The organism is Streptomyces sp. HSS9-12 (genome assembly GCF_054963655.1).
Window position 1 is genome coordinate 1 of the sequence record NZ_JBUEGC010000022.1, and the last position, 103,791, is coordinate 103,791.

Here is a 103,791-nt window from a genome sequence, read left to right on the forward strand (position 1 = left end):
ACGCGATGCCAGCGGCGTTGTCGTGCACGGACGCGGCGAGCACCACCACCGCGATCACCAGGCCCAGGACATCAACAGCCAGGCCGCGCTTGCGGCCCGGTACTTTTTTTGCCGCATCACGCCCCGTCGACTGAGCGGGCACCCCGGCCGACGCGTGCACGCTCTGGGTGTCGAGCACCACCAGGCTCGGGTCCGCCTTGCGCCGCGCCTTCTCCCGCACCTGCCAGCGCAGCAGGTCGTGGATGGTCTGGTCGGTGCCGTCATCACGCCACTTGGTGAAGTAGTACATCACCGCGCCGCGCGGCGGCAGGTCGTGCGGAAGCAGATCCCACTGGCAGCCGGTGCGGCCCTGGTAGAGGAGCGCGTTGACGATCTCCCGCATCTCGTACCGGCCCTGGTGGCCGCTGACCGAGCGGTGTGCGGCCTTCCACGCGGCGATCACCGGCTCGATCAGCGCCCACTGCGCGTCGGACAGGTCGGTCTTGTAGGGCTTGCGCTCGCTCACGGTGTTCAGCCCAGCACGCCCCAGCCCGCCGACCGGCTGTGATGCCGCAGTCCCACACGTTCAGGTGACGGCAAATCGCCAATCAACTCGCATACCGCCCTCTCAGATGCGTCTGCGGCGAACCGTCACCGCAAGGCCGGGGTCGACACGGCCCGCTCGCGGCCCTTCCAATAGGGCTCCCGCAGCCGCCGCTTGCAGAGCTTGCCGTTCGGGTCGCGGGGCATCACGCCGATGAAGTCCACCGACTTGGGGCGTTTGTAGCCAGCGACCTGGCCAGCGCAGTGGGCGAGGATGGCATCGGCCAGCTCCTCCCCCGGCTCGTATCCGTCGGCGGGCTCGACGACGGCCTTGCTCGCTGATGGGTCAGGGCTTGCCGACCGTGCCCGGCTTCTTGAGCCAGTCCTCGGCGGTGGCGAAGGCACCGCCGCCCTCGCTGGCGGCGTAGTACTCCTCCACACAGTGGCCCCACCAGTCGATCATCGCGCGCTTGACGTGGTCGGGGCAGGGAGCCGCTCCGTGGATGGCGTGGCGCATCGAGGAGACGTCGTAGGCGTCGCCTATGTCGTCGGTGTGCTGCTGCATTCAGTCGAGATCGCGGGCAAGCTCGCGCGGCGCTCCGTAGCGGACCGCGCCAAGTACCCCGAACCCGCCCGCGCGGGTGATCGCGGCGGTGACGGACGGGAACGGCGTGAAGCCGAAGATGGGGTACTCGATGCCCAGACTCTTGCGCGGCTCCGTCTCCATGGGGCGGCAGGATGCCGCAGCGGGCCGTGCGAGGGAATGTGCGCCTGAGCAGCCTTGGTGAGCTTCGCATCAACGGTCAGCGGTGCGCATCCGGCCTTACGATGCTCGCCGTTGACCAGGGCCACGACACGTCACGATTCCATCGAGGAAGGCGCTCAGTGGCCCAGCGCCGCCATCGCCGCATTGTGGCCGGGGATGCCGCTCACCCCGCCGCCTCGGACCGCACCCGCCCCGCACAGCAGCACATTGGCGTAATCCGTCTCCACGCCCCAACGGCCGGTGGACTCGTCCGCGTACGGGAAGGCGAGATCCCGGTGGAAGATGTTCCCGCCCGGCAGGCCCAGGTCGCGCTCCAGATCCAGCGGGGTCTTCGCCTCGATGCACGGCCGGCCCTCGGCGTCGGTCGCCAGGCAGTCGGCGATCGGCTCGTCCAGGCACGCGTCCAGCTGCGCCAGGGTGGACCTCAGCAGCTCCTCCCGGACGGCGTCATTGTCCTGCTCGAACAGCCGCGCCGGGGCATGGAGTCCGAAGAGGGTCAGCGTCTGGAACCCCTGGGCGATCAGATCCGGGCCGAGGATCGACGGGTCGGTCAGCGAGTGGCAGTAGATCTCGGACGGCGGGGCGCTCGGCAGCTTGCCCGCCGCCGCCTGCTGGTAGGCCTCCGCCAGTTGCCCGTATCCCTCGGCGATGTGGAACGTCCCGGAGAACGCCTCACGCGGGTCGACGTCGCCGTCCCGCAGCCGGGGCAGCCGCCGCAGCAGCATGTTCACCTTCAGCTGGGCGCCCTCGGGCTTCGGCGGCGGCGCCTGGCCGAGCAGTCCGGCCAGTGTCTGCGGCGCGGCGCCCACCAGGACCTTCTCGGCGGCCACCGTCCCCTCCCGCTCGGCGCTGCGGTACGTCACCTCCGCGGTCTTGCCGTCCGCGGCGATGGCCGTCACCTCGTGGCCGGTAACGATCTCGGCGCCCGCGGCACGGGCAGCGTCGGCCAGGGCGTCCGTGAACGCGCCCATGCCGCCGACGGGTACGTTCCAGTCGCCGGTGCCCCCGCCGATCACGTGGTAGAGGAAGCACCGGTTCTGGCGCAGCGACGCGTCGTGGGCATCGGCGAAGGTGCCGATCAGGGCATCGGTGAGGACGACACCGCGCACCAGGTCGTCCTGGAACGCTTCCTCCACCGCGATGCCGAGCGGCTGCTCGAACAGAGCCTGCCACGCGGCCTCGTCGGCCACCTGCCGACGCAGCTCCTCGCGCGTCGGCAGCGGCTCGGTCAGCGTGGGGAAGACCCGCTCGGCGACGCGCTCGGTCATGCCGTAGAAGCCCTGCCAGGCTTCGAACTCCCGGTCCGATCCGGTCAGGCGGACGAACGACTCCCGCGTACGCGCCGTCCCCGCGGTGTCCACCAGCAGGCCGGTGGCGCGCCCGCCGCGTACGGCCGGGGTGTAGGAGGAGACGGTCCGCGGGCCCACGGCGAAGCGCAGCCCCAGATCCTGGACGATCTTCTGCGGCAGCAGGCTCACGAGATACGAGTAGCGCGAGAGGCGGGCGTCGACCCCGGCGAAGGGACGGGTGGAGATCGCCGCACCGCCCGTGTGGTCCAGCTTCTCCAGGACGAGCACGCTGCGGCCGGCGCGGGCCAGGTAGGCGGCTGCGACCAGGCCGTTGTGGCCGCCGCCGACGATCACTGCGTCGTACGAGTCATGAGCGGGCATGGGCTCTTGGTAACACGTGGTGATCGCTTCCGGCCAGAGTTCGCCAGGAAGTTTTATTGAATCGACGGTCAGTAGACCCAAAGTCTTCGGAGGGTGGGCCCGGTCCAGGCGCGGCTGAGTGTGCTGACGTGATCGTGCGGGGGTATGGGAACCGGCCGGTTGCCGATCGCCTTGCAGCCGGCGGTCATGCCCTCGGCCCAGGGCGGTGGGCCGGACCCCTGGGGCCCGGCGGACCAAGGCTCCGCCCGCGTCCAGGACGGCAGGGTCCCCGCCGCGCGCGGCCATGACAGGCGAGCGTCCGCCAGCCGCCCGCCCACCTCGGCGGCGTCGTCGGGCCGGTCGTCGGGGTCCTTGGCGAGCAGGTCGAGAATGATCCGCTCGAAGAACTCGGGGAGTTCGGGGCGCTGCCGGCGCGGCGGCTCCGGAGGGGTGTCGCGGTGGGCTATGAGGATGCCCCAGGTGTCCTCGATGGCGAAGGGCGGGGCGCCGGTGGCTATCTCGTACAGCACACAGCCGAGCGAGTACAGGTCGCTGCGGTGGTCGACCGAGCCGTCGCCGATCTGCTCGGGCGACATGTAGTGCGGGGTGCCCATGGCCACCCCGCCGCCGGTCAGGCGGGCGGTGAAGCCGATGTCGCGGATGAGCCGGGCGATACCGAAGTCGCAGAGCTTCACGCTGCCGTCGGTGAGCCGCACGATGTTGGCGGGCTTGAGGTCGCGGTGCACGATGCCCTGCCGGTGGGTGTAGGCCAGGGCCGCGGCGACCTGCTCGGCGATGTCCAGCAGCTCCGGTACGGCCAGGGGCCGCCGCCCGTTGTCCTCGAGCAGCCGGCTGAGATCGCGCCCGTCCAGCAGTTCCATGACCAGATAGAGCACCCCGTTGTCCTCGCCGAAGTCATGAACGACGGTGACCCCGCGGTGCTGCAGCGCGGCGGCCACCCGGGCCTCGCGGCGGAAGCGCTCCCGCAGCACATCGGCGAAGTTCGGGTCGCGGTGCCGGCCCATGGGGTTGAGGCACTTGACCGCGACACGCCGGTCCAGCGACTCGTCGAGGGCCTGCCACACCTCGCCCATTCCGCCGCGCCCGATCACATCGAGCAGTCGGTACCGGCCTGATATCAGCCTCGATTCCGCCATCGCGTACCGCCGCCCCCGTCGATTCCCTGCGCCCTCCCCGGCTCGTCCAGTATGGCGGCCGGTGCGCTGAGCTTGTAGGGCGACGGTCGGGTGTAGGGGCCGAGGCGCGCGACGGCCCTGCGGATGTGGCCGGGCGGCAGCTTCCAGCGCAGCTCTGGCGGTACGGCCCGCAGGATGCTTCCGGTGACCCGCAGCCGTGTGGTCACGGTCTGCGGGGAGGGCGCGGGGCGTCCGTACAGCTGGTGGGCGTACGGCGGCAGGGCGGCGTACGCGAGGTCCGCGATGCGCCGCCACAGCAGTTCTCGCGCCGGGATCAGCACGGCGTGAATCGGCGGGCGGCGCAGGAAGGCGTCGATGTCGTACGCCTCGCGGGTGGCGGACAGTTCGGGCCGGACCGTCTCGAAGTAGGCGGCGAGCTGTGCTGTGCTGGCGGGGACGGTGTCCGGGTCGAGCCCGACCAGGCGGGCCGAGGTGCGGTGCTCGTCGATGTAGGTGTCGGCCTGCCGGTCGCTGAGGGGGAAGCCGGAGCGGCGCAGCACATGGAGGTAGGAGTCGACTTCGGCGCAGTGCACCCACAGCAGCAGGCCGGGGTCGTCGATGCGGTAGACCTCCCCTGTGGCGGGATCGGTGGCCGTGAGTCTGCGGTGGATGTTCCGCACCCGGACGCCCGCCCGCTCGGCGGCCTCGGAGGTGCCGTAGGTGATGGTGCCGACGAAGTTCGCGGTGCGCAGCAGCCGCCCCCAGGCGTCCGTACGGAAGTCCGAGTTCTGCGCGACGGCGCGGACGGCGCGCGGGTGCAGTGCCTGGAGATACAGGGCGCGTACCCCCGCTATCCACATCATGGGGTCCGCGTGCATCTGCCAGGTGACCGAACGGGGCCCGAACAGGCCGGGGTCCCGCGGATCGGCGTCGCGCATGATCACACCTCCCGTGGTGGGATGGAGTCAGATTAGCCATGCGCCTTCCTGGACGCTGAACGCGCCTGCCAACGGCGCACCCGTGGCATTCCCAGCCCGATCCAGGAGATGATCTCCCGCTGGATCTCGTTGTCGCCACCGCCGAAGGTGAAGATCACGGCGCTGCGGTAGCCGCGCTCGAGTTCGCCGTGCAGGACGGCGCCGGCCGAGCCCTCCTTCAGGGGGCCCGCCGCACCGACGACCTCGGTCAGCCAGGCGTACGCGTCGCGCCGGGCCTCGCTGCCGTAGACCTTGACGGCCGAGGCGTCCTGCGGGGTGAGGGGTGCCGTGGGCGGCGAGGGTGAGGCGCTGCCGACGGGCCCTGTCGTACGGTCGCTCGCTCCTGACTCCCCTCTCCTCAGCCCTTTCGGCAGGGGCGCGTCCTTCGGCTCGCGCCCACCGACGACGACCGACACAGTAGAACGTGTTTCATTCTTTGGGGATGGCGACAACAGTCCCGGTATTCGCGCAACCTACTTGGGGCGCTTGCCCGGGGGCTGGCGGTTCAGCGCGTGGCGCGGAGGGCTGGTCAAGGTGATCTGGCGGACCAACTGGTGGAAGGAGACCAGACAGGTGATCGGCGGGATCCCCGCGACCGCCACCCCGGGCAAGGTCTTGGGGGCCTGAGCGACACACAGCACGACCGCGACGGCGGAGAAGAACACCACCACGACCCAGGAGTGCGTGGCATGCCGCCGGTGCAGCGCCGCTCGCAGGATGGACAGGGAGGCGACCAACCACGGCCCGTGGATCAGCAGCGGCCAGCATCCCGCGATATTCGGCGAGTGGCCCGGGGAGGCGAGGCTGCGCAGCGGGTCGTAGGCGATCAGCCCGCCGAGCACGCTCAGCATGGCGACGATGACGGCGGTCAGGGCCGCGATGACGAGGCTGAGCAGCCACACCCACGGTACGGATTCGGCCGGGTGAAGCCAGACGCGGCGGCGCCTGCGGCGTCTGCGGGGTTCGCCCGGCGGCCGGTGCGCGGCGGAGGCGTCCGCGACCGGAGCCGCCCAGGCCTGGTCGTCGGCCGAGGTCTCCAGCAGCCGGGCCAGGTCCTCGTCGTACTGCCAGCTCCCGTCCTGGTACGCCGCCAGATGAGCCGAGGAGGCCGAAGAGAACGCGTCAGGCTCCGGTACGACGGCTGCGTCGGGCACCATACCGGTCTCGGGCCAGTATCCAGTCGGCGTCGGGATACCGGATCCGTTCTGCGGCGGGAGGAAGCCGTGCGGGTCATACATGCGGAATTCGAACCGTCCTGCTCCAGCGTCGGATGTAATCGGCCTCGATCTCGTCCAGCTCGCGCAGGAAGTCATCCAGCACCCCGGTCCGGCTCTCGCGCCACATCCGGTCGCCATCGCCGACGCTGTCGCTACCGACGTGGCCGCCAGGGCGCTCGCCCCCAAGGAGCTCTTCCGCGGAACACTCTTGACCCGCGGACGAGTGCATGGGAGAGGCGTGTTGGGCGCCGGAACCAGACGGCCCGGACTCACAGAAGTACGGAACTCTTGCTGTCACACCGACACCAACGACACCCGATTGGCCGCGATGTGCGGCATCCGGGTGAAAAGACAGTCCGGCAGCCGCAGACGGTGAACTCCCCACGTTCGAGGGGCGTTTGACGCATTCGAACTATGGATGGACCGGCCCGATGATGATCGGTGCGCAGCGCGCGTGTCACCGAGCCGACGGTCCGCGTCACATACCGCGCGAGGCCGGTGGCAGCCGTGCAGCCGGACGCCGGCACCGACGGCTCGGCGACCCTGGGATGACCAGCGCCTGGCTCGACTGATGCGGCCTCCTCCGTTCGAGTGCTCGACAGATCTCGATCGGACTTGTGGGCTCAGGAGGCTGCCTGCCACGCAGGAGGGCCGTACGCTGGAACGCCCGAGCCGTCAGCAACGTCAGCGGACACCACGGTAACTGCCGACCTCGTACGGAGAGTCCCCATGAAGATGCTGATCAACGTGCCGGAGACCGTGGTCGCGGACGCGCTGCGCGGAATCGCCGCAGCCCACCCGGAGTTGGCGGTCGACGTCGAACACCGCGTGATCGTACGGCGGGACGCACCTGTGGCCGACAAGGTCGCGCTCATCTCGGGCGGCGGATCGGGACACGAGCCGCTGCACAGCGGGTTCGTCGGCCCGGGCATGCTGGACGCGGCCTGTCCCGGTGAGGTCTTCACCTCTCCCGTCCCGGACCAGATGGTGCGTGCCGCGGCCGCGGTGGACAGCGGCAAGGGCGTGCTGTTCATCGTGAAGAACTACACCGGCGACGTCCTCAACTTCACCATGGCCGCCGAGCTCGCCGAGGACGAGGGCGTCCAGGTCGCCAGCGTGCTCGTCAACGACGACGTGGCGGTGACCGACAGCCTCTACACCGCCGGGCGGCGCGGCACCGGAGCCACCCTGTTCGTGGAGAAGATCGCGGGCGCGGCGGCCGAGGAGGGCGCTCCGCTGGAGCGGGTCGAGGCCATCGCCCGGAAGGTCAACGCGTCCTCGCGAAGCTTCGGGGTCGCGCTGAGCGCCTGCACCACTCCGGCCAAGGGCGGCCCCACCTTCGATCTGCCGCCCGGCGAGCTGGAACTGGGCATCGGCATCCACGGCGAGCCGGGCCGGGAGCGGCGCGCGATGATGACCTCCGGCGAGATCGCGGACTTCGCGGTCGACGCCGTACTGGATGACATGCGGCCCGATGGAGCGGTCCTGGTGCTGGTCAACGGCATGGGCGGCACCCCGCTGCTGGAGCTGTACGGCTTCACCGCGGAAGTGCACCGGGTGCTGCGCGAGCGCGGGGTGAGCGTCGCCCGTACGCTCGTCGGCAACTACGTCACCTCGCTCGACATGGCCGGCTGCTCGGTGACGCTCTGCCAGGTCGACGAGGAACTGCTGCGCCTGTGGGACGCGCCGGTGCAGACGGCGGGCCTGCGCTGGGGGCGCTGACAGTCCCTCACCCGCGCCCGGCTTCATCGCCGTCATCCCCTTTGTCACCCTCAGTTTCTCCTGGGTCCCGGTGACAAGGGCGCTCGGTGGAGCCGACCTCGCGTTCATCGTGGGTCTCCTCGTCTCCGGCGGGCTCTGCTACCTCCTCGCCCGGGGCATCGAGGACAACGACCGTGCTTCCGTCGCCGCAGAGAAGGTACGCGTCCCCGCGCTGTAGCGCGTGCCGCGCCTGGCCCGCCCGGCACATGGGCCGGGCGCGGTGCCACCTCCCAGGACCCTCTTCCCGCGCCCGCGCGGGCTCGCGCACGCCACCCCGCAGGGCGGATCGTGCATGGTGGCCGCACGCACAGCCGTGGCCAGAACTATGGCGTCCCACCACATGTGCCGCTCACCTGGGGCTTCCTACGTTGTGCCGGACAAAAACGTACCTGCCAACCGCCTGGAAAGTGGTGCTCATGGCCGCCCCTGCAACCGCTCCCCCAACGCCCGGTAATCTCAGGCGCACCGTCGCCGCGAGCCTGATCGGCACGACCATCGAGTGGTACGACTTCTTCCTCTACGGGTCGGCCGCCGCGCTCGTCTTCAACGCGCTGTTCTTCCCCGAGTCCGACCCGCTCGTGGGGACCCTGCTGTCCTTCCTCACCTACGCCGTTGGCTTCGCCGCCCGCCCCGTCGGCGCCCTCGTCTTCGGCCACTTCGGCGACCGGCTCGGCCGCAAGAAGCTGCTGGTGCTGAGCCTGCTGCTGATGGGCGGCGCCACCTTCGCGATCGGCCTGCTGCCCACGTACGCCACGATCGGCTCGGCCGCGCCCGTGCTGCTCACCGTGCTGCGGCTGATCCAGGGCTTCGCGCTCGGTGGCGAGTGGGGCGGAGCGGTGCTGCTGGTCTCGGAGCACGGGGACGCGGGGCGGCGCGGCTTCTGGGCGTCGTGGCCGCAGACGGGGGCCCCGGCTGGGCAGTTGCTCGCCACCGGGGTGCTTGCGGCCATGACCGCCCTGCTGTCGGACGCGGCATTCCAGTCCTGGGGCTGGCGCGTGCCGTTCCTGCTCTCCGGGGTGCTGGTGCTGGTGGGGCTGTGGATCCGGCTGTCGGTCGATGAGTCGCCCGTCTTCAAGGCCGCGCTGGCCCAGGCGGAGGCCCGTAAGGCCACGGAGGGCGCGGTCGAGCGGATGCCGCTGATCGCCGTGCTGCGGCACCACTGGCGGGATGTACTGGTGGCCATCGGCGCCCGGATGGCGGAGAACATCAGCTACTACGTCATCACGGCGTTCATCCTCGTCTACGCCACCCTGCAGGCCGGCATGGACAAGCAGACGGCGCTCAACGCCGTACTGATCGCCTCCGCCGTGCACTTCGCCGTGATCCCGGCCTGGGGTGCGCTGTCGGACCGGCTCGGGCGGCGGCCGGTCTATCTGCTGGGCGCGGCCGGCGTGGGCCTGTGGGCCTTCCCGTTCTTCACGCTGATCGACACCGGGCGCTTTGTGAACCTGCTGCTCGCGGTGACGGTCGGCCTGGTCTTCCACGGCGCGATGTACGCGCCGCAAGCGGCCTTCTTCGCGGAGATGTTCGCGACGCGGATGCGCTACTCGGGGGCCTCGATCGGCGCGCAGTTCTCGTCGGTGGCGGCGGGCGCCCCGGCCCCGCTGATCGCTACGGCGCTGCTCGCCGACTACGACAGCTCCACGCCCATCGCGCTCTACGTCATCGCGGCGGCGCTGCTGACGCTGGTCGCTGTCGGGGTGGCACGCGAGACGCGGGACCGGGATCTGGCGCACATCGAACCCGAGTCCGCCCCGGACGCGGGCGCCCCGGTCTCCTCCGCCCACCCGGCCTGATCGTCCGCGAGGCGTCAACGACCGCGCGGTCCGGCTGGTGCCGGACCGCGCGGTGTTGAGGGGCACGGCCCGGGGCCGGCGGGCGTGCCGCACCGGTCGTCAACGTTCGCGTTTGGCCTTGCGTGACACGGCGTCCTTGGCGCCGGCGACGCGTTCCTTCGCCTCCTCCATCGCCTCCTTGGCCCGGCCCATGGCGTGCTCGGCCTTGCCCTCGCCCTGCATGCGCTCGTCGCCGGTGATCTTGCCGGCCATCTCCTTGGCCTTGCCCTTTACCTTGCCGGCGGTGCTGCTGCTCCGTGCTTCTTTGCCCCGCTTGCCCATGGGTGGTTTGCCTCCCTGTCGGTGTGATGACACGGGTGTGTGCCGTTGACAACGCTGCCGCAGGGGGCGTCGGCCCGCACCTCGAGCGCGGCTGTTGGCGACCAGGGCCGGGACCGGGCAGCCCGGCGGTGCGGTCAGCGTGCGACGGCGGAGGACAGCCGGTGCAGGCGCAGCGCCAGCTGGATCTCCAGGGCGCGGGACGGGGACTGCCAGTCGGGGCCGAGCAGGCTGCCGATGCGCTCCAGCCGCTGGGCGACCGTATTGACGTGGACGTGCAGCTCGTCCTTGGTACGGGCCGGGCTCATCCCGCAGGCGAAGTACGCGTCGAGGGTGCGGACCAGCTCGGTGCCGCGCCGCTTGTCGTAGTCGGCGACCGGGCCGATGGTGCGGTGCACGAACGGGGCGACGTCGCCGCTGTCGGCCAGCAGCAGACCGAGGAAGCCGAGGTCCTCGGCCGCCGCGCCCTGGCCGGTCCGTCCCAGCAGTCGCAGCGCCTCCAGGCAGCGGCGGGCCTCGGCGTATGCGGCGGCCACGGCGCCCGGCCGGGCAGCCGGTGCCGGAACCGGCGCGGACGCGCCGACTGTGACCGTACCCGGCACGGCGACGCCCAGTTGCTGGGCGGCGAGCCGGGCGACGGCGGCCGCGGTGTCACCGGAGGCGAGCGGCAGCAGCAGGACGGTTCCGCCGTCGCGGGCCGCGGCGAGCCCGTGGCGGGTGGCGGCCAGATGGGAGGCGGCCGACCACAGCCGCTGCCGGTCGGCGAGCTCTCCTCCGGCCGGTGACGGGGTCACCACGGCGGGGGGCCCCTGGTCCGCGCCGCGCGGGGCGGCCGCTTCGACACGGGCGGCGAGGACGACGTGCGGCGCGTCGAGGTCGGCCTGCAGCCGCGCGGCCCGCTCGCGCAGCAGCATGGGGTCCGCCCGCCGCCAGGCCGGGGAGAGCTCGCGGTCCGGGGCGTCCAGGAGGTCGTCGAGCAGCTCACCGCGTACGCGCCGCTCGGCTTCGCCGGCGGAGCGGCGGGCGAGCAGCAGAAGCGAGGTGACCATGGCGGCGCGTTCCAGGGTGCGCTGGTCGACGGGGTCGAGTCCGGGATGCCCGTGCAGTACGAGCGCGCCGAGAAGTTCCCCGCCCGCCGAGACCGCGGCGACCCAGTCGTCCCCGTGCCGCACGGCGTGGCCGTCGGCCCGCGAGCGGTCCACGGCCTGCGCGGGTGCGGCGTGGCCTTCCGCGAACTCGACATCCCCGGCCAGCACTTCGGCGACCGCGGCGGCGACGTCGTGCACCCCGCCGCCGCGCAGCACCAGTTCGGTGAGCCGGTCGTGCACATCCGAGGCGCGCTCGATGGCCGCGCTGCGGTCGCGGATGATCTCGTTGGCCGCCTCCAGCTCGGCGAGCGCGGAGCGGGTCTCGGCGAGCAGGTTGGCCGTATCGATGGCGACCGCGGCGTGGGCGGCCAAGGAGGCGAGCAGGGCTATCTGTTCGCGCTCGAAGATCCGGGCGCGGCGGTCGGCGGCGAAGAGCACGCCGATGACATTGCTGCCGAGCATCAGCGGCACGCCGAGGATGGCGACCAGGCCCTCGTCGTGCACGCCGGCATCGATGGTGCGGGTGTGCTGGAAGCGTGCGTCGTCGAGGTAGCTGTCGGTCACGTACGGGCGGGCGGTCTGGGCCACGAGTCCGCCCAGCCCCTCCCCCATGCCGAGCCGCAGTTGCTGGAACCGGGCGGAGACCGAGCCGTCGGTGACCCGCATGTAGGTGTCGCCGGCCGTGGGATCGTTGAGGGTCAGATATGCGACTTCGGTCCCCAGCAGCGAGCGAGCGCGCTGCACGATGGCGTGCAGTACGGCGTCCAGGTCGCGCAGCCCGGACAGGTCGTGGGCCGTCTCGAACAGGGCGGACAGCTCGGCCTCACGGCGCCGCCGCCCCTCCAGCTCCGTACGGACCCGCAGGGCGAGGAGCTTGCCCCGCTCCAGGGCGGCGAGCTCCTCCGGTGAGGCCCCGTCGGCGCGGGCGCGCAGAACCGGGCGCTCGTACTCCTCGGCGGGCGCGCCGCGGGAGAGAAGCTCCAGGTAGGGGGCTTCGGCAAGGTCACCGGGGCTGGGGCGGGCATGGGACATGGGGACAGGGATACCGGTCGGACGGGCCGCAGCGCCAGCGGTGTGTACGGGCGGAGACGGCACGCCTCTGGCGGGCGCCCCGGGCTCCGCGCCGGGATCTGTCCCGGGTGGCCGCCCCGCTGCGAAGCGCGGGTCGCGGGACGGGTGGCGCGTGCCCTCACCCCTCGCGCTCAGTGCGCGGTCCATCCGCCGTCGATGGGGAGCGAGGCACCGGTGATGAACGACGCCTGCGGGGAGCAGAGATAGACGACGGCCTCCGCCACCTCCTCCGGCTCCAGCAGCCGCTTCAGCGCCGAGTCGGCGAGCAAGACCTCTCCGAGGACGCGGTCGGCGGGAATGCCGTGAGCCGCCGCCTGGTCGGCGATCTGCTTCTCGACGAGCGGCGTGCGCACATAGCCGGGGCAGACGCAGTTGGATGTCACGCCGTGCGCGGCGCCCTCCAGCGCGGCGACCTTGGACAGCCCTTCGAGACCGTGCTTGGCGGCGACGTAGGCCGCCTTGTAGGCGGAGGCGCGCAGGCCGTGCACGGAGGAGATGTTGACGATCCGTCCCCAGCCCTGCCCGTACATGTGCGGCAGCGCACCGCGCACCAGCCGGAAGGGCGCCTCGAGCATCACGGTGAGGACGGTGGAGAAGACCTCGGGCGGGAAGTCCTCCAGCGGCCGTACGAGTTGCAGCCCGGCGTTGTTGACCAGGATGTCCGTGCCCGCAGCGGCCCGCTCGGCGGCGTCGAGGTCGGTCAGGTCCATGACGTAGGACTCCAGGGCGCCCGGCAGGACCCTGGCGCGCTTGACCAGACTGAGGAGCCCGTCCGCGTCCCGGTCGATGGCCCGGACCGTGGCCCCCGCGGCGGCGAGCCGTAGCGCGCAGGCGGCGCCGATGCCTCCGGCGGCCCCGGTGACGAGCGCGGTGCGGCCGCCGAGGTCGAGGTCGAGGGGAACGGTGTGCCGGGCGGGGCGCGGGGTTGTCGGCGCTGTCATGCCCCGAACCCTAGGCAGCAGCCGCGGCCCAACCGATGTAGCGCGGCCACATAGTTCACAGCTCGGCGGTGGGCTGGAACCATGTCGGGCCGTCACCCAGCGCCTGCTTGATCCGCATCAGGGCGAAGTCCTCCAGCTCGGGCAGCCCGTCGAGCGGGAACCATGCCACGTCCAGCGACTCCTCGTCGTTGACCCGCGCCTCGCCGTCCACAGCGCGGCAGCGGACGGTGATGTCCATGAACTGGCACCGGTCGCCGTTGGGGTACTGGATCGGCTCAAGTGCCTGGACAAGGACAATCCGCTCCGGTGTGCAGCGCACCGCGGTCTCCTCGTACACCTCGCGCACCGCCGTCTCGGCGGGCTGCTCGCCGGGTTCGCAGATGCCGCCGATGATCGACCATCTGCCGGTGTCGACGCGCTGTCCGAGCAGGACCCGCCCTTCCTCGTCGAACACGATGGCGCTCACCCCGGGGAGCCAGAGCAGCCGGTGGCCGGCTGTAGCTCGCAGTTCACGGATGAAGTCGGGTGTTGGCATGCGCCGAAGCCTAGCGGGCAGCGGATCTTGAACGTCCGGTCACATGCCGAGAGCCCGCGGCAGACCCGGTCAGTCCCCCAGCTACCGCTGGGAGGTATCCCCACGCCGGGCCGCCTGGGGCTCAGCCGGGCGTCAGCCGCAGGCAGGGCTTGCGGTGGCGAGTGCGCGCCCCTCGGCGTACGCCAGGGCGGCCGTGGGGAGCGCGGACTCCCGGCCGCTGAGGATCACCGTGAGGTCGTCACTCGGCCCGGCCGCCGGGTCGGGCTGGACGCCGATACGGCGCAGCGCCTGCGCGGCGACTGCCTCCGCGGAACCGTGCAGGGTGATCGGCATATCGGCGTCCGGCCGCTGTACGGCGGCGCGGATACGTCCGGCGACCAGCTCGTAATGGGTGCAGCCCAGGACCACGGCCCCCGCATCGCCGGGGGTGCGGGCGGCGGCTACGGCGATGGCCGCGTCGATGGCCTGCTCGTCGGCGCGCTGGACGGCGTCGGCGAGGCCGGGGCAGGGGACCTCGGTGGTCTCCACGCCATCGGCGAAGTCCCTGATCAGAGTGCGCTGATAGGGACTTCCGGTGGTGGCGGGGGTGGCCCAGACGGCGACGGGCCGCCCCGCCGCGGCGGCGGGCTTGACTGCCGGTACGGTCCCGATGACGGGCAGTGCGGGCTCCAGCTCGGCCCGCAGCGCGGGCAGCGCGTGCACGGAGGCGGTGTTGCAGGCGACGATCAGCGCATCCGGGCAATGCGCCGCGGCGGCCCGGGCGCACGCGAGCGCGCGAGCGGTGACGTCCTCGGGGGTCCGGGGGCCCCACGGCATGCCGTCGGGGTCGGAGGACAGGACGAGGGCGGCGTCCGGGCGCAGCCGGCGGACGGCGGCGGCCGCCGGCAGAAGTCCGATTCCGGAGTCCACAAGCGCGAATTTCACCCGGCAACCTTAGTCGATCCCTCCTGGCCGCCCCGCCCCGGGCAGGGTCCTCCCGGCCGAGCAGCGGGGACGCGGCGCCCCATTCGGTCACCCCGGCCGGAGCGGGTGGGCGGGACATGCCGGCGCGAGCGCCGGCGGCGCGGCGTACCGCGCCCGCTTGGAGGCGCTGCGGCAGACTGCCGGGGTGAGCGCGCTGACCTGGATCTCCGCCGCATCGCTGACCGTCTGGGCCTGGCTGCTGCTGGCCCAGGGACGGTTCTGGCGGACCGATGTACGGCTCCCCGCCCGGTCCTCCCCCACCGCATGGCCCGGTGTCGCCGTCGTCGTACCGGCGCGGGACGAGGCGGACATGCTGCCGGTGAGCCTGGCCTCCCTGCTGGCCCAGGAGTACCCGGGGCGCGCCGAGGTCTTCCTCGTCGACGACGGAAGTACGGACGGCACGGGCCGCCTCGCCCGGGCGCTCGCCGACGAGCGGGGCGGCCTGCCGCTGACCGTCTCCGCACCCGGTGAGCCGGAGCCCGGCTGGACCGGAAAGCTGTGGGCGCTGCGGCACGGCATCGCCCTGGCCCGCGCCCGTACACCACAGCCGGAGTACCTGCTGCTGACGGACGCGGACATCGCGCACACCCCGGACAGCCTGCGCGAGCTGGTGAGCTCGGCGTACGCGGCAGACCTGGACCTGGTGTCGCAGATGGCGCGGCTGAGGGTCGCAACCTTCTGGGAGCGGCTGATCGTCCCCGCCTTCGTCTACTTCTTCGCGCAGCTCTACCCGTTCCGTTGGGTGAACCGGCCGGGGGCACGGACGGCGGCATCCGCCGGCGGCTGCGTGCTGCTGCGTACCGCCGCGGCCGAACGGGCCCGCATCCCCGAGAGCATCCGGCACGCCGTGATCGACGATGTGGCACTGGCCCGCGCAGTCAAGCGCACGGGTGGCCGGATCTGGCTGGGGCTCGCCGACGGGGTGAGGAGCGTGCGTCCGTATCCCCGGCTGCGCGACCTGTGGCGGATGGTCTCCCGCAGCGCGTACGCCCAGCTCCGCCACAGCCCGCTGCTGCTCGTTGGGACCGTCGCGGGGCTGGCGATGGTGTATCTCGTGCCCCCCGTGGCACTGACCGCCGGTGCCCTGACCGGAAACGCCGTCGCGATGGCGGCCGGAGGTGCGGCATGGGCTGTCATGGCCGGCACCTGCCTGCCGATGCTGCGCTACTACGGGCAGCCGCTGTGGCCGGCGGCCCTGCTCCCCTGCACAGCCGCGCTCTATCTGCTGATGACGGTCGACTCGGCCGTGCAGCACTGCCGCGGGCGGGGAGCGGCCTGGAAGGGGCGGACGTATCCACGGCCCGTGCAGCCCGCGCGGCGCGGCGCCGCGAAAGAGAGTGCCGGGCGGTGAACAGCTTCCGCTACAGCCGCGGGAACGGCTTCGGCCGCCGGCTGCCCACTCTGCTCGCCAACTCCCGGTAACCCGCCCGGAGCTTGGGCTTTTACAGGATTTCGACGGGTCGCGTGCACCCTTTTGGTCAAATTCGCTCGCATTAGGGGTGCGCGTTCACTTAGAACACGTCAAAGAACCCTCTTGTCAGTCTCCCCAACCACCACATCATGGGCTTAACTTATGCACCATGACCTCCCCCCGCTCCACTTATGGCGGCGGTTACTACTCCGCGCCCTCCTTCCCGGACACCCCGATCTACGACAGCCTTGTCGCAGAGCGCGGGACTCCGCAGATCGCTCCCATCCGGGTGCCCTCCGCGTACGACACCGGCAGCCACCTGCCTGCCTTGCCGTCCGCGCTTCCCGCACTTCCCGCAGCTCCCTCGCACAACACCCCGTCGTACGGCTACCAGGCGCCCGCGCCGCAGCCGGCACCGCTGCAGCACGCTCCCGCGCTGCAGCACGCCCCGGCGCCGTACATCCCGCAGCAGACCAATGGCCCGCGCGGCTACCCGGGAGCGCAGCCGCACCAGGGTCCGGTCGCGGGCGGCACGGGCTATGAATCGATGCGGCCCGCGGCTCCGCGGCCCGCGCCTCCCCGGCCCGCCCCGGCGCCGTACGAGGATCCGTACGGCCGGCCCTACCCGGGACGCGGCTACTAGCCGATTGCCGGGCTGACCACTGACTCTTCCGTCCGACCCGACTGGCAGACTGGCCTCATGCCGAACCCAGCTCTTCGTGCGGTCCATGTCTACCCGGTCAAATCCCTGGCGGGGTGCGCCCCTGGCGAGGCGGCTGTGGAGCCGTGGGGGCTCGCCGGGGACCGCAGATGGATGCTCGTGGAGCCCGACGGCAAGCACGTCACCCAACGGCAGCATCCGCGGCTGGCCTTGGCGTCCGCCGCGCCGCTGCCAGAATGCGGCGTCCGGCTCACCGCGCCGGGTGCCGAGCCGCTGGACGTGGCCGTTCCCGCGCCTGTCAACGGCACAGTCCCGGTCGAGGTGTGGCGCGAAAAGGTGGAGGCGGTGCCGGCGGATGCGGCGGCCTCCGAGTGGTTCCGCGGCTGGCTGGGCGCCGAGCTGCGCCTGGTACACCTGGACGAACCGTCCCACCGCCGCCCGGTCGACCCCGCGTACGGCCGCCCCGGCGACACCGTCAGCTTCGCCGACGGGTACCCGCTGCTGCTCACCACCACGGCCTCCCTCGACGCGCTCAACTCCCTGATCGCCCAGGGTGATCACGCCGACGAGGGCCCGCTGCCGATGAACCGCTTCCGGCCCAATGTCGTGGTGGACGGGACCGCGCCCTGGGCGGAGGACGACTGGACGCGGATCCGGATCGGCGAAGTCACCTTCCGTGTGGTCAAGCCGTGCAGCCGCTGCGTGGTCACCACAACCGACCAGCGCACGGCGGAGCGCGGCAAGGAACCGCTGCGCACCCTCGCCCGCCACCGGCGGTTCGGCGACCAACTGGTCTTCGGACAGAACCTGATACCCGAGGGCACCGGCACCCTCCACATCGGCGACACGGTGGAGATCCTCGAATAAGCGGGCGCGATGCCTGTGTTGTCACTTACTCTTCGCCCGTGTGGTGCATGTGCCGCGCCGTATGAGGTACTTGCCGATGCGGAAGGGGGTACGTGACCATGCGTGTGATCAGAGGGCTGTGGACGTGGCGGCGGAACCCGCTGTGCCGCAGAACCGATCTCGCCGAGTCCTGGGTATCTCTCGCCGCGGCACTGCTGATCGTCGGTGGGGCGCCCGTCGCTGGGCTGGCGGTCGGTTCCCTCGCCCAGGACGCCCTGCGGCAATCGGGGTTGGAGCAGCAGCAGCATCGGCATCTGGTTTCGGCCACGGTCGTGCGGTCGCTGCCGCAGCCTCCTGTCGACCCGGACCCGGAGACCTCCTCGGCGCGTGACGCCCACTGCCGCGTCGTCGCCTCCTGGGCGGCCCCCGACGGCAGCACCCTCACCGGCCCCGTGACGGCCGCGCACGAGATGGTGCCCGGCGACCGCTTCCGGGTCTGGACCAACGACCACGGCCAACTCGTCCCCCGGCCCATGGACCGCACCACGGCCGATTCGCAGGCCGCGCTCGCGGGGCTCGGCACCAGCGCCGCGGCGGCGGGACTTGTGGAGGCCGCCCGCCGGCTGGTCGTATGGCGGCTGATGCACCGGCGCTACGAGCGGTGGGACCAGGAATGGGAGAGAGCCGGTCAGAGCTGGGGCAGGACCGGCGCCGACAGCTGAGACCGGTCAACTCCCTCGCGCAGCGCACGCTACGGTGGAGCGCCATCAGCACACACACGCACGCACGAGGTGGGGGCTCAGCAGCAGCATGGCACCACAGGCCACGGTCCAGGTGACGCACGCCGGTACATCGCGGTGGCGGCGCCGCACAGGCGAGTACGCCTCCCTCGCCGCGGCTCTGGAGGCCGCCGGGGAAGGGGACGTTGTGTCCATCGCCCCCGGCACCTACCGGGAAAACCTCGTGGTGCAGCGTGCTGTCACCCTGCGCGGCTCGGACGGTGCCCGCGGAACAGTGCGCATCGCGCCCGCCGACGGTGTCCCGCTGACCGTCCGCGCCCCCGCGACCGTGCAGGACCTGCATATCGAGGGCCAGGACTCGGCCGCCCCGGCGCTCCTCATCGAGGACTGCACTGCCGAGTTGAGCGGCCTGCGGGTGGCGACGCGCTCCGCCGTGGGCATCGAGGTCCGCGGCAGCGCCCGCCCGGTGGTCCGTCGCTGCACCGTCGACAACCCGGGCGGGATCGGCATCGGGGCGCTGGAGGGCTCCGGCGGGGTCTTCGAGGAGTGCGAGGTGGTCAGCGCGGGCCAGTCCGGCGTGGCCGTACGCGGCGGGGCGCACATCCGGCTGGAGCGCTGCCGGATCCACCACGCGTCCGGAGCGGGGCTGTCGCTCACCGGCGAGGGCAGCTCGCTGGAGGCCATCGGCTGCGCGGTGTACGAGATCAAGGGCGCGGGTGTGCAGATCGCTTCGCGCGCCACCGGTCACCTCACCGACTGCACGGTGCACCGGACTTCGGCGGACGGCGTCACTTTGGACACCGACGCGGTGCTCACCCTCGCCGACTGCGACATCCACGATATTCCGGAGAACGCCGTCGATCTGCGCTCCCGCTCGGTGCTCACCCTCACCCGCAGCACGGTGCGCCGCTTCGGCCGCAACGGCCTGTCCGTCTGGGACCCGGGGACCCGGGTCGACGCCAACCAGTGCGAAATACACGACAGCACAGGCGACTACCCGGCGGTGTGGGTGAGCGACGGCGCGGTCGCCGTCCTCGACTCCTGCCGGGTGCACGATGTCCCGGATGCCCTGTTCGTCCTGGACCGCGGTTCACGGGCCGACGTCGTTGACAGCGACATCTCCCAAGTCCGCAACACCGCGGTGTCGGTGAGCGATGGCGGCAGCGCCCAGCTCGACGACTGCCGCATCCGGGAGGCCGGGACCGGGGCGTGGTTCCGCGACCACGGCAGCGGCGGCACGCTCGCCGGCTGCACGATCGACGCGGTGTCGACGGGCTTCATCGTCACCAAGGGCGCCGACCCCACCGTCGAGCGGTGCACGGTCTCCTCCTCGGAGGAGGCCGGGTTCTACGTCTCCGCGGGCGGCCGTGGCACCTTCACGGGCTGCCGGGTCACGGGCAGCAACGGCTACGGCTTCCACATCATCGACGGCTGCCGGACGACACTGACCCGCTGCCGCACCGAGCGCTGTGCCCGCGGCGGTTACGAGTTCGCCGAGGAAGGGCCGGTCAGCGAGGACTGCACAAGCGATGAGAGCGCCGAGCGCCGCACCGCGCCGACCGCGGACGCGGCTGCCGGGATGCCCGCCGTGCAGACCGAGACCCGGACGGCCGGGCTGCTGGGAACCGTTCCCGCCCAGGCGTCCCCGGCGGCATCCGAAACCGTCCCGGCGGCCGCCGAGCCCGTACGCCCTTCGCAGGAGGTGCTGTCCGAGCTCGACGCCCTGGTCGGCCTGGAGAGCGTCAAGCGCGAGGTCCGCGCCCTCACCGACATGATCGAGGTCGGACGGCGGCGGCAGGAGGCAGGCCTCAAAGCGGCGTCCGTCCGGCGGCACCTGGTCTTCACCGGCTCACCCGGCACCGGCAAAACCACCGTCGCCCGGCTCTATGGCGAGATCCTCGCCTCCTTGGGGGTGCTGGAGCGCGGCCATCTGGTCGAGGTGTCCCGGGTCGACCTGGTGGGCGAGCACATCGGCTCGACGGCGATCCGTACCCAGGAGGCCTTCGACCGGGCGCGCGGCGGCGTGCTGTTCATCGACGAGGCGTACGCCCTCTCCCCCGAGGACTCCGGCCGGGACTTCGGCCGGGAGGCGATCGACACCCTGGTGAAGCTGATGGAGGACCACCGGGAGGCGGTCGTGGTGATCGTCGCCGGGTACACCGCCGAGATGGAGCGGTTCCTCTCCGTCAACCCCGGTGTGGCTTCCCGCTTCTCACGCACCATCACCTTCAGCGACTACTCGCCCGAGGAGCTGCTGCGCATTGTGGAGCAGCAGGCGGAGGAGCACGAGTACCGCATCGGGGAGGGCGCCGCGGAGGCGCTGTTGAAGCACTTCACCCTGCTGCCGAAGGGTCCCGCGTTCGGCAACGGCCGTACCGCCCGGCAGACCTTCGAGGCCATGGTCGAGCGGCACGCGGGCCGGGTCGCCCAACTGTCCTCGCCGACCACCGACGACCTGACCCTCCTCTACCCGGAAGACCTCCCCGAGCTGCCCTGACCCTCGGCCGTCTCTGCCTGGCTCGCCTCCGCGGGACGCTGGCGCGGAACGCCGTCCGGGAGGCGCGCGAGAAGGCCCGTGCGCTCCTCGGCGAACACGGGGTCGGCCTGGTAGTCGAAGTGGGTCAGGATCGGTGCGGGCAGCGGGTGTTCGGGCGTGCGGCCGTAGGCGAGAGGGTCCTTGAGCGGCCCGCGGTCGACCTCGGGCCCGTCTCCGTCGGGCAGCCGCATGGGGCCGCCGATCGGGTCCGTTCTGCGCCACAGGTTGCGCCAGCAGTGCACCTCGCGGTGCAGGGCGCGCAGCGGCGCGGGGCCGAAGTACGCGGGGAACCACCGGCCGTAGAGCCGCTCCAGCGGGGAGCCGTAGGTCAGCAGGGCGACCCGGCGCCGGGTGCTCGGGTCCAGCTGCCAGACCGCAGCCGCCGCCAGGACACTGCCCTGGGAGTGCCCGGAGATGACCAGACGGCCGCCGGTGCGCTCGGTCCAGGTGGCCATCCGCCAGATCAGATCGGGGACGGCGCGCTCGGCGTAGCAAGGGGGCGCGAACGGGTGCGCCGCGCGCGGCCAGAAGGTGCCGACGTCCCAGAGGATGCCGATGGTGCGGCGGGCCGAGGCGTCCTTGTACGCGCGGCGCCCCAGGGTGAGCAGCAGCACAAAGCCGAAGCTCATCATCCAGGAGCCGAGCGCCTGCGCGACCTGGGCGCAGGCCTCCACCACACCGGGGGCACCGTGCGCCGCCCGCCCCGGCACCACGCCGCTGGTCCACGCACCAGCGACCGCCGCGCCACCGAGCACCATGGTGACCAGCGCGATCGCCCCCACGAACCATGGGGCCGCGTCGGTGAGCCGGGCCCACGCCACGGCTCCGGCGATCTGGCGGGTCCGCGCGCGCTCCGGCCGCTCGTCGGGGTACTCGCCCGGGACCTCGCGGATCTTCTCGCGGCGGATTCGCCAGGACTGGCCGACGAAGTAGCCGGCCAGCACCAACAGGACCACCAGCAGCGGCGGTATCACGGCGGCCTGCCAGGACAGTACGACCGGTGGCCCCGCGATGAGCCCGTCGCGCATGCCCGGGGTGCCCGGGCCGTCCAGCCAATCAGCGACTCGCTGCGCGACGCCGCCCGACATCACCCCGCCGAGTCCGCAGGCCAGCATGGCGACCGCGGCGCCGCCAAGGCCGCGCAGCGCCGTCCGGTCATCCGGGGCCGTGCTGCGCAGCCGCCATGCGGTGGCGGCGATGGCGACGATGAGCGCGCCCTGTACGAGGGCGATCAGTCCGAAGGTCTCGTCACCTGCCAACAGCCCTCGGGAGGTCCAGCCGGGCCGCGACCAGGCGGCGTACAGCACGGTGATGCCCAGGAGGCCGAGGGACACGGAGGGCAGGGCCCGCACCACGGCCTGGTCCAGCCGGTCGTCGAGCTGCGTCTCGCTGCGCCCTCGCTCGGCCACCACCCACACCACAAGGGCGCCCGCGACCGTCAGAGCTGCCACGAGCACCCAGCCGACGGCGTCCAGCCAGGCACTGCCGCCGGGCCCGCGGTCGTAGCGCGTAGTGGCCGCGGTGAGCGCGGAGGCGACGGTCAGAACGCCCGCGGCGGTGTGGGCGGCCCGGAGGCGGGCCACCAGCCGGCGCCCGTACCAGAAGCCGGGCAGGCGCAGTGCGGGGTGGTCGCCGGCCTCGGGGCTGTCCTCGGCGACGGGCCGGCGCAGCGGCGGCTGCGACTCGTAAGCGCTCCAGGTGCGGTGCGACAGCCACCACAGCAGGCCGGTGACGGCTGTGGGTACGACGGCCGCGAGCGCCAGCCGCCGGCCGGGCTGGCTCCACCAGCCGTGGTGCTCCGGGGAGAGGAAGCCCAGCCAGGACCGGCTCCGGGCGCAGTCCGCGGCGCCCGCGCACTGCCAGGCCACCAGGTCGAGGGCGACCTCGCAGGCCGCGGCGACCAGCAGCACGGTCAGGCTGAGCGCGATGAGCCGCACCAGCACGCCGTAGAGACGCACGGCCGTGTGCCGTCCCACGGCGGGGGGCCGCATCCAGTGGGCGAGGTTGGCGACCATGAAGGGCAGCAGAAGCAGCCACAGCGCGCGGGCTCCGTTGCCGGAGGTCAGGTTGGACCAGGAGTACGCCTCGGCGACCGGACGGTCCCGGTAGTCGCCCGGCCGGGACTCGGCGCCGGCGTCCTCGCGGCGCCGGTAGATGCCCGCGGTGTCGTCGCCGGTGACCCGTACGGGGAAGGGGTCGTCGAGCATGTCCTGCGGTGTGGTGCCGCCGACGCCGTGCACCAGGAGTTCGAGCGCGAGTTCCGGCTGCTCCCCCGCCGGGCCCGTATCCGTCGTCCGGTCCGTGTCCGTCCTCGCTGCCGTGTGTGCCTTCGCCGCTGTGTCCGGCTGCATGGCCGACACCTCGCCCCCCGGTCTCGATGCGTGCTTCGGTCCAGGATGCCGCCCGGCCAGGTCGGCCTGCACCCGGTTCGGGCTGGCAGAAGCCGGATCGTGATCCGTGTCCGTCTGTCACAGGCCCGTGGGAGGATGAGCCCTGAAGACGATCGGGACCGCGGTGACTGGTGGAAGGGACGGGCCGGGGTGAGCGACAACCAGAACCTCCTCGCGGAGCAGCGGCGCGCCCTCATCCTCGACGAGGTCAGACGGCGCGGCGGGGTCCGGGTCAACGAGCTGACCCGGAAGCTCAACGTGTCGGACATGACGGTCCGTCGGGACCTGGACGCACTGGCACGGCAGGGCGTGGTGGAGAAGGTGCACGGCGGTGCGGTGCCGGTCGCCGAGGCCAGTACGCACGAGCCGGGGTTCGAGGCGAAGTCGAGTCTGGAGCTGAGCGCGAAGGAGGACATCGCGCGGGCCGCTGCGCCGCTGGTGGCACCGGGCAGCGCGATCGCCCTGTCCGGGGGGACGACCACCTACGCGTTGGCCCACCATCTGCTCGAAGTGCCGGATCTGACCGTCGTCACGAACTCGGTCCGGGTCGCCGATGTCTTCCACGCCGCGCAGCGGTCCGCGGGCAGCAGTGGCCAGGGCAGCAGTGGCCAGGGCGGCGCCGGGTCGGCCACGGTGGTGCTGACGGGAGGCGTGCGGACGCCGTCCGACTCACTGGTGGGGCCGGTCGCGGACCAGGCGATCCGCTCGCTGCACTTCGATGTGCTCTTCCTCGGGGTGCACGGCATATCGGTGAAGGCGGGGCTGTCGACGCCGAATCTGGCGGAGGCGGAGACCAATCGGCACCTTGTGCGCTCGGCGCGGCGGGTGGTGGTGGTCGCGGACCACACCAAGTGGGGGACGGTGGGGCTCAGCTCGTTCGCCTCGCTGGAGGAGGTGGACGCGCTGGTGACCGACGCGGGGCTGCCCGCGGCGGCCCGCGCGGAGATCGCCGAGCATCTGCCGCAGCTGATCGTCGCCGGTGAGACCGGACCGGCCGGTGAGACCGGCGATCCGGATCAGCTGAGTGAGCCCCTCAGCGCCGCAGGCAGGTGACGGTCCGCCAGATAGGTGTGGGCGTCTGCCAGAGCCGCCGACACCGATGGGTGCACCTCCCGTGCCACGCCGACTCCGCCCCGTAGAGCTCGGTTTCGTCAACTCCGCTCCGGTGCGGCTGGTCTTCGCCGCCGGGCTGGCGACAGGCCCGGATGCAGTTCACCGGGTGCTGGCCGAGGACGTGGAGGGCTGGGCGCGGTGGTTGGTCCCGATCGGCGAGTGATCGGCTACGACCACTTGATCTTCACGATCGGGTGACCTGCGAAGTCCGGGGCTAGTCGGGCCAGACGCCGGTGGCCAGCAGCGAGTCGATCGCCGCCCTGTACGGCGCGATGTCCAGGCCCTGCTCCGCCAGCCAGGCGTCGGAGTAGTACTTGTCGAGATAGCGGTCACCGGAGTCGCAGATCAGGGTGACCACACTGCCCGTACGACCCTCCGCGACCATCTCCGCGACGATCTTCAGGGCGCTCCACAGCCCGGTGCCGGTGGAGCCGCCCGCCCTGCGGCCGATGGCTTCCTCCAGGGCCCGTACGGCCGCGACGCTCGCGGCATCCGGCACCTTCATCATCCGGTCGATGGCACCGGGCACGAAGCTGGGCTCCATGCGCGGCCTGCCGATGCCCTCGATGCGCGAGCCGCAGTCGCTGGCGGCGTCCGCGTTGCCGGTCGTCCAGCCTTCGAAGAAGCAGGAGTTCTCCGGGTCCGCCACACAGACCCGGGTGTCGTACTGCATGTAGTGCACGTAGCGGCCGATGGTCGCGGAGGTGCCGCCGGTGCCGGCGGTGGCCACGATCCAGGCAGGTTCGGGGTAGCGCTCCATCCGCAGCTGCTCGTAGATCGACTCGGCGATGTTGTTGTTGCCGCGCCAGTCGGTGGCCCGCTCGGCGTAGGTGAACTGGTCCATGTAGTGGCCGCCGGACTCGGCCGCCAGTCGGGCCGAGACCTCGTACACCGTCCGCGGATCGTCCACCAGATGACATTGACCGCCGTGGAATTCGATCAGCCGCATCTTCTCCCGGCTCGTCGTCCGCGGCATCACCGCGATGAACGGCACGCCGATCAGACTCGCGAAGTACGCCTCGGAGACGGCCGTGGATCCGCTCGAGGCCTCGATCACGGGCTTGCCGGCACGGATCCAGCCATTGCACAGCCCGTAGAGGAACAGGGAGCGCGCCAGACGGTGCTTCAGACTCCCGGTCGGATGGGTCGATTCGTCCTTGAGGTAGAGGTCGATGCCCCAGTGCTCGGGCAGCGGGAGGCGCAGCAGATGGGTGTCCGCGGACCGGTTGGCGTCGGCCTGGACCCTGCGGACGGCTTCCTTCAGCCAGGCCCGGTACGCCGGATCGCTGCGGTCGACATCGATGGTCGCGGTCGCGCTGCCGACCTGCTGTTTCGTGCTGCTCACGACCCGATCATAGAGGGACTCTGGTGCACCGGATCCTTTGCGTGCAGACTGCCAGCAGTGGGACAACCATGGTGTTGTCGGGGCATTTTTCTGCAAGGGGGCGGGGCATCATGGCTGAGCCGGAATTCACGGCGACAGGGGTGCGGATCGGGCGGTGGCTCCGCTCGCTGACCAGCGCCGGGCAGGTCCGCATCCGGGACGGCAGGCTGACGCTGCTGACCAGCTACGGCCGCGAAATCGACAGCGCGCCGGTGGACTTGGTGCGGGCGGGCAAGCCGTGGTTCCCGACGGACGACAGCGCCATGGCCACGGTCAACGGCACGCGCTATCTGCTGAAGCTCCGCGAACCGTCCCGTTTTCTGGACGCGGTGCGCGCGGCGCGCGGTGGCGGCGGCAGCCGCACTACCCGGAGTTGACGTGTTGTGCGAGTTGCGCCTGCGCGGCCCTGGGGTCACTCTGGTGATACGTAACTGAGGGTTCACCGGCGGTGACGCTTCGAACCGGCGCCGCCGGTCACAGCAGCAGTCAGCACTGTTGGATGCGTCGTTCGTCGTCGAACCTCATCAGGGAGTGGCAGCCGTGATCGGAAAGGCCAGCAGGCACTGCACAGTGGAGCTCCAGGCCCTGCCGTCGCGGATCGGCCAGGTCCGCAGAATCGTATCGGCACATCTGCGCTACTGGCATCTTGATCCCTTGATCGATCCGGCCGCACTGGGAGTCACCGAGCTCCTCACCAACGTCCACCGGCATGCCCAGCCGGACAAACAGTGCCGAGTCGAGATCCATCTGTGCCTGGACCGGTTGACCGTCTCCGTCCGCGACAACGATCCCCGGGTGCCAAGCCTGCGCGGCGCGGACCCGACCGCGACCTGCGGCAGGGGCCTGGCGCTGGTCGCCTCCGTCAGCGAGAGCTGGGGCGTACGGCCGCATGCCGAGGGGGGCAAGGTCGTCTGGTTCACCCTCCCCGCCCCGGCGCCGGTCGTCCCGCCGGCCCCGGTGGAACCGCCGGTCCGCGTGGAGCCCGCCGCCGTGGCCCCGCTCCCGTCCCGTACGTCCCTGCGTCCGGCTCCGGCCGCGGCGCCGGCCCGTACGGCTGCGGAGCCCATCGCCGTGGCGGCGGCCGCACGCCTGGAGCCGGCCGAGGCCCGGTCGACCCTGGCAGGCTGACCGGGCCCCTCTCATCACTCGGCGGCGATGGCCCGCAGCACATCGAGCCTCCCCGCCCGCCGCGCCGGGCGCAGGCCCGCGACCGCCCCCGCCGCCAGGCCGACCAGTGCCACCACGGCGAGCTGGACCGGCGGCAGCGCGAAAGCGCTGGTGCCCGCACTGTCGGCGGCCTGTACGAGCGCCCAGCCGAGGAACCCGCCGAGCACCAGCCCGCCGACCGTGCCGAACGCCGCCACCAGCACCGACTCCCAGCGCACCAGGGCGCGCAGCTGTGCCCGGGTCTGGCCGACGGCGCGGAGCAGGCCGAGCTCGCGGGTGCGTTCGTGGACGGCGAGGCCGAGGGTGTTCGCGATTCCCAGCAGGGCGATGAGCACGGCCAGCCCCAGCAGGGCGTAGACGAGGGTGAGCATCATGTCGACGCCGCCGGCCGAGGACTCCGCGTACTCCTCGCGGGTCTGCGCCTCCGGGTTGCCGTAGGCGGCTGCCGCCGTCGCCACGGCCGCTTTGCCGTCGGCGAGCGGCACTCCGTCGGCGAAGGTGACGGCGACGAGAGAGTCGGAGTCCTGGCCGCGGTGCGGGGCCCAGGCGGCGCGGGTGATGACGTAGTCCCCGGCCAGCTCGCTGCGCTCGTACACCGCGCGCACGGTGAAGGACTGCCGCGCGCCGTCGGGGAACGTCAGGTGCACGGTGCTGCCGGCCGTGAACCCGCGCTTGTCCGCCTCGTCCTTGGAGACGGCCAGGCCCCTACGCCCGAGGCCGTCCAGCGAACCGTCCACCGCGCCGATGTCGAGCACCCGGGCGAGGGCGGCCGGGTCGGTGACGGTCAGCTGCCGGCCGCCGCCGTCGACCTCGGCCACGCCGCGCCCGAGGCCCAGGGCCGTACCGACCTCGGGCAGCTTCGCGAGGGCCGGGGCGAGCCGGGGGCTGAGCCCGCTGCCGCCCGCGCCGAAGGCCGGAGCGCTGACCACCACGTCCCCGGCGAAGGACCGGGAGACGGTGCGGTCCATGGTCGCCTTCAGGGAGGCCCCGAAGACGGTGAACAGGGACACCACGGCAACGCCGATCATCAGCGCGGAGGCGGTGGCGGCGGTGCGCTTGGGGCTGCGCAGCGCGTTGCGCTGGGCGAGGGTGCCGGCCACACCGCGCAGCCGGGCGAGCGGCCCGCCCAGCACCCGTACGGCGGATGAGGCGGCGACCGGCCCGAGGACGACGAACGCGGCCGACGATAGCACCGCACCGGCGCCGGTGACGGCCGGCGAGGGTCCTGCGGCCACCCCGGCCACCGTCATACCCACGCCGGCGACAGCCGCGACCGCCCCGAAGACCGCCCGGGACCGGGAGGCTCCGGATTGGTCCACGGCCGCCTCGCGGAGCGCGGCGAGCGGTGCCGTCCGCCCGGCCCGCACGGCGGGCAGCAGGGCGGAGCCGAGGCAGACGACCACCCCGACGGCAAGCGGCAGCAGCAGCGACAGCGACCTGACGACCAGATTCCCGTCGGGGAACGGGAAGCCCACCGCGGGGAAGAGCGCCTGCAGTCCCGCGGCGATGGCGACGCCGCCGAGCAGCCCGGCGAGCGAGGCCGCGACGGCGACAGCGGCGGCCTCGGCGAGGGTCGAGCCGACGACCTGACGCCGTACGGCGCCGAGCGCCCGGAGCAGAGCGTTCTCGCGGGTGCGCTGTGCGACGACGATCGCGAAGGTGTTGTGGGCGGGCACCCACCGCGCAGGGACCGCGCACCCCGAGCCGCGCAGGCACACCGCCCCAACCCCCGCCGGACGGCAGGACCACGCACCCCCGAGCGCGCAGCGACCGCGCCCCCCGGACGCCGACTACCCTCCGAGCACCGCCAACGGATCATCCAACACCGGCTGCCAAGCCAACTCAGCCGCCCCCACAAGACTGTTGTGCTCCAGCGTGCACGGCAGAATCGGCACACCCCCGCTCTGCCCCCACAAACTCCGGTCCGCCACCACCGCCCGCAACCGCTCCGGATCGGCGGCCAGCAGCTCCCGGTGCAGCCCGCCAAGGATGATCCGGTCTGGGTTGAGGATGTTCACCAGCCCGGCGAGCCCCAGCCCGAGCCTGTCGATGAGCTGTTCCGCCGCCCCTCGCACATCGGCGTCCTCGTACTCCTTACGGAGCAGGTGGCGGGCCTGCTGCAGCAGCGAGACCTCCGGCCCGGGCTCGCGGCCGGCCGCCGTGAGAAAGGCCAGCGGGTCGGCCTCGACGTCGAGGCAGCCACGGCTGCCGCAGTAGCAGGGCCGGCCGTCGGGGTTGACGGTCAGGTGTCCGACCTCGAGCGCCAGCCCCGAACTCCCGGTGTGCAGGCGCCCGTCGAGGACGAGGGCGCCGCCCACACCCCGGTGCCCGGTCGCCACGCACAGCAGATGCCGGGCGCCGCGCCCCGCACCGTGCCGGTGCTCGGCGAGTGCGGCGAGGTTGATGTCGTTGCCGGCGAAGGCGGGCACGTCCCGGTGGGCCGGGTCAAGGATGCCCGCCGCCCGTACCCGTTCGGTGAAGATCTCGCGTACCGGCGCACCGGCGGGCCAGGCGAGGTGCAGCGGGTTGAGGGCCGCGCCTTCCGGTTCGGCGACGGCCGAGGGAACGGCCAGCCCCGCGCCCAGGCACCGGCGTCCGGTGTGGTGCAGCAGCTGGGCGCCCGCGTCGACGACCGCCGACAACACGTGTACGGGGTCGGCGGGCACGGTCATACAGCCGGGCGCGGTGGCGACGATCCGTCCGCCGAGCCCGACGAGCGCGGCGCGGAAGCCGTCGGCGTGCACCTGGGCGGCGAAGACGACCGGCCCCTTGGGCGCGATCTCGAGCCGGTGCGAGGGCCGGCCCTGCGACCCGGCCGCGGCGGTCGGGTGGGAGTCGACCCGGATGAGCCCGAGCGCCTCCAGCTCGGCGGCGACGGCGCCGGCGGTGGCGCGGGTCACGCCCAGTTCGGCGGTGAGCACGGCACGGGTGGGCGCCCGTCCGGTGTGTACGAGCTCCAGGGCGGGGCCGAGGGCGCTGCGGCCTCTCTCCAGCCGTGTTGTCCGAGTGAGGGTCACTCTCCTATTCTGACTTTGTGCCGAGCCTAAACAAAACATGGACGGCCTCAGTGGGGGGACGGAGCGGCGACACCGCGTACCGGACCCTCACTCGCCTCCGTATCGCCCTGACCACGTTCTTCGCCCTCGACGGCTTCCTCTTTGCCGGCTGGGTCGTCCGCATCCCCGCGATCAAGCACCAGACCGGAGCCTCCACCGGCGATCTCGGCCTGGCACTGCTGGGCGTCTCCGCCGGCGCGGTGGCGACCATGACGGTAACCGGACGGCTGTGCGCCCGCTTCGGCAACCACCCGGTGACGGTCGCATCGGGACTGCTCCTCTCACTCAGCATGGCGCTGCCCGCATTCACCCACTCCGCGCTCACACTCGGGCTGGTGCTGCTGGTCTTCGGCGCGGCGTACGGCGGGATCAACGTCGCCATGAACAGCGCGGCCGTCGACCTGGTCGCCGCCCTGCAACGGCCGGTGATGCCCAGCTTCCACGCCGCCTTCAGCGTCGGCGGCATGCTGGGCGCGGGGCTGGGCGGCGTGGTCGCGGGCCTGCTCCCGCCCGCTCACCACCTGCTGCTGCTCCTGGCGATCGGGCTGGCCGTCACCGCCGCAGCGGGCCGTACGCTCCTCGCCCATCGCGTGCCCGCACCGCCGAAGAAGGAGCAACTCCCGCCGCAACTCCCGCCGTCCGACAGCGGACACCGGCCGACCGGCCGCACCGGGTGGCTGGTCGCCGTGTTCGGCCTGATCGCGCTGTGCACGGCGTACGGCGAGGGGGCGCTCGCCGACTGGGGCGCGCTCCACCTCCAGCAGGATCTGAACGCCCACCCCGGACTGGCCGCCGCGGGGTACTCCGTCTTCGCACTGACCATGACCGTCGGGCGGCTGTCCGGCACCGCCCTGCTGCTTCGCCTGGGCCAGACGCGTGCGCTGGTCGCCGGCGGCGCCACGGCCGCGGTCGGGATGCTGCTCGGGGCGCTCGCTCCGACGGTGTGGCTCGCACTGCTCGGATTCGCCGTCACCGGCCTGGGGTTGGCGAACATCTTCCCGATCGCCATCGGGCGGGCCGGAGCCCTGGCCGGGCCGCGCGGCGTCGCCGCCGCCTCCACACTCGGCTACGGCGGCATGCTGCTCGGCCCTCCCGCGATCGGCTTTCTGGCCGACTGGGCTTCGCTGCCGACCGCGCTCACCACGGTCGCGCTGCTGTCGGGCGTGGCGGCGGTGGTCGCGTACGGCACCCGGCACGCGGTTCGGCCGACGAGCGGCTGACCGGGTGCCACAGCACCCCATGGCGTACCCACGCATGGCACAACGGAGCATTACCGGGAGGTAACTCTCGTGCTAGCGTCACCCCATGTCACGCCGGTCCCTTGATGCGAGGTCGCTGCGCCGGGCCATGAACTGGTGGCCGCCCTATCTGTTCTCCGGGATCCGGGTGCTGGAGATCTCGGGGGACTGGCGCAGCGCACGCGTACGGCTGCGGCTCAGCCGGCTGAACCGCAACTACGTCGGCACGCACTTCGGCGGCTCGCTGTTCTCGATGGGCGACCCGTTCTGGATGCTGCTGACCATGAACAGCCTCGGGCGGGACTACGTCGTGTGGGACAAAGCCGGTGAGATCGAGTTCGTGGCACCGGGGCGCGGCGATGTGTTCACCGAATTCAAGCTGACCGAGGGCGAGTTGGAGCGGATCCGCGAGGCGACGGCCGACGGCGGCAAGGCACTGCCGTGGTTCGAGAACGACATCGTCGCCGAGGACGGCACGGTCGTGGCTCGCGTACGCAAGCAGCTGTACGTACGCCGCAAGCCCGCGAAGAGCCGGTAGCGCCTAGCGCTTCGACAGCATCTTGGCCAGGACGGCCCGCTGGAGCGGCAGCACTTCGGCGTGCCGGGCCCGCCCCGCCTCGGTGAGGGCGACCTGTACGCCCCGCCGGTCCTCGCTGCACATCCCCCGGCACACCAGCCCGTCCTTCTCCAGCCGGCCGATGAGCCGGGACAACGCGCTCTGACTGAGGTGCACGCGGTCGGCGAGCTCCTGGACACGAAAGGCGCCGTCGTCGGCCGCCGAGCCTTCGGCCAGGACGTCGAGCACCTCGAAGTCGCTCGCGCCGATGCCGTGCCGGTGCAGCTCACGGTCCAGTTCACACACGGTGTGCGCGTGGAGAGCGAGGATCTCCCGCCATTGCTCCACCAGCGCCCGATCGGCCTTTTCGGCTGCCATGACCTGCACCGTACCAGAGTGACCGGCTTCAATTGCACCGGAATTAAATGCGCTTGCATTGAATGCGCGTGCATGGAACTGTTGCTGCGCAGGACGACTTCGAGCGACGTCCCCGACCCCCCTCCGCAGCAGCGGAGTCCGCGCCTGCGGGGCACCTCGCTGGTGCCGCGCGCGGTGACGAAGGAGCCGGTCCCGGTCCGCGACTGAGCGGCGCAGGGGATCCGGGGTTCGTACGGGCCGCAGCCCGCCCACGGGGGTGGCGGACTGCGGCCCGTAGTGCTCGCGCCAGTCAGCCGAGCCAGCCCGGGCGCACCAGGCCGGATTCATAGGCGAGCACGACCAGTTGGGCCCGGTCCCGGGCGCCGAGCTTCATCATGGCTCGGCTGACGTGCGTCTTGGCGGTGAGGGGGCTGACCACCAGCCGACGGGCGATCTCCTCGTTGGACAGCCCGATGCCGACCAGCGCCATGACCTCCCGCTCCCGGTCCGTCAACTGCTCAAGCCCGGCGGCCGCGGCGGGCTCCTTGGAGCGGGCCGCGAACTCGGCGATGAGGCGGCGGGTCACGCCGGGAGACAGCAGCGCGTCGCCGGCGACCACCGCTCGTACGGCGCGCAGCAGTTCATCGGGCTCGGTGTCCTTGACCAGGAATCCGCAGGCGCCGGAGCGGATCGCCTCGAAGACGTACTCGTCCAGCTCGAAAGTGGTGAGCATGACCACCTTCACCTCGGCAAGGCCCGGGTCGTCGGTGATCGCGCGGGTGGCCGCGAGGCCGTCGAGCTCAGGCATCCGGATGTCCATGAGCACGACGTCCGGACGCAGCTCGCGCACCAGGGCGAGCGCCTGCTGCCCGTCCGCCGCCTCCCCGACCACCTTGATGTCGGGCTGGGCGTCCAGCAGTGCCCGGAAGCCGGCGCGAACCAGCAGCTGGTCGTCGGCGAGCAGGATGTGGATCACGGCTCCTCCCCCTCCGGTCGCTGGTCGCCGTCCGAGGCGGCCTCAGTCACCGTAGCGGCGGGGCGCAGCGGCAGGCGGGCCAGTACGCGGAAGCCGCCGTCCGGGCGCGCGCCCGCCTCCACCGTGCCGCCGAGCGCCGCCGCGCGCTCCCGCATGCCGACCAGGCCGTTGCCGCCGCCGCTGTCGCCACTGGTGGTGGCCGGGCCCTCGTCGTCGACGCGGATCTCGAGGTGCTGGGGCTCGTAGCGCAGGCGTACGCGGGCCGTGCGCGAGCCGGAGTGCCGGACGACATTGGTCAGGGCTTCCTGGACGATCCGGAAGGCTGCCAGGTCGGCCCCGGCCGGCAGGGCGGCCCGTACGCCCTCGACGGCGACGTCCACCGCCAGCCCGGCGCCGGCGGCCTGCTCGGTCAGCTCGGCCAGCCGCTCCAGGCCCGGGGCGGGCGTACGGGGCGCGTCGCCGGGGGTTCGCAGGGTGTCCAGGACCTGCCGGACCTCGCCCAACGCCTCCTTGCTGGCGGCCTTGATCGTGGTCAGTGCGGTACGGGCCTGCTCCGGGTGCTCGTCGAGGAGAGCCAGGCCGACGCCCGCCTGAACGTTGATCAGCGAGATGCTGTGGGCGAGGACGTCGTGCAGTTCGCGGGCGATCCGCAGCCGCTCCTCGTCGGCGCGGCGGCGCTCGGCCGCCTCCCGCTCGGCACGCTCGCGGGACAGCTGCTCGCGCCGTACCCGGGCGAACTCGGACGCGGCGACGACCGCCCCCACCCAGGCCGCGACCACCAACTCCTCTCCCCATGGGGCGGGGCCGTCGCCGGCCGGCGGCAGATAGCGGTAGAGCCAGTGGACGAGCAGCAGATGACCCGCCCAGAGCATGCCCACGGCCGACCAGGCCGCGTGCCGGTGCCCGGCCACGATGGCGGCGAAGCAGGCCACGGCCACGCTGACGAAGATCGGTCCGTACGGATATCCGGCGCCGAGGTAGAGCAGGGCCGCGGCGGCAGCGCCGAGGACGGTCAGCCTCGGATACCTGCCGCGTACGAGCAGCAGCGCGGGGCCGGTGAGCAGCAGAATGTAGGCGAAGGCGTCGAGGGGCACCCGGTCCGGCTGGTTGTGCGCGGAGAAGTGCGTACCGACCACCTGGAAGACGCCCACCGCGAGGGACGAGATCCACGGCAGTCGTAGGGCGGGCGAGGTCAGCCGGCGGTGCGGCGCCCGCCCGCGCCGTGCGTCGTCGTGAGCCTCCGTCATACGGGCAACGCTAGACCTGGCCGCGGGCGTGCGGCGTCAGCCGGACGAGGTGATCGGAGGTACTCCCGGCGAAGTAGCTCCCGGCCGGGTGCGGGCGCGGATCACGTGTCCACGCCCACGCCGCGCGCGAGGCGTGCGACGGCCCGGTCGAAGAAGGCTTCGCGGGCCTCGATCACGTGGTTGAACTGGCCGAAGACCTCGAAGTTGACCAGGCCGAAGAGCTCGGCCCACGCGGCGACGGCCTCGGCCAGGACGGGCGCGGGCAGCGTCACGCCCAGGGCCCCGCGCAGCCGTTCGGCGTCGCGGAGAACCTCGTCGGGGACGGGATCATCGGGTACTGCTCTCATCTCTCAGAGGAGCACCCATGAGCGCCCACGCCGCCGACCACGTCATGAAGCCGGGCTGGTTCACCGTGAACGTGTTGAACCGCTTGGTCACCTGGCTCACCCGGCGCGGGATCAGTGTGCGGGGCTCGCGCGTCCTGGCCGTGCGCGGTCGCAAGAGCGGCGAGTGGCGCCGTACCCCAATCAACCTGCTGACCGTTGGCGGGCAGCAGTACCTCGTCGCACCGCGCGGCCACGTCCAGTGGACGCACAACATGCGCGCAGCGGGCGGCGGCGAGCTGCACCTGGGCAAGAAGGCGGTGACCTTCACCGCGGTCGAGGTCCCGGACGACGACAAGCCCGAGCTGCTGCGCGCCTATCTGCGCCGCTGGAAGGCCGAGGTCGGTGTCTTTTTCGTCGGCGTCGGCCCGACTCCACCCACGAGGAGCTGCGCCGGATCGCACCCCGGCACCCGGTCTTTCGCATCACGGTCGCCGACTGAGCCACTCCGGACGGCAGGCAGGTCTCAGCCGCGGTCCATCGCGGCGAGCGTCCGACGGGCGATCGAGCTGGTCCGGACGATCTCGGCGAGGGTGGTCTGACCGCGGACGATCTCCGCGAAGACGTTCCAGGCCGGCCGGAAGGTCATGATCGCCGCATGCAGCAGAGCGGGCCTGCGCTCGAAGGCCGCGAGCACCCGCCGCCCGACCCCCATCTCCACGCCCAGCCCCGACTTGATGGCGAAGGCGTAGTTGAGGGCCTGCCGCCGCGCGTCCACCGCGTCGTAAGCATCGGCGATCCGCACGGCCCACTCCCCCGCCAGCCGTCCGGAGCGCAGCGCGTAAGAGATGCCCTCGCGGGTCCACGGCTCCAGCAGCCCGGCCGCATCCCCGCACACCAGCACCCGCCCGCGGGACAGCGGCGAGTCATCGGCCCGGCAGCGGGTCAGATGGCCGGAGGAGATACTGGGCTCGAATCCGGCGAGCCCCAGCCGGGCGATGAAGTCCTCGAGGTAGCGCTTGGTTCCGGCGCCGTCGCCGCGCGCCGAGATGACCCCCACCGTCAGCGAGTCGCCCTTGGGGAACACCCAGCCGTAACTCCCGGGCAGCGGGCCCCAGTCGATGAGCACCCGGCCCGCCCAGTCCTCGGCGACCGTCTTCGGCACCGGGATCTCCGCCTCCAGCCCGAGGTCCACCTGCTCCATCTTGACCCCGACATGGGCCCCTATCCGGCTGGCGCTGCCGTCGGCGCCCACCAGCGCCCGGGCCAGCACGATCTCCCCACCGCTCAGCACGACGGCGACGGTGCGCCGGTCGGGCACGGACGGGCCGTGCTGCTCCACCCGCGAGACAGTCACGCCGGTACGCACCCGGGCCCCCGCCTTCTCCGCCGCCTCGACCAGACCCGCGTCGAACTCGGGGCGGTTGATGAGTCCGAAGAGCATGTGCCGGGAGCGGCGGGTGCGCGCCAGTCGGCCGTTGAGAGAGAAGGTCACGGCGTGCACCCGGTCGCGCAGCGGGAGTTCGAAGCCGGGCGGCAGAGCGTCCCGCGACGGCCCGATGATGCCTCCGCCGCACGTCTTGTACCGGGGCAGTTCGGCCTTCTCCAGCAGCAGCACCCGGCGCCCGGTGCAGGCCGCGGCATACGCCGCCGAGGCGCCCGCCGGCCCCGCGCCCACCACCACGACGTCCCAGACCGTCCCCCAGCTGCCGCCGGGTGGGGGTCCCCCCGGCGAAGCCAGGGGGAGTGCCCCCTCGCTCCCCTGCGCTGCGCTCTCGCTGCTCACCTGTGCTTCTGCTCCCGCTTCGACCTGGCGACCCCGGACCCACAGGCCAGGGGCGGTTCGGCTACCCCAGGCATCCTACGGCGCCGATCACCGCTGCCCCGCTGTGGGAGGATCGGCAGCACATTCGCCGTACACACAGGTGCGCCACAGGTACTCCCCCAGCTACCGCTGGGAGGTGCCCCCAGGATGCAGCCCGAGAACGCACTCACAAGGAGCGTGACCATGGAGCGCAAGCAGCTCGCCGAAACCGTCGCCTCGCTGCTGCCCCGTGCCCGGACGGAGCTGGCCGAGCTGGTCGCCTTCCGGTCGGTCGCCGACCCGGCGCAGTTCCCCAAGAGCGAGTGCGAGGCCGCCGCGGACTGGGTGGCACAGGCGCTGCGCGGCGAGGGCTTCCAGGATGTCGCGGTGCTCGACACCCCCGACGGCACGCAGTCGGTGTACGGCTACGTCCCCGGCCCGGCAGGCGCGCCGACCGTTCTGCTCTACGCGCACTACGACGTGCAGCCGCCGCTGGACGAGGACGCCTGGCTCTCCCCGCCGTTCGAGCTGACCGAGCGCGACGGCCGCTGGTACGGGCGCGGCGCCGCCGACTGCAAGGGCGGCCTGATCATGCACCTCACGGCACTGCGCGCCCTCAAGGCGCACGGCGGCGTCCCGGTCAACGTCAAGGTGATCGTTGAGGGTTCGGAGGAGCAGGGCACCGGCGGCCTCGAGCGGTACGCCGAGGCCCACCCCGAACTGCTCAGCGCCGACACCATCGTCATCGGCGACGTCGGGAACTTCCGCGTCGGCCTGCCGACGGTCACCTCGACGCTGCGCGGCATGACCCTGGTCCGGGTCCAGGTGGACACCCTCGAGGGCAACCTCCACTCGGGCCAGTTCGGCGGCGCCGCGCCCGACGCGCTCGCCGCGCTGATCCGCATCCTTGACTCCCTGCGCGCCGAAGACGGCTCGACGACGGTCGACGGCCTCGACTCCGACGCGCGCTGGGAGGGACTGCAGTACCCGGAGGACGACTTCCGCAAGGACGCCAAGGTCCTCGACGGCGTGGAGCTGATCGGCACCGGTACCGTTGCCGACCGGCTGTGGGCCCGCCCCGCCGTCACCGTCCTCGGCATCGACTGCCCGCCGGTGGTCGGCGCGACCCCGTCGGTGCACGCGAGCGCCCGTGCCCTGGTCAGCCTGCGGGTGCCGCCGGGCGTCGAAGCCACCGAGGCCACCAAGCTGCTCGTCGCTCACCTGGAGGCGAAGGCGCCGTGGGGTGCCCGCGTCGCGGTTGAGCAGGTCGGCCAGGGCCAGCCGTTCCGCGCCGACACCGCCAGCCCGGCCTACGGGGCGATGGCCGCGGCGATGAGCGAGGCCTACGCGGGCGAGGAGATGCAGATCACCGGCCAGGGCGGCTCCATCCCGCTGTGCAACACGCTGGCCGCGCTCTATCCGGAGGCCGAGATGCTGCTGATCGGGCTGAGCGAGCCGGAGGCCCAGATTCACGCGGTGAATGAGAGCGTGTCCCCGCAGGAGCTGGAACGGCTGTCCCTGGCCGAGGCGCTGTTCCTGGTCAACTACGCGGAATCGCAGGGGAATTGAGCGGTACGGCACGGCCCCCTACGACGTGCGGCCTGCGCAGGGTGGGCACCGCAGGCACCGTACGCCCACGGCGAAGGGCGCGGCACCTCGACGACGGTCGCGCCCAGGGGCGCAGGCATGGAGATCATCGAGGCGATGCCCCGGCTGCACATACTCCGGTTCCAGCAGGGGGCGAGCCTCCACGGCTCCCTCTACGTCACGTACGGCGATCTCATCTGTCAAAACCTGGAAGATTCTTCCCGTTTCGGGCGCCGTGCCCCCGTATTGCGTGGGTGCGCCGCGGGGGCAACGTCAGACATCGGATTGCGGCCGATTCCGGAACTGGCCTCTCGTAGGTAGCACCGGAAGGGCAGCCCTCCTGTCAGCGTGTACGCCGCAGAGCGTGTCATGAGTCAAGAAGTTGGCATAGTTTGATCTTGTTCGGGTCGGGATTCTCCATCTTTGGAGGGCTCCTCATCGTGTTCGCGTGAGCGTGGGTAGGCGACCGGAAGTAGGCCTGGCGCGGTGTGCGGCCTCCGATCAGGGGCAGCGGTCCGCGAGGACGCAGAACTCGTTCCCCTCTGGGTCGGCAAGTACGACCCAGCTCTCATCGCCTTGGCCGACGTCGGCGTGTCGAGCACCTAGGTCGAGCAGGCGACGGACCTCTTCGTCTTGCGTCGTGTCGGTTGGGTTGACGTCGAGGTGGAGCCTGTTCTTGACGGTCTTGCCCTCGGGCACGTGCGCAAATGTCAACCTCGGTGGCACTGGGCCACGGTGGTTCTTGCCTTCAGGCACCATAGGGGAGCCAATTGTGACAATTCCGTCGTCTTCGTCTTGCACCTCGTAGTCAAGGACCGAGCACCAGAACCGGGCGAGACCGTTGGGATCGGCACAGTCGATCGCAAGCTCGGTGAACTTACTGGTCATGTCAGGACCTCCAGTCAAGCAGCGGGTCCGCCAAAGGCCACACGCCAATCGCAGTGTTCGACGGCGAGGTAAGCCGCGCGTGGTGTGCGTTCGTCGAGGGCCTGGCGGGGTCACAGAGTGTTGTAGGTGTGGCGGAACATGTCGACTTCGACGGCGAGGGCGTTGCCGCCGCCGATGGTGGCGCGGTAGAGACGTTCGTACTTCAGCGTGCCGAAGAACCGCTCGACTACGCCGATGCTCTGTGGGCTCCTCACCCGTGTGCGGACGTGACGGAACAGCGGGTCGTCGCCGGCGAACGCGTCAGCGAAGGCTCGGCGTGTTCAACGTCGACCGGGCTCAGGCCCTGGAGACGTTCCGGCTGGCCGCGCTCGACGCGCAGACGGCCTGTTTCGGGCACGGGGACCTGCTGGTTGGCGACGCCGCCGGTCGGCTGCGAGTGTCAGCCGGCCGGCACGCCGGCCTCGAGGTTGAGGACGGTGGACCGCTCGCGGGCGCGCAGCGCCCAGCGCAGCCGGTGGAAGCGCTCGGCCGGCAGCAACTGCTCGGCCTCCTGCTCTGTGACGAAGCGGTGGCCGCGCAGCTCGGAGCCGGGCAGCAACAGCCGCTCGGCGCGGTCGTCGTCGAGGCGGCCACCGTCGAACAGGAGCCGCAGACCGCCGAAGGCGGGCGGCGCCGGCGGCTCCCAGTCGACGACCAAGAGCCGTGGTACGCGGTCGAGTTCGATGCCGAGCTCCTCGGCGACCTCGCGTATGCCGGCGCGGGCGGGCGCCTCGCCGGATTCGACGACACCGCCGGGAAACTCCCAGCCGGGCTTGTAGGTGGGGTCGACGAGCAGCACCCGGTCCTGCGCGTCGAACAGGAGCACCCCGGCCGCCAGGGTCTCGGCAGTGGGCTCGGGCGTCTGCACGATGTCGCACGCCCCGGCACCGGTGCGTACGGCTTCGGCGACCTGCTCGGCCGTCTGCCGGGGGGTGAGGCCGGAGGTGTCGACGACGTGCGCGTCGGCGGTGAGCCAGGGCAGTGCGGCCTGGTACGGGGCGAGGCCGGCGAGGCACCGGTCCCGTACGGAAGCGCTGGCCTCGGCGTCGCCCGGGATCTCCTCCCGGGCGGCGATCCGCTGCCGAAGGATCGTTTCATCGGTGTGCAGCAGGATGTGCCGAACCGGAATACGGCGGCCCGCGAAGCCGCCGAATATCTCGTCGCGGTACTCCTGCCGCAGCAGGGTCATCGGCGCGACCAGGCATCCGCCAACTTCTCCGAGCAGAGCCGCCCCGGTCTCCACGACGAGCCGCCGCCAGGACGGCAGGTCCTGGTAGTCCGTGACCTCCTCCAGGCGCTTGCGGGGCAGCATCATCCGCAGGCCGTTGCCGACGAGCTGTGGGTCGTAAAACGTGCTGCCGGGGATCAGGTCCACCAGTTCGCGCGCGGTGGTGGTCTTGCCCGTGCCGAACGCACCGTTCAGCCAGACGATCACGATTCCCCCTCGGTGGGTGGTAACCCTCAGTGGACTGCCCGCAACACCATGGCCACGGATTCGCTCTCTGGCAAGGTGCCCTCGCCATTGCCTGCGCCGAGGCGCAGACCGGGAACAAGTGCCGCTGGAAAAGCCGAAAGAGCCAGGCCCGTGGCAAGGGCGCCGGTCACCGAGCCGACGGCGAGCACGGTCCGACTCGACCCAACACAACCGAACGCGACTGCCGGGAACACTCACTGCCTGGAGTGGCGCATCCCGGGGCTTGACGCGTCATCACACCATCGCTACGACGGCTATTCCAACAGAGCCGAACACGCTCTATCGTCAGCGCTGTCTCCGTCCTCACCGGGGGCCGAACCCGCACCGCGGCCTTCCCCGCGGCCTCCCCGCCGACGGCAGGTGCGGGGCGCGATCTGACACGGGCTTGATGCGACGTCAGGCCCGGGTCAGACCCGGGTCGGGTACGACGAAGGCGGCGGCCGCCGCGCCGACCAGGCCCGCGTCGGTGCCCGTCTGGGCCGGGACGACCTCCAGATCCTGGACGAAGGAGAGCGTGGCGTAGTCCCGCAGTGCGCGCCGCAGCGGCGCGAACAGCACCTCGCCCGCCGTGGACACTCCCCCGCCCACCACCGCGATCTCGATCTCCACCAGCGTGGCCGCCGCAGCGATACCGGCGGCGAGGGCCTGTGCGGCCCGCTCGAAGGACACCCGGGCGATCGGATCGCCGGCCTGGGCCGCGCGTGCGACGGCGGCCGCGGTGGTGTCGCCATCCGGGCCGGGGCGCCAGCCCTGCTCCAGGGCCCGCCGGGCGATGTTGGGCCCGCTCGCGATCCGCTCGACGCAGCCTCGCGCACCGCACGGGCACGGGTCGCCGTCCAGGTCCACGCTGATGTGCCCGATGTGCCCGGCGTTGCCGGTCGGGCCCGGGTAGGGCCGCCCGCCGAGCACCAGCCCGCCGCCGACTCCCGTCGAAACCACCAGGCACAGGGCGTTGGACCGGCCGCGGGCCGCGCCCTGCCAGTGCTCGGCGGCGGTCATCGCCACCCCGTCCCCGACCAGTGTCACCGGCCGTCCGCCGACGGCTGACCGGACGTGCTCCACCAGCGGGAAGTCGCGCCACCCGGGCACATTGACAGGGCTGACCGTGCCGGTGGAGGCGTCGACCGGACCCGCGCTGCCGATGCCGACGGCGGTCGCGTACGGCCACCGGGCGTCGGCCGCGAGTTCATCGAGGACCGCGGTGACCGCGGCCATGACGGTCGCACCGTCCCCCTGGGCCGGAGTGGGCCGCTGGGCCCGTACGAGCAGTCGGCCGCCACCGTCGACCAGCGCCCCGGCGATCTTGGTGCCACCGATGTCGAGGGCGGCGACGAAGTCGTTGTGCATCGGGGGCGTCTCTCCTGGTGGGCGTGGTCGAGGGGCGGTGTGGGGGCTTCAGTCTCCCTGGATGTGACAACGTTGTCCAGGGCCTATGCTCGTAGCCGTCTCGCCCGCCCGCCGAACAGGAATCGAGCACTGTGGCCGACACCGCCCCCAGCCACGCCGCGCGCCGCCGCTACGGCACCCGGCCGACCATGAAGGACGTCGCCGCCCGTGCCGGCGTCGGCCTGAAGACGGTCTCCAGGGTGGTGAACGGCGAGCCGGGCGTCACGCCGGACACCACGCGCCGCGTCCAGGAAGCGATCGACTCCCTCGGTTTCCGCCGCAACGACAGCGCCCGCGTTCTGCGCAAGGGCCGTACGGCGAGCATCGGGCTGGTTCTCGAAGACCTCGCGGACCCCTTCTACGGACCCATGAGCCGCGCCGTGGAGGAGACCGCCCGCGCGCACGGCGCCCTGCTGATCCACGGCTCCAGCGCCGAAGACCCGGAGCGCGAACGGGAGTTGGTCCTGGCCTTCTGCGCCCGCCGGGTGGACGGCCTGGTGGTGGTCCCGGCCAGCGACGACCACCGCTACCTGGAGCCCGAGATAGCCGCCGGGGTGGCCACGGTGTTCGTGGACCGCCCCCCGGGCCGGATCGACGCGGATGTGGTGCTGACGGACAGCTTCTCCGGCGCCCGGGACGGCGTCGCGCATCTCATAGCCCACGGCCACCGCCGCATCGGCTTCATCGGCGACCAGCCGCGTATCCACACCGCGTCCGAGCGGCTGCGCGGCTACCGCGCCGCCATGGCGGACGCCGGACTTCCGGTCGCCGAGGACTGGGTGTCGCTCGGGCCCACCGACCCGGAGCGTGTGCGGTCCGCGACGTTGGCCATGCTGGACGCTCCGGAGCCGGTGACCGCAGTGTTCTCCGGGAACAACCGGGTGACGGTGACCGTCGTACGCGTTCTCGCCGGGCGGCCGCGACCGGTCGCCCTGGTCGGCTTCGACGACTTCGAGCTGGCCGACCTTCTCTCCCCCGCCGTCACCGTCGTCGCCCAGGACGCCGCGCAGTTGGGGCGTACGGCCGCGGAACGGCTCTTCCGGCGACTGGACGGCGCGGCGGTCGAGCCGGCCCGGGTGGAACTGCCGACCCGCCTGATCGTCCGGGGTTCGGGCGAGCTGCCCCCGCCCTCGGATCTGGCCTGACGGGTCATCACCCCGGCCTGACGGATCAGCAGATCGGCAGGCCCGGGACCGGCGCGTCGTTGTCCCCGCCCTTGATGTACACGTCGCTGACGAACACATTGGTGTTCCCGCTGTCGTCATCGGTCTTGGCCCACCAGACATTTGTCCACTGACCGTAGGTCTCCCGGCGGCCCTTGGTCTGGCAGAAGAAGTAGTTGGTGCCCGCATTGAGCGTGCCGACCTTGTTGCCGGCCGCGTCGTAGGAGTCCGCGGTGCGCCAGACCTCGCAGTTGTACTTCCCGCCGCCGATGGCGTGGCAGACCGGCTCAGGGGTCGGCTCCTGGCCGCCTCCGCCGTCGCCGCCGTTGGAGCCGCCGATGGCACCGCCGGTCGTCGTCGTGGAACCGCCTCCGTCATGCCCTCCCGAGCCCGATCCGGAACCGGAACCGGAACCGGAGCCGGAGCCGTCGGCACGGGACGACCCGCCCGTGTCGCCGCCGCCGGTGGACGTGCCGTCTCCGCCGCCGCCCGACTTGCTGTCCTGCGGCGCCGTCGCCTTGTCCGACGGCTTCCTACGCTCCACCTTCGCGCCGACCGCCTTGCCGCCCTCCGGCGCACCGGACGGGGACGCCGACGTCGCTCTCGCGACGACCTGCTCGGACGCACCGGAACCGGAGCCGCTCGTCAGGACGGCGGTTACGCCGGCACCGGCCAGGACGACCACGGCGACCGCCGCGGCCAGGACCACCCGTCCGCGCCTGCGGCCACCGGCGGAGTCGGAGGAACTGCCGCTCGTCACCAGTGGCGCATCGGCGGCGGTCGGCCCTGCGGGTACAGGCTCCGTAACGGGCACCGGCCGTACCGGCACCGACTCGGTCGGCAGCGCATACCCGGGCGTTGGCAACGGCAAGGCCGCTCCGAGGGCGGTGCCGCTCGGCCCGTCCGGTCGCGGTGCGCCTGCCGGCGCGCCCGTGCCGAGCTTCGCCGTCGGTACGTCGCCGACGCTCGCGGACGCGGCCGTGGCCGCCGTCCCGGAGGCCCCCGCCCCCGCCGTCCCGTCGTACGGCAGACCCGCCGCCACCGCCTCCAGCAAGGCCCGGGCGCGCTGCGCGTCCGGTCGCGCCGCCGGGTCCTTGTGCATCAACTCCCGCAGCACCGGCGTCAACGGCCCCGCCCGCCGGGGCTCCGGCAGCGGCTCGGTGACGATCGCGGTCAGCGTGGACCACGTCGACGTACGCCGGAACGGCGAGCCACCCTCCACCGCCGCGTACAGCGTCGCCCCGAGCGACCAGATGTCGGACGCGGGCCCCGGCTCCTGCCCCTGGGCCCGCTCGGGCGCCAGGTAGTCCAGCGAGCCGACGAGCGAGCCGGTGCTGGTGAGCCGGGCCGAATCTCCGTCGCCCGGGTCGTCCATGGCCGCGATACCGAAGTCGGTGAGCAGCACCCGGCCTGCCCCGAGGGACTCCCCCGCCCCGGCTGCCTGGAGATCGAGCATGATATTGCCCGGCTTGACGTCGCGGTGCAGTACCCCGGCGCGATGGGCCGCGTCCAGGGCATCCAGCACCTTCGCGCCGATCGCCGCGGCCTCGCGTGGCTCCAGCACCTCGCGCTCCCGCAGCACATCGTCGAGCGACGGCCCGTCGACGAGCTCCATCACGATGACGGGGCGGCCGTTGTCGTCGGCGACGTCGTGTACCGCGACAACTCCGGGGTGCCGAATCCGGGCCGCGGCCCGCGCCTCACGCTGCATCCGCCGCCGCAGACCGGTGAGTTCACCGGCGGAGGCGTCGCTGAAGGTGCGCAGTTCCTTGACGGCGACCTCGCGGCCCAGCACCTCGTCAACCGCTTGGCATACGACGCCCATGCCGCCGCGGCCCAACTGCCGCACCACGCGGTACCGGCCGGCGAGCAGCCGGCCCGTACTGCCCTGCTCGCCGGTCTCATTCTGCTCGTTCTCCCCCGAAGCCACGGCCACCCCGCTCGTTGCGAACTCCTGCGTGTGGCCGACAGCCTAGTGCCGTGTCAGCGGCACTAGAGGGCGGGCGCGGCTGCGCCGAACGAGCGTCAGCCCTTGGCCGGGCGGCCCGCCAGTCCGTCGAGGTCGGCCCGGGTCAGGCCGGTGAGGGAGGTGACCTCGCCGTTGTCCACGGCGCCGCAGTCGAGGCCGCGCAGCAGATATCCGCTCAGAGCCTTTGCGGTGGCGGGCTCGTCCATCACATCGCCGCCCGCACGGTTCACGTACGCGGCCAGGCGGGCCGCTGCCTGCTCCAGCCCCTCGCGGTAGAAGGCGTAGACGGCGGCGTAGCGGGTGGGGAGGTGGCCCGGGTGCATGTCCCAGCCCTGGTAGTAGGCGCGGGCCAGCGAGCGGCGCACCAGGCCGTAGTGCAGCTTCCAGGCGTCGTGGACCTGGGCGGTCGGGCCGACGGGCAGCACGTTGGTCGAGCCGTCGGAGAGCCGGACCGCGGTGCCGGCGGCCGCGACCTGCATGACCGCCTTGGCGTGGTCGGCGACGGGGTGGTCCATGGACTGGTAGGCGGCGCTGACGCCGCAGGAGGCGCTGTAGTCGAAGGTGCCGTAGTGCAGACCGGTGGCGCGGCCCTCCGCCGCGTCGATCATGGCGGCGACCGTGGCCCGCCCGTCAGGGCCGAGAATCGCCTGGGTGGTCTCGATCTGGATCTCGAAGCCGATCCGGCCGGGCTCCAGGCCGCGGGCCTTCTCGAACGCGTCGCACAGCCGGGTCATGGCGGCGACCTGCTGGGCGTAGGTGACCTTGGGCAGGGTGAGGACGAGCCCGTCGGGCAGCCCGCCGGCCTCCATCAGCCCGGTGAGGAAGATGTCCAGGGTGCGGATGCCGCGGTCGCGGACAGCGGCCTCCATGCACTTCATACGGATGCCCAGGTACGGGGGCGCGGTGCCGGCGGCGAAGGCGTCGGCGACCAGCCGCGCGGCCCGAGCCGCGGCGGCGTCCTCCTCGGCGTCGGGACGGGGGCCGTAGCCGTCCTCGAAGTCGATCCGCAGGTCTTCGATGGGCTCGCGCTCGAGCTTGGCGCGCACCCGCTCGTAGACCGGCTCGGCGAGCTCGTCACTCAGGCCGAGGACGGCGGCGAGGGAGGCGGCGTCGGGGGCGTGTTCGTCAAGGGCGGCGAGGGCCTGGTCGCCCCAGGAGCGCACGGTGCCGGCGGCGATCACGTCGCCGGGGACGTAGACGGTGTGCACGGGCTGCCGGGTGCCGGGGTCACCGGGGTAGCGCCGGGCGAGCTCGGAGTCCACCTCGGCCAGCGAGGCTCCGATGTCCTCGCGCACCGCGTCCGCGAGGCTCGTTGCCACCGTCTCATGCTGGCCCATCCGACACCCTCCTGCTTTCCGCTTGCCGGAATCAACAATCCGTAGAGCGAAGCTATCCGCGCCCTGCCTTGCAGGTCAACACCCACTGCGTACGCACGAGGCGACCACCAAGTCGACGACGGCCACCTCACACAGACCCCTCGGGCCCGCACCCGCACCAGCCACTTCGCGCGACTTCGCCCCGCCGAACAACTCGGCGGGGCGAAGTGAACAGGACCCCGGATGAACCAACAGCATCCGCAGGGCGCGTACGGGGCCTTCGAGGCAAAGGTTCAGCCCTTGCGGGACTTGACCTCTTCGGTCAGCTGCGGGACGACCTCGAACAGGTCGCCGACCACGCCGTAGTCGACCAGGTCGAAGATCGGGGCCTCCGCGTCCTTGTTGATGGCCACGATGGTCTTCGAGGTCTGCATACCGGCACGGTGCTGGATCGCGCCGGAGATGCCCGCCGCGACGTACAGCTGCGGCGAGACGGACTTGCCCGTCTGGCCGACCTGGTTGGAGTGCGGGTACCAGCCGGCGTCCACGGCGGCGCGGGAGGCACCGACCGCGGCACCCAGCTCGTCGGCCAAGGTCTCGATGATGTGGAAGTGCTCGGCACCGCCCACGCCACGGCCGCCGGAGACCACGATCGCGGCCTCGGTCAGCTCCGGGCGGCCGGTCGACTCACGCGGGGTGCGGGAGACGATCTTGGTGCCCTTGGCCAGGTCACCGAAGGTCACGGACAGCTGCTCGACGGTGCCGGCGGCCGGGGCGGCCTCCGGGGCGGCCGAGTTGGGCTTGACGGTGATGACCGGGGTGCCCTTGGTGACACGGGACTTGGTGGTGAAGGCGGCGGCGAACACCGACTGGGTGGCCACCGGGCCCTCGTCGCCGGCCTCCAGGTCGACCGCGTCGGTGATGATGCCGGAACCGATACGGACCGCCAGGCGGGCGGCGATCTCCTTGCCCTCGGCGGAGGACGGGACGAGCACGGCGGCCGGCGACACCTGCTCGTACGCGGCCTGCAGCGCGTCCACCTTCGGTACGACGAGGTACTCGCCGAACTCCGGCGCGTCGGCGGTGAGGACCTTCACCGCGCCGTACTCGGCCAGGGTCGCGGCGGCGGTGTCGGCGCCGGCACCCAGGTGCACGGCGACCGGCTCACCGATGCGGCGGGCGAGCGTGAGCAGTTCAAGAGTGGGCTTGCGGACGGCGCCGTCCACGTGGTCGACGTAGACGAGAACTTCAGCCATTACTACTCCTGGGCGGGATATCCGGACTTCGGCCGGAGGAAGGCGATTTGATCTAGGCTCCAGCCCGCGCCGCTCGGCGCCGGGCAGGGCTTGTCCGTCGTGAGACCGTCTTGACGGCCAAGCGAGAAGCCCTTCGGGGCGGAGTCACGGGATTGCTCTCCTGCGTGCAATCCGTGGGGGCACGGGTCATGTTGCAACCGGCCCGCGCCGCCGCTTCCGCTAGATGAACTTCTGGCCCGCGAGGAACTCCGCGAGCTGCTTGCCGCCCTCGCCCTCGTCCTTGACGATCGTGCCGGCGGTACGGGCCGGGCGCTCGGCGGCGGAGTCGACCTTGGACCAGGCGCCCTCGAGGCCGACCTCGTCCGCCTCGATGTCCAGGTCGGACAGGTCCAGGGACTCCACCGGCTTCTTCTTGGCCGCCATGATGCCCTTGAACGACGGGTAGCGGGCCTCACCGGACTGGTCGGTCACCGACACCACGGCCGGCAGCTGCGCCTCGAGCTGCTCGCTCGCCGCGTCGCCGTCGCGGCGGCCCTTGACCACACCGTCCTCGACAGAGACCTCGGACAGCAGGGTGACCTGCGGAACGCCGAGGCGCTCGGCCAGGATCGCGGGCAGGACGCCCATAGTGCCGTCGGTGGAGGCCATACCGCAGACCACCAGGTCGTAGCCGATGTGCTCGATGGCCTTGGCCAGGACCAGCGAGGTGCCCAGCGCGTCGGTGCCGTGCAGATCGTCGTCCTCAACGTGGACGGCCTTGTCGGCGCCCATGGACAGCGCCTTGCGCAGCGCGTCCTTGGCGTCCTCCGGCCCGACGGTGACCACGGTGATCTCCGCGTCGTCCGCCTCGTCCGCGATCTGGAGGGCCTGCTCGACGGCGTACTCGTCGAGCTCGGACAGCAGGCCGTCGACGTCATCACGGTCGACGGTCAGGTCCTCGGCGAAGTGCCGGTCGCCGGTGGCGTCAGGCACGTACTTCACACAGACAACGATCCTCAAGCTCACGCCGGCTCTCCTACTGCATTGTGATTTCCGTGCTGCCTTGTGCTGGCAGCATAGGCCGCTTTCGGGGCGGATCCCGGTCGGAGCGGCCCGCGCTCCGCCCAAGAATATTACTCGTCAGTACAGTCGTCGCTTTCCCGGTTATCAAGGCCGGTGAACTGTGACTTTGCCCATGGTTGGGCCGGGTGCGCCCCCTATCGGGGGCTCGGCTCGCCTCCGGGCTCCCCCTGAGGGGCACTCGCTAACGCTGGGGGTACCCCCACCCGGGCCGTCAGGCCCAGAGGGACTACCCGCTGGGGGATTTCGACACCGGCGCCCTTCGGCTCGCTCACCGTCATTCGCGAAGCGCTTTGTAGCGGCCCTGGTGATACAGCAGCGGCCGGCCGGCGCCGTCGGGATCCCCGGACACGACCTCGGCGATGACGACCCGGTGATCGCCGGCCGGAACCCGGGCCACCACCCGGCACACCAGCCAGGCGAGCACGCCGCCGAGCACGGGCACCCCGTACGGCCCGGGCTCCCAGCGGGTGGGCGGGGCGAACCGGTCGGCGCCGCCGCGCGCGAAGGTCATGGCCAGCTCCCGCTGGTGCTCGCCGAGGATGTGGACGCCGACGTGCTCCGCCTCCGCGATGACCTGCCAGCTGGAGGAACCGACACCGACGCCGAAGGAGATCAGCGGGGGTTCGGCGGCCACGGAGGTGAGAGAGGTCGCGGTGAAGCCGACCGGGCGCGCCCCCTGCGCCGTGATCACTGCGACACCGGCCGCGTGCCGGCGGAAGGTGGCGCGCAGGAGGCCGGAGGTGGCGAGCTGGGGTGTGCGGAGACTGGGCGTTGCCGTCATGGAGTTGTCCTTCTGGAAGGGGCGAGCGAGCCGGATCCGATGCATGAGGGCGTAGAGCATCAGGGGCTCGGACAGCGCGCGCTCGCGCTCCGGGGGTGGTCTGTATGGACTCGCCCGCAGAGAAGGGTTCCTGGCCGCATTACGTCAGACTGACGACGCGCGGTTCACAGCGTCAAGGCTGATCCGGCAGATGCGATCGGGATCACCACAGGCCGTGGTCGGCCCCTCACACGGCTTCCCCGAGCGCGGCGATGACATCCGCCTTGCGCGGCCGGCCCGACGCACGGCGCACAATGCGCCCGTCCTTGTCGAGGACCAGCACGGTGGGGGTGCGCAGGATCTGCAGGGACCGTACGAGATCCAGGTGCGCCTCGGCGTCGATCTCCACATGGGCGACGCCGTCGACCATCCCGGCGACGTCCGCGAGGGTCCGCCGGGTCGCCCGGCAGGGCTGGCAGAAGGCGGTGGAGAACTGCACCAGCGTCGCCCGCTCCCCCAGCTCCGCGCCCAGCTCAGCCGCGCCCAGGCGCTTCTCACCGTCGCGACCGCGCACCTTCATCCTCCCGGCCCGTCGCGTGTGCAGCACACCGAAGGCGCTCGCCGCCGCGAGCACCGCCAGGCAGACCACCAGTCCCGTCATGTCGGGGTGCAGCGTTCACACGACCGCAGGAATTCCCGGGTCACGTGGCCGAATCACTGCGGCATGCTGGGCGGCATGCAGATCGACGTACGAGGACCGAGGTTCGGAGCCGCCGTGACCACGGCCGTGCTCGCCGCCGTCGTCATCTCCCCCAGCCTTCGGCCGGGAGGTGCCCCCATCAGCGTCTGGCTGCTGGCCTGGCAGGCGGTGTGTTTCGCGGTGGGCGCGGCAGCCGGGGTGCAGCGCTCGCCGTACGGCTGGCTGTTCCGGGTGGTGGTGCGCCCGCGGCTGGGGCCGCCGACGGAGTTCGAGGACCCGCGGCCGCCGCGGTTCGCCCAGGCGGTCGGGCTGTTCTTCGCGGCTGTCGGCCTGCTCGGGTACGCCGTGGGGCCGCAGTGGCTGGGCACGGCCGCCGCCGGCTGCGCACTCGCGGCGGCATTCCTCAACGCGGCCTTCGGCTACTGCCTCGGGTGCGAGATGTACCTGCTGCTACGCCGTGTCCGCGGGGTGACGTGACGAGGATCTCCCGGCGAACGGCCGCCAGGACTGGCCCTGGCGGCCGTTGTTCAGGCACGATCGCCGGAGCCGAAAACCTACGGCCGCGTAAGTTCCGCCGGGAGAGCCCTCCCCGGGTACAGAAGGGGTCCTCCGCGATGGCAGAGCTCGTCTACAAGCCGGTGATCGGCTTCGCCCACGCCATGTTCAAGGCGCTCGACCTGCGCTTCGACATCCAGGGGACCGAGCACGTACCGGCGCGTGGCGGGGCGGTCCTGGTCAGCAATCACATCGGCTATCTGGACTTCGTGTTCTGCGGGCTCGCCGCCCGGCCCGCCAAGCGGCTGGTGCGGTTCATGGCGAAGGAATCGGTCTTCCGGCACAAGGTGTCCGGGCCGCTGATGCGGGCGATGAAGCACATCCCGGTGGACCGCTCACGGGGCGAGCACGCCTACGAGCACGCGCTCAACGCGCTGCGCTCGGGCGAGGTCGTCGGGGTGTTCCCGGAGGCGACGATCTCCCCGTCCTTCACGCTGAAGAACTTCAAGTCGGGTGCCGCGCGGCTGGCGCAGGAGGCGGGCGTGCCGCTGCTGCCGATGGCGCTGTGGGGCACCCAGCGGCTGTGGACCAAGGGGCGGCCGCGCAACCTGGGCCGCGACCACATCCCGATCACGATGCGGGTGGGCGAGCCGATGCCGGCGGACCCGGCCGAGTCGGCGGTGAGCCTCACCGATCGGGTACGCGGCCGGGTCCAGGAACTGCTGGAGGCGGCGCAGCGCGCGTACCCCGTACGCCCCAAGGGCCCGGACGACACCTGGTGGATCCCGGCGCACCTCGGCGGCACCGCCCCGGCCCCCGCCCAGGCGGGCACCACGCACCGCGACCGAGGCTGAGCAGCACTTATCGCCGCGGCGCTGAGGGGTGGTGCCAACATCGCGGGCCGCACGGCATTCTGTGCCCTTCAGCGCCGTATTCATCACCAGGTCTCTCTGGGCTGCCGCTGCCGGCCGTCGCCCGTGTGCGCGGTGGCTTCCGGTCCGGCCGTTCCCATCGAAAGGCGGGCGCACAAGGTGCGCGCGCTGCTCGATGTTCCCGGCATGCCGAATTCCGCTCTGTGAGAGGCGTTCTGCCGTGCTCCTTTCAGCCGGAAAAGGGGCCGGCGACGGTCGTCCGGACCGGCGTCGGCCACGGTGCGCGCCGGGGCAGGGATCTATCGCTTGCCCATCTCCTCCTGGACGGCAGCGACGAAGCCGTCCACATCGGCCTCGGTGGTGTCGAACGAGCACATCCACCGGACCAGTCCGGCCGCCTCGTCCCAGAAGTAGAAGCGGTAGTGCTTCTGCAGCCGTTCGGAGACGTCGTGCGGCAGGACCGCGAACACGGCGTTGGCCTCGACGGGGTGGACGATCTCCACGCCCTCCACCGCCCGCGCCCCTGCCGCCAGCCGCTGGGCCATCGCGTTGGCGTGCGCGGCGTTGCGCAGCCACAGGTCCCCGGCGAGCAGCGCCTCGAACTGCACGGAGACGAAGCGCATCTTGGAGGCGAGCTGCATCGACAGCTTGCGCAGATGCTTCATCGCGCGCACCGCGTCCGGGTTGAGCACCACGACGCACTCGCCGAAGAGCAGCCCGTTCTTGGTGCCGCCGAAGGAGAGCACATCCACGCCGGCGTCCGTGGTGAACGTCCGCAGCGGCACGCCGAGGGTGGCCCCGGCGTTGGCGATGCGCGAGCCGTCGAGGTGGACCTTCATCCCGCGCTCGTGCGCGTGCTCGCAGATCGCCCGGATCTCGTCGGGGGTGTAGCAGGTGCCCAGTTCGGTGGTCTGGGTGATCGACACCACCTGCGGCTGGGCGCGGTGCTCGTCGTCCCAGCCGTACGCCTCGCGGTCGATCAGCTCCGGGGTGAGCTTGCCGTGCTCGGTCGGTACGGTCAGCAGCTTCAGACCGCCGACCCGCTCGGGCGCACCGCACTCGTCGACGTTGATGTGCGCGGTGTCGGCGCAGATGACCGCACCCCACCGCTCGGTGAGGGCCTGGAGTGCGACGACGTTGGCACCGGTGCCGTTGAAGACCGGATAGGCCTCGGCGCGCGGGCCGAAGTGGCCGCGGAAGACCTCCTGCAGATGCGCGGTGTAGTCGTCCTCGCCGTAGGCGATCTGGTGACCGCCGTTGGCGAGGGCGATCGCCGCCAGGATCTCCGGGTGCACGCCCGCGTAGTTGTCGCTGGCGAAACCGCGCACCTGGGGATCGTGGTGGCGCTGGGCGTCGGTCGTCGTCACGGTTGCGGGGTCAGCCACAGGCGCTTTCCGTTCACTTCCTCGGCGGGCCGGTCCCAGACGCCGACGATGGCCTCGGCCAGCTCCTTGACGTCGGTGAAGCCCGCGAACTTCGCATGGGGGCGCTCGGCACGCATGGCGTCGTGCAGCAGCGCCTTCACCACCAGGATGGCAGCTGCCGCGGACGGCCCTGCCTCGCCCCCGAGCTTGGCGAAGGAGTCGCCGAGCGCGAGCGTCCACGCCTCGGCGGCGGACTTGGCGGCGGCGTACGCGGCGTTGCCGGCGGTGGGCTTGCTCGCACCGGCCGCGCTGATCAGCACATAGCGCCCGCGACCGCTGCGCTGCAGCACGTCGTGGAAGGCGAGCGAGGTGTGCTGCACGGTCCGGATGAGCAGGTTGTGGAGGGTGTCCCAGTCGGCCAGAGGCGCGTCGGCGAAGGTCTTGCTGCCGCGCCAGCCGCCCACGAGATGGATCAGGCCGTCTACGCGGCCGTACTCCTTCTCCGTACGGTCGGCCCACTCCCGGGTCGCGTCGAGGTCGAGCAGGTCCACGGTGTCGCCGGTGACGGTCGCGCCGCCGTGGGCGTAACGGGCCTGGTCGACGGCCTCGGCGAGCCGCGCCGCGTCCGCGTCGGAAGCGACGACGGTGGCGCCCGCCTCCGCGAGGCGCAGCAGGGTCGCGCGCCCGGCCGGGCCTGCCGCACCCGCCACCGCCACCACGGCACCCTCGAGGGAGCCCTTGCCGTTGCTGGTCATGCTCGTTGCCTCCTCGCCACTCCCGCTCACGCGGCATCCGGTGCACGCACCGGCTCCACTGGAGCGGCTGTTGCCGCGCCCTCTTCTGCGACGCTCTGCGCGGTGATGCCCTTGGTCGAGGCGATCACATTCTTCAGCTTCTTGGCCAGCGCCTCGTAGAACATACTCAGCGGGAACTCATCCGGAAGCACGTCGTCGACGAGCTTGCGCGGCGGCTGCGACAGGTCGAGCGCGTCGGGGCCCTTGTGCCACGTGGAGCCGGGGTGCGGGGCGAGGTAGGTCGAGACCAGGTCGTACGCGGCGAACCAGTGGACCAGCTTGGGGCGGTCGATGCCGTCGCGGTACAGCTTCTCGATCTCGGCGCAGAGCTGGTTGGTGACCTGCGGGGCACGGTCCCAGTCGATGTGCAGCTTGTTGTCGGTCCAGCGGACGACGTCGTGCTGGTGGAGATAGGCGAACAGCAGCTGGCCGCCGAGCCCGTCGTAATTGCGCACCCGGTCACCGGTGACCGGGAAGCGGAACATCCGGTCGAAGATCACCGCGTACTGGACGTCACGGGCCTGGGCGACGCCCTCGGCATCGAGCTTCACGGCCTCCTTGAAGGCGGTGAGGTCGCAGCGCAGCTCCTCCAGCCCGTACATCCAGAACGGCTGGCGCTGCTTGATCATGAAGGGGTCGAACGGCAGGTCGCCGTGGCTGTGGGTGCGGTCGTGGACCATGTCCCACAGCACAAAGGCCTCCTGGCAGCGCGCCTGGTCGTCGAGCAGCGCCCGGATGTCCTCGGGGAGGTCGATGCTCAGGGCCTCGACGGCGGCCTTGCTGACGCGGCGGAAGCGCGCGGCCTCGCGGTCGCAGAAGATGCCGCCCCAGGTGAAGCGCTCAGGGGCCTCGCGGACGGCGATGGTCTCGGGGAAGAGAACCGCGGAGTTGGTGTCGTAGCCGGAGGTGAAGTCCTCGAAGGTGATGCCGAGGAAGAGCGGGTTGTCGTAGCGCGTGCGCTCCAGCTCCGCCAGCCAGTCCGGCCAGACCACGCGCAGCACGACGGCTTCGAGGTTGCGGTCGGGGTTGCCGTTCTGGGTGTACATCGGGAAGACGACCAGGTGCTGCAGGCCGTCCACGCGCTGCTGCGCGGGCTGGAAGGCGAGCAGCGAGTCGAGGAAGTCCGGGACGGCGAAGCCACCCTCCGCCCAGCGGCGCAGGTCGGCGACGAGCGCCCGGTGGTAGTCCGCGTCATGCGGGAGCAGCGGCGCGAGGTCCTCGATGGCCGAGATCACGCGGTGGACAGCGCGCTCCGCGGTGGCGCGGGCGGGGGCGCCCTCGACCTCGAAGTCGATCGAACCGTCCTTGGACTGCCAGGGCCGGATCTCTTCAACGGCATCCTTGAGTACAGACCAAGCAGGGTGCTCGATCACCCGCTGCGCGGGCAGATCGCCGCCTTCCACACGGCCCTGCACAAGAATTTCCGTCATTTCTCTTCCTCCACGGGACAACCTCGCGTGGCGCCACCGTATCCACGCGAGGTTCCCTCGTTCAAGTGGACGAACAGGAAATTATCCTGTCGATCTCCGGCTCTGACCGTGATTCTTCCTGCCGGGGACGTTACCCGCAATCGCTGTTCCCACTCCTGCCGCCATGTTCCGAGCCTGCTCGCGGAATGCGTGGAGGTGTCACGCGCCCAGATGCATGACGCGGCCTCGGCGTCAGCACGGTCCGGCGTCTCCCACCGACGGGTGAGACTGGGGCGGCTCCCTTCTGGGCAGGCCCCTTCCGCAAGGCCTGCCGTTAGGCTGCCTGCTGCCGCAGGGAGCCGCTCTGCGCCCGCCGCGATGCCGTGTCGGGCCGCCGTGTCGCCGGAATGGAGACAGCCGTGAACTTCCTCACCATCGGACACCGCGGAGTCATGGGCGTGGAGCCGGAGAACACGCTGCGCTCCTTCGTCCGCGCCGACCACGAGGGCATGGACGTCATCGAGCTGGACCTGCACCTCAGCAAGGACGGCACCCTGGTGGTGATGCACGACGCGGACGTGGACCGCACCACCGACGGCAAAGGTCCGATCGCCGACTTCACCCTCGCCGAGCTGCGGGAACTCGACGCCGGACAGGGCGAGCGCATCCCGGTGTTCGAGGAGGTCCTCGACGCCGTGAAGGCCCCCCTGCATGCGGAGATCAAGGACGTGGGCGCGGCCCGGGCGCTGGCCGAGGTGATGGAGCGCCGCCGCCTCCTCGACCGGGTGGAGGTCCTGTCCTTCCACGACACGGCGCTGGCCGAGATGCGCCGGCTGCTGCCGGAGGTACGGACCGGACTGGTCGCCAGCCGGTACGGAACCGATGTCGTGGACCGCGCGCGGGCAGTGGACGCCGGGATGCTGGTGCTGAACATCCGCAGGCTGACACTCGAGGTCGTGGAGCGGGCGCGCGCAGCGGGGTTGAAGGTCATCGGCTGGGTGGTCAACACCCAGGACCATCTGCGGCTGGTCCGCGCGCTGGGGCTGGACGGCGCGACCACCGACTACCCGGAGATCAAGCGCACGGGCCGCTTCACCGCATAGTTCACGCGCGGTGGTGTGAGGGTCGCGGTGAGCGCTTACGGCAGCGGCTTGACCAACAGCTCGAACTGCAGGTCGTCGCGCTGCGGGATGCCGAAGCGCTCGTCGCCGTACGGGAAGGGGCTCAGCTGCCCGGTGCGCCGGTAGCCGCGGCGCTCGTACCAGGCGATCAGGTCCTCCCGGGCCGTGATCACCGTCATGTGCATCTCGCGCGCGCCCCACTGCGCACGCACCGCCCGCTCCGCCTCCGCGATGATCACCTTGCCGAGGCCCGCGCCCTGCAGTTGCGGGCGGACCGCGAACATGCCGAAGTACGCATGGTCGCCGCGGCTTTCCAGCTGGCAGCACGCCACCATCTCGCCGTCCTGCTCGACCACCAGCATCCGACTGTCCGGGCTCCTCACCGCGGCCAGGAGCATCTCGGCATCGGCCCGCTGCCCCTCGAGGAGATCGGCCTCCGTCGTCCACCCCGCACGGCTGCTGTCGCCCCGGTATGCCGAGTCCACCAGCTCGACGAGGGCCGGGACGTCGCCCTCGGTGGCGTCGCGGAAGGTCGGCCGGAGGGCGGGGGCCGGGGCGGTGTCCATGACGTGCGGGGATCCTCTCGTAGGTGCCCCCCCAAGGTAAGCCGGGGGGCGGTTCTCACGAGGCTAGCAATGCCCGGGAGCGGCCCCGTCTTCCCGTTTCGTGACGGGCGCTGCCGCGTAGGGTCCAGACATGGTGCACGTACTGAGCAGTCGGATCCTGCTGCGGCCCACCGACCCCGAGCGGTCGCGGGCCTTCTACGGCGAGGCGCTGGGGCTGGCGGTCTACCGGGAGTTCGGGACCGGGCCCGAGCGGGGGACGGTGTACTTCCTCGGGGGCGGGTTCCTGGAGGTCGCGGGGCGCTCGGAGCAGCCGCCCGCGCCGGGGCTCCAGCTGTGGCTCCAGGTCGCCGACGTGGCGGCGGCCCACAAGGAGCTGGTCGCTCGGGGTGTGGAGATCCTGCGGCCGCCGCTGCGGGAGCCGTGGGGGCTGGTCGAGATGTGGATCGCCGATCCCGACGGAACCAGGATCTGCGTCGTCGAGGTTCCGGAAGATCACCCGATGCGCTACCGACCCGGCATCTGAGCCGCCGGGCCGGACCCGTGCGCTGAGGGCTGCGGGCGGCCGCGCTCCCCCGTTGCGCCGATGCGCTGCCGTGCGCTCTCGCGGTCGGCCGCGGCCGCAGGCATCCTCCGGGCGTATCCGCTGCGATCCGGGAGGTGCGCGGTGCACGGACCGCCCGTGGTGGGCTGGTTGATGGTCGTGACGTCCGGCTCGAGCGGCGTGTACTGCCTGTTGCGGCTGCGGTCCCGCTCCCCGGAGTTACGGCACAGCGCGGCCGGGGAGGCGCTGATGGCGCTGGGGATGGCGGCGATGGCACTGCCCGTGGCGGCTGTCGGCTCGCAGCCCTGGGTGGCTCCGGTGTTCACCGGCGTGTTCGCCGTCGCGGCGCTGCGGGGACTGTTTCTCGCCCGGGCCGGTGCGCACCATCTGCACCATGCGGTGGGCTCTCTCGCGATGGTCTACATGGCGCTGGCCCTGGCCGGCGGCGGGGCCGGGCAGCACGCGGGGCACGGGGGCGGCGGGATGGCAGGCGGCATCCCGCCGCTGACGGGCGCGCTGCTCGCGTACTTCGCGGTGTACGTACTCCACGCCGGGGTGCGGATCGTGCCGGTCGCCGCAGCGGCGTCACCGGTCGCCACCGGGGCCACGGGCACGGCCCCGGCCTGGGTGGACCGTCCCGAGCTGGCGACCGCGTGCCGGGTGTCGATGGCGATGGGCATGTTCGCCATGCTGCTCACCGTCTGACCGCGCCCTGCCCGGTGCCCCCCTGAACACCGGTCCCTGATACGCCTGGAGCGGCGTTTCAATCCTCCCGCGGCCGTGGCGTGCGTCACTTCACGGTCATGCCCATACCCGCGGGTAGCCGGGCGCTCGTAGGCTGGCGCCCATGATGCTCCCGCTGGCCCTGCTGGTACTCGGCGGGCTGGCAGCGGCCATCGCCCCGCGCCTGCTGTCGCGTGCCGACTGGCCGGATCGCGAACCGGTGCTCGCCCTGTGGGTGTGGCAGTGCGTGGTGGCGGCAGTACTGCTGTGCTGTCTGCTGGCGATGGCGCTGAGTTCGGCGGCCGCCTGGGCACCCGTACGCGAGCCGGTGTTCGCGCCGGCGCCGCAGGGAGTGGTCGAGGCATACGCCCTGCGCTCGTACGGTCCGTGGGCCTCCGCGGTGGCCGCGGCCCTCGCCTGCGGCGGTGCGTGGACCGCGGCGATGCTCGTCCGCGAGATATGGGCCGCGCGCACGCGCCGCAAGCAACGGCGCGCCGATCTGCTCGTGCGCTCCCCCCGGCTGCCCGGTGAGAGGCCGTCCGCGGACCGGCTCGTCGTCCTGGAGGGCGAGCGGGCGGACGCCTGGTGGCTGCCGGGCACCGCGCCGCAGCTGGTCATCACCACGGCGGCACTGCGGCGGCTGAACCGCCGGCAGCTGGACGCCGTCCTCGCGCACGAACAGGGTCACGCGCGGGCACGTCACGACTGGCTGCTGTACTGCTCGTCCGCGCTGGCGATCGGCTTCCCGCAGGTGCCGGTCTTCGCCGCGTTCCGCGACGAGATGCACCGCCTCGTCGAGCTTGCGGCCGACGATGTCGCCTCACGGCGCTTCGGGCGGCTGACGATCGCCCTGGCACTGGTCGAACTGAACGAGGAGCGCGGGGTTTTCGGCCCCTCTCCGGCACAGCGCGCGGAGGTCCCCCGACGGGTGGACCGGCTACTGACCCCGGCGCCACGGCTGTCCCCGGCCCGTCGGCTGCGGCTGACGGCTGCGGCGGCACTGGTGCCCGTCGTACCGCTGCTGGTGACCTTTGTCCCCGCTCTCCGCGCGCTGGGATAGCTTCGCCGCGCCGTCGACACGAAGATTCAGTCATGGGTGAGCCGTCCGTCTCCGCAACACGCCGCGGCACCGCAGCCGACCGGCCCGCGCGCTGCTTGTGGACGGCGGCGCTGTGCGGGGTGCTGTCCGTCGTCCTGCTGGTGCTGGTCATCCTCCCGTGGGCTCCGCTGCTGTCCGCGGACCACACTGTCGCCGGTGATCTGCACCGCTTGGCCCTCGACCACCCGGCCTGGACCAAAACCAACCGGGTGCTGACGGACTGGGTGTGGGACCCGTTGACGATGCGTGGCCTGCTGCTGCTCGCGGCCTTGCTGCTGCTCTGGTACGGCATCTGGCTCGAGGCACTGGTGGTCATGGCCGCCACCGGGATCGGGGCGGCGGTGCAGCAGAGCATAAAGGCGGCGGTGGACCGGCATCGCCCCGACTGGGCCCACCCGTTGGACTCGGCGCACTATGCGTCCTTCCCGTCCGGCCATGCGATGACGGGGGCGCTGGCCTGCACCCTGGTGGTGTGGCTGCTGGCGCTGCACGGCGTTCGCGGCCGATGGCTACGGACAGCGTGCGCGGTGGCGGTCGTCTCCGTGGTAGGGGTGGGGTTCACCCGGCTGTACTTGGGGGTGCATTGGCTCTCGGACGTGCTGGAGGGCTGGCTGCTGGGCGTGGCGGTGGCGGCCGTGGCGGCTGCCGCGTGCGCCCGGTGGGGAGCGGTGAGCAAGAGACCAACTACGACAAAAACCGTCGTTTCGGACGATCCCCCGCGTCGCCCGAAACGACGGCAGTATCGGACATCGAAACCTTGATACGGCCGACACCCGAAGACCCCCTGAGTATACTGGCTCTCAGCCAGTCAACGCAGGAGTTAAAGCATGTCCCCGCGCAGCGCATCGGTCAATGAAGAATTGCGCCGGCGCTCCCGCGAGCGTCTGTTGCAGGCGACGGTCGAGCTGGTGGGCGAGCGCGGGTACGAGGCGACGACCTTGGGCGACATCGCCGACCGGGCGGGGTCGGCCCGCGGCCTGGTCTCGTACTACTTCCCGGGCAAGCGGCAACTGCTGCAGTCCGCGGTGCACCGGCTTATGCACCGCACCCTGGAGGCCGCGCTGGAGCGCGAGCCATACACCGACGACGGCGAGGAGCGGCTGGCCCGGGCCATCGACGCGATCTTGGGGCTGGCTCGGGACCATCCCACCCTGATGCGCACACACATGGCGGGGATACTGACGGCACAGGGGTTCGTACAGTGCCCGGAGCAGCAGCGGCTCGCCGCGCTGCTGCGCGAGACCCTGGTGCGGTACGGCTCCAAGGATCCGGACACCGACTACCCGCTGCTGCGCGCGCTTTTGATGGGTGCGGTGGTGGCGGCACTGGTTCCGGGCGCCCCGATGCCGCTGCCGCGGCTGCGTGCGGAGCTGTTCCAGCGCTACGGGCTGGCCTGGGAGCGGGGCGTTCCGCCGGACGAGGAGCCGCCCGGCGGAACGTTCGTGTGCGGCAAGGGAATCCCTCATGGATCCGGTGGATCCGGGAGACCCAATGGACCGGCCGCGGATCAGCGATAGTCGGGCTGCGTCTGGACGTTGAGCTCGTCCAGCCGGACAGACCGGGCGCTGTCGGTACGCCGGTCGTCGATCTTCAGGACGTCAAAACCCTTGGCGATGTCGTTCGAGTAGATGTGGCCGTTGTAGTAGTACGCGGACCACGAGCCTCCGGGGGCGAGCGCGTCCTGCGAGATCGGGCCGCGCTCGAAGTAGCCGATCTCCTTGGGGTTCGAGGAGTCGGTGAAGTCCCAGATGGACACACCGCCCTGATACCAGGCCTGGACCATGATGTCGCGGCCGCGGGCCGGGATCAGCGAGCCGTTGTGCGCGACGCAGTTCTCCGTGTCGGCCTGGTAGCGCGGGATCTTGTAGTAGCTGCGGAAGACGAGCTTGCGCTGGTCGCCCGTGCCGACGATGTCGTAGATGCCGTCAGCGCCGCGGTTCGGCCCCGTACGCTCGTTGCAGGTCGCCGCGCCGCCGCCGCCGAGCTCGTCGGTGAAGACGACCTTGCTGCCGTTCTGATTGAAGGTCGCGGAGTGCCAGAAGGCGAAGTTGACGTTGTCCTCGACCCGGTCGAGGACCCTGGGCGCGGCCGGCTCCGAGATGTCCAGCAGGATGCCGTCACCCATGCAGGCGCCTGCCGCCAGCTTCAGCTTCGGGAAGGCGGTGATGTCGTGGCAGCCGGTGGTCTTGGACACGCCGGGGTTGGTGGGCGCGCCCGGGTTGCCGCCGTCGGGGAACAGCACCGGGAAGCTCACGACCGCGGCCTTCTCGGGCGCCGAACGCGGAACCTTGATGACGGAGATGCCGTCGTGCGGCGGCTGGCAGTCCGGGAACGTCTCGTTCGGCGAGTACGAGGAGACGTAGATGTAGACGTTGCGGCGGTCGGGCACCAGGCTGTGGGTGTGCGAGCCGCAGCTGGTCTCGACAGCGGCGACGTACTTGGGATTCCGCTTGTCACTGATGTCGAAGACCCTGACGCCCTCCCACGAGGACTTTTCCGTCGCGGGCTGCGTGGTGCTGCTGCAGGAGTTGTCATTGCGCGACGAGTCGACCGACAGGAACAGCAGATCGCCGGAGACCGAGACATCGTTCTGCGGGCCGGGACACAGCACCTGGCTCACGGTCTTCGGGGACCGTGGGTTGCTGATGTCGAAGATCCGGAACCCTTCGTAGTTCCCGGTGAACGCATACTTGCCCTGGAAGGCAAGGTCCGAATTGGTCCCCTTGAGGGCGTCTTTGGGGATGTTGGCCAGGTGGGTCACGTTGTCGCTGTGGACGACCTCGTCAACGCCGGGTATCTCGCCGCTCTGGATGGCGGCCTTGGTATCGGCCGCCGCGCTCTTGCTCACGCTCTTCTTCGACGGTGCGTCACCCGGGTCGGGTGTCGCTGCCGCCGGACCGGCTGTCAGAACTGCGGCTACGAGGCCTAGTGCGGCCGCCGACACGCCGAGTCTTCTGCGCCGCACGGGGGTGTTGTGCAACGACGTCACTGCGTCCTCCCTTGTGTCCGTTCGAAGTTGAACGGTTCGCGGACCCCCGGCAGTATCGCCTTTTCCATGTACATCTCAATAGAGGGCAACGAATATGTAATGAACTGTCTCGATCACCAGGGGCCCCGAGCCTGCCAGGACGGTCCCCAACTGATTTGCGTTTGCGCTCCTTTGGAGGTCGCCCGTGTTGCACCGCCGTTCGACGCCACGCGCCCACGCGCTGACCGCCACGGTGATGGTGGCCGCCGCCGTACTGGCGCTCGGCGCCTGCGACGGGGATTCGTCCGCGCGCGCCTCGGGTGACGGGCCCTCAGTGGTGGCACCGGGAAAGCCGGGTGAGCCGGCCAAGACGCTGTCGGCCGAGGAGGCGGAGAAAGCCCATGACGATAACACACCCAACTCGGCGGACTTCCGCTACGTACAGATGATGATCGAGCACCACGGGCAGGCGCTGGTGATGACCGATCTCGCCGCGAAGCACGCGACATCAGGGAAGGTCCGGCGGCTCGCGGAGCGTGTCGCGGCCGGGCAGGGGCCGGAGATCAAGGCCATGGAGGGCTGGCTGAAGACCCATGGCGGTCCCAGGGAGCACGCGGAGCACGACCACGGTGCCATGCCCGGCATGGCGACGAAGTCTCAGCTGGAGCGGCTGAGTGCGGCGCGCGGCAGCGACTTCGACCAGCTGTTCCTGAAGCTGATGATCACCCATCACCAGGGTGCGGTCACCATGGCGGCCGAGGTGCTGTCGGAGGGAAACAACGTGCTGGTCGAGGAGATGGCGAACGACGTCGTCGTGCAGCAGACGGCTGAGATCAATCGGATGCGCGGTCTGTTCTGACGCTCCCGGCGCGTGGCCGCGCCCCCGCGCCCCCGCGGTGGCGCGGCGCCAGAAAGCCCGCGTCCCGGGCTGCCGCGATCAGCCTGAGCGCCCTGCGACGGCTGTGACCGGTGAGGCTCATGACCGCCAGTACGGGATCCCGGCCCTGTCTCTGCGCCGCCCGGTAGGCGTTCGCCGCGAGGCGCCGGGCCTCACTGCCGCGCAACGGAGTGGAGCGGCGGCGCCGGCCGCGCTCTGGCCGGCCGGCCGGAGGGCACGCCTGGCCCGCGGGCTCGGCGAACGCGTCCACGGTCTCGGATGAATCCGGTGAATCCGCGACGGCGCCAGACTCCACGGTGCCGACCGGATCGCTGGTACGTGGAGCGTCCGCGGTGCCCTGAGAGTCCGCCGTGCCGGAACCCTCCCACGCAGCGGCACCAGCCGGATCCGCTACGTGCGCCGGGTCGGCGACGCCCCGGCAGGCGTCCTCCAGCGCCCCTTTGATCCGGCCGTTGAGCGCCGCCAGCGCATCGAGCGACAGAGGCGGCTCCGCTCGCAGGTCCTCGATCGAGATCCGGCCCTCAGCCGCCACCACCGCAAGCACATCGATCCTGGCGCCGTCCGCGAAGGTCAGCCGGACACCCGCCCACGGAGGCAGGGATTCCGCCGCCGTGCCGTACGCCTGCAGCTCCCATCGTGGCCACGGCGGCACGCCGACGTGCTCGCCATACTCATCCACAGATGAAACACCGGTACTTTCCGACACATCGTTAACGTAATCGTGGCCTCCAGCACATCTCACCCCCGGCTCGCACGGCAGACGCCAAAGGCACCCCGATAGAGGGCACTCCCCAGCGCCTGCTGGGGGCATCCCATCCCAGCGGTGGCTGAGCGGCACCTCCCGCCGGGCCCGCACCGGTGCGATGCTGGAGACACCCTGCGGGAAGGAGCCCGCCGTGCTGCGTGTCGCCGTCGTCGGATCAGGACCGAGCGGGGTCTACACCGCCCAGTCCCTCGTCGAGCAGCAGGCCGTGCCAGACGTCCAGGTGCACGTACTGGACCGGCTGCCATGCCCGTACGGCCTTGTCCGCTATGGCGTGGCACCCGACCACGAGAAGATCAAGTCCCTGCAGAACAATCTCCGTATGGTTCTGGAGCACCCGCAGGTCACCTTCCTCGGCAATGTGCAGGTGGGCGACGGCGGGCTGCAGCCGGAGCAACTGCTCGGGCTCTACCACGCCGTGGTCTACTGCGTGGGCGCTGCCACCGACCGGCACCTCGGCATCCCGGGCGAGACACTGCCCGGCAGCTTCTCCGCCACCGAATTCGTCTCCTGGTACAGCGCGCACCCGGATTCCGCACCGGACGGGTTCGTACTCGGTGCGCGCTCGGCTGTCGTCATCGGCGTCGGGAACGTGGCGGTGGACGTCACCCGCATCCTGGCCCGCGGCGCGAGCGAGCTCGCGCCCACCGACATGCCGCACGCGGCGCTCGGCGCGCTGGCCGACAGCAAGGTCACCGAGGTGCACATGGTGGGCCGGCGCGGCCCGTCCCAGGCGAAGTTCACCACCAAGGAGCTGCGCGAACTCGGCACGCTGCCGGAGGCAGAGGTCCATGTGCGGCCCGACGAGCTCGCGATGGACCCGGCGTACGCCGATCCCAGCGCGCTCCCGGCGGTGAACCGGCGCAATGTGGAGGTGTTGCGAGGCTGGGCGTCCGGCCAGGCGCCCACAGACCGCCCGCGCAGCATCCATCTGCGGTTCTTCCTGCGACCGGTGGAGGTGCTCGCCGACCCCTCTGGTGAGCGAGTCGGCGGGGTGCGCTTCGAGCGGACGGCGCCGGACGGCCGGGGCGGTGTGGTGGGCACCGGGCAGTACGAGGAGATCGGCGCGGAGCTGGTGCTGCGGTCCGTCGGCTACCGCGGCGTACCGCTGCCGGGGCTGCCGTTCGACGCGAGCCGCGGGACGGTGCCGCATGCGGAGGGGCGCGTGCTGCGCGACGGTGTGCCCTCCCCTGGCGAGTACGTGGCCGGCTGGATCAAGCGAGGCCCGACCGGGGTCATCGGCACCAACCGGCCGTGCGCGAAGCAGACCGCGGCGTCCGTGGTGGCTGACGCGGCAGGCCTGGCCGAGCGGCGGGTGGCCGAGGACCCGGTCGCGGCCCTGCGCGCGCTTGGGCAGCGGCCCGTGGAGTGGCGGGGCTGGCTGTCGATCGAGGCGGCGGAGGCGGAGCTGGGGCGGAGCCTGGGTCGTACGACGGTCAAGATCCCGGACTGGGACGGGCTGCTGGCGGCGGCGTACGGCGCCGGCTGACCGACCGTCCGTCGGCACGCCGCATGCCATGTCCCCCGGTCCCCGACAGCCGCGGGCGAGGGGATCCGCACCAAGGTGGCGTCCGGTCAGGCTTCGCCGAGCCGGTCGGCCTCCCGGACGGCCGCCTCGAGGACGCTGTCGAGCAGGCCGGGGAGGAGCGCGTCGAGGTCGGCGCGCCGCAAGCAGCTCATCTTGGCGGTGCCTCGGTAGCACTGGCTGATCACACCGTTCTCCCGCAGCACCCGGAAGTGGTGGGTGGTCGTCGACTTGCTGACCGGCAGCTCGAAAACCGAGCAGGAGAGCTCTTCGTCGGCCTCCGCCAGGCAGCGCACCACCCGCAGCCGCATGGGGTCGGAGAGCGCGTGCAGCACATCCGCGAGCCGGATCTGATCGCGCGTCGGATGGTCCAGCGTGCGGCTGGGGCTGGGCACCTTGGGTGGTCACAGCGGCTCCTCCGCCCTTCACCCTGCGGTCGCTGACCATCCCCAACCGCATCTGGATGGCCCCCATGTGCCTGTACTCCGCGAGGTCTTCGGTCCGAACGCCGGGGTCCCGAACGGCCGGCACTTCTCGCACTACACCGCACGGGCCACCGGCGGCGCCGGACTGATCCTCGTCGAGGCCACCGCCGTCGCGCCGGAGGGCCGGATCAGCCCTCTTCGAAGCCGGGTTCAGCGATTCCGGCCTCGCTGCCGCGGCGCTCGAGCGCGGCATGAAGGTGCGGCCGCTGTCGTGGCACAGCCAGCGCCCGGATCGACCAGGCCTTGTCCTGGGCTACACGGCAAGCACGCCGACCGAGATCAGCGACGGTGTGGCTATCCTCGGCATCGTCCCGCGGGGCCGGCGCTGAAGGCTCTGACAGCCGTGCCGGTGAGATTCAGCACCGCGCCGCCTGAGCTGCGCCGATGGCACTTTGGGCGCTGTTGTCAGTGGCCGGGTGCACACTGGCTCGTACTGGACAACGGCGTCCCGGAGGTGGTCGGTCATGACCGAGGTACTGCTCGCGGTAGGCACCCGTAAAGGGCTCATCGTCGGCAGGGGGAGAAACGGAGCCTGGCGGTTCGACGGCCCCTATTTCCCCGCCGACGCCATTTACTCGGTCGCCATCGATACGCGCCGCGGCACGCCCCGGCTGCTGGCCGGCGGGACCGACTCACACTTCGGGCCGTCGGTCTTCCACTCCGACGACCTCGGGGCGTCCTGGCAGAAGCCGAAGCAGCCCGCGTTGCGGTTCCCGAAGGACACCGGTGCCTCGGTCGAGCGGATCTGGCAGCTGCACCCGGCCGGCCCGGCGGCACCCGAGGTGGTGTACGCGGGCATCGAGCCGGGCGCACTGTTCCGTTCGGACGACGGCGGGCAGACCTTCGAGCTGGTGCGGGCCCTGTGGGAGCACCCGACGCGCGAGAAGTGGCAGCCCGGGGGCGGCGGGGAGGCGGTCCACACGGTCGTCACCGACCCGCGGGACGCCGATGCGGTGACGGTAGCGGTCTCCGCGGCCGGGGTGTACCGCTCGCTGGACGGCGGGGCGAGCTGGTCGCCGTCGAACGCCGGGGTGCAGGCGGTCTTCCTGCCCGACCACTACCCGGAGTTCGGGCAGTGCGTGCACAAGATCGCGCAGGATCCGGTGGATCCCGACCGGCTGTATCTGCAGAACCACTGGGGCGTCTACCGCAGCGACGACGCGGGCGCACAGTGGACGTCGATCGGCGACAGCCTTCCCTCCGACTTCGGCTTCCCGGTCGTGGCCCACCCCCACCGGGGCGACGTGGCGTACCTCTTCCCGCTCAACGCGGACTCGGACCGGGTGCCCGCCGGGCGGCGGTGCCGGGTCTTCCGTACGGACGACGCCGGGGCGAGCTGGGAGGAGCTGACCGCGGGTCTGCCGCGTGGGGAGCACTACGGAACGGTGCTGCGGGACGCCATGTGCGTGGACGGCGGCGATCCCGCGGGCGTGTACTTCGGCAACCGCAACGGTGAGTTGTTCGCGAGCACGGACGACGGGGAGCGCTGGCGGCAGCTCGCCGCCCATCTGCCGGATGTGCTGTGCGTGCGGGCCGCCGTCATCGAGTGAGAAGCACGTGGGGGAGGAAATCGACTGTGTGCGGAGCGTCGTGCAGTGACCCAGTAGAGTGACGCAATGTGGCTGCACGACCGTTGAATGAAATCGTCGAGCCGGGATGGGCGAAGGCCCTGGAGCCGGTGGCCGAACGGATCGCTGTGATGGGCGACTTCCTGCGCGCTGAGATCGCCGCGGGCCGGACCTATCTACCCCCCGGGCCGAATGTGCTGCGCGCCTTTCAGCAGCCGTTTGACGAGGTACGGGTCCTGATCGTGGGCCAGGATCCGTATCCCACACCCGGTCACGCGGTAGGGCTGAGCTTCTCGGTCGCACCCGATGTGCGCCCGCTGCCGGGCAGTCTGCAGAACATATTCCGCGAGCTGCAGACCGACCTTGGGCTCCCGCAGCCGTCCAACGGGGACCTCACCCCGTGGACCCAGCAGGGCGTGCTCCTGCTGAACAGAGCACTCACCACCGCTCCGCGCAGGCCCGCGGCGCACCGCGGCAAGGGCTGGGAGGAGGTCACCGAACAGGCCATCCGTGCGCTCGCCGCACGCGGGCGGCCTCTGGTGTCGATCCTCTGGGGCCGCGATGCCCGCAATCTGCGCCCACTGCTCGGCGATCTGCCCGCCGTGGAGTCGGCGCACCCCTCCCCCATGTCGGCTGACCGCGGCTTCTTCGGATCGCGCCCGTTCAGTCGGGCCAACGAGCTGCTGGTGCGGCAGGGGGCACAGCCGGTGGACTGGCGCCTGCCGTGACGCCCGGCCCCGCGGCGGAGTCCGCGTCCGCGTGGGTCCTCGGGGTCGACTCCGGGGGCTCGGGGCTGCGGGTCGCGCTCGCGCGTGCGGGGGACGGGAAGCCCGTGGACACGTTCGTCTCCCGGGAGCCGGTACGCACGGGGCCCAGGGGCATCGACGCCGGGCACCTGCTGGAGCAACTGCTGCCCGCCGCCTGGGCGTTGATCGACCGGGCCGGTGCACAGGCGCCCGTCGCGGCAGCGGTCGGCGCCGCCGGCATGTCCACGCTGGGCAACGATCTGCGCGCCACCTTGCCAGGAGCGTTGGCGAGCGCGCTCGGCGTAGGGCGGCTCGCGCTCGCCGCGGACGCGGTGGCCGCGTACGCCGGTGCTCTGGGCCAGCGGCCCGGCGCTGTGGTGGCGGCGGGCACCGGGCTGATCGCCCTCGGAGTGGAATGGGACAGTGAGGCCCCGGAGGACGGCGCCGCCGCCGAATCCGCGCCGCCACCGCGTTTCCTTTCCGGCCCGCCGTCCTCTCCCTCGGGTCGAAGTGTGGACGACCGGGCAGCGAGCGCGGCGCGCACCGGTGGGCGCTGGCGGCGTGCCGACGGCTGGGGGCATCTGCTTGGCGACAGCGGCTCCGGTGTCTGGATCGGGCGCGCCGGACTGGAGGCCGCCCTGCGCTCGTACGACGGCCGCCCCGGCGGCTCCCCGGCGCTGCTCGCCCGGCTGCAGGAGGTCTTCGGCCCGGCGCCCGGACTCCCAGGGCTGCTCTATCCGCGGACCGACCGGCCCGCGGTGCTGGCGTCCTTCGCCCCCGAGGTCGCCCGCTGTGCTCCGGACGACGCTGTCGCGGCGGGCATTCTGCGCGAGGCCGCCCGCCATATCGCCGACGCGACAGCAGCGGTCTGCCCCACTGTGCAGGGCTGCGAAGTAGGGCTCACCGGTGGTCTGTTCAGAATCGGCGAACCTCTGCTGGCGCCCGTACGCGCCGAGTTGGCGCAGCGACTGCCGCACGCACGACCGCTGCATGCCGAGGGCGACCCGCTCGGCGGCGCCCTGTGCATCGCCGCCGCGCTCGCCATGGACAATCTGGTGCTTCCGGTCGATCCGGTCATGCTCCATCTGCCACCTGTGCCAGGGCCTCCCGAGCCCTTGCAACGAGACGACGGCGCCTGACGTCCAACGTGTGGCGGAAAATCGTCGGATAAAGCGGGACGGAAAGCGCACGGTCGCCCCCTACCCGAACAGGCGCATGGCGCAAGGCATTAACATGCGGGCGCATGAGCACCCCCACTGGGCCCGAATCCGGCCTCCCCGTACGAATGCCGCGTCCGCGCCAGCCCGGTCGGCACCGGAAACCGGAGCCGCTGGCGGCGCCGCAGGGTGCCCCTGCGCTCGTGCTCGCTGTTTCCGGCAACCCCGGGCCCGAGACGCGTGGAATAGCTGAGGAGGTCGTGAGCATCGCCCGCTCCGAGCTCCCCGGTCTGGACGCCCGCATCGGCTACCTGGACGGGGACGACGCGGAGTTCCCCACGCTGGGATCGGTGCTGGTCCACGCCGCTGCCGAGCGCGAGGAGCGTGCGGCGCGCGCCGCTCGGCTCGCCGGTGAGGGGCAGTCCCCCGAGCCCGCGGCCGACGGCCCGGTCGCCGTCGTCGTGCCTCTGCTGGCCGGCCCGGACAGCGCCCTGATGCGCCGGATACGCCAGGCCATCATGGACAGCCGCGTCCCGGCGGAGCTGACCGATGTACTCGGCCCCCACCCGCTGCTCGCGGAGGCGCTGCACGTACGGCTGTCGGAGGCGGGTCTCGCGCGCGCCGACCGCGCCCGTCTGTTCACCGTGACCACGGCCGCTGACGGCATCATTCTGGCCACTGTTGGCGGGGACGAGGCCGTCCAGGCCGCCGGGATCACCGGCATGCTGCTGTCCGCCCGGCTGGCGGTTCCGGTACTCGCCGCCGCCGTGGACCTGGACGGTTCGATCGCCCGGACCGCCGAGCAGCTGCGCAGCTCCGGCTCGGCGCAGCTGGCGCTCGCGCCGTACCTGATCGGTCCGGAGGTCGCCGAGGGTCTGCTGAAGGCCGCTGCCGACGAGGCGCAGTGCCCGGCCGCCGAGGCCCTGGGCGCCTACCCGGCGGTCGGAAAGCTGGCCGTGTCGAAGTACGCGACGGCGCTGGGCATCCAGTACCCGCAGGCGGCGCCCGGCTCCCCGGTGCGGTGAGACCCGGTTCGTAGCTTCGACAGGGCGGTGAGACCCGGTTCGTAGCTTCGACGGGGCGGTGACCATGTGGTCACCGCCCCGTCGCGGTTTTTCCCGGCCGGCTCAGCCGAAGACGACGCAGGACGCCGCAGGGACGGCGATGGAGCCCGTCCGGTGTGGGATGCCCGTCGCGAGATCCACATCGAACCAGGTGACGTCCCCGGAGCGTTCATTGGCCGCGTAAAGCCGCTCGCCCGACGGGTCGAGGGTCAGGTGCCGGGGCCAGTGGCCGCCACACGGCACGCCGGCGACCAGCCGCGGCTCCTCACCGCTCGTGGCGAGGGTGAGTACGGCGATGGTGTCGGGGCCCCGGTTGGCCGCCCACAGGAAGCGCCCGTCCGGCGCGACCACCACCTCCGAGGGGTAGCAGGGGCCACCCGCGCCGTCGGACGGCCGTCCGGACAACTCGCGTGACGACACCGGTGTCTCGCCCAGCGGCTCCAGTTCGCCCGCCCCCGCGTCCCACCGGCAGAGGGTGACGCCGGGGGCCAGCTCGTTGATCACGTACGCGTGGCCGCCGCGCGGGTGGAAGGCCAGGTGACGCGGCCCGGTGCCGGGCCGCATCGGCACCTCGCGGTGCACCGTGAGTGTTCCGTCGACGGGGTCGAGGACGCAGACGCGTACGGAATCGGTGCCCAGGTCCACGGACAGCACCCAGCGCCCGGAGGGATCCGGCACCACGGCGTGGGCGTGCGGGCCCTCCTGACGTTCAGGGTTCGGACCGCTGCCCTCGTGCCGCAGGACGTGGGTCGGCTCCCCGAGGCGGCCGTCCGGGCGGATGGGCAGCACGGTGACGCTGCCCGAACCGTAGTTGGCGGTCAGCAGATGGCCTGCGGCGAGGGCCAGATGGGTGGGGGCCGCGCCGTGCACCGGTACCGGGTCGCCCAGCGGAGTCGGCCGGTCGCGGTCGTCGGCGAGGCTGAAGGCGGCGGCCGCACCGTCGTCGGTCTCGCTGACCGCGTACAGCACCTCTCCGGCGGGTGCGAGGGCGAGGAAGGACGGATCGGCGACCGCGTCCGTGGCGTTCAGGACGGTCAGTGCCCCGGTGTCCGGATCGACGGCCGCCGTGGTGATGCCCGGCCCGCCGGCCGAGGTGTAGGACCCGATGTACGCCCGTCGCGCCGAGCCGTTGCCCACCGTGCTGCCCCTCTCGGCCGCTGCCGTCGCCGTCCCGCCCGACGGTACCGGGGGTCCAGACCAGCTGCATGGGGGCGATCAACCGTCAGGACGTGAGGGCGAAGAGGGAGGGGCGCGGGGAGCTGCGCAGGGGCGCGGCGAGCCCGGAGAGCGCCGCCTCGAGCCGGTGCAGGTGCGCCAGCGCCCGCTCGGCTCCGGAGTGGTGTGAGGCTTCCGCGGCCGGTGCGGTGGCGAGCGCGTCGGCCGGCTCCGCACCCGGGGTGACCAGGGACTGCACCGCCGCCTCCACGCGTCGGCAGGCGGTGGTGAGCCGCGCGTCATGCGAGCTCTCCGGGGCGGCGGCCAGCTCCGCCAGGCCGCGTACCTGCCGCGCGCAGTCGTCCAGCAGCTCGATCACCCGGCGGGCCCGGGCCTTGCGAGCCATGAGGGGACTGAGGGGGTGCACGAGCGGCGCGAGGGAGGCCCGTACCCGCCCGAGCAGGACCTCCAGCTCGGCGAGATGCGGCGACGGGTCGGCGTTCGCGTCGCCCGCCAGCCGCGCGGCCGCTTCCGCGGTGCAGCGCCGTACGCACAGCAGCGCGCGCTGGATCCACGCGTCGGTCGCAGCGTGGGTGGTGACAGGGAGGACGACGGCCACGGCGAGGGCCGAGGCCAGGGCGCCGACCACGGTCTGCTCGAACCGCAGCGCGAGCAGGCCCGGGTGCAGCACGCCCAGCAGCCCGTACAGCAGCCCGGCCATGACCGTCACGAAGAACATCATCCAGCTGTACGACGGCGCCGCCGAGTAGAAGATCCCGAAGACGCAAACGGCGACCAGGGCGGCGGTCGGGCCCGGTGCGCCGTGCAGCGGCACGGCCGTCACGAGTCCGGCGGCGATGCCGGCGACGGTCCCTACGACCCGGCGGAAGCCGCGGACGAGGGTCTCGCCGCGCGAGGCCGTGTTGACGAAGATCCACCACGCGGTGCCAACGGCCCAGTACCAGCGCTCGTCGGAGATGGCCTGGCCGGCGGCGAGCGCGACGGCGCAGGCCACAGTGCACTGGAGCGCCTGCCGGGTGGTGGGGCGTGCGAGCCCGCGACCGCCGGGCAGGGCGGGGAGGGCGGGCGGTGGGGTGCGCCGCTCGATGCACCAGGCGCCGAAGCGCACCACGGCCGCCGCGGCGAGGGCCAGGAATACGGCCGCGCACAGCTCCGGCAGCTGGCCCGGGACGGCATGCAGGAACTGCGTGGCGAAGAACATCATGAACGCGAAGACGCCGAGCGCGTTGCCGCGCGGCCCCCAGCGCCGTGCGTAGACCCCGCAGAAGACGACCGCGAGGAACGCGGTGTCGCGCAGCACCGGCAGTTCGTGCAGTGCCGCGGCGAGAGCCAGCACGGGAACCCCGGCGACCGGCAGCAGCGCGGTGGTGACCGCCTGCCGTCCGACCGTGGGGTCGGCCACGTTGAAGAGCGCGAGCAGCGCGGCGAGCCCGCCGGTGATCGAGGCGGGCAGCGACAGTCCGGACAGCTCCGCGGCGGCGACGGCGAGTGCGACGCCGACGACGGCGCGCAGGGAGGTGCGCAGCCGCAACAGCCCTGGGTCCGGTGCCACGAACATCCTCTTCACCGCGGTAATCCCGCCCCCTCCTGCTCCATACCGGGACATGACAAAGGCGCTGCGGGGGTTACGGAACGGCTTCCTCGCCGTCCGACGCAGCCCTGGCAACGCCATTTCTTGGTAAAGGAAAGCATCCAGAGGGTCAGTGGCTCAAGCGCGCCCTGCCTCACTGTGCCATTGGTACAGTCGAGGGCCCGTTGAGTCGACCGGAAGGGGACCGTTGGCCCATGGCCGCCGTGGATGCGGTGGATGCCAGGATCCTGCGGCTGCTGCTGGAGCAGCCGCGCACGAGCGTGCGCGAGTACGCGCGCATCCTCGGTGTCGCCCGCGGCACGCTGCAGGCACGCCTGGACCGGCTGGAGCGGGAGGGGATCATCACCGGAACCGGGCCGCGCCTGTCCCCCGCCGCGCTCGGCCACCCCGTCCTCGCCTTCGTGCACATCGAAGTGACCCAGGGGCATCTGGACGATGTGGGGGACGCGCTGGCCGAGGTGCCCGAGATCATCGAGGCCTTTTCGATCACCGGCGGCGGAGATCTGATGACCCGGGTCGTCGCGCGGGACAACGAGCACCTGGAGGACGTCATCCAGCGCCTCATCCAGCTGCCGGGCGTGGTGCGGACCCGTACCGAGGTGGCCCTGCGCGAGCGGGTGCCGCACCGGATGCTGCCGCTGGTCGAGGCGATCGGCAGGGCGGCGGGGGGCTCCCCGTGACCCCGCCTGCATGCTGGAGGACATGACCACTTCCCGGACCGCAGGCCGGCCCCCTTCCCGGACCCCTGCCGTGATCTTCGACCTCGACGGCACGCTCGTCGACAGCGAGCCGAGCTACTACGAGGCGGGACGGCGGCTGCTCGCCGAGTACGGGGTCGCCGGCTTCACCTGGGAGCAGCACACCAGGTTCATCGGGATCGGAACCAGGGAGACGCTGGAGACCCTCAGCCGCGAGTACGCCATCGAGGCGCCGGTCGAGGACCTCCTCGCCGGGAAGAACCGCCACTACCTTGAGCTGGCCGCCGGCCGCACCGAGGTGTTTCCGCGGATGCGCGCCTTCGTGGAGCGGTTGCACGCGGCCGGGCACCCGCTGGCCGTGGCCTCGGGCTCCTCGCCGGCAGCGATCGAGGCGGTGCTCGGCGGTACGGGGCTGGACGCGTACCTCACCACGCTGGTGTCGGCGGAGGAAGTCGCGCACGGCAAGCCGGAGCCGGACATCTTCCTGGAGGCCGCGCGGCGGCTCGGCGTACACCCCGCGGACTGCGTGGTGCTGGAGGACGCCGCACCGGGGGCGGAGGCCGCCCGTCGCGCCGGGATGCGCTGCATCGCCGTGCCGTATGTGCCGGACACGGCCGGGGATCCGGCGTTCGCGGCCGCCGGTCTGCTCTTCGCCGGCGGCCAGGCCGAGTTCGACGACCAGGCCGCCTACGCCTGGGTCACGGCGAACCGCTGACCGCCGCCGGGTCCGCTAGTGCCGCGTCAGCCGAGGAAGGACAGCCGTACCGTGCGGCGCGGATTGTCGCGGTTGGTGTCCACCAGGCAGACGGACTGCCAGGTGCCGAGTTCCAGCTGCCCGCCGATGACCGGCAGGGTCGCATACGGCGGTACCAGCGCGGGCAGGACGTGGTCCCGGCCGTGTCCCGGGCTGCCGTGCCGGTGCTGCCAGCGGTCGTCGGCAGGCAGCAGGCTGTGCAGCGTGGTCAGAAGGTCGTGGTCACTGCCGGCGCCGGTCTCGATCAGCGCGAGTCCGGCAGTCGCGTGCGGCACAAACACATGGAGCAGGCCGTCGCGCCCGCGGGCCGTCTCCCGCACGAACGACTGGCAGGCGGACGTGAGGTCGTGGACGGTCTCCGACGAGCCGGTGGCAACGTCGATCGTACGGGTGGTGAAGGCATCGGACATGCCTCCATCCTCACCCACTCACCGGGATTGCGCGTCCGCGTATCGAGACGCCGTTGACCGTGCGCGTCGGCTCCCGCTGCGTTACGGCCTCCTGCCGGGCGGTCTCCGCCGCCTGTTGCCGGGCTGCTGACGCTGTATCACTTCTTCTCCCAGGCTCCTCGCTGATCTCGCCCTGCGCCCAGGGGAGTTCACCTCGCTGCCCGTCCGTAGCAGCGCTCGTGCCGCAGGGCAACGTGGTCGTCGGTTTCGCGCCGGGTTCCCGCCCGGCCGGGGCGGGCGGGCGGGGAGACACGTGCGCCAGGCGCCAGACCCGCTCGGGCGTCGCGGCACCCCTGGCCACCGCGAGTCGCACACCCCCGACCGTCTTGTGACACGCATGCGTAGGCCCGGGTGTCCGGGGGAGCCGGTCACCCGGGCCGAGTTGTGCCTTGCTCGGGGGTGTGTTCTCACATCCGGACATGTGCCTCCAGGTGCGTCACTTCCTCTATCTCATGGCTGGCCTTCTCCAGCAGCTGATGAGCGAGGTCGTTCAAGGCCCTTGCCGCCGCGATCTCCTCGCCCACGCGTGGTTGCTGTGGGTCCGTCGGGTAACGGTTTGCCCGACCGTGTGCCCGCAGCTCCGTTCCGTCCGGGAGTCGGAGCATCAACGCCGCGTTGGTCTTGCTCTCGTCTTCCCTGAACTCGATGTCGATGTGCCATCCAACGACCGTCTGCATGTTCATCACCTCCACCCTTACTTCTCCAGGGTGCATCGTCCGGGCCGTCAGCACGAGGCAGGGCGGCGAATTCATGGCGCAGCGACGTCCAGGCCACGCGCCGCCCCGTGCGCAGGCTTCCGGCGTCCGTACTCAGTGCCGCCGCTCGGAGCGGGCCAGCAGCGCGGAGACCTCCTCGTCCGTGGTCTGCGAGAAGTCCTGGTACCACTCACTCACGGCGAAGAAGAGCCCCGGCGCCGACAGGCACACCACATCGTCGGCCGCGGCCCGCAGCCGTTCGACGGCGTCCGCCGCCGCCACCGGAACAGCGAGCACCACGCGCGCGGCTCCCTGGGCCCGCGCCACCTGACAGGCGGCGAGCGCGGTCGCGCCGGTGGCGACCCCGTCGTCGACGATGATCACCGTCCGGCCGGTGAGCGGGACGCGGGGCCGGTCGCCGCGGAACTGCCGCGCCTGCCGTTCGAGGGCTCCCAGCTCGCCTCGCTCCACGGCGTCGAGATCCTCCTGGCGGGCCCCGCTGCGGCTGATGATGTCCTCGCTCACGACCCGTACGCCGCCCTCGCCGATGGCGCCGAAGGCCAGCTCACGGTGGGTGGGCACGCCGAGTTTGCGGACCACGATGACATCGAGCGGCGCGCCCAGGGCACGGGCCACCTCGTAGGCCACGGGCACGCCGCCGCGCGGGAGTCCCAGGACGACCGGAGCGGGGAGGTCCTCGGACCGCAGCCGCTCGCCGAGCTGCTGCCCGGCTGCCACGCGGTTGGTGAACTGCACGTCTCAGCCCTGCCCGGCGGTCGAGCGGAGGGTCGGGCCGCTGAGGTGGTGCGACATGAGCTGCTCCAGAGGGCGGGTGCAGATGCGGCGGACGGAAACGGCGTACGCGGACCGGCGCGTGGTCAGTCCGCTGCCGGGCGGGGCTCCTCTTCGGCGGTTTCAGCGTAGGCGAGGTCGGCTGCTCGCTTCCGCAGCGTCGCCGCCCGGTACCTGAGTACGGCAGCGGCCGCCAGAGCGCTGGCGGCGAACCCGGTGGCGGCCACCCACGGGCGGTCCAGGCGGTGCCCCATCGCATGGTCCAGCGACAGGCGGCCGGGGCCGCTGAGGGCGAGCACGGCGGAGACGAATCCCAGATATGCCGGGTACTCAAAGCCCCCGGAAGTGACGAAGAATCCCTTCGGCGCGTGCACCGCGACGGCCGCGGTCATCGCTCCCGCCGCCGCGGCCCCCGCGACAGGCGTCGCCAGCCCCAGCGCCAGCAGCACGCCGCCGCCCACCTCCCCCAGTCCCGCCGCCACCGCGCTCACCTTGCCGGGCCGGTACCCCATGTCCTCCATGGCCTTGGCCGTGGCCTCCAGCCCCGGACCGCCGAAGAAACCGAAGAGCTTCTGCGCGCCGTGGGCGAAGAGGACGCTGCCCGTACCCACGCGCAGTGCGAGCAGGCCGAGGTCTTGTCGGTACGGCAGGGACATGCCGGAGCACCTTTCGGACGGGACGGATCGCGGCTCCAGTCTCCGCGCCCCCGGTCCCGGCCGCCGCCCCGGCTGGGCCGTTCGGGGCGCCATGCGGCACTTCGGCCTGCCGGTACCGCTGCGCCGGACGAGCCACCGTCCCAGTGCCCGGGCTGTCGGCTGCCCAAGAATTGCTTACCCCACGGACCCCCCTACGTCGTCCACAACGCTGATCACTGGGTCTTCGCCGGCACGCCGGTCGAGTGAGGCGACTGCTTCGACCACTTGGTCGGGGAGGAGTTCGACCGGGTCCGGCCGCCCGGAAGGTGCCGCCGCCGAAGGACAATGTGCGGAGCCTCTACGGGTCGGCGTGAGGCCGGCAGTCGCCCGTCCCGGCTGGGCAGGGACGGCTGTGAGCGTCCTGACCGGCTGCCTCGTTGCGGCAGCCGGAAGCCCATTGGCCCTGGGCATCGCGTGAGGCGCCGTAGGCTGTCAGTCGTGATCGATCCAACGATGCGGATCCCGCACGCGGCCCTGGGGGCCTGGGCGTGAGCGCCGAGGGCGCGGCGCGGCCGGCTCGTCGGCGCGGTCGGCCGTCGTCGGCCGCCCGGGAGGCGGCCGGGGAAGCCGCGCGCGATCGCATCCTCGCCTCGGCCCGCGCCGAGTTCGCCGAGCACGGCTACGACAAGGCCTCCATCCGGACCATCGCCCGTGGCGCCGAGGTCGATCCGGCACTGGTGCACCACTACTTCGGTACGAAGGAGCAGGTCTTCGAGGCGGCCATCGAGATCTCCTTCGCCCCCGTACAGAAGCGCCTGGACCAGCTGCCCGCCGCCGGCACACTCGGCGAACAGCTCGTCCGCTTCTTCCTCGGCATCTGGGAGAACCCGGCGACCCGGGCGCCGCTGCTGGCCGTGGTCCGCTCGGCGGTCAACAACGAGACGGCGGCCCGGATCTTCCGAGCCCTGGTGACACGGCAGTTGATGACCCGCATCGCACACGAGCTGGACAGCCCGGACCGGGAGCTTCGGGTCCAGCTGGCGGCGGCGCAGATGGTCGGCACGGCAATCCTGCGTTATGTGATCAAGGCCGAGCCGCTGGCCTCGGAGGACCCCGAGGAGCTGATCGCCCGGCTCGCGCCGGTCGTGCAGCACCATCTGACCGGGGACCGGCTGACGACGGCCGAGTGAGGCCGGGCGGCTGAGCCGCGCCGTACCAACACGCCCGCAGCCAAACCACCTCAACCACACCGCGTCGTGCGGCATCGCCGCCGTACCCCGTCCTCATGTGGCATCCCACTGTCATTGACACACCGGCGGCTTCAGCCGCATTATTCAACGCATGATGAATAACGCTGACGGGATGGCCCTCCACGCCAGCGGCCTCTCCGTCGTACGCGGGGGCCGCACCGTCCTCGACCAGCTCGCCTTCGATGTCCCGCGCGGTACCGTCACCGGCCTGCTCGGGCCGAGCGGCTGCGGCAAATCCACCCTGATGCGCGCCATCGTGGGCAGCCAGGCCAAGGTCACCGGGACCCTCGAGGTCCTCGGTCACCCGGCCGGGTCCGCCCCGCTGCGCTCCCGCGTCGGCTATGTGACCCAGGCTCCGTCCGTCTACGCCGACCTCTCCGCCCGGCAGAACCTCGACTACTTCGCGTCGGTTCTCGGTCTGCCGCGCGCCGAACGCCGCTCCCAGGTCGCCCGGGCACTCGCCGACGTGGACCTCGCCTCCCATGCCGACTCCCTGGTGGGAAACCTCTCCGGCGGCCAGCGCGCCCGGGTCTCTCTCGCCGTCGCCCTGCTCGGCACCCCCGAACTGCTGGTACTCGACGAACCCACCGTCGGCCTGGACCCCGTCCTGCGCCGCGACCTGTGGAACCTCTTCCACCGCCTCGCGGCCGAGCGCGGGGCCACACTGCTCATCTCCTCCCACGTCATGGACGAGGCCGACCGCTGCCAGCGGCTGCTCCTGATGCGCGCGGGCCGCATCCTCGCCGACGACACCCCCGAGGCCCTCCGCCTGCACACCCGCACCGACGCCATCGAGGACGCCTTCCTCCACCTGGTCGACACCGCCCGCGAGAAGGAGACAGTGCAGTGAACGCCCGTCGCACCCTGGGCACCGCCCGCCGCGTACTGCGCCAGCTCGCTCACGATCGCCGCACGATCGCGATGCTGCTGTTCATCCCGGTGCTCATGCTGGTTCTGCTGTACTACGTCTTCGACGGCGACCGGCGCGCCTTCGACTCCATCGGCGCCTCGCTGCTCGGCATCTTTCCGATGATCACGATGTTCCTGGTCACCTCCATCGCCACCCTGCGCGAACGTACGTCGGGCACGCTGGAGCGGCTGCTCTCCATGCCGCTGGGCAAGGGGGACCTGATCCTTGGCTACGCCCTGGCCTTCGGCGTCTTCGCCGTCGTCCAGGCGTCGGTGGCCACCGGCGTGGCCGTCTGGCTGCTGGACCTGGACATCGCCGGCTCTTCGTGGCTGGTCCTGCTGGTGGCCCTCCTGGACGCCCTCCTCGGCACGGCACTCGGCCTGTTCGTCTCGGCATTCGCGGCGACGGAGTTCCAGGCGGTCCAGTTCACGCCCGCCGTGATCTTCCCGCAGCTCCTGCTCTGCGGGCTGTTCGCCCCGCGCGCCAGCATGCAGCCCGTGCTGGAGGCGGTCTCCGACGTCATGCCGATGTCGTACGCGGTGGACGGGATGACGGAGGTGCTCCACCACAGGGACATCACCGGCGACTTCGTGCGGGACGTCGTAGTCGTCGCGGGCAGCGCTCTCCTGGTCCTCGCCCTCGGCGCGGCCACGCTGAGGCGGCGGACACCCTAGTGCCGCCCGCCGGCGGCGGATCGTGTGAGGGGATGCGCCCGCGCGGCGCCCGTCGCACTCTGGAGGCATGACATGGCACCCGCCCGTCATCGTGTACCCGCCCTCGCCTTCCGGAGGGCGTCGGGTGACGTTGCACGGGCAGATCGTCGGGCTCGCACATGGCCGCGGCGACGTCGCGATGTTCCTGCGCACTGCCGGGCTCGCCACAGGGGAGGTCAAGCTCGACGACCCCGAACTCGTCGAGTGGCGCGGTGGCGACCTCGACCACTGGCCGGTCCGCTGAGGAGCGCCGGCCAGGGCCGTGGACCTGCGCGGCAGCGTGTTTCGGGCCTCGTGCGTGGGCTACCCAAGCGTCTGACCAAGTGACCAAGCCCGGCCGCCGACCGGACACAGCCGAGAAGAGGCCTCCATGGCTCACGACGACATGCCCCAGGACGAAACGCAGCCGACCAACGCCAAGCAGGAGCAGCTGGACAAGTACCGGGCGGAGAACCCGTGCGAGGGGCCACTGACCACGGACCAGGGGATCATGGTCGACCACACCGACGACTCGCTCCGGGCAGGCGAGCGCGGCCCCACGCTGATGGAGGATTTCCATTTCCGCGAGAAGCTGACGCGATTCGACCACGAGCGCATTCCCGAGCGGGTGGTGCATGCCCGCGGCGCGGGCGCGTACGGATATTTCGAGCCGTACGAGTCCTGCGCCGAGTTCACCCGGGCCGCATTTCTCCAGGACCCGTCCGTGAAGACGCCCGTCTTTGTGCGGTTCTCCACCGTACAGGGGCCGCGGGGATCCGCGGACACGGTGCGCGACGTACGCGGCTTCGCGACAAAGTTCTACACCTCGGAGGGCAACTACGATCTGGTCGGGAACAACATTCCGGTCTTCTTTATCCAGGACGGCATCAAATTCCCGGATTTCGTGCATGCGGTGAAACCGGAACCGCAGAACGAGATTCCGACCGGCGCCTCCGCGCACGACACCCTCTGGGACTTCGTCTCGCTGCAGCCCGAGACCCTGCACATGATGATGTGGGTGATGTCGGACCGGGCGATTCCGCGTAGTTTCCGGATGATGCAGGGCTTCGGGGTGCATACGTTCCGCTTCGTCAACGCGGAGGGGCGGGGCACCTTTGTGAAGCTGCACTGGAAGCCGCTGCTCGGCGTGCATTCGCTGGTGTGGGACGAGGCGCAGGAGTGCGCGGGCCGCGACCCGGACTTCCACCGCCGGGACCTGTGGGAGGCCATCGAGTCGGGTGAATTCCCGGAGTACGAGCTGGGCGTGCAGCTGGTGCCCGAGTCGGATGAGTTCACATTCGACTTCGATCTGCTCGACGCCACCAAAATCATTCCCGAGGAGCAGGTGCCGGTGCGGCCCATCGGCCGGATGGTGCTGAACCGGAATCCGCAGAATTTCTTCGCCGAGACCGAGCAGGTCGCTTTCCACACCGCGAATGTGGTGCCGGGCATCGACTTCACCAACGACCCACTGCTGCAGGCGCGGAACTTCTCCTATCTGGACACCCAGCTGCTCCGGCTGGGCGGGCCGAACTTCTCCCAGATCCCGGTCAACCGGCCCGTCGCCTCGGTGCGTACCACCCAGCGCGACGGCTTCCACCAGGACGACGTCCACACCGGAGTGAGCTACACGCCGAACTCGCTCGGCGGCGGCTGCCCGGCCCTCGCGGGCACCGACGGGCGCGCCTACACCCACTACGCGGAGCGGGTGGAGGGCGCGAAGATCCGGAAGCGCAGCCCGAGCTTCGAGGACCACCACAGCCAGGCCGCACTGTTCTGGAACAGCATGAGCGACTGGGAGCAGCGGCACATCCTCGAGGCGTTCCGCTTCGAGCTCGGCAAGGTGAACTCGATGGAGGTGCGCCGGCGGGTGGTCGGCGAGCTGGTCGGGGTCGACTACGGGCTGGCCACGGCCGTCGCGAAGGGCATCGGCGTCGAGGCCCCCGAGTCCGGGGCCACTGCCGTCCCGGCCGCCGAACGGCCACGCTCCCCCGCGCTGAGTCTGGAGAACCTGCGCGGTGACGGCTCCATCCGCACCCGCAAGATCGCGGTGCTGGTGACCGACGGGGTGGAAGCGGACCAGATCAACGGGCTGCGGGAGGTCTTCTCCGAGCAGGGCGCGGTCGTCGAGGCGCTCGCCCCGCACGACGGGACGGTCACCTGCGCCGACGGCAAGAGCCTGGAGGTGGACCGGGCGCTGCCGACGGTCCGCTCCGTGCTGTACGACGCCGTGATCGTGCCGGACGGGCCGGGCGACGCGCTGGTGTCGGAAACCGGCGGCGCCGCCCTGCGGTTCGTACGGGACTCCTACCGGCACGGCAAGGCCGTGGGCGCGCTGGGCACCGGGGTGACGATGCTGGCCGCGCTCGGAGTGCGCGGGGTGCGGATCGCCGAGGAGCACGGCACGGTGGCCGACCAGGGCGTGGTGACCGACAGGGCGTCCGGCCGGGCGAGCGAGGACTTCACCCGGGCGTTCGCCGAGGCGGTCGCCGCTCACCGGCACCCGGAGCGGCGGCAGGTGACGGCCTGAGGGAGGTCTGACCTGAGCCGGGCCTGCGAGGGGGCCCGGCTCAGCCCCACGCCCCCACACCACTGTGCATCGGGAGGCTGCACGTCTCGCCCGGCGCGATGGTCACGGCCCGCCCGGCGAGCACAGCATGGATCGGCGGCTCTTCGGAGGGCGGGACGGTGACGCTGAGCTCGTCGGGGCCCGCCCGAAGCGTGATGCCCCAGTGGCCGCGGTAGCGGATGGAGAAGCCGAACTGGTGCAGCTCGTAGGGGGGCGCCGGGTCGAGCCACAGGGCCTCTTCCCGGGTCTCCAGCCCGGTCAGACCGCGCTGCACCAGGTCGAGGGTGCCGGTCATCGCCGCCAGGTGGATGCCCTCCTCGGTGGTGCCGCCCTGCAGATCGGCGACATCGGCGTTCAGGGCTTCGAGGAAGTACTTCCAGGCCTCCTCCCGGCGCTCCCGTGCCAGCACCCAGGCGTGGACCAGGCCGCTGAGCGTCGAACCGTGGCTGGTACGGGCCAGGTAGTAGTCCACCGTCTTGGCCCAGGCGTCGTCGTCCAGCCCATAGCCCAGACGCTCGAAGAGCTGCCTGAGCTCGGCCGGCGAGAACAGATAGCCCAGCATCAGCACGTCGGCCTGCTTGGAGGCCTGGTACCGGTTGACGGAGTCGTGCTCGGACTCCAGGATCCGGTCCAGCCGGCCGACGTCCCCGTAGCGGGCCCGGTAGGCCGCCCAGTCCAGCTCGGCCAGCTCCCCGTAGCCCTCGAACTGGCTGACCACGCCGTCGTGGAAGGGGATGTGCAACGTGCGGGAGACGTCCTCCCAGCGCTCCAGCTCGGCCTCGCCCAGCTCCAGCCGCTCGAACAGGTCGCGGCGGCGCGGCTCCGGCAGCGACCCGGCCAGCTCCAGGGCGCGGCACAGCACCCAGCAGGCCGTGACGTTGGTGTACGCGTTGTCGTCCAGGCCCGGCCGCGCCGCGTCCGGGTACGCCTCGTGGAACTCGTCCGGTCCGACGACGCCACGGATGCGGTAGCGCCCCAGGGCGGGATCGAACTGCGCGACGCTGGCCCAGAACCGAGCGATCTGCAGCAGCATCTCGGCGCCCCGCGTGTGCAGGAACTCCGTGTCGCCGCTGGCCTGGCAGTACTGCCACACGTTGTACGCCACCGCCGAGCCGACATGGTGCTGCAGCCGCGAGTGGTCGGGCAGCCACCGGCCCGAGCGGGGGTTGAGGTGCAGCGACTGCGTCTCCTCGCGTCCGTCGCTGCCGCTCTGCCAGGGGTACATGGCGCCCGCGTGCCCGGCGTCCGCCGCTGCCCGGCAGGCCGCCGGAAGCCGCCGGTAGCGGTAGTTCAGCAGCGCCCGGGAGATCTCCGGGAAGTGCAGGTTGAGGAACGGCAGGACGAACACCTCGTCCCAGAAGACATGCCCGCGGTAGGACTCCCCGTGCAGCCCGCGGGCCGGCACGCCCACGTCCAGGTCCGCGATGTGCGGCGAGAGCGTCTGCAGCAGATGGAACAGGTGCAGGCGCAGGATGCGGCCCGGCTCACCGGGCACGTCCAGGTCCGCCCCGCGCCACAGCTGTTCCCAGGCGACGGTGTGCGAGGCGAGCAGGCGTTCGTACGGCCCGGCACGCCGGACGCCGTCCAGAGCGGCGTGCAGCGGATCGCTGATCGCCGGGTCGCGGGAGGTGTGCAGCGCGACGGTCTTGTCCACGGTCACCGACCGCCCGGGCTCCATCAGGAACACCAGCCGGTGCGAGGCCTGCCGGGGCCCGATGTGGGGTTCGGCGTGGAGGGGTGCGTGCCCTGTGTCCTGTATGGAGTCGGACACGACGTGGGTGCGGGCCGCCATCGCCACCCGGACGTCGGAGGTGGCCGTACGGCAGCGCAGCCACAACGTGTCCGGCTCGAGCGCGCCGGTGTGCACACGGTTCAGGTGCCGCCCGCCCAGCTCCTGGTACCGGGCGACGCCGGAGTTGGTGATGCGGGCGTCGAGCCCGGACTCCACCTCCAGCGATCCGGACCAGTTCTCGGCCGTGAACACGGTGCGCAGCGCGGCCAGGTGCGGATCGCCCATGTGCACGAGCCGTTCCTGCTCGACCCGCAGCCGCCGCCCCTGGCGGTCCTCGGTCAGCAGGCTGCGGATGAGCGTTCCGCGGCTCAGGTCGAGGACTTGGCGGTAGCCGAGCAGGCTGCCGTTGTCGGGGGTGAACCACTTGCCCGGCGGGGCGTCGCCGATGCGGGTGCGGAAGCGCAGGGGCAGCCAGTTCGGGAGGTTGACCATGTCCTCGTTCTCCACCTGCCGCCCGGCGACGTAGGAGGTGAGCCGGTCGTAGCAGCCCGCCACGTACGTCCCGGGATAGTGCATGGGTCCGGCTTCCGTCTCCGGCGCGGCGCCCCGGGTGGCGAAGTATCCGTTGCCGAGCGTGCACAGCGCCTCGCGCAGCCGCTCCCGGGCCGGGTCGTAGCCCTTGTACTCCCACGTCCAGTCCGGCATGGCTCACTCCTCCACAGCGGGGTTGGGAGCTTCGGGCAGCCCCAGCGGGGCAGGCAGGGGAACGATCAGGTCGGCCAGCTCCTCGACCGCGATGTCCGCCTCGTGGGCCAGCAGGTCGTCGGCAGCGCCGGGAGTGCCGGTGCGGTTCACGCCCACCACGAGGCCGGATCCGCCCCTGCGGCCCGCTTCGACGCCCGCCAGGGCGTCCTCGACGACGCCCCTGTCGGCGGGGGGCGGGCCGAGCCGGCGGGCGGCCTCGAGGAACAGGGCCGGATCGGGCTTGCCGGGCAGCCTCGGCCGGGTGGCGTCCACCCCGTCGACCACCGCCTCGAAGCGGTCGAGCAGACCGGCCGTGCCGAGCAGGTCGCGGGCGTGCCGGGAGGCGGACACCGCGGCGCGGGGGAGGTGTGCCGGGACCTGTGCCATGAGGCGACCTCCTCCCTCCCATAGTCCCCATGGTCGGGAACCTCCTGTCCGCGTGCGAGCGCAGGCGCTGGGCGGACGAAGTACGCCGGGGACTCTTGTCGATATGAGGAAAGGCCTTGACGATGGGAAGGAGAGATGGTACGGGCGGGCACTCGGGGAGCCGCCACCGTTGTGTGGTGCGGGCATCCGCAGGAGGCAGCCGTGAACCGCAGTACGTACAGCGTCAGCGATGTCATGACCCACGCCGTCGTCGCCGTCGGCCGCGGGGCGCCGTACGACGAGATCGTGGAGACCATGAGCCAGTGGCAGGTGCGGTGCTTGCCGGTGCTGGACGAGGCGGAGCGGGTCATCGGGGTGGTGTCCCACGCCGACCTGCCGTGCGGGGCGCCCGGACTGCTGACCGTCGAGGAGCTGATGACCGCCCCGGCGGTCACGGTTCAGCCCGAGGCCTCGCTCGCCGAGGCGGCAAGAATCATGGTCCACCACTGCGTGAAACGACTTCCGGTCGTGGACACCATGGGGCGGCTGAAGGGCATGCTCAGCCGCAGCGACGTGCTGAAGGTCTTCCTTCGCTGCGACGAGGACATCGCGGAACAGGTGCGCTGCGACATCACCTCGCAGCTGTTCCCCAGCCAGCCGGAAGCGGTCGGCGTGCAGGTCGAGCAGGGCGTCGTCAGTCTCGTCGGCAGCGTCTCGGATGCATCGCTGATTCCTCTCGCGGACCGGCTCGTCCGCTCCGTCGAAGGCGTGGTGGACGTCCGGATCGAACTCTCCGGTGCGGTGCCCACCGGGTCTGGTCAGCCACCGCCGGTCCCCCGGATCGAGGATCCGGCTCCTGAATACCGGACTCCGACCGTCAATCCCTGATCAGCTCGGAACTCGGACACCGGGCAGAGCGTGGCGTACCGCGGGACCGCCACAACCCGCCTGAACAGGAGTCGTCACGGAAGCTCGCCGGGGCCCTCGGTCTCCGGTACGACGTGCACCGCGGCCTCCTCCGCCGAGGCCGCAGCCCCGTCGATACCGGCGTCGAACGCCACCAGATCCTTCTCGCGGTCAGGGTGCGCACCCTCGTCAGGGGCCACCAGCCGGCCTGCGCGAGCGTCCCCGACCTCGTCGTCCAACGGCTCTCCGTTGCCGTCCGAGCGGTCGCCGACGCCGTCTCCGTCCGGCTCCGTCACATCGGGCAACTCGCGCGCCAGCCGCTGGTCGAGGGTCTCCCCCTCACGCTGCTCCCGAGCCGTCGTACCGGTGGTTTCCACCGCCCACGGCCGCTCAGGTGGCGAGTACCCCTCGTCGAGGACCTGCTCAACCCCGTGGTAGTCGAGCGTGTCCTCGGGCTCCAGCAAGCCGGCGTCGTCCTGCTGCTCGGACTGGTCCGGCTGATAGACCTCGTCACCCATCAAGTTCTCGCTCATGGTTCATCCCCGCTCCTCCTTGCCGATCGAAGCGGATCGGGCACCGTGACACGCGAGGTGGCACCTGCAGCCATGCCGTCATTCTATTGGCGACAGCGGTTCCCGGCTAAAGGTGTCGCGGCCCCGGCGCGACGAGCGCCGCGTGAAGGGCACATGCTGGTGCTGTGGGGCAGGATGCATCGGCGGCGAGGCCGGCGGCACAGTCCGTGACCTGGGGTGAGGCTCGGGGCGGCACGGAACGTCAGCATGTGCTGGCCGATGGTGTCGTCGCGGCGATCGGGGCCACGGGAGGCTACGGCGGCGGCCTGTATCTGCCCTCGCGCGACGGCCGTTCCCTGGTGCTGGCCGTGGTGGCCGGTGTCCCCCGCTCGCTGCTGCACCGATGGTGGCGGATACCCGTCAGCGCCCGACTGCCGGCCGCGGAGGCGTACCGCACGGGGCACGACGTCCACCTGTTGGACCCGGGCGAGACCGTGCGCCGCTATCCGCGTCTGCCGGGCGAACTGCCCTATCCCTTCGCCTCCCTCTGCACCCCGGTCCACGCCCGCGGCCAGGTGATCGGCGTCCTGTTCGTTCTGCGCTCCGTCGCCGAAGGCTCCGCCGCCGCGGCGAGGGAACGCCGCGCGGTGCGCACCGTCAGCCGCGCGCTCGGCTACTCCCTCGAGGCGCTCGGCGCACCGGTCCACAGCGTCGAGTACGACGGCGAGCCGGTGAGCGTACGGCTGCCGGCCGAGGGTGTCACCGTGCGCGTCGGCCTGTTCGACTGGGACCTGGAGACGGGCTCGTTCACCATGGACGAGGAGGCGCGTGCGGTTCTTGGCACACGTCCTCACACCTCGCCCCGCACCATCACGGAACTGCAGGCGCGGGTGATCCCCGACGATGTGCACGAGGTACGGACCAGCATCCGCGACGCCGCCGAGCGCGGGCGCGTCCGGGCCCGCCGGTTCCGCGTACTCGACGACGACGGCCGGGCACGGCCCGTGGAGATGTGGGGCCGCATGACGGGCGAGGGGGGCGCCCGCCGTCTGGTGGGTGCCGTCATCGACGCGGCCGCCGGCGCCGCCGTCGAAGCAGCGCACCGGCTGCCCGACGGCATCTTCGCGCTCGACCAGGACGGCAGGTTCACCTTCGCCAACCGCCGCCTGGAGGAGATGCTGGGCGCCGGCCGGGAGGACCTGCTCGGGCGGTGCCCGTGGGACGTCCTGCCCTGGCTCGCCGATGCGGGGTACGAAGACCGGTACCGGGCGGCGATGCTGTCGCAGGAGGCGACCTCATTCCTGGTCCGGCATCCCGAGGGGGAATGGCTCGCCATCGTGCTGTACGCGGATGTGCATGGCCTCACCGGACGGGCGTTCTGGACGAGCCCGCCGCAGGAGGGCGGGGAGACCGTGCCACCGCAGGGGGGCGAGGAACGGGCGGCGCCGGAGCCGTACGGTCGGACCGGCCCGCCGCTGCCGGTCGTGGGCCCGGGTGCGCTGTACCACGTCGTCCACATGGCCGGCGTGCTCACGGAGGCCGTCACGGTGCGGCAGGTCTGCTCGGCCGTGGCAGAGCAGCTTCTCCCCGCGTTCGGCGGCCAGGAACTCGCCCTCTATCTGGTCCGAGAGGGGCGCATGCACCTGGCCGCGGAGTCCGGCTATCCGGAGGGCTTCCTCGACATGTTCGAGGGCGTGCCGCTGGACGCCCGGCTGCCCGGAGAGGAGGCCCTGGCCTCCGGGGTACCGATCTTCTTCGAGTCCCGCCGCCACCTGACCAGCGCGTATCCCGGGATCGCCGTGGACCGCATGTCCTCGTGGGCGTTCCTCCCGCTGATCGCCTCCGGACACGCGGTCGGCTCCTTGATCCTCGGCTTCGACACCCCGCGCTCCTTCTCCACCGACGAGCGTTCCGCACTGACGGCGCTGGGCGGCCTGGTCGCCCAGGCGCTGGAGCGCGCCCGGCTCTACGACGCGGAGTTCACCATGGCCCGGGGGTTGCAGGACGCCCTGCTGCCGCACCGGCTGCCGGGCGTCCCCGGCCTGGAGAGCACCGCCCGGTACCTCCCGGGCACCCAGGGGATGGAGATCGGCGGGGACTGGTACGACGTGATCGACACCGGCAGCGGGGTCGCGCTCGTGGTCGGGGATGTGGAGGGGCACAGCGTCACAGCGGCCGCCGTCATGGGGCAGCTGCGCACCGCCGTCGGCGCGCATGCCTCCAGCGGCCTGCCGGCCCAGGAGGTCATCGGCCATACGAACCGGCTGCTCGTGGACCTGGATCCGGGCGCCCTCGCCACCGTCTGCTACGTGCACCTGGTCCCGGGGACGGGCCGGGCGGTGGCCGTCCGGGCCGGGCACCCTCCGCCCCTGCTGAAGACACCCGGCGAGCGTGCCGCCGTGCTCGATCTGCCCGGAGGCCCGCTGCTGGGGGTCGCACCGGACATCGCGTACCCGGCCACGGAACTCCAGCTGTCGCGGGGGACGTTGCTCGCCCTGTACACCGACGGCCTGGTGGAGCAGCCGGGCGCTGACATCGACGAGGGCATCGACTTCCTGTGCTCCCTCCTCGACGCGGCACCGGACAGATCACTGGAATCCCTCGCCGACCGTCTGGTCCGGCAGGCCCGGCGTGCGACCGACCGACCCGACGACGTGGCCCTGCTCCTGACGCGCTACACCGGCGGCTAGTGCCGCGGCTTCCCCCTGAGGAGCTCAGCGCCAGGGATGTAAAGGCGGCACTGTGGAAGGGGAGCCGCATACAGCCGGGTCAGGGGGCAGTCGGATGGGAGGCGCCAGCGATGAACCGACCGGCGACGATGTTCAGCGAGAGCCCGGAGGATCCGTTCGCACTGCGGCGCGCGGCTTCGGCGGTACTGGACGAGCGCGGCACGGTTGTCGGCTGGAGCCGACGGGCCGAGGAGCTGCTCGGCTACCTGCCCGAGGAAGCCGTCGGCCGGCCGGCGGCCGACTTCCTCGTCGAACCGGATGACCGGGACCAGTTCATGGACGCGGCCGAGGCATGCGTACGGTCCCTGGGCTGGTTCGGCATCCTGCCCGTCCGCCACCGCGACGGCCACCGGGTAACGCTGGGCTGCCGAGTCCGCCGCATCCAGCGCAGCGCCCCCACCAGCGAGTGGTTCCTGGTCGGCGCACCCGCGGAGGAGGTCGTCCAGTGGGAGACCGACCGCTCGCTCCTGGACGGGCTGTTCAGCCGGTCCCCGATCGGCCTGACCATCCACGCCCCTGACGACCTGCGCATCCTGCGCACCAACCGGGCCATAGCCCTGGCCGGCGGCATGTCGCCCGAGCGCATGCGAGGGCTCCACATCGGGGACTTCCTGATCGGCCCGGACGCGGAAATCGTCGAGGGCCGGCTGCGGCAGGTGCTGGAGACGGGCAAGCCCGTCATCTTCACGGAACAGCCCTGCCGGCTGCACCGGGAACCGGGCAGGGAGCGGTTCGTGTCCGTGTCGGCGTTCCGGATGGAGGATGCCTCAGGGGAGATCCTCGGGGTGGCGGATCTGGTGGAGGACGTCACCGACCGCTATCTGGCTCGGCGTCGGCTCGCGCTGCTCAACAAGGCCAGTGCTCGCATCGGGGCCACGCTGGACGTGGCGCAGACTGCCCGGGAACTGGCCGACGTGGCCGTCCCCGATCTGGCTGACGGCGTGTCAGTGGATCTGCTCGAGCCGGTCGCCCGGGGCGAGGAGCCCGCCCAGTCCTTCGGGCCGGTACGCAGGACCGCCGTCAACAGCGTCACCGCGCAGGCGCTGGAGGTCCTCTACCCCGTGGGAGAGCTGATCCACTACGCCCCGACGATGCCGCAGGGCCAGTGCCTGATCGAAAACCGAGCGATCCTGGTACCCGACCTGAAGGGCGCGACCGGACTGTCGGTCAGTGATCCGGAACGGGAGCAGCGCGCTCTCGCCCTCGGCGCCCACGCGTTGATGGTGGTGCCGCTGGCCGCACGTGGTCTTGTGCTGGGAATGGTGTCCCTGTGGCGTTCGCGCAGGCCGGTTCCCTTCGAGGAGGACGATCTCACCCTGGCCGAGGAGTTCGCCAACCGCGCCGCCGTCTGCATCGACAACGCCCGCCGCTTCACCGAGCAGCACCAGGCGGCGCTCGCCCTGCAGCGCCGTCTGCTCCCGCGCCAGGTCCCCGAGCTGTCGGCTGTCGAGGTGGCTCATCGCTATCTGCCCGCGGGCTCCTCGGCAGGCGTCGGCGGCGACTGGTTCGACGTCATCCCCCTCTCCGGCGCCCGCGTCGCCCTGGTCGTCGGGGACGTGGTGGGCCACGGCATCGACGCCGCCGCCACGATGGGCCGGCTGCGCACCGCCGTCCGCACCCTGGCCGACCTCGACCTCGAACCCGACGAGATCCTCTCCCACCTCGACGACGTGGTGGACCGCCTGTCCGCCGAGCGCGAAGGGAACGGCGAGCTGACCGGGGACGAACAGGCGGTCGGCGCCACCTGTCTGTACGGGGTCTACGATCCGGTCTCCCGGCGCTGCACCCTGGCGCGCGCCGGTCACCCGCCGCCCGTGGTCGTGTCCCCGGACGGGCAGGTGAGCCTGCCCGATCTCCCCGCCGGGCCACCACTCGGCGTGGGCGGGCTTCCCTTCGAGGAGGCGGAGCTGGAACTGGAGGAGGGCAGCCTGCTCACCCTCTACACCAACGGGCTCCTCGACTCGGCCAAGGGAGACGTCGAGGACAGCCTGTCGCGGATGATCGAGCAGCTCGCTGTCCCCGACCGTCCGCTGGAGGAGACCTCCCAGGCCGTGGTGGACGCGCTGCTGCCCGCCCGCCCCACCGACGATGTCGCGCTGCTCATCGCCCGCACCCGGGTGCTGCCGCCCGAGCAGGTGGCCACCTGGCAGCTGCCCTCGGAGCCCACGGCCGCTGCCCATGCCCGGAAGCTGACCGCAGATCAGCTGAGCGTCTGGGGTCTGGAGGAGATGACCTTCAGCACCGAGCTGATCGTCAGTGAGCTGGTCACCAATGCCTATCGCTACTCCGACGGGCCGATGTGCCTGCGTCTGATCAAGGACCGCTGCCTTATCTGTGAGGTCTCCGACTCCAGCAGTACCTCCCCGCATCCGCGCCGCGCCCGCAGCACGGACGAGGGTGGCCGCGGCCTGTTCCTGGTGGCGCAGTTCGCGGAGCGCTGGGGTACGCGGTACACGCACGGCGGCAAGACGGTCTGGACCGAGCAGCCGCTGCCGTCCGAGCCGGCGTCGCGAGGACCCACCGCCGAAGCGGTCGCGGCCGCCTCGTGAGACGGCCCGCCGCCCGGAGGCTGCCCGTCAACGAGCCCTGGTGTCCGAGGGCATCCGCACCGGCTCCGGCAGATCGGACGGGCGGATCCGGTACACGTTGAGCCGCATGTCGTAGTACTTGGTGGTCTCGCCCACCCACTCCATGCCCATGCGGCGCGCCGTCGCCGCGGCGCGCTCGTTCCGGGGACGCGATACGGCGAACAGCTCGTCCACCCCCTGCTCGAACGCCCAGCGGGTCAGCGCGATGCCGGCCTCGGTCGCGTATCCCTGTCCCCAGGCGTCGGTACTCAGCTGCCAGCCGATCTCCAGGTCCTCCTCATACGGCGGCAGCATCCGGATGAGCAGCCCGCCGACCACCCGGCCGTCCTCCTGCCGCTCGACGGCCCACCGTCCCGTCGGGGGCATCAGATTGGGCTGGGCCTCCACCCATGCCTGCAGCACCGCACGCATCGCCGTCACATCCCCGACCCGGTGCATCTCGGGGGTCAGCCAGTGTGCGACCTCCTCGGCCCCGTAGATCCGCAGCGCGTCCTCGGCATCGGAGACGGCCCAGTCGCGCACCAGGAGACGGTCCGTACGCAAAGGCGTTCGCATGGATCTCACGCTAATCCGCCCGGGCGCCCGCGTCCTGCCGGAAGAGTCCCGCGGCGGCCGGACATGCTGCTCAGGACGTGGCGCCGCAGGGCTCCGCGAGCAGACCATCGAGGAACTGCCCGACCACGCGGTCCCGGTCGAGCGAGCGCGCCACCTTGATCACCGGCTTCGTGGGCATGGCGGGCGTGCCCTCCGCGGGCGGGGCGTAGCCGCGCCGGTCGGCCACGAGCATGCCCCTGGTCCACTCGCCGCGGAGCTCGACGCTGACGGACAGCTCGTCGTAGCTGGCCGCGTCCGGGTCGACGGTGAGCGCGGCCGCGCTCGGGTCGTGCAGCGGGCAGCCGACCCGGCGGTGACGCGCCTGGTAGTAGTCCAGGTAGTGCAGGAGGATCGACCAGGCAAATGCCCCCTTGGGCCCGGATGCGGAGCCGATACGGTCCAGGTCCTCGCGCGTGAGCCAGGTGTGCATCGTCACGTCGAGCCCGACGAGGGTGAGCGGCAGCCCCGCGGTGAGCACCAGCGACGCGGCCTCCGGGTCGCGGAGGATGTTGGTCTCGGCCACCGGGCTGATGTTCCCCGGCTCGCGCAGCGTGCCGCCCATCACCACCACCCGCTCGACCAGCTCCGGCAGCCGGGGCTCGATCAGCAGGGCCACGGCCAGGTTGGTGAGCGGACCCGTGGCGAGAAGGGTGCACTCCCCCGGGCGCTCCCGTACGGTCCGCACCAGCTGTTCGGCCGCCGAGCCGGGGCAGGGCTCGCGTCCGGCGACGGGACGCGCCTGGCCGCCCAGGCCGTCCGCGCCGTGGACGAGCGCCGAGATGGGCACCGGCTGGGCGAGCGGCCGGGCGGCGCCCACCGCGACGGGGATGTCTCGGCGCCCACAGACATCCAGCACCTGCAGGGCGTTGGCGGCGGCCGCATCCGCGTGTGCGTTGCCATGGACGCTGCCGACGGCGAGCAGCTCGACGTCGTCCCGGCCGGCCAGAAACATCGTGGCCAGCGCATCGTCGATGCCGTAGTCGCCGTCGTAGACGATCTTCCGCCGGGATCGGTCCTTGGCCACAGCTGGTCCTTTCCGGGTGACCCTGTTGCGCCGCGCAGCGGTCTCGGCCCACTGTGCCCCTGCCCGCCAGGTGCCGCGCCAGGCAGGTCAGATCGGCGCTCCGACTCCCACGGGGCTCTGCTCGGCCCAGATCGTCTTGCCCTCCGAGGTATAGCGGGTGCCCCACCGCTGGGTCAGCTGGGCGACCAGGAACAGCCCCCGGCCGCCCTCGTCGGTGGTCCGGGCGTGCCGCAGGCGCGGGGAGGTGCTGCTGCCGTCCGACACCTCGCAGATCAGGCTGTGGTCGCGGATGAGCCGGAGCCGGATCGGGCCGGTGGCGTGGCGGATGGCGTTGGTCACCAGCTCGCTGACCACGAGTTCGCTGGTGAACGCGGCCTCCTCCAGCTGCCAGCGGGCCAGTTGCTGTGCCGTGAAGGCGCGGGCGTCGGCGACGACGGCCGGGTCCACGGGCAGCTCACACGAGGCGACCTGGTCCCCGCCGAGGACCCGCGTACGGGCGAGCAGCAGCGCGACGTCGTCATAGGGGCGGCGGTCGGAGAGCATCGAGTCGACGACCGCGGCGCAGACGTCCTCCAAGCGCCGTTCGGTACGGGCCCGGGACAAGGCGCTGGACAGCCGGTCGAGCCGGAGGTCGACGTCGGTCCCGTCCTCCGTCTGCAGCAGACCGTCGGTGTACAGGGCGAGGAGGCTGCCCTCGGCCAGCTCCAGGTCGACGGATTCGAAGGGCAGCCCGCCCAGGCCCAGCGGCGGCCCGGCGGGGAGGCTCGGAAAGTCGACGCTGCCGTCGGGCGCGACGATGACGGGCTCCGGGTGCCCGGCACGGGCGATGACGCACCGGCGGCTCACCGGGTCGTAGACGGCGTACAGGCAGGTGGCGCCCAGTACCGCGATGTCGGCCTCCGTCCCGCCGGTGGTCTCCTCGTCGCACAGCCGGATGGCGAGGTCGTCGAGGTGGGCCAGCAGCTCATCCGGCGGCATGTCGAGATCGGCGAGGGTGTGCACGGCGGCGCGCAGCCGTCCCATGCCGGCCGCGGCGTGCATCCCGTGCCCCGCGACGTCACCGACGACCAGTGCCACGCGGGCACCGGAGAGCGGTATGACGTCGAACCAGTCCCCACCGACCCCACCCCTGCGGTCCGCGGGCAGGTACCGGTACGCGACCTCTGCCGCGTCGGGCTCGGACAGCCCCGGCGGGAGCAGACTGCGCTGCAGGGTCAGCGCGGCCAAGTGCTCACGGGTGTAGCGACGGGCGTTGTCGATGCAGACGGCGGCCTGGGCGACGAACTCCTCGGCCATGACCAGATCGTCGTGTTCGAACGGCTCGGGCCGCTGCCACCGGCAAAAGGTGGCCGCGCCCATCGTCACGCCGCGGGCCATGACCGGAACGACCATCCCCGAGTGCAGGCCGAAGGTCCGAACGCTGTGCGCTCGTGCCGGATCGGCCTCCAGCCACCTGGCGTCCTTGCCGATCTCCGCCTCCAGCGCGGAACGGCCGCCGACGAGGGCCTTGCGTACCGGCGCCGTCGGTGGGTATCTGACGAGCGCGCCGGTCGAGGCCACCGCCTCCGGGCAACCCGGGCGCACGGACTGCTGACCGGCCCGGACGAGCGGCACATGGTGGCCGACCGGTCCCGCGGGCGGCTCCTCGCCCTCCAGGACGGAGGCCAGCAGGTCGACGGTGACGAAGTCGGCCAGGTCGGGGACGGCGACATCGGCGAGCTCCTGAGCGGTACGCATGACGTCCAGGCTGGTCCCGATGCACGCACTTGCGGAATTCAGCAGCGCCAGCCGCTGCCGGGCCCGCTGCCGCTCGGTGACGTCGATGGCCAAGTAGCACAGGCCCAGCACGCGGCCCGCCGAGTCGTCGAGCCGGAAGAACGATGTCGAGAACGTGCTGTCCCGGACGGGCACGACCCTCGTACGGCCCCGGTACTCCTGGTCGATAACCGGCGACCCGGTCTCCATGACCTGCCGCATCTGCGCCTCGATCTCCGCGGTGGGCAGGTCCGGCAGCAGCTCGCTGATCCGGCGCCCCAGGCGCTCCTGGCGCGGCACCCCGCTGCTGCGGACCAGTGCGTCGTTGACCCATACGCAGCGCAGGTCGGTATCCACCACGGCCATGCCGACCGGCGCCTGGGTCGGCAGGTTGCCGAGCCAGCGGGTCCGGGCCATGTCGAAGACCAGCAGCTGCCACTGGGGCGTGCCGTCCGGGCTGGTCGCCGAGAAGATGCGCACCCCGACCTCGACGCAGCTGCCGTCCCGGTGCCGTACGGCCAGCACGCCGCCCCAGTCGGTGTCCGGCCGCCATGGCGCGACGGCGTCGCGTACGGCCGCCCGGTCGCGGTCTTCACAGAGCAGTGCGGTGCCGGGCCTGTCCAGCACCTCCCCCGCCGAGTAGCCCATGATGTCCTCGGCGGCCGGGCTCCAGGACACGATCGTTCCGCGCTCGTCCATGACCGCCGCGGCGACTGGCGGGATGTCGAACGCAGGACCGCCCCCTCGCCTGGTGGCTTCAGATGCGCCCATGGCCGCCCGTCCGCTTCCGTCGGCCCCTGTCGTACCCATCTTCGCGCTCCGGGCCCGCACCGGGCCAGCGGACGGGCTCGGCGCGGGCCGGCCACCCCCAGCGGGACGGCCGCGGCTGCCGGGGCGCGTTCCCTGACCGGGGATTCCGCGTCACTCCACCCTGGACGCATCACGGACTCCCGCTGAGGCCGAGAGCCACATGCGGTGTACGCCTGGCTAATATGCGCCTACTCTGCCCGGCTCAGCGCTCGGGTCCTGGTCCGCGAAGGAGTTCATCCATGCCGCGCCCGAGTGTCGAGGCCGAACGCAAGCGGCAGATCCTTACCGCGACGTGCCAGGTCGTCGCCGAGCGCGGCTTCCGCGATCTGCGCATCGCGGATGTGGCCCGGAGGGCGGGGCTGAGCAACGGGTCGGTGCACTACTACTTCGACAGCAAGGAAGAGTTGCTGCGGGCGGCGTTCGAGTTCAACTTCCGCGCCTCCCTCGAACGCCGGCAGTGGATCGGCCAGAGCGAGCTGCCTGCGGCCGAGCGGCTACGCAAGCTGGTCGAGTCGTACCTGCCCGCCACACCTGAGGGGGTCCAGGCCTGGCGGGTCTGGGTCGAGCTGTGGGTGTCGGCCCTGAGCGATCCGGATCTGCGGCGGCTCAACGACACCGTGTACGGCGAATGGCGCGCGCTGGTCGTCGACGTCCTCCGGGAGGGCCAGGCGCTGGGACAGTTCGCGCCAGGCGATCCCGTCGAGATCGCCAATGAGCTGATCGGCATGGTCGACGGGCTCGCGATCCAGGTGCTCTGCTCGGAGCAGATGACGCTCGACCGCATGCGGGAGACCTGTCTGCGCTTCGTCGAGCGCACCATCGTCGCGCCCGGTCCGCGGAGCTGAGGCCGCCCGCATAGGCGCCACTGCCGGCCGGGGCGGTGAACTCCCCTCCCAGCAGCCGCCGTACGAACCCTTGACACGGTCTGGGCGCGGCCCCATGTTGTTCCATAAATATCTGGACGGCCAGTCAATTTAGGGGGCCTCATGCCGCGCCAGGAACGGCCGCGTACGGACCTCGGTGTCTTCAGAGACCCCCGCTCGGTGGCGGTGATAGGCGCCTCGGCCGATCCGGCCAAATGGGGATACTGGCTCGCCCGTGGCGCGCTGGCCGGGCGCGATCGTCGCGCTGTCCATCTGGTCAACCGGGGCGGGGCACAGATTCTGGGCGCGCCCGCCGTCCCCCGGCTCTCCGACCTCGACGAGCCACCCGAACTGGTCGCGCTCTGCGTACCACCGGCCCAGATCGACGGCGTGGTCGACGAAGCCCTTCGGCTCGGCGCGCGCGGATTCCTCGGCATCACCGCCGGCGTACGGGACGAGCGCGCGCTGGCGGCCCGTATCCGCTGCGCCGGTGCCCGGCTGATCGGCCCCAACAGCCTGGGGCTGTTCGACGCCGCGACCGGACTCCGGCTCGCTTGGGGTGATTTCGTCCCCGGAGCCCTCGCGGTGGTCTCGCACAGCGGCCAACTGGGGTCTGAGATCGCGCTGCTGGCCGCCGAAGCGGGCATCGGCATCTCGCGGTTCGTCTCGATCGGCAACCAGGTCGACGTCAGAGCCGCTGAGCTGCTGGCCGACCTCGCCGGTCATGAGCAGACCCGGGTGGTCGGCCTCTATCTGGAGAGCTTCGGCGACGGCGCCGCGCTGTTCGGAGCGATGCGGGCCCTGCGGGCGGCGGGGAAGCCGGTGGTGGTGCTCGCCGTCGGGGGCAGCGATGCCAGCCGGCGGGCGGCCCGGTCGCACACCGGTTCCCTGACCTCCGCGCTGGAAGTCGTCGACGCGGCGTGCCGGGCGGCGGGTGCCCACCGGGTGCACAGCCCGGCGGAACTGGTCACTCTCGCCTCCTATCTGCTGGGCACCCCGCTGCCGCACGGGCGGAGGATCGCGATCGTGGGCGACAGCGGAGGGCAGGGAGCCCTCGCCGCGGACTGCGCCGCCCGGAGGGGGCTGGCGGTGCCGGCGTTGTCGGCCGGGCTGGCGGCCGAGTTGGCGCTCCTGCTGCCGACGGGCTCCGGGACGGGGAACCCGGTGGATCTGGCCGGCGGCGGCGAGCAGGACCTGCGGACCTATGTACGGGTCATGGAAGCCCTGCTGCGTTCCGGCGAGGTGGACGGCGTCGTCCTCACCGGCTACTTCGGGCGGTACGGCCTGGACACCCCCGCCCTCATCGCACCCGAACTCCAAGTCGCCGATGCCCTTGCCGCCGCCGCGCGCCGGAGCGGGCGCCCGCTGGTCATCCACACGATGGGGCAGCACGGTACGGCGGCGGGCTCGTTGCGGCGGCAGGGGGTGCCCGCCTTCGGCAGCATCGAGGCGGCCGTACAGGCACTGGCCGACGCGGCGGAGATGGCCGAGCATCCGGGCCGCGACCTGCCGGCTCCCGCCCCCTCCGGCAACCCGTCGGTCCCCGACGGTTACTGGCAGACCCGGGCCCTGCTCACGACGGCCGGGATCGCTTTCCCCGCCGCTCGGCAGGTGCGTTCGCGCGCGGAACTCGCCGACGCGGCAGCCGCGTTGCGTCCGCCCTTCGTACTGAAGGCAGCGTGGCCTGAGCACAAGACGGAGGTGGACGGCGTACGGACCGGCCTCGCCGACGCCCGCGCCCTCCAGGATGCCTTCGACGGGATGTACGGCCGACTGGGGCCCGGGGCTTATGTCGTGGAGGAGCAGGACACCAGGTCGCCGGTCACCGAAATCCTGGTCGGTGCCCGCCGCGATCCGGACCTCGGTCCCGTCGTCCTGGTCGGGGCCGGCGGCACCGAAGCGGAGCTGTACCGCGATGTGGCCCTGGAGTGCGCACCGGTGACGCTGACACAGGCGCGGGCGATGATCGCCCGGCTTCGGGTCAGTGCACTGCTGGCCGGATGGCGCGGCCGGCTCCCGGGTGACCTCGACGCGGTGGCCGCCGTCGTGGTCGCGGTATCGCAACTCATCGCCCAGCACCCGAAGTTCGCGGACATCGAGATCAACCCCGTACGCGTCGGACCCGACGGTGCCCTCGCTGTCGACGCCCTGATCACTGCCGCGGCCGGCATGCCGCCCATCGAGGACCACCCGCTCGCCGAGCCGTGCGCCGGCGCCTGACACGGAGCACACCCATGCCTCAGCTGACCGGCGGGCAGGCACTCGTCGCCGCCCTGGCCGCCCACGCCGTGGACGTCGTCTTCGGCATCCCCGGAACCCACAACCTGCCGGTGTACTCAGCACTTTCGGCCGCCGGCATCCGCCATGTGTCGCCCCGCCACGAGCAGGGCGCCGGATATGCCGCCGACGGTTGGGCGCGCGTCACCGGCCGCCCGGGCGTCTGCCTCACCACCAGCGGTCCGGCCGTGCTCAACGCCGCCGCCGCGGCCGCGCAGGCCTACTCCGACTCCATCCCGCTCCTGCTGATCTCCCCCGGAATGCCACTACGGCACCCCGGCCGTGGCAACGGCCATCTGCACGAAGTGAAGGACCAGAGCGCCGCGCTCGCGGCGGTCGTCGCCCACAGCCACCGCGTTACCAGCGTCCGGGAGATCCCACTGGCCGTCGCACAGGCCTTCGCCGCCATGACGACCGGACGGCCCCGGCCGGTACACCTCGAGATCCCGCTCGACCTGCTCGACGAGACCGACGACGTCACCGTCGTACGACCCGTGCCCGTCCCTCCCGCGGCACCGGCCGCGGAGCACGTACGTGCGGCCGCCGGCGTACTGGCGGGTGCCCGGCGTCCCTTGGTCGTCGCCGGCGGTGGCGCGAGCGGCGCGGCACCGCAGCTGCGCGGGCTGGCCGAGCGGCTCGGGGCCCCGGTGGTGACGACCGCGGGCGGCAAGGGTGTGCTGCCCGAGGACCATCCGCTGGCGATCGGCGCGGGGCTGCACCACCCGGCAGTGGCCGAACTGACCGCCGACAGTGACGTGGTGATCGCGGTCGGCACCGAACTCGCCCCGTCGGACCTGTGGTCGGGGCCGCTGCCCCTGGGCGGCCACCTGGTCCGGATCGATGTCGACGCGACCGCGATCGCCACCAACGCCGTCCCGGATGTCATGCTCGTCGCCGATGCCGCCCTCGCGCTCGACGCGCTGCTCGCGGCTCTCGGCGAGACCGCTTCGGCCGACGACGGCACGGCGCGTGCGAGGCACTGGCGGGACCGGGTCCGCCGGCAGGCCCACGCCGAAGGGCAGCCATGGCTGGAGATCGTTCAGGCCCTGGCCGGGGCACTCGGGCGGGACGGCATCCTGGCCGGCGACAGTGCGATGGCCTGCTACTACGGCGCACTGTCCAACCTGCCTGCCTACGCCCCGCGTTCCTTCCTCTACCCAACCGGCTTCGGCACGCTCGGATACGGCCTGCCGGCAGCGATCGGCGCGAAGATCGCCCGACCGTCGGCCCCGGTCATCGCGCTGCACGGCGACGGCGGCGTCATGTTCACCATCGCCGAACTCGCCGCCGCGGCCGAGCTCGGGCTCGCCCTGCCCCTGGTCGTGGTCGACAACGGCGGCTACGGCGAGATCCGCAATGAGATGGCCGACCGCGGCGACCCCGTCCATGCCGTCGACCTCGGCCACCCGGACTTCCCTGCCCTCGCCGTCGCCCTCGGCTGCCACGGCGTCCGGGTCAGCAACGTCGCCGACCTGCCGAAGGCGCTCACCACGGCGCTGGCGGCGGACCGCCCCACGCTGATCCACGTACCCGAGCCGCAGCTCGCCCGTGCCCCTCAACCCGCCCAGCACGCCCTGGAGGTGTCCCAGTGACCGCATCGCCTGAGCCGTGGCCGCTCACCGATGAGCAGCGCGCGGTGGTCGCGCTGTGCCGAGACTTCGCCCGCCAGGAGATCCGCCCTCGCGCGCGCGAGGTGGACGAGGCGGATGTCGTCACGCCCGTCGACATCTGGCGGAAGGCCGCGACCGTGGGGATCACCGACTTCATGCTGCCGGAGAAGGTGGGCGGCGGCGGATTCACGGACGTGTTCACCCAGTGCCTGGTCCAGGAAGAGCTGTGCTGGGGCGATCCGGGCATCGGGAATCTGGTGTGCTCGAACGGCTTCTTCGCCGATCCTGTCCTGGCGCTGGGTACGCCCGAGCAGCAGGAGCAGTGGCTCGCTCCCCTGACCGGCCCGGATGCGCCCATGACGGCGCTGGCCACCACGGAGCCCGGCGCGGGTTCGGATGCGGCGTCGATCACGACTTCGGCGCGCAGGGTCGACGGCGGCTACCGCATCAACGGACAGAAGGCCTGGATCTCCAATGCCGGAGCGGCGCAGTTCTACGTCGTCTTCGCCAAGACCGACCCGCAGGCACGCTCGCGCGGGGTGTCCGCGTTCCTGATGGACAAGGACAGCGCCGGCATGAGCTTCGGGGAGCCCATGCGGAAGATGGGACAGCGGGCGATCGTGTGCCGGGAGGTGTTCTTCGAGGATGCCTTCGTACCGGAGGCCAACCGGCTCGGCGACGAAGGGCAGGGCTTCTACGGCCTGATGGGGACGTTCGACATCTCCCGGGTCGTCCTTGGCGCGGCCGCGGTCGGTGCGGCGCGGGCGGCGTACGAGTATGCGCGCGAGTACGCCGCCACGCGTGTCCAGTTCGGCAAGCCCATCATCGAACACCAGGCGGTGGCCTTCCGGTTGGCGGACATGGCCAGCCGGATCGAGGCGTCGCGACTGCTCGTCCTGAGGGCCGCCAGGGTGATCGACGCGGGCGGTGACGCGACCGGGTTGGCCGCGATGGCCAAGCTCACCGCGTCGGAGACCGCGATGTTCTGCACCTGGGGTGCCGTCCAGACCCTCGGCGGCTGGGGCTACTCGCGCGAGTTCCCCGTCGAGCAGTGGATGCGGGACGCGAAGCTGGAGGAGATCGAAGAAGGTACATCCGACATCATGCGGCTGGTGATCTCCCGGCACCTGCCCTGAGTGACGTGTAGCGCCCCGGCCGGCGGCAGCCCACGCAGACCGAGCAGCGGCCGGGCGCCGCCCGCCAGGCCGCATTGCCGGCCTGGCGGGCGAAATGGCCCGGGCGATCGCGAGCAGCGACCGCCTGAGGTGGGGGCGATCAGGGGTCGCGGCTCAGGCCGCCCGGCGGAGGCGGCTCTGGGACACCGCGTCGGCGAACATCGCCGCTGCCTGAGCCTTCGTACGAGCCGCCAGAACCGTGGCCGGCGTCAGGCCCAGCGCCTCGGCGATCCGGGTCAGACTCCAGCCGCCGGCCGACAGGTGAAACACCACCGCGGGGCGGTCCTTGATGTCGACGGCCACCGTTTTGCCGGCGGCCACTTGGGCGACCAGCGGGCCCACCTCCATCAGCCGGCTGGCCTGTTCCCACAGCCAGCGCCGCTCGCCGGGCGTCGTGCCACCCCAGATGCCCTCCGATTCGCGGTGCTGGACGGCGAGCACCAGACAGGCCTGCCGTACGGGGCAACCACGGCACAGGAGCTTGGCAGCGGCCACTTGCTCGTCCGACATCGACCCATGGCCGACCGGGAAGAACAGGCTGGGGTCCGCGTCACGGCAGGCCGGTTCGGCCCCCGTTCGCCAGATCACCCGATCGTTTCCACCAGCGGCGCGGCGACGACCGCCACCCCTCGAAGCTGCCCTGGTGCGCATCACGCCACCTTTCGCCTGTTGCAGAGCCACATCCTCATCAACGCACGAGCGACGGGCACGGTTCATCGTCTGGATCGCCACAGTTCGGTTGAGCCGATCTGCCGTCCCGTCCGTTGTCTGAGTTCAAGACGCAATCGCCCAGGCCCTGTCGCAGGAACCCGGGAGAAAGGTGATCGGGATGCTGCCAGAGAGCGCCAATGAGCCCACCGGCGGTGGGCTGACGATACCCATGGCCTGGATTTACGCGGAGTACGTCGCCGGCGACATCCTGCGGGCGATCGATCTCACCCCGCCCGCGACGCTGGAGTTACGGGCCGGGCACGCGGTTCTGGCCCTCACGGTCTTTCTGTCGGACGTCGACGGTGAGCTGTGCGGCACGGGCATGGACACCCGGGTGGAACAGTGGCTCGCCATGACCTCCTGTGACGATGCCTGGCACACGTGGGTGGCGGAGCAACTGGACTGGCTGGACATGCAGGACGGCGGTACCCAGGACCCCAAGCCGGATCTCCCGCTGGCGCGCGCCGCATGGCAGTGGCTGCGGCACACCGATTTGCTGCTCCGGGATCTGCTGCCCGACTCGCCGCCGGACCCGTCGGCGGACAGCCCGTCGGAGAGCTCCCCCGCGCCCGGCGATCCGGTTGCGCGATGGCTGCCCGCCTGGCGGCTGGGGGTGCCTGTGGCGCACGTGATGCTGCATCACTTCTGAGCCACGCCGCCCACCGCGAGTGGGACTGATCAGCGCTGTGCACACGGAAGCTCTCCTCCGGCACACAATTCCGCCACCCGCGAGCAGCAGCCCCAGCGGGTGGCGGTTCGATTCCGGGGTGTGGGGTCGTTCGCTAGTGCCGCGTCAGCCAGGATTGCCCCGCTTGCCCCCCTGGCACGGCCATCTGCTGCGTTGCCCGATCGACCGAGCAGGCCCACTACGAGGCCGATCC

92 protein-coding genes and 7 pseudogenes are annotated in these 103,791 nt (G+C 71.8%); 47 read left to right on the forward strand and 52 right to left on the reverse strand.

What is annotated here, in order from left to right; all coding sequences use genetic code 11:
- From ACY34J_RS14015 to ACY34J_RS14050, 8 genes and pseudogenes are all read right to left on the reverse strand, one after another.
- On the reverse strand, positions 1-505 hold a 505-nt coding region (locus ACY34J_RS14015), incomplete at its 3' end, for a transposase (RefSeq protein ID WP_462726867.1).
- A gap of 125 nt (positions 506-630) precedes the next feature.
- Positions 631-1,072 (reverse strand): annotated as a pseudogene (locus tag ACY34J_RS14020) (hypothetical protein); the annotation flags it as partial.
- Positions 1,073-1,090: 18 nt separating this feature from the next.
- A pseudogene (locus ACY34J_RS14025) lies at positions 1,091-1,249 on the reverse strand (nitronate monooxygenase); the annotation flags it as partial.
- Positions 1,250-1,404: 155 nt separating this feature from the next.
- Positions 1,405-2,958, reverse strand: a complete 1,554-nt coding sequence (locus ACY34J_RS14030; protein ID WP_462726866.1) for a phytoene desaturase family protein — start codon at positions 2,956-2,958, stop codon at positions 1,405-1,407.
- Between the two features lie 68 nt (positions 2,959-3,026).
- On the reverse strand, positions 3,027-4,094 hold the full coding sequence (locus tag ACY34J_RS14035) for a serine/threonine-protein kinase (protein ID WP_462726865.1): 1,068 nt from the start codon (positions 4,092-4,094) through the stop codon (positions 3,027-3,029).
- Positions 4,076-5,011: an oxygenase MpaB family protein gene (locus tag ACY34J_RS14040; protein ID WP_462726864.1), complete on the reverse strand. Its 936-nt coding sequence runs from the start codon at positions 5,009-5,011 to the stop codon at positions 4,076-4,078. Before ACY34J_RS14040 ends, ACY34J_RS14035 begins: the two co-directional genes overlap by 19 nt.
- Positions 5,012-5,043: 32 nt before the next feature.
- A pseudogene (locus ACY34J_RS14045) lies at positions 5,044-5,331 on the reverse strand (acyl-CoA dehydrogenase family protein); the annotation flags it as partial.
- Between the two features lie 192 nt (positions 5,332-5,523).
- Positions 5,524-6,288, reverse strand: coding sequence for a DUF2637 domain-containing protein (locus ACY34J_RS14050; RefSeq protein ID WP_462726863.1), 765 nt, complete (start codon positions 6,286-6,288; stop codon positions 5,524-5,526).
- A gap of 708 nt (positions 6,289-6,996) precedes the next feature.
- Between ACY34J_RS14050 and dhaK the strand changes: the two genes are divergently transcribed.
- The 3 genes from dhaK to ACY34J_RS14065 all read left to right on the forward strand — a co-directional run bounded on the left by dhaK (position 6,997) and on the right by ACY34J_RS14065 (position 9,824).
- On the forward strand, positions 6,997-7,989 hold the full coding sequence (gene dhaK / locus ACY34J_RS14055; protein WP_462726862.1) for a dihydroxyacetone kinase subunit DhaK: 993 nt from the start codon (positions 6,997-6,999) through the stop codon (positions 7,987-7,989).
- Positions 7,990-8,059: 70 nt separating this feature from the next.
- Entirely contained in the window at positions 8,060-8,206 is a 147-nt protein-coding gene (locus ACY34J_RS14060) for a hypothetical protein (RefSeq protein ID WP_462726861.1), read from the forward strand.
- 238 nt (positions 8,207-8,444) lie between these two features.
- Positions 8,445-9,824 (forward strand): MFS transporter, encoded by a 1,380-nt coding sequence (locus ACY34J_RS14065; RefSeq protein ID WP_462726860.1) that lies wholly within the window; start codon positions 8,445-8,447, stop codon positions 9,822-9,824.
- A 99-nt stretch (positions 9,825-9,923) separates the two neighbouring features.
- On the opposite strand, the gene ACY34J_RS14070 is transcribed toward ACY34J_RS14065, so the two are convergent.
- The 5 genes from ACY34J_RS14070 to ACY34J_RS14090 all read right to left on the reverse strand — a co-directional run bounded on the left by ACY34J_RS14070 (position 9,924) and on the right by ACY34J_RS14090 (position 14,701).
- A complete protein-coding gene (locus ACY34J_RS14070; protein ID WP_462726859.1) occupies positions 9,924-10,145 on the reverse strand; it encodes a CsbD family protein in 222 nt (73 codons plus the stop codon).
- A 134-nt stretch (positions 10,146-10,279) separates the two neighbouring features.
- A complete protein-coding gene (locus tag ACY34J_RS14075) occupies positions 10,280-12,262 on the reverse strand; it encodes a helix-turn-helix domain-containing protein (RefSeq protein WP_462726858.1) in 1,983 nt (660 codons plus the stop codon).
- A 170-nt stretch (positions 12,263-12,432) separates the two neighbouring features.
- Complete coding sequence (locus ACY34J_RS14080) at positions 12,433-13,242, reverse strand: 3-hydroxybutyrate dehydrogenase (RefSeq protein WP_462726857.1); 810 nt, start codon at positions 13,240-13,242, stop codon at positions 12,433-12,435.
- Positions 13,243-13,297: 55 nt separating this feature from the next.
- On the reverse strand, positions 13,298-13,777 hold the full coding sequence (locus ACY34J_RS14085) for an NUDIX hydrolase (protein ID WP_462726856.1): 480 nt from the start codon (positions 13,775-13,777) through the stop codon (positions 13,298-13,300).
- A gap of 132 nt (positions 13,778-13,909) precedes the next feature.
- Entirely contained in the window at positions 13,910-14,701 is a 792-nt protein-coding gene (locus tag ACY34J_RS14090; protein WP_462726855.1) for a glutamate racemase, read from the reverse strand.
- A gap of 193 nt (positions 14,702-14,894) precedes the next feature.
- On the opposite strand from ACY34J_RS14090, the gene ACY34J_RS14095 reads away from it, so the two are divergent.
- The 5 genes from ACY34J_RS14095 to ACY34J_RS14115 all read left to right on the forward strand — a co-directional run bounded on the left by ACY34J_RS14095 (position 14,895) and on the right by ACY34J_RS14115 (position 20,895).
- Positions 14,895-16,091 (forward strand): glycosyltransferase, encoded by a 1,197-nt coding sequence (locus ACY34J_RS14095; protein WP_462726872.1) that lies wholly within the window; start codon positions 14,895-14,897, stop codon positions 16,089-16,091.
- A 229-nt stretch (positions 16,092-16,320) separates the two neighbouring features.
- Positions 16,321-16,794, forward strand: coding sequence for a DUF6643 family protein (locus ACY34J_RS14100; RefSeq protein ID WP_462726854.1), 474 nt, complete (start codon positions 16,321-16,323; stop codon positions 16,792-16,794).
- 57 nt (positions 16,795-16,851) lie between these two features.
- On the forward strand, positions 16,852-17,679 hold the full coding sequence (locus ACY34J_RS14105) for an MOSC domain-containing protein (protein ID WP_462726853.1): 828 nt from the start codon (positions 16,852-16,854) through the stop codon (positions 17,677-17,679).
- A 98-nt stretch (positions 17,680-17,777) separates the two neighbouring features.
- A complete protein-coding gene (locus ACY34J_RS14110; protein ID WP_462726852.1) occupies positions 17,778-18,380 on the forward strand; it encodes an Rv1733c family protein in 603 nt (200 codons plus the stop codon).
- An 88-nt stretch (positions 18,381-18,468) separates the two neighbouring features.
- Positions 18,469-20,895, forward strand: a complete 2,427-nt coding sequence (locus tag ACY34J_RS14115; protein WP_462726851.1) for a right-handed parallel beta-helix repeat-containing protein — start codon at positions 18,469-18,471, stop codon at positions 20,893-20,895.
- Here the strand turns inward: ACY34J_RS14115 and ACY34J_RS14120 are convergent.
- Positions 20,865-23,285: a hypothetical protein gene (locus ACY34J_RS14120; RefSeq protein ID WP_462726850.1), complete on the reverse strand. Its 2,421-nt coding sequence runs from the start codon at positions 23,283-23,285 to the stop codon at positions 20,865-20,867. The genes ACY34J_RS14115 and ACY34J_RS14120 overlap by 31 nt on opposite strands.
- A 189-nt stretch (positions 23,286-23,474) precedes the next feature.
- On the opposite strand from ACY34J_RS14120, the gene ACY34J_RS14125 reads away from it, so the two are divergent.
- Positions 23,475-24,377, forward strand: a complete 903-nt coding sequence (locus tag ACY34J_RS14125) for a DeoR/GlpR family DNA-binding transcription regulator (protein ID WP_462726849.1) — start codon at positions 23,475-23,477, stop codon at positions 24,375-24,377.
- A 61-nt stretch (positions 24,378-24,438) separates the two neighbouring features.
- Positions 24,439-24,600 (forward strand): hypothetical protein, encoded by a 162-nt coding sequence (locus tag ACY34J_RS14130; protein WP_462726848.1) that lies wholly within the window; start codon positions 24,439-24,441, stop codon positions 24,598-24,600.
- A gap of 51 nt (positions 24,601-24,651) precedes the next feature.
- On the opposite strand, the gene cds1 is transcribed toward ACY34J_RS14130, so the two are convergent.
- On the reverse strand, positions 24,652-25,782 hold the full coding sequence (cds1, locus tag ACY34J_RS14135) for an L-cysteine desulfhydrase Cds1 (protein WP_462726847.1): 1,131 nt from the start codon (positions 25,780-25,782) through the stop codon (positions 24,652-24,654).
- 110 nt (positions 25,783-25,892) lie between these two features.
- On the opposite strand from cds1, the gene ACY34J_RS14140 reads away from it, so the two are divergent.
- Both ACY34J_RS14140 and ACY34J_RS14145 read left to right on the forward strand, forming a co-directional pair.
- The gene (locus ACY34J_RS14140) at positions 25,893-26,198 is read left to right on the forward strand and encodes a hypothetical protein (protein WP_462726846.1); all 306 of its coding nucleotides are present in this window, start codon (positions 25,893-25,895) and stop codon (positions 26,196-26,198) included.
- Between the two features lie 163 nt (positions 26,199-26,361).
- Positions 26,362-26,949, forward strand: coding sequence for an ATP-binding protein (locus ACY34J_RS14145; protein ID WP_462726845.1), 588 nt, complete (start codon positions 26,362-26,364; stop codon positions 26,947-26,949).
- Positions 26,950-26,963: 14 nt separating this feature from the next.
- Here ACY34J_RS14145 and ACY34J_RS14150 read toward each other — a convergent pair.
- Together ACY34J_RS14150 and ACY34J_RS14155 are read right to left on the reverse strand one after the other, a co-directional pair.
- Positions 26,964-28,658 (reverse strand): annotated as a pseudogene (locus ACY34J_RS14150) (FtsX-like permease family protein); the annotation flags it as partial.
- Positions 28,659-28,778: 120 nt separating this feature from the next.
- Positions 28,779-30,044, reverse strand: coding sequence for an ROK family protein (locus ACY34J_RS14155; RefSeq protein ID WP_462726844.1), 1,266 nt, complete (start codon positions 30,042-30,044; stop codon positions 28,779-28,781).
- On the opposite strand from ACY34J_RS14155, the gene ACY34J_RS14160 reads away from it, so the two are divergent.
- Entirely contained in the window at positions 30,023-31,264 is a 1,242-nt protein-coding gene (locus ACY34J_RS14160) for an MFS transporter (protein ID WP_462726843.1), read from the forward strand. The two genes, ACY34J_RS14155 and ACY34J_RS14160, sit on opposite strands and share 22 nt — an antisense overlap.
- An 85-nt stretch (positions 31,265-31,349) precedes the next feature.
- Entirely contained in the window at positions 31,350-31,820 is a 471-nt protein-coding gene (locus ACY34J_RS14165; protein ID WP_462726842.1) for a DUF4442 domain-containing protein, read from the forward strand.
- A gap of 3 nt (positions 31,821-31,823) precedes the next feature.
- Here ACY34J_RS14165 and ACY34J_RS14170 read toward each other — a convergent pair whose 3' ends face one another.
- The 4 genes from ACY34J_RS14170 to ACY34J_RS14185 all read right to left on the reverse strand — a co-directional run bounded on the left by ACY34J_RS14170 (position 31,824) and on the right by ACY34J_RS14185 (position 34,765).
- Positions 31,824-32,216: a MarR family winged helix-turn-helix transcriptional regulator gene (locus ACY34J_RS14170; protein WP_462726841.1), complete on the reverse strand. Its 393-nt coding sequence runs from the start codon at positions 32,214-32,216 to the stop codon at positions 31,824-31,826.
- Between the two features lie 289 nt (positions 32,217-32,505).
- On the reverse strand, positions 32,506-33,171 hold the full coding sequence (locus ACY34J_RS14175) for a response regulator (protein WP_462726840.1): 666 nt from the start codon (positions 33,169-33,171) through the stop codon (positions 32,506-32,508).
- Complete coding sequence (locus tag ACY34J_RS14180; RefSeq protein ID WP_462726839.1) at positions 33,168-34,418, reverse strand: sensor histidine kinase; 1,251 nt, start codon at positions 34,416-34,418, stop codon at positions 33,168-33,170. Before ACY34J_RS14180 ends, ACY34J_RS14175 begins: the two co-directional genes overlap by 4 nt.
- A gap of 101 nt (positions 34,419-34,519) precedes the next feature.
- Entirely contained in the window at positions 34,520-34,765 is a 246-nt protein-coding gene (locus ACY34J_RS14185) for a TetR-like C-terminal domain-containing protein (protein ID WP_462726838.1), read from the reverse strand.
- A 17-nt stretch (positions 34,766-34,782) separates the two neighbouring features.
- Between ACY34J_RS14185 and ACY34J_RS14190 the strand changes: the two are divergent.
- Positions 34,783-35,243 (forward strand): annotated as a pseudogene (locus tag ACY34J_RS14190) (nitroreductase family deazaflavin-dependent oxidoreductase).
- Between the two features lie 24 nt (positions 35,244-35,267).
- On the opposite strand, the gene ACY34J_RS14195 reads toward ACY34J_RS14190, so the two are convergent.
- Entirely contained in the window at positions 35,268-36,482 is a 1,215-nt protein-coding gene (locus tag ACY34J_RS14195) for a geranylgeranyl reductase family protein (RefSeq protein ID WP_462726871.1), read from the reverse strand.
- Positions 36,483-36,749: 267 nt separating this feature from the next.
- On the opposite strand from ACY34J_RS14195, the gene ACY34J_RS14200 reads away from it, so the two are divergent.
- Positions 36,750-38,114, forward strand: a complete 1,365-nt coding sequence (locus ACY34J_RS14200; protein WP_462726837.1) for a M20/M25/M40 family metallo-hydrolase — start codon at positions 36,750-36,752, stop codon at positions 38,112-38,114.
- A gap of 519 nt (positions 38,115-38,633) precedes the next feature.
- Here ACY34J_RS14200 and ACY34J_RS14205 read toward each other — a convergent pair.
- The 4 genes from ACY34J_RS14205 to ACY34J_RS14220 form a co-directional block, all read right to left on the reverse strand.
- Positions 38,634-39,020: a VOC family protein gene (locus ACY34J_RS14205; protein ID WP_462726836.1), complete on the reverse strand. Its 387-nt coding sequence runs from the start codon at positions 39,018-39,020 to the stop codon at positions 38,634-38,636.
- 110 nt (positions 39,021-39,130) lie between these two features.
- Positions 39,131-39,274, reverse strand: coding sequence for a hypothetical protein (locus ACY34J_RS14210; RefSeq protein WP_462726835.1), 144 nt, complete (start codon positions 39,272-39,274; stop codon positions 39,131-39,133).
- 185 nt (positions 39,275-39,459) lie between these two features.
- Positions 39,460-40,494, reverse strand: coding sequence for an NUDIX hydrolase (locus ACY34J_RS14215; RefSeq protein WP_462726834.1), 1,035 nt, complete (start codon positions 40,492-40,494; stop codon positions 39,460-39,462).
- A 435-nt stretch (positions 40,495-40,929) separates the two neighbouring features.
- Complete coding sequence (locus ACY34J_RS14220; protein WP_462726833.1) at positions 40,930-41,880, reverse strand: ROK family protein; 951 nt, start codon at positions 41,878-41,880, stop codon at positions 40,930-40,932.
- A 131-nt stretch (positions 41,881-42,011) separates the two neighbouring features.
- Here ACY34J_RS14220 and ACY34J_RS14225 point away from each other — a divergent pair, with 131 nt between their 5' ends.
- Positions 42,012-43,064 (forward strand): LacI family DNA-binding transcriptional regulator, encoded by a 1,053-nt coding sequence (locus tag ACY34J_RS14225; RefSeq protein ID WP_462726832.1) that lies wholly within the window; start codon positions 42,012-42,014, stop codon positions 43,062-43,064.
- 25 nt (positions 43,065-43,089) lie between these two features.
- Here ACY34J_RS14225 and ACY34J_RS14230 read toward each other — a convergent pair whose 3' ends face one another.
- From ACY34J_RS14230 to ACY34J_RS14255, 6 genes are all read right to left on the reverse strand, one after another.
- Positions 43,090-45,012, reverse strand: coding sequence for a serine/threonine-protein kinase (locus tag ACY34J_RS14230; RefSeq protein WP_462726831.1), 1,923 nt, complete (start codon positions 45,010-45,012; stop codon positions 43,090-43,092).
- A 95-nt stretch (positions 45,013-45,107) separates the two neighbouring features.
- Entirely contained in the window at positions 45,108-46,388 is a 1,281-nt protein-coding gene (locus tag ACY34J_RS14235; protein ID WP_462726830.1) for a DUF6986 family protein, read from the reverse strand.
- Positions 46,389-46,660: 272 nt separating this feature from the next.
- Positions 46,661-47,623: an electron transfer flavoprotein subunit alpha/FixB family protein gene (locus tag ACY34J_RS14240; RefSeq protein WP_462726829.1), complete on the reverse strand. Its 963-nt coding sequence runs from the start codon at positions 47,621-47,623 to the stop codon at positions 46,661-46,663.
- Positions 47,624-47,842: 219 nt separating this feature from the next.
- Positions 47,843-48,628: an electron transfer flavoprotein subunit beta/FixA family protein gene (locus tag ACY34J_RS14245; protein WP_462726828.1), complete on the reverse strand. Its 786-nt coding sequence runs from the start codon at positions 48,626-48,628 to the stop codon at positions 47,843-47,845.
- A 331-nt stretch (positions 48,629-48,959) separates the two neighbouring features.
- The gene (locus ACY34J_RS14250; RefSeq protein ID WP_462726827.1) at positions 48,960-49,466 is read right to left on the reverse strand and encodes a flavin reductase family protein; all 507 of its coding nucleotides are present in this window, start codon (positions 49,464-49,466) and stop codon (positions 48,960-48,962) included.
- Between the two features lie 226 nt (positions 49,467-49,692).
- Complete coding sequence (locus ACY34J_RS14255) at positions 49,693-50,106, reverse strand: thioredoxin family protein (RefSeq protein ID WP_462726826.1); 414 nt, start codon at positions 50,104-50,106, stop codon at positions 49,693-49,695.
- Between the two features lie 75 nt (positions 50,107-50,181).
- Here ACY34J_RS14255 and ACY34J_RS14260 point away from each other — a divergent pair, with 75 nt between their 5' ends.
- Together ACY34J_RS14260 and ACY34J_RS14265 are read left to right on the forward strand one after the other, a co-directional pair.
- A complete protein-coding gene (locus ACY34J_RS14260; protein WP_462726825.1) occupies positions 50,182-50,622 on the forward strand; it encodes a DUF4395 domain-containing protein in 441 nt (146 codons plus the stop codon).
- 137 nt (positions 50,623-50,759) lie between these two features.
- Positions 50,760-51,494: a lysophospholipid acyltransferase family protein gene (locus ACY34J_RS14265; protein WP_462726824.1), complete on the forward strand. Its 735-nt coding sequence runs from the start codon at positions 50,760-50,762 to the stop codon at positions 51,492-51,494.
- 317 nt (positions 51,495-51,811) lie between these two features.
- On the opposite strand, the gene ACY34J_RS14270 is transcribed toward ACY34J_RS14265, so the two are convergent.
- Genes ACY34J_RS14270 through ACY34J_RS14280 form a run of 3 tightly spaced genes read right to left on the reverse strand, consistent with a single transcriptional unit; the run spans position 51,812 to position 55,100 of the window.
- Positions 51,812-52,897, reverse strand: coding sequence for a threonine aldolase family protein (locus ACY34J_RS14270; protein ID WP_462726823.1), 1,086 nt, complete (start codon positions 52,895-52,897; stop codon positions 51,812-51,814).
- Entirely contained in the window at positions 52,876-53,631 is a 756-nt protein-coding gene (locus ACY34J_RS14275; protein WP_462726822.1) for an SDR family NAD(P)-dependent oxidoreductase, read from the reverse strand. Before ACY34J_RS14275 ends, ACY34J_RS14270 begins: the two co-directional genes overlap by 22 nt.
- A 26-nt stretch (positions 53,632-53,657) precedes the next feature.
- Complete coding sequence (locus ACY34J_RS14280) at positions 53,658-55,100, reverse strand: DUF6421 family protein (protein WP_462726821.1); 1,443 nt, start codon at positions 55,098-55,100, stop codon at positions 53,658-53,660.
- Positions 55,101-55,498: 398 nt separating this feature from the next.
- On the opposite strand from ACY34J_RS14280, the gene ACY34J_RS14285 reads away from it, so the two are divergent.
- Positions 55,499-56,182: a glycerophosphodiester phosphodiesterase gene (locus ACY34J_RS14285; RefSeq protein ID WP_462726820.1), complete on the forward strand. Its 684-nt coding sequence runs from the start codon at positions 55,499-55,501 to the stop codon at positions 56,180-56,182.
- Positions 56,183-56,217: 35 nt separating this feature from the next.
- Here the strand turns inward: ACY34J_RS14285 and ACY34J_RS14290 are convergent, their stop codons facing one another.
- A complete protein-coding gene (locus ACY34J_RS14290) occupies positions 56,218-56,766 on the reverse strand; it encodes a GNAT family N-acetyltransferase (protein ID WP_462726819.1) in 549 nt (182 codons plus the stop codon).
- Positions 56,767-56,896: 130 nt separating this feature from the next.
- On the opposite strand from ACY34J_RS14290, the gene ACY34J_RS14295 reads away from it, so the two are divergent.
- From ACY34J_RS14295 to ACY34J_RS14315, 5 genes are all read left to right on the forward strand, one after another.
- Complete coding sequence (locus ACY34J_RS14295; protein ID WP_462726818.1) at positions 56,897-57,289, forward strand: VOC family protein; 393 nt, start codon at positions 56,897-56,899, stop codon at positions 57,287-57,289.
- A 141-nt stretch (positions 57,290-57,430) separates the two neighbouring features.
- Positions 57,431-58,012, forward strand: coding sequence for a DUF5134 domain-containing protein (locus tag ACY34J_RS14300; protein ID WP_462726817.1), 582 nt, complete (start codon positions 57,431-57,433; stop codon positions 58,010-58,012).
- Between the two features lie 142 nt (positions 58,013-58,154).
- The gene (locus ACY34J_RS14305; RefSeq protein WP_462726816.1) at positions 58,155-59,090 is read left to right on the forward strand and encodes a M56 family metallopeptidase; all 936 of its coding nucleotides are present in this window, start codon (positions 58,155-58,157) and stop codon (positions 59,088-59,090) included.
- 32 nt (positions 59,091-59,122) lie between these two features.
- Positions 59,123-59,890: a phosphatase PAP2 family protein gene (locus ACY34J_RS14310; RefSeq protein WP_462726815.1), complete on the forward strand. Its 768-nt coding sequence runs from the start codon at positions 59,123-59,125 to the stop codon at positions 59,888-59,890.
- Positions 59,891-59,956: 66 nt separating this feature from the next.
- Positions 59,957-60,646, forward strand: coding sequence for a TetR/AcrR family transcriptional regulator (locus ACY34J_RS14315; RefSeq protein WP_462726814.1), 690 nt, complete (start codon positions 59,957-59,959; stop codon positions 60,644-60,646).
- Here ACY34J_RS14315 and ACY34J_RS14320 read toward each other — a convergent pair.
- A complete protein-coding gene (locus ACY34J_RS14320) occupies positions 60,637-62,118 on the reverse strand; it encodes an LVIVD repeat-containing protein (protein ID WP_462726813.1) in 1,482 nt (493 codons plus the stop codon). The genes ACY34J_RS14315 and ACY34J_RS14320 overlap by 10 nt on opposite strands.
- Positions 62,119-62,353: 235 nt before the next feature.
- Here ACY34J_RS14320 and ACY34J_RS14325 point away from each other — a divergent pair, with 235 nt between their 5' ends.
- Entirely contained in the window at positions 62,354-62,956 is a 603-nt protein-coding gene (locus ACY34J_RS14325) for a DUF305 domain-containing protein (protein ID WP_462726870.1), read from the forward strand.
- On the opposite strand, the gene ACY34J_RS14330 is transcribed toward ACY34J_RS14325, so the two are convergent.
- Positions 62,931-63,674, reverse strand: a complete 744-nt coding sequence (locus ACY34J_RS14330; RefSeq protein WP_462726812.1) for a DUF6214 family protein — start codon at positions 63,672-63,674, stop codon at positions 62,931-62,933. The two genes, ACY34J_RS14325 and ACY34J_RS14330, sit on opposite strands and share 26 nt — an antisense overlap.
- Before the next feature lie 184 nt (positions 63,675-63,858).
- On the opposite strand from ACY34J_RS14330, the gene ACY34J_RS14335 reads away from it, so the two are divergent.
- Positions 63,859-65,247, forward strand: a complete 1,389-nt coding sequence (locus tag ACY34J_RS14335) for an FAD-dependent oxidoreductase (RefSeq protein WP_462726811.1) — start codon at positions 63,859-63,861, stop codon at positions 65,245-65,247.
- Positions 65,248-65,333: 86 nt separating this feature from the next.
- On the opposite strand, the gene ACY34J_RS14340 is transcribed toward ACY34J_RS14335, so the two are convergent.
- Complete coding sequence (locus ACY34J_RS14340) at positions 65,334-65,678, reverse strand: ArsR/SmtB family transcription factor (protein WP_462726810.1); 345 nt, start codon at positions 65,676-65,678, stop codon at positions 65,334-65,336.
- A gap of 68 nt (positions 65,679-65,746) precedes the next feature.
- On the opposite strand from ACY34J_RS14340, the pseudogene ACY34J_RS14345 reads away from it, so the two are divergent.
- The 5 genes and pseudogenes from ACY34J_RS14345 to ACY34J_RS14365 form a co-directional block, all read left to right on the forward strand.
- A pseudogene (locus ACY34J_RS14345) lies at positions 65,747-65,904 on the forward strand (NADH:flavin oxidoreductase/NADH oxidase); the annotation flags it as partial.
- Positions 65,905-66,232: 328 nt separating this feature from the next.
- Positions 66,233-67,318 (forward strand): WD40/YVTN/BNR-like repeat-containing protein, encoded by a 1,086-nt coding sequence (locus ACY34J_RS14350; RefSeq protein WP_462726809.1) that lies wholly within the window; start codon positions 66,233-66,235, stop codon positions 67,316-67,318.
- 68 nt (positions 67,319-67,386) lie between these two features.
- Positions 67,387-68,064 (forward strand): uracil-DNA glycosylase, encoded by a 678-nt coding sequence (locus ACY34J_RS14355; RefSeq protein ID WP_462726808.1) that lies wholly within the window; start codon positions 67,387-67,389, stop codon positions 68,062-68,064.
- Entirely contained in the window at positions 68,061-69,221 is a 1,161-nt protein-coding gene (locus ACY34J_RS14360) for a BadF/BadG/BcrA/BcrD ATPase family protein (RefSeq protein ID WP_462726807.1), read from the forward strand. Before ACY34J_RS14355 ends, ACY34J_RS14360 begins: the two co-directional genes overlap by 4 nt.
- A 104-nt stretch (positions 69,222-69,325) precedes the next feature.
- Entirely contained in the window at positions 69,326-70,264 is a 939-nt protein-coding gene (locus tag ACY34J_RS14365) for a sirohydrochlorin chelatase (protein WP_462726806.1), read from the forward strand.
- 102 nt (positions 70,265-70,366) lie between these two features.
- Here ACY34J_RS14365 and ACY34J_RS14370 read toward each other — a convergent pair whose 3' ends face one another.
- Both ACY34J_RS14370 and ACY34J_RS14375 read right to left on the reverse strand, forming a co-directional pair.
- Entirely contained in the window at positions 70,367-71,440 is a 1,074-nt protein-coding gene (locus tag ACY34J_RS14370) for a lactonase family protein (protein WP_462726805.1), read from the reverse strand.
- Between the two features lie 85 nt (positions 71,441-71,525).
- Entirely contained in the window at positions 71,526-73,037 is a 1,512-nt protein-coding gene (locus tag ACY34J_RS14375; RefSeq protein ID WP_462726869.1) for an FUSC family protein, read from the reverse strand.
- A gap of 227 nt (positions 73,038-73,264) precedes the next feature.
- On the opposite strand from ACY34J_RS14375, the gene ACY34J_RS14380 reads away from it, so the two are divergent.
- Entirely contained in the window at positions 73,265-73,750 is a 486-nt protein-coding gene (locus tag ACY34J_RS14380) for an Lrp/AsnC family transcriptional regulator (RefSeq protein WP_462726804.1), read from the forward strand.
- 22 nt (positions 73,751-73,772) lie between these two features.
- Positions 73,773-74,483, forward strand: coding sequence for an HAD family hydrolase (locus ACY34J_RS14385; RefSeq protein WP_462726803.1), 711 nt, complete (start codon positions 73,773-73,775; stop codon positions 74,481-74,483).
- Positions 74,484-74,509: 26 nt separating this feature from the next.
- Here the strand turns inward: ACY34J_RS14385 and ACY34J_RS14390 are convergent, their stop codons facing one another.
- The 4 genes and pseudogenes from ACY34J_RS14390 to ACY34J_RS14405 all read right to left on the reverse strand — a co-directional run bounded on the left by ACY34J_RS14390 (position 74,510) and on the right by ACY34J_RS14405 (position 77,114).
- Positions 74,510-74,932 carry a secondary thiamine-phosphate synthase enzyme YjbQ gene (locus ACY34J_RS14390; protein WP_462726802.1) on the reverse strand — a complete coding sequence of 141 codons (423 nt, stop codon included), beginning with the start codon at positions 74,930-74,932 and terminating at the stop codon, positions 74,510-74,512.
- Between the two features lie 446 nt (positions 74,933-75,378).
- Positions 75,379-75,648, reverse strand: coding sequence for a DUF1876 domain-containing protein (locus ACY34J_RS14395; RefSeq protein WP_462726868.1), 270 nt, complete (start codon positions 75,646-75,648; stop codon positions 75,379-75,381).
- Positions 75,649-75,795: 147 nt separating this feature from the next.
- Positions 75,796-76,422: pseudogene (locus tag ACY34J_RS14400) on the reverse strand (phosphoribosyltransferase); the annotation flags it as partial.
- Positions 76,423-76,544: 122 nt separating this feature from the next.
- A complete protein-coding gene (locus ACY34J_RS14405; RefSeq protein ID WP_462726801.1) occupies positions 76,545-77,114 on the reverse strand; it encodes a DoxX family protein in 570 nt (189 codons plus the stop codon).
- 527 nt (positions 77,115-77,641) lie between these two features.
- Between ACY34J_RS14405 and ACY34J_RS14410 the strand changes: the two genes are divergently transcribed.
- The 5 genes from ACY34J_RS14410 to ACY34J_RS14430 all read left to right on the forward strand — a co-directional run bounded on the left by ACY34J_RS14410 (position 77,642) and on the right by ACY34J_RS14430 (position 82,475).
- Positions 77,642-78,283 carry a TetR/AcrR family transcriptional regulator gene (locus tag ACY34J_RS14410; protein ID WP_462726800.1) on the forward strand — a complete coding sequence of 214 codons (642 nt, stop codon included), beginning with the start codon at positions 77,642-77,644 and terminating at the stop codon, positions 78,281-78,283.
- A gap of 151 nt (positions 78,284-78,434) precedes the next feature.
- Positions 78,435-79,193, forward strand: coding sequence for an ABC transporter ATP-binding protein (locus tag ACY34J_RS14415; protein ID WP_462726799.1), 759 nt, complete (start codon positions 78,435-78,437; stop codon positions 79,191-79,193).
- Positions 79,190-79,927 carry an ABC transporter permease gene (locus ACY34J_RS14420; protein WP_462726798.1) on the forward strand — a complete coding sequence of 246 codons (738 nt, stop codon included), beginning with the start codon at positions 79,190-79,192 and terminating at the stop codon, positions 79,925-79,927. The genes ACY34J_RS14415 and ACY34J_RS14420 overlap by 4 nt, the downstream gene beginning before the upstream one ends.
- 67 nt (positions 79,928-79,994) lie before the next feature.
- The gene (locus ACY34J_RS14425) at positions 79,995-80,210 is read left to right on the forward strand and encodes a hypothetical protein (protein ID WP_462726797.1); all 216 of its coding nucleotides are present in this window, start codon (positions 79,995-79,997) and stop codon (positions 80,208-80,210) included.
- Positions 80,211-80,336: 126 nt separating this feature from the next.
- Positions 80,337-82,475 carry a catalase gene (locus ACY34J_RS14430; protein ID WP_462726796.1) on the forward strand — a complete coding sequence of 713 codons (2,139 nt, stop codon included), beginning with the start codon at positions 80,337-80,339 and terminating at the stop codon, positions 82,473-82,475.
- A gap of 40 nt (positions 82,476-82,515) precedes the next feature.
- Here ACY34J_RS14430 and ACY34J_RS14435 read toward each other — a convergent pair whose 3' ends face one another.
- Together ACY34J_RS14435 and ACY34J_RS14440 are read right to left on the reverse strand one after the other, a co-directional pair.
- Positions 82,516-84,951: a glycoside hydrolase family 65 protein gene (locus ACY34J_RS14435; RefSeq protein WP_462726795.1), complete on the reverse strand. Its 2,436-nt coding sequence runs from the start codon at positions 84,949-84,951 to the stop codon at positions 82,516-82,518.
- A 3-nt stretch (positions 84,952-84,954) separates the two neighbouring features.
- Complete coding sequence (locus ACY34J_RS14440) at positions 84,955-85,377, reverse strand: HAD family hydrolase (RefSeq protein WP_462726794.1); 423 nt, start codon at positions 85,375-85,377, stop codon at positions 84,955-84,957.
- Positions 85,378-85,578: 201 nt separating this feature from the next.
- Between ACY34J_RS14440 and ACY34J_RS14445 the strand changes: the two genes are divergently transcribed.
- Entirely contained in the window at positions 85,579-86,244 is a 666-nt protein-coding gene (locus ACY34J_RS14445) for a CBS domain-containing protein (protein WP_462726793.1), read from the forward strand.
- A gap of 74 nt (positions 86,245-86,318) precedes the next feature.
- Here the strand turns inward: ACY34J_RS14445 and ACY34J_RS14450 are convergent, their stop codons facing one another.
- Positions 86,319-86,795 (reverse strand): DUF5709 domain-containing protein, encoded by a 477-nt coding sequence (locus ACY34J_RS14450; protein WP_462726792.1) that lies wholly within the window; start codon positions 86,793-86,795, stop codon positions 86,319-86,321.
- 164 nt (positions 86,796-86,959) lie between these two features.
- On the opposite strand from ACY34J_RS14450, the gene ACY34J_RS14455 reads away from it, so the two are divergent.
- Entirely contained in the window at positions 86,960-89,464 is a 2,505-nt protein-coding gene (locus ACY34J_RS14455) for a SpoIIE family protein phosphatase (RefSeq protein ID WP_462726791.1), read from the forward strand.
- Positions 89,465-89,574: 110 nt separating this feature from the next.
- Entirely contained in the window at positions 89,575-92,052 is a 2,478-nt protein-coding gene (locus tag ACY34J_RS14460; RefSeq protein WP_462726790.1) for a SpoIIE family protein phosphatase, read from the forward strand.
- Positions 92,053-92,079: 27 nt separating this feature from the next.
- Here ACY34J_RS14460 and ACY34J_RS14465 read toward each other — a convergent pair whose 3' ends face one another.
- From ACY34J_RS14465 to ACY34J_RS14475, 3 genes are all read right to left on the reverse strand, one after another.
- Positions 92,080-92,646, reverse strand: coding sequence for a GNAT family N-acetyltransferase (locus tag ACY34J_RS14465; protein WP_462726789.1), 567 nt, complete (start codon positions 92,644-92,646; stop codon positions 92,080-92,082).
- Positions 92,647-92,716: 70 nt separating this feature from the next.
- On the reverse strand, positions 92,717-93,709 hold the full coding sequence (locus ACY34J_RS14470; RefSeq protein WP_462726788.1) for a nucleoside hydrolase: 993 nt from the start codon (positions 93,707-93,709) through the stop codon (positions 92,717-92,719).
- Positions 93,710-93,796: 87 nt separating this feature from the next.
- Positions 93,797-96,235 carry a SpoIIE family protein phosphatase gene (locus ACY34J_RS14475; RefSeq protein WP_462726787.1) on the reverse strand — a complete coding sequence of 813 codons (2,439 nt, stop codon included), beginning with the start codon at positions 96,233-96,235 and terminating at the stop codon, positions 93,797-93,799.
- Between the two features lie 278 nt (positions 96,236-96,513).
- On the opposite strand from ACY34J_RS14475, the gene ACY34J_RS14480 reads away from it, so the two are divergent.
- The 4 genes from ACY34J_RS14480 to ACY34J_RS14495 all read left to right on the forward strand — a co-directional run bounded on the left by ACY34J_RS14480 (position 96,514) and on the right by ACY34J_RS14495 (position 102,160).
- Positions 96,514-97,119: a TetR/AcrR family transcriptional regulator gene (locus tag ACY34J_RS14480; protein ID WP_462726786.1), complete on the forward strand. Its 606-nt coding sequence runs from the start codon at positions 96,514-96,516 to the stop codon at positions 97,117-97,119.
- Positions 97,120-97,260: 141 nt separating this feature from the next.
- The gene (locus ACY34J_RS14485) at positions 97,261-99,357 is read left to right on the forward strand and encodes an acetate--CoA ligase family protein (RefSeq protein WP_462726785.1); all 2,097 of its coding nucleotides are present in this window, start codon (positions 97,261-97,263) and stop codon (positions 99,355-99,357) included.
- Positions 99,358-99,371: 14 nt separating this feature from the next.
- Positions 99,372-101,006 (forward strand): 5-guanidino-2-oxopentanoate decarboxylase, encoded by a 1,635-nt coding sequence (locus ACY34J_RS14490; protein ID WP_462726784.1) that lies wholly within the window; start codon positions 99,372-99,374, stop codon positions 101,004-101,006.
- Positions 101,003-102,160, forward strand: a complete 1,158-nt coding sequence (locus ACY34J_RS14495) for an acyl-CoA dehydrogenase family protein (protein ID WP_462726783.1) — start codon at positions 101,003-101,005, stop codon at positions 102,158-102,160. Before ACY34J_RS14490 ends, ACY34J_RS14495 begins: the two co-directional genes overlap by 4 nt.
- Positions 102,161-102,313: 153 nt before the next feature.
- On the opposite strand, the gene ACY34J_RS14500 is transcribed toward ACY34J_RS14495, so the two are convergent.
- On the reverse strand, positions 102,314-102,787 hold the full coding sequence (locus ACY34J_RS14500) for a WhiB family transcriptional regulator (RefSeq protein WP_462726782.1): 474 nt from the start codon (positions 102,785-102,787) through the stop codon (positions 102,314-102,316).
- Between the two features lie 241 nt (positions 102,788-103,028).
- On the opposite strand from ACY34J_RS14500, the gene ACY34J_RS14505 reads away from it, so the two are divergent.
- Complete coding sequence (locus tag ACY34J_RS14505; RefSeq protein WP_462726781.1) at positions 103,029-103,559, forward strand: hypothetical protein; 531 nt, start codon at positions 103,029-103,031, stop codon at positions 103,557-103,559.
- Positions 103,560-103,791: the final 232 nt, after the last annotated feature.

What these genes read in the sequence shown, in the direction of transcription:
- ACY34J_RS14030 (WP_462726866.1), bottom strand. Translation starts at nt 2,958, where the DNA reads ATGCCCGCTCATGACTCGTACGACGCAGTGATCGTCGGCGGCGGCCAC.
- ACY34J_RS14035 (WP_462726865.1), bottom strand. Translation starts at nt 4,094, where the DNA reads ATGGCGGAATCGAGGCTGATATCAGGCCGGTACCGACTGCTCGATGTG.
- ACY34J_RS14040 (WP_462726864.1), bottom strand. Translation starts at nt 5,011, where the DNA reads ATGCGCGACGCCGATCCGCGGGACCCCGGCCTGTTCGGGCCCCGTTCG.
- ACY34J_RS14050 (WP_462726863.1), bottom strand. Translation starts at nt 6,288, where the DNA reads ATGTATGACCCGCACGGCTTCCTCCCGCCGCAGAACGGATCCGGTATC.
- dhaK (WP_462726862.1), top strand. Translation starts at nt 6,997, where the DNA reads ATGAAGATGCTGATCAACGTGCCGGAGACCGTGGTCGCGGACGCGCTG.
- ACY34J_RS14065 (WP_462726860.1), top strand. Translation starts at nt 8,445, where the DNA reads ATGGCCGCCCCTGCAACCGCTCCCCCAACGCCCGGTAATCTCAGGCGC.
- ACY34J_RS14070 (WP_462726859.1), bottom strand. Translation starts at nt 10,145, where the DNA reads ATGGGCAAGCGGGGCAAAGAAGCACGGAGCAGCAGCACCGCCGGCAAG.
- ACY34J_RS14075 (WP_462726858.1), bottom strand. Translation starts at nt 12,262, where the DNA reads ATGTCCCATGCCCGCCCCAGCCCCGGTGACCTTGCCGAAGCCCCCTAC.
- ACY34J_RS14080 (WP_462726857.1), bottom strand. Translation starts at nt 13,242, where the DNA reads ATGACAGCGCCGACAACCCCGCGCCCCGCCCGGCACACCGTTCCCCTC.
- ACY34J_RS14085 (WP_462726856.1), bottom strand. Translation starts at nt 13,777, where the DNA reads ATGCCAACACCCGACTTCATCCGTGAACTGCGAGCTACAGCCGGCCAC.
- ACY34J_RS14100 (WP_462726854.1), top strand. Translation starts at nt 16,321, where the DNA reads ATGACCTCCCCCCGCTCCACTTATGGCGGCGGTTACTACTCCGCGCCC.
- ACY34J_RS14105 (WP_462726853.1), top strand. Translation starts at nt 16,852, where the DNA reads ATGCCGAACCCAGCTCTTCGTGCGGTCCATGTCTACCCGGTCAAATCC.
- ACY34J_RS14110 (WP_462726852.1), top strand. Translation starts at nt 17,778, where the DNA reads ATGCGTGTGATCAGAGGGCTGTGGACGTGGCGGCGGAACCCGCTGTGC.
- ACY34J_RS14115 (WP_462726851.1), top strand. Translation starts at nt 18,469, where the DNA reads ATGGCACCACAGGCCACGGTCCAGGTGACGCACGCCGGTACATCGCGG.
- ACY34J_RS14120 (WP_462726850.1), bottom strand. Translation starts at nt 23,285, where the DNA reads ATGCAGCCGGACACAGCGGCGAAGGCACACACGGCAGCGAGGACGGAC.
- ACY34J_RS14140 (WP_462726846.1), top strand. Translation starts at nt 25,893, where the DNA reads ATGGCTGAGCCGGAATTCACGGCGACAGGGGTGCGGATCGGGCGGTGG.
- ACY34J_RS14155 (WP_462726844.1), bottom strand. Translation starts at nt 30,044, where the DNA reads ATGTTTTGTTTAGGCTCGGCACAAAGTCAGAATAGGAGAGTGACCCTC.
- ACY34J_RS14165 (WP_462726842.1), top strand. Translation starts at nt 31,350, where the DNA reads ATGTCACGCCGGTCCCTTGATGCGAGGTCGCTGCGCCGGGCCATGAAC.
- ACY34J_RS14170 (WP_462726841.1), bottom strand. Translation starts at nt 32,216, where the DNA reads ATGGCAGCCGAAAAGGCCGATCGGGCGCTGGTGGAGCAATGGCGGGAG.
- ACY34J_RS14180 (WP_462726839.1), bottom strand. Translation starts at nt 34,418, where the DNA reads ATGACGGAGGCTCACGACGACGCACGGCGCGGGCGGGCGCCGCACCGC.
- ACY34J_RS14185 (WP_462726838.1), bottom strand. Translation starts at nt 34,765, where the DNA reads ATGAGAGCAGTACCCGATGATCCCGTCCCCGACGAGGTTCTCCGCGAC.
- ACY34J_RS14200 (WP_462726837.1), top strand. Translation starts at nt 36,750, where the DNA reads ATGGAGCGCAAGCAGCTCGCCGAAACCGTCGCCTCGCTGCTGCCCCGT.
- ACY34J_RS14205 (WP_462726836.1), bottom strand. Translation starts at nt 39,020, where the DNA reads ATGACCAGTAAGTTCACCGAGCTTGCGATCGACTGTGCCGATCCCAAC.
- ACY34J_RS14220 (WP_462726833.1), bottom strand. Translation starts at nt 41,880, where the DNA reads ATGCACAACGACTTCGTCGCCGCCCTCGACATCGGTGGCACCAAGATC.
- ACY34J_RS14235 (WP_462726830.1), bottom strand. Translation starts at nt 46,388, where the DNA reads ATGGGCCAGCATGAGACGGTGGCAACGAGCCTCGCGGACGCGGTGCGC.
- ACY34J_RS14240 (WP_462726829.1), bottom strand. Translation starts at nt 47,623, where the DNA reads ATGGCTGAAGTTCTCGTCTACGTCGACCACGTGGACGGCGCCGTCCGC.
- ACY34J_RS14250 (WP_462726827.1), bottom strand. Translation starts at nt 49,466, where the DNA reads ATGACGGCAACGCCCAGTCTCCGCACACCCCAGCTCGCCACCTCCGGC.
- ACY34J_RS14255 (WP_462726826.1), bottom strand. Translation starts at nt 50,106, where the DNA reads ATGACGGGACTGGTGGTCTGCCTGGCGGTGCTCGCGGCGGCGAGCGCC.
- ACY34J_RS14260 (WP_462726825.1), top strand. Translation starts at nt 50,182, where the DNA reads ATGCAGATCGACGTACGAGGACCGAGGTTCGGAGCCGCCGTGACCACG.
- ACY34J_RS14265 (WP_462726824.1), top strand. Translation starts at nt 50,760, where the DNA reads ATGGCAGAGCTCGTCTACAAGCCGGTGATCGGCTTCGCCCACGCCATG.
- ACY34J_RS14275 (WP_462726822.1), bottom strand. Translation starts at nt 53,631, where the DNA reads ATGACCAGCAACGGCAAGGGCTCCCTCGAGGGTGCCGTGGTGGCGGTG.
- ACY34J_RS14280 (WP_462726821.1), bottom strand. Translation starts at nt 55,100, where the DNA reads ATGACGGAAATTCTTGTGCAGGGCCGTGTGGAAGGCGGCGATCTGCCC.
- ACY34J_RS14290 (WP_462726819.1), bottom strand. Translation starts at nt 56,766, where the DNA reads ATGGACACCGCCCCGGCCCCCGCCCTCCGGCCGACCTTCCGCGACGCC.
- ACY34J_RS14295 (WP_462726818.1), top strand. Translation starts at nt 56,897, where the DNA reads ATGGTGCACGTACTGAGCAGTCGGATCCTGCTGCGGCCCACCGACCCC.
- ACY34J_RS14305 (WP_462726816.1), top strand. Translation starts at nt 58,155, where the DNA reads ATGATGCTCCCGCTGGCCCTGCTGGTACTCGGCGGGCTGGCAGCGGCC.
- ACY34J_RS14310 (WP_462726815.1), top strand. Translation starts at nt 59,123, where the DNA reads ATGGGTGAGCCGTCCGTCTCCGCAACACGCCGCGGCACCGCAGCCGAC.
- ACY34J_RS14315 (WP_462726814.1), top strand. Translation starts at nt 59,957, where the DNA reads ATGTCCCCGCGCAGCGCATCGGTCAATGAAGAATTGCGCCGGCGCTCC.
- ACY34J_RS14325 (WP_462726870.1), top strand. Translation starts at nt 62,354, where the DNA reads ATGGTGGCCGCCGCCGTACTGGCGCTCGGCGCCTGCGACGGGGATTCG.
- ACY34J_RS14335 (WP_462726811.1), top strand. Translation starts at nt 63,859, where the DNA reads ATGCTGGAGACACCCTGCGGGAAGGAGCCCGCCGTGCTGCGTGTCGCC.
- ACY34J_RS14350 (WP_462726809.1), top strand. Translation starts at nt 66,233, where the DNA reads ATGACCGAGGTACTGCTCGCGGTAGGCACCCGTAAAGGGCTCATCGTC.
- ACY34J_RS14365 (WP_462726806.1), top strand. Translation starts at nt 69,326, where the DNA reads ATGAGCACCCCCACTGGGCCCGAATCCGGCCTCCCCGTACGAATGCCG.
- ACY34J_RS14375 (WP_462726869.1), bottom strand. Translation starts at nt 73,037, where the DNA reads ATGTTCGTGGCACCGGACCCAGGGCTGTTGCGGCTGCGCACCTCCCTG.
- ACY34J_RS14380 (WP_462726804.1), top strand. Translation starts at nt 73,265, where the DNA reads ATGGCCGCCGTGGATGCGGTGGATGCCAGGATCCTGCGGCTGCTGCTG.
- ACY34J_RS14385 (WP_462726803.1), top strand. Translation starts at nt 73,773, where the DNA reads ATGACCACTTCCCGGACCGCAGGCCGGCCCCCTTCCCGGACCCCTGCC.
- ACY34J_RS14390 (WP_462726802.1), bottom strand. Translation starts at nt 74,932, where the DNA reads ATGTCCGATGCCTTCACCACCCGTACGATCGACGTTGCCACCGGCTCG.
- ACY34J_RS14395 (WP_462726868.1), bottom strand. Translation starts at nt 75,648, where the DNA reads ATGCAGACGGTCGTTGGATGGCACATCGACATCGAGTTCAGGGAAGAC.
- ACY34J_RS14405 (WP_462726801.1), bottom strand. Translation starts at nt 77,114, where the DNA reads ATGTCCCTGCCGTACCGACAAGACCTCGGCCTGCTCGCACTGCGCGTG.
- ACY34J_RS14415 (WP_462726799.1), top strand. Translation starts at nt 78,435, where the DNA reads ATGATGAATAACGCTGACGGGATGGCCCTCCACGCCAGCGGCCTCTCC.
- ACY34J_RS14425 (WP_462726797.1), top strand. Translation starts at nt 79,995, where the DNA reads ATGACATGGCACCCGCCCGTCATCGTGTACCCGCCCTCGCCTTCCGGA.
- ACY34J_RS14430 (WP_462726796.1), top strand. Translation starts at nt 80,337, where the DNA reads ATGGCTCACGACGACATGCCCCAGGACGAAACGCAGCCGACCAACGCC.
- ACY34J_RS14435 (WP_462726795.1), bottom strand. Translation starts at nt 84,951, where the DNA reads ATGCCGGACTGGACGTGGGAGTACAAGGGCTACGACCCGGCCCGGGAG.
- ACY34J_RS14440 (WP_462726794.1), bottom strand. Translation starts at nt 85,377, where the DNA reads ATGGCACAGGTCCCGGCACACCTCCCCCGCGCCGCGGTGTCCGCCTCC.
- ACY34J_RS14450 (WP_462726792.1), bottom strand. Translation starts at nt 86,795, where the DNA reads ATGAGCGAGAACTTGATGGGTGACGAGGTCTATCAGCCGGACCAGTCC.
- ACY34J_RS14460 (WP_462726790.1), top strand. Translation starts at nt 89,575, where the DNA reads ATGAACCGACCGGCGACGATGTTCAGCGAGAGCCCGGAGGATCCGTTC.
- ACY34J_RS14465 (WP_462726789.1), bottom strand. Translation starts at nt 92,646, where the DNA reads ATGCGAACGCCTTTGCGTACGGACCGTCTCCTGGTGCGCGACTGGGCC.
- ACY34J_RS14475 (WP_462726787.1), bottom strand. Translation starts at nt 96,235, where the DNA reads ATGGGCGCATCTGAAGCCACCAGGCGAGGGGGCGGTCCTGCGTTCGAC.
- ACY34J_RS14480 (WP_462726786.1), top strand. Translation starts at nt 96,514, where the DNA reads ATGCCGCGCCCGAGTGTCGAGGCCGAACGCAAGCGGCAGATCCTTACC.
- ACY34J_RS14485 (WP_462726785.1), top strand. Translation starts at nt 97,261, where the DNA reads ATGCCGCGCCAGGAACGGCCGCGTACGGACCTCGGTGTCTTCAGAGAC.
- ACY34J_RS14490 (WP_462726784.1), top strand. Translation starts at nt 99,372, where the DNA reads ATGCCTCAGCTGACCGGCGGGCAGGCACTCGTCGCCGCCCTGGCCGCC.
- ACY34J_RS14505 (WP_462726781.1), top strand. Translation starts at nt 103,029, where the DNA reads ATGCTGCCAGAGAGCGCCAATGAGCCCACCGGCGGTGGGCTGACGATA.